This is a genomic window from Bacillus sp. FSL M7-1345, from assembly GCF_038006985.1.
Taxonomy (GTDB): Bacteria; Bacillota; Bacilli; order Bacillales; family Bacillaceae_G; genus Bacillus_A; species Bacillus_A cereus_U.
Window position 1 is genome coordinate 3,938,474 of the sequence record NZ_JBBOWG010000001.1, and the last position, 115,343, is coordinate 4,053,816.

The window sequence follows — 115,343 nt, forward strand, 5'->3', positions numbered from 1 at the left end:
GCTCATAAAGCCTGATATAGTTGCACCTGGAGTGAAAATTACTAGTACAGTACCAAGAGGTGGCTATGAATCTCACAACGGAACAAGTATGGCTGCGCCACAAGTAGCGGGAGCCGTTGCTCTGCTGCGTCAAATGCATCCTGATTGGACGACAGAACAATTGAAAGCAGCTCTTGCCAACACTGCAAAAACATTAAAGGATGTCAATGAAAATACATATCCTGTCATGGCACAAGGATCTGGTTTAATTAACATTCCAAAAGCAGCAAAAGCAGATGCATTAGTGAAACCAAACAATGTAAGTTTCGGTCTCATTAAACCTAATAGTGGCAAAGTGAAGTTAACACAAAATATTACGTTACAAAATCTTTCTAACAAAAAGAAAAACTTTTCAACTCGCATTGAATTACTAGATACAAAAACAAAAGTTCAGACTTCTTTCCCTTCTTCTATTAGCATTAAACCGAATAGTAACATCGAAAAGCCTTTTACTATTACTGTTGATAGCTCCTTACCACAAGGTGTATATACGGGAAATCTATATGTAAAAGAGCAAGGGAAGACTGAAGAAATGCGTATTCCATTTACATTTAGCATCGATCCGAAAGAATACAAGCGTATTGATGGCCTTGAAATCGTTAATTCTACTTTCAGTCCAAATAATGACAGAATACTAGATGACAACCTTATCAATTACTATTTAGTTACACCAGTTGAGGATGTAACGTTTCATGCTAATTTAATTACGAAAGACCGAGTAACATATAAAGGAATCGTTCATCAAGGTAAGAATGAAACACCAGGTTATAAATCTTTCAAATGGAATGGTACGAAAACTGATGGATCACCTCTACCTGATGGCTTATACCAAATTGAAGCTGTTGCTTCTAATTCTGGAGGAGAAACGAAACAAACAGGAGCTGTATTTGTCGACCGCACTGCACCGAAATTATCGTCTGAAGTAGATCAAGAAAACCTCGTAATTAGAGGGAAAGTAGATGATATACTTTTAGATTGGATGACAGAATCCGGATGGGTTGCTCCAGGACATCCAGTAACGATACAGTATGAAATTAATGGAAATGGCGTATGGGAGAACGCATTCCTGAACCATTGGGAGAAAAACTATGAAATTTATTTCGATCGTAATCAATTACAACAAGGGAAAAATACAATCCACATTGCAGCAACTGATGCAGCCGGAAATACATCTAATTTAAATGTTGATTTAGAAGTAAAATAATAAAATTATTGTTGACAAGCTTTTAAATATAGTTTTATAATACAAAACATAGTTTAGTTGAACGAATTATATATCGGCTTTGAAGGAATACTAGTAGCGACTTATATCCCTGTCTCAGAGAACTGATGATTGGTGCGAATCAGTACATATACAAGCGTGAATTACAATTCTGGAGCTTCTTTCCCGTAATGCTTTTTATGCATGAAGAGAAAGACGGATTTTTCCGTTATCTTAAAGTAAGTGGTAAACAATTAATTGTTTACAAATAGGGTGGTACCGCGATTTTTATCGTCCCTATCGGATTTTCCGATAGGGGCTTTTTTGCGTCCTTCCCTTTTAAATAACTTCATATTATACGCGTTGAAAGAATCGCAGTAGTATCTTATATCCCTGTTTCAGAGAGCTAATGGTCGGTGGAAATTAGCACATATATAAGTACGAATTACAATTCTGGAGCTTCTTTTTCGTAGTGCTTTTATGCATGAAGGAAAAGACGGAGTTTTTCCGTTATCATTAGTTGAGATGTAAGTACCTTTTCACTTACAAATAGGGTGGTACCGCGATTTTTTCGCCCCTATCGGATTTTCCGATAGGGGCTTTTTCTATTTCTCACACAAACAGTTGTTAAATAATTCCGAATCTTATGATAAGATTTTATAAGCGCTTACATTATTTAAGGGAGGTGGTGCAATCTATACGAACCGGTATTCATTTTTATAGAAAAAAAGGAGGATGTCTAAATGACAAAGAAAACAGAAATTCCATCACATTTAAAACCATTCGTATCCACACAGCATTATGATCAATACACACCGGTGAATCACGCTGTTTGGCGTTACATTATGAAACAAAACCATAACTTCTTAAAAGATGTTGCTCATCCCGCCTATGTTAATGGACTACAATCATCTGGTATTAATATAGATGCGATTCCAAAAGTAGAAGAAATGAATGACTGTTTAGCACCAAGCGGCTGGGGCGCCGTAACGATTGACGGACTTATTCCCGGCGTAGCATTCTTTGATTTTCAGGGGCACGGATTACTACCAATCGCAACAGATATTCGTAAAGTAGAAAATATCGAGTATACACCAGCTCCTGATATCGTTCATGAAGCAGCAGGACACGCACCGATTTTACTTGATCGTACATATGCAAAATATGTGAAACGCTTTGGGCAAATTGGAGCGAAAGCTTTCTCCACAAAAGAAGAACATGAAGCTTTTGAAGCTGTTCGTACATTAACGATCGTAAAAGAAAGCCCGACTTCTACACCTGAAGAAGTTGCAACTGCTGAAAATGCTGTAATCGAAAAACAAAACTTAGTTTCTGGTTTATCAGAAGCAGAACAAATTTCACGTCTATTCTGGTGGACAGTGGAATACGGCTTAATCGGTAATATAGATGACCCAAAAATTTACGGTGCTGGTCTCCTTTCCTCTGTCGGTGAAAGTAAGCATTGCTTAACAGATGCTGTAAAGAAAGTTCCATTCTCAATTGAAGCTTGCACCGGGACAACTTATGACGTAACAAAAATGCAGCCACAGCTATTTGTTTGTGAATCATTTGAAGAGTTGACTGAGGCACTTGAGCAGTTCTCTACAACGATGGCATTTAAAACAGGTGGCACAGAAGGATTAGAAAAAGCAATCCGCTCCGAAAATCATGCTACAACTGAGCTAAGTAGTGGATTACAAATTACGGGTACATTTACAGAGACAATTAAAAATGATACTGGTGAAGTTATTTACACACGAACAAGCTCACCAACTGCATTAGCTATTCATAATAAACAACTAGCAAATCATTCTACATCTGTGCACAGCGATGGATTCGGGACACCAATCGGATTACTAGATGGTGATATTGCATTAGAAAATTGTACAGAAGAACAATTACAATCATTAGGCATTACAATTGGACATAGTGCAGAGTTTACTTTTGCAAGCGGCATTCATGTAAAAGGAACAGTAACAGACATTGTAAAGAATGATAAAAAAATTGCTCTTATCTCCTTTATAAATTGTACAGTTACTCATAAAGATCGCTTATTATTTGATCCTTCATGGGGAGCATTTGATATGGCTGTCGGCTCACAAATCACTTCTGTATTCCCAGGAGCGGCAGATGCGGCTGCATTTTTCCCGATGAATGAAGAAGTACAAGAAACTCCTGATCCACTTGTACTGAATGAGCTTGAACGTATGTATCAAACAGTTCGGGATATACGTAACGATAGTATTTTACACGATACTCATACTGATCAATTAATAGCTATTCAAGAAGTATTAAATAAATTTCATCCGAAAGAATGGTTGCTTCGTCTTGAAATTTTAGAATTGCTTTTAGAACATAATAAAGGCCACGAAGCATCAGCGGCATTATTGCAACAACTTTCTACTTTCACAACTGACGAATCTGTAACACGTCTTATTAACAACGGTCTTGCGTTACTACAGGTAAAGGATGTGAAAAATGATGCTACGACTAACTAATGAAGAGGTACAAGAAGAATTAGTTAAGCTGGATAAATGGACAGTGAAAGATGAAAAATGGATTGAAAGAAAATATATGTTTTCCGACTACTTAAAAGGAGTCGAATTTGTCTCTGAAGCCGCCAAACTATCAGAAGAACATAATCACCACCCATTTATCCTTATCCAGTATAAAGCAGTCATTATTACTTTGTCATCATGGAATGCAAAAGGTTTAACCAAACTAGATTTTGACCTTGCAAAGCAATTTGATGAACTGTTTTTACAAAATGAAAAAGCGATTATACGAAAGTAAAAAAGAGAAGCCTTTAATTAGGCTTCTCCTTTTACTTTAAAATGTATACCATGTCCAAACGGATCCTTGGCCTGTAATATTCCATCTTTGTACGTAGCAACTACGCCAATATATTTTAAGCTTTCACACACTTGCTCTTTTTGTTTTTCATCTGCTAGTACAATGGTGAAATATTTCAAGCCGACGGAATTTGGCATTTGTGGTGGTATCCCTTCACCTTGCCACGTATTTAAACCGATATGATGATGATAACCACCTGCGGATACGAACAACGCTCCATTACGAGCTGGGATTGTTACTTCAAAACCAAGACCATCAACGTAGAAACGTTTCGCTTCTTCTAAGTCAGCTACATGTAAATGAATATGCCCCATCACAGTACCAGCCGGGAACCCATTCCATGCACTTCCTTGCTGCAATAATTCTTCACCGGCTAATGGGTTACTAACAAATGGTAGCTCTCCATTCTCATCACGCCAAACTTCTTTTTGGCGATCATGATAAATTTCAATCCCGTTTCCATCTGGATCAGCTAAATAAAGAGCTTCACTAAAGTAATGATCGGCTCCACCGTGCAGTGGATATACCATCTCTACAAGATGACGAAGAATGTTCGCTAAGTCCTGTCTGGTTGGTAATAAAATTGCGTAATGATATAACCCTGTTCTCCCTCTTTGCTTTGGTAAAGCTTCTTTCTTTTCTTCAATGATAAGGAGTGGTTCTTCATTTTCATTCCCAAATGTAACGACTGTTTTCTCTTCTTTTAGCACTTTCATACTTAATACTTCTGTATAAAACTCTAGTGATTTCTTTATATTTGATACGTATAGATGAACAACACCAAGTGTTGTTTCGGGATGAAGTTGAAAGCTCATCTTGTTATACCCCCATTTAAATTAGTTCTTCTTTGACATTTTCTCTTTTAAGAAATTATCTACAAAACCATCAGCTTTCGCAACAAATAAATAAGCACCCATTGCTAATAATGCAAGTTCTAATTCGAAGCCAGGATTTTTCCCATCTCCTAATAAACCAGCTGACCATTTCACTTTTACAATTGCTCCAACCATAACAAGTGCAAATAATAATCCAATATATCTTACACCTAAACCTAGAATTAACAATAGACCACCAACTAATTCCACTGTTGCTACACCGTATGCAAGTCCTCCTGGTAAACCAATGCTTGTGAACCACCCTGCAATATTGTCAATTCCTGATTGGAATTTTGTTAAACCGTGCATAAAGAACGTTACCCCTAACACGATACGAATAATTAAGTTACCGATATGTTGATTCATTTCATTCTCCCCTTTATAGTTTCCTTATACAAAACTTTTATTTACATTACAAAACATACACTAATTTTTTTTATTCGTCAATTCATTTTCAGTGGGAAAATATATATTTTTTTTGCTATGATACAAATAGTTGTTTACAAAAAGGAGCTTGATTTTATGAATATTGGTTCTGCAATACGTGAAATTCGTCAACGTAAAGGCATAACAATTGCACAAATTTGTGAAGGAACAGGTCTTTCTAAAGGTTTTATGAGTCAGGTTGAAAATAATAAAACATCACCATCTATCTCAACTTTAGAAACAATCTCCATTTTTTTAAATGTTCCCCTTCCTTATTTACTGTTAGAACAAAAGGATCGAATGAAAATTATAAAAAAAGAAGAACGGAAATACAGCGTATACGGTAAAGATGAACAAAGAATTGAGCATGTTGCTGAGCAAGGTGGTCTCCGCCTATCTTTAGTAGAAATTTCTGCCGGATTCCCGAAAGAAAACTCACCAAATGCTCATGAAGGCGAAGAGTGCCATCTTGTATTACGCGGAAAACTGGAAGTTCAACATGGTGAAGACATTGCAATTGTAGAAGAAGGTGATTCTTTCTCCTGGAATGCATGCGTTCCCCATATTGTCCGTAACATAGGTGAAGAATCTGCGTTATTACTTATCTCTAGTCATGCTGAAAATCGAAAACGAGTTTACTAATTGATAAAAAAGAAGCCTGTTACGAAACAGGCTTCTTTTTTATCCCCTTATAATTCCATAACTCGTCCCAACCAGTACAGTCTTTTCATGTTGATTGCGATAAACGGACTCAATTGAAACTTTTTTATATCCTTCCATTTGCTCAATATTTGTTAATGTTAATTCACAAGTAATCGTATCACCTGTAAAAACTGGTCTAATGAACTCACTTACTAATTCCCTCGCTATGTAATGTAACTCTTCTCCTACTTTCGTACCAATGCTAGCAGTCAATAGACCATGAACCATTAATCGTCCATTCTCATCATATTCCATATGATGTCTACCTTTATCGCCTGTAATATTTGCAAATTCAAAAACTTCTTCCTCAGTAAACCTTCTTTCGTATTTAAATACATCCCCAACTTTTACATTCATTTTTATCCCCCGTTTAATAAACTGAATTTTCTTTTATTTTATCACAAAATAAGTCTCAGTTCAGTTTATATTATTAAAATAGCGATCCTTTTTCTTCACTACCTTATAATTTTATCGATGCCCATCCTTTTTTGCCACTTGATACCCATAATACGCACATGTTCCATTTCTTGATAACTCTCTTACTTCAAAACCACAACTTCTATAAAAATCAAAATTGCTAGCGGATGTATGCGCAAACCAATCGCCATGCGGAAGCTTTTGTAAACAAAGAGCTACAAGTTTCTTACCTAATCCTTTTCCCCTATACTCACACTTCACAACTAAATTTACTATGTTAGCAACCATGATTTGATCAGAAATCACTCTAACCATCGCGACCATTTCTTCTTCATCCCAAATTGTGAAAGCCCATGTGGAATTTTCAAATGCTATCGTAAATTTTTCAATTTGCCAAGAAGGGATATTATCATTACTCCAACCGGCATCTTCAAATAAAGTTTTAATTGCATATGCTGGTACACCGTTCGTTCCCTCACGAATAATAAGTCCATTATGGTAAATATACATGTAATCCCCCCTTTATTTTTATATACCATTCTCCAAAAAATGCAATTCACCTTTTTTCATCCAACCCGCTTAATGGAATAAACGAGAACATCCATCTCATGAAATGAAGTTGTTTTCTCATAACTAAGCCCTGTTGTTCTAGCAACAAATATTGAAGCTGGGTGGTTCGGATTAATAAGTGAAATTAATTTATTCATTTGTAATGCTTGAAAACCATAGTCTCGAAATGCCGCCGCAGCCTCTTTCGCATACCCTTTCCCCCAATACTTAGGAAGTAACCAATAGCCAATCTCAATTTCCTCTTTTCCATCTACCTTCTGCTTGACAAGTCCTGCATGACCAATTCGTATCCCTGTTTCCTTTTCAATCATTACAAATAAACCGAGACCGTTTTTATAATTTGGAAGTACCCTCTCCTCCAAACTTTTTTTACATTGCATAAATGTTTTTAACGTTCCATTTCCAATATAGCGCATTACCTTCTCATCCCCCCATAAAGAAGCATAAAACGGTAAATCATCCATTGTATATTTGCGAAATTGTAAACGATCTGTATGAAACACTCTTTTATTCACTCCCATCATTTTGAACCTCATTACATAACTATATATTTCAAACTACTTAAATGTTAAATAATTTTTATCAAGACGCCGCTAAAAAGAAAGAAAATTCAGTCTTATAAAAATGTATTATATCAAAAAAAAGCAGTAGACAAAAGAGTGTCTACTGCATCCATATCATAACTAGTATTAAGAAAACTACAATTGAGGGGGTGTAGGATTTTCATATATACTAGATACTTATCCCGTTCTAACGGGCGGTAAACCTTCCAATCTTTTGAGTGGAAAGTTTACCGCACATAAGAACTTTGCGGTCATTAAGAAAGCACTGTTAAGTATTCAAATACACGCTGAGCTTTTTCTCCACCCATTCGTGCATGTTGAAGTAGCGAGATGCCATGCGGGCCAGGTGCAAATAACGCTTCTGGTTGTACTACTAAAATAGCTTGTACAACTTCAAGTTTCCCAAGCATAGCCGCTGCAAAAATATCCATCCGAGCTCCCTTTTCCAGTAAATAAAGCGCAATATCTTTACGTCCTACATGGGCCGCTGCTCCTAAGGCACTTTCCCAATCTGAGCCGCCCCAATTATAAGAGGCATGAAGTAAGCTTGGCGATTCTGCCAATAGTTCCTGTACTTTTTCTAAATCTCCGTGAGCTGCCATAACAAATTCTCTTACTAATTCAATGGTAATACGTTCTTCTGTTTGCATCGCTCTGCTCCTTTTTTAGAAATTCGTTTCGGTGTAAAAAATGGCTTGTCGCTTCCTTGAAAAATATCTACTTCTATGCCAAATACATGTTGAAACATTTGTTGACATAATACTTCTTCTGGTACACCGTCATACTGAATCTTTCCTCGCTTTAATACGAGTAAACGATCACTATATTGAGCCGCTTGGTTAATGTCATGTAAGACCATTATAATTGTCATACCAAACTCCTCGTTTAATCGTTTCACAAGTTCCATTACTTCCAACTGGTGAACGATATCCAAAAAGGTTGTTGGTTCATCTAATAATAAGACATTTGTACGTTGTGCTAGCGTCATCGCAATCCAAGCACGTTGTCTTTCTCCTCCTGATAAGGATTGTAAAAGACGATATTCATACCCTTCAAGATTTGTAACAGACAATGCCCACTCAATAATTTCTTCATCTTCTTTGTTTAAGCGACTACTCCATGATTTATGAGGACCTCTTCCGAACTCTATTAGTTCTTTCACTGTTAAATCTAATTGATGATCATGCATTTGTGGTAACATCGCTAATTGCTTCGCTACATCTGCACTCTTCATCGTATGAATATTTGTCCCATCTAAAATGATATTTCCTTCGCTTTGTTTAAGTAGCCGTGCTATTAAACGCAGCAAAGTAGATTTCCCGGATCCATTCGGACCGATTAAACTAACGATTTCTCCAGCTTTAATATGTACATTCATATTTTGCATTTGAAATCTTTCAGAATGTGCGTAAAACACTTTGTTAACGGAAATCACGTTGTTTTCCTCCTCTATGAATTAAATATAAGAAGAACGGACCACCTAAGAAGGACAATAAAATACCAACAGGCAATTCGATTGGATCGAACCAACTTCGAGCTATCGCATCCGCGAAAACAAGTAATATCCCTCCGCCAAGGCATGATAATGGCAGTAAATATTTATAGTCATTTCCAACTAATAAACGTAACATATGCGGTACAACAAGACCTACAAATCCAATTAGACCAGAAACACTAACCGCAATTCCAGCTAACATTGTACTTACTACTATTAAATAAAACCGACTTCTTTCCACGTTATGCCCTAATAATTTCGCCATTTCATCCCCAAGCATTAATACTCGAATGTGTTTAATACCGAAGAAAGCTAATATAATAGCGAATATTGCATAGTAAATAATCATATTTAAATGTGCCCAGCTCACACCACCAATACCGCCAGCTAACCACGGTAACACGGATTGTACTTTGTCACTATGTAATAACATTAATGCTGACGTTGCTGCACCAATTAATGCATTGATTGACACACCTACTAAGACGATTCTTGAAGGCGGTGCCCCTTTTTGCCATGATAAAGCATAAATGACCATCGCTGTTATGAAAGCTCCTAAAAACGCTCCTAGCGGTAAAAAAGCCATGTGCTGAGGAAATAGAATCATAATTACAATTGCTACAAGACCCGCTCCAGATGAAACCCCGATAATTCCAGGGTCTGCAAGAGGGTTTCTCATAACCCCTTGCAGTAATGCTCCAGATGTAGCTAAACACGTTCCTACTATAAACCCAACGAGCACTCTCGGTATGCGAAGATCCCATACAATCCGATGAACTGTCGAACTTTCATCTTGTATCCCTGTTAGAATGTCTCGTAAAGAAAAAGATAAACTTCCTGCGAAAAGACCGTAAAAAAGACTTAGAAATGTTAATACGACTAAAGTAACTGCTATTATCCATCTTTTCTTTGCAAAAGGATGTTCCTTTTCTCTTACTATTTCACTACTCTCCATACTTATCATTTCCTTACATCTTGTATACTTTTATACATGAATTCCATCGCTTCTGTAACTTTTGTCCCAGGATTTGATCCAAATAAATCTGGTGGCAAAATAACTACACGATTTTGTTTTACTGCATCTAAATTTTTCCATGCTTCATTTTTCATCATTTCGCCTTCAAATGCTTTTTTCACACTATTGGGATCTCCATGTGTAATTAAATAAATCACATCTGGATTTGCTTCAATAATACGTTCTATACTTAGCTGTGCATATTGCGGATATTCTTTCATTTCTGGAAAACCAGCTGCGATATTTTTCCCGCCCGTTTTTTCTAAAATATCCCCTGATAGAGATGTTGGTAATGCTGCTAAATAAGTGCCTGGTGCCCCATACACTAGCAATGCTTTAACGTCACTCTTTTTCTCATATTTCTTCATTTGATCATTAATTTTTTGGTTAAGCTCTTTTGCTTTATCTTCTTTCTTCATTACTGTTCCATACATTTCAATACTCTTTTGAATATCTTTTACAGAGTTGGCTGAAGAAATGATTACTTTTGTTCCTTGCCCTTCAACCGTTGGAATATTTTTTTGGAATCCATTATTAGCAACAAGTACGTCTGGCTTTAAACTAGCAATTTGTTCAAAGTTTGGCTGATGTGCATTTCCAATTACTTGTGTTTTTTGCAAATCTTCTGGAAGGGGAATTTTTGCATCTGGACGCCCGACGATTTTTCCTCCTAAAGCGTGGATAACATTCATGTCACCCATACTTAACGTCGCAAAACTTTCAGGAACTTTATTGAATGTTATCTTTCTGTCTGAGAGATCGGTAATTTCGATTTTGTCTGTTCCTTTATCTGTTTTTGTGGCGGATGCTTTTTCGTTTTCTTTTGCACTGCAACCTATTAATAAGAAAAAAATAGATAAGATCGCTGTGAACAGCGTAATGGATTTTTTCATTCTTTCACCTCTAATTGATAATGATAATCATTAACTACTATTCTACTTTAATTGATATAGATTATCATTGTCAATATAAACCGCATACATTTTCTTCAAAAACGAAAAAACGCTACAAAAAGATTTTTTCTTTTCGTAGCGCTCTATTTAACAATTTTCTTCATATTCGCTCTCCTCTAATTGGTCACGCATCGTTCTAACACACTTAAAGAAGAAAAAAGCAAGAACTAAAAATACAACAATACTCCCCATCATAACAAAAGACTGCACCATATCTTTGACTCCGCTTGGAATTAATAAACCGATCATTAAAAATGTACTTATAGACAAAAGTACTTGTCCGAAACGGGTATAATCTGCTATTTTTCCTTGTAATTCTTTCATCTCTTTATCACTCCCATCCTCACTTTATCACATTCTATTAAGCTTAAAGACAAGTAAATAGAACCAAACTGGGAGATGTTTTCCAAAGTAAAAAAGAGCCACTTAAATGCGGCTCTTTTTTATCTATTATACGCCTTTATACGCTTCCATATAGACTTCTTTTAGCTCTGAAATGAGCGGCAATTTTGGATTAGCTGTTGTACACTGATCTTCAAACGCTCTTTCTGCTAACATTTCCACAACAGCTTCAAATTGTTCTTTAGCAACTCCTTGTTCCGCGATACTCATATTGATATTTAAACTTTTTCCAAGCGCAATAATCGCTTGGACGAGTGATTCCACACCTTCCGCTGTTGAGCTTGCTGGAAGCCCGAGCATCCTCGCAATATGTGCATAGCGTTCATCTGCCACAAAGTGCTCATATTTTGGGAACAATGCGTGTTTCCTTGGCTTAATAGCATTATAGCGAACTACATGCGGCATAAGAATTGCATTTGCGCGTCCGTGTGGAATATGGAATTCTGGTCCAAGTTTATGTGCTAAACTGTGATTAATACCAAGGAAAGCATTAGCAAATGCCATCCCTGCAATCGCAGAAGCGTTATGCATTTTTTCTCGCGCCTCTTCATCATTTCCATCTTTATATGCCCTCGGTAAATATTTAAATACGAGATCAATTGCTTTTAACGCTAAACCATCCGTATAGTCATTTGCCATAACAGACACATATGCCTCAATTGCATGTGTTAATACGTCCATGCCAGTATCTGCTGTTACATGAGGTGGTACTGTCATTACAAATTGTGGATCAACAATCGCTACATCTGGTGTTAATTCATAATCAGCAAGCGGATATTTTATATTATTTTTTTTATCTGTAATAACCGCAAATGGTGTCACTTCTGAACCCGTCCCTGATGTTGTTGGAATGGCAACAAATTGCGCTTTATTTCCTATTTTAGGATACTTACATGTACGTTTTCTTATATCTAAAAACTTCTGTTTAATTCCATAGAATGTTGTTTCTGGGTGCTCATAAAATAGCCACATCCCTTTTGCTGCATCCATAGCTGAACCACCGCCAAGTGCGATAATTACATCTGGCTTAAAGCTTTTCATCATGTCCGCACCTTTAAAAACAGTTTCATCTGATGGATCTGGCTCAACCTCGAAGAAAACTTCAACTTTCACATCATTTGCATGTTTACGTAAATAGTGCGTGACCGTATCTACATATCCATGCTCAACCATCCCTGGATCCGTTACAATAAATGCACGTGAAATGTTAGGCATGTTTGCTAAATATGCTGTAGCATGTTTTTCAAAATAAATTTTTGGCGGTAATTTGAACCACTGCATATTCTTTTTTCTATTTGCCAGCCTTTTTATATTTAGTAAATGAGTAGCTGTTACATTTTGGGAAACTGAGTTTTTTCCGTAGGAACCACATCCAAGCGTAAGGGATGGAATAAATCCGTTATATATATCACCAATTCCCCCTTGTGATGAAGGTGCATTTACAATGAGACGGCAAGCTTTCATACGCAATCCAAATTGTTTTTGTACTTCTTTATTTGTAGAATGGATGACTGCTGAATGACCTAAACCGCCAAGGTCTAGCATTTCTTCACAATATGTAAATCCTTCTTCTAATGAATTTGCTTTTACACAAGCTAATACTGGACTCAGTTTTTCACGAGATAGTGGATACGCCGATCCGATCCCTTTAATTTCAGCTACAAGCATTTTTGTATCTTCAGGCACAGTAATCCCTACTAATTCGGCAATATACTGTGCTGATTTCCCAACAATATCACTATTTACTGCACATGTATTTTCATTAATAACAAGCTTTTCTAATTTTTCTCTCTCTTCTTCTGTTACAAAATAACAATTATTTGCAATCATTTCTGTTTTAACATCATTATAGATTTCCTTATCTACAATGATAGCTTGTTCTGACGCACAAATCATACCGTTATCAAATGTTTTCGATAAAATCAAATCATTAACAGCTCGTTTTACATGTGCCGATTTCTCTATATAACATGGTACATTACCTGGACCTACACCTAACGCTGGTTTGCCAGTAGAATACGCTGATTTCACCATACCAGCTCCTCCAGTTGCTAGAACGAGCGCAACACCTTCATGATTCATTAATTGTTTCGTTGCTTCGACAGAAGGTCTGTCAACCCATTGAATGCAGTGCTTTGGTGCACCAGCCTTCAATGCAGCATCGTATACTGTTTTCGCTGCTGCAATAGAACATTTTTGTGCAGAAGGATGGAATGCGAAAATAATTGGATTTCTCGTTTTTATCGCGATTAATGCTTTAAACATCGTTGTCGACGTTGGGTTGGTTACCGGCGTTACTCCAGCTACTACACCAACCGGTTCCGCAATTTCTATTATTTCTTCATGAGGATCTTCATGAATAATTCCTACCGTCTTGTCTTTCTTTATACTATGCCAAATGTATTCAGTGGCAAAAATATTTTTAATGCATTTATCTTCATATACACCACGACCCGTTTCTTCAACAGCCAATTTCGCAAGCGGCATATGTTGATCAACACCTGCTAGTGCCATTTTATGAACAATGTTGTCAATTTGCTCTTGTGTAAAACCTTCTAATGCTTGTAAAGCTTTTTGACCGTTATCTACTAACGAATCAATCATCTCTTTTACTTCCTGCATTTCATTTACAACTTTCTCTTTGACTACCATGTAAATTTCCTCCTATTCTACTATTCCGGTCCTTATATGTCCCTATAGGTCAAAATAAGTCCCAATTATCGCAAAAAAAATAGAGTTGCCTGCCTACATGAATTTCATTGTTTGTGAAACATTTCACAAGTTTGTTCGTGAGTAACATTTCATGAATTCAATATACATGAAATTATTTCATTTGTGTATGTCTATTTTGTGAAACATTTCACAAAATGATGTAATAAAAATGCACTGCTCTATATTAGCAGTGCATTTTTTATCCTTTTCGGCAAGAAGACTCCATCTGATTTGTGTTACGGGTGAAACCCAACAATTCAGGTGGAGATGAATTGCCGTCAGAAGGTAGACCAAACACCTTTGTTTCGTTCATAACAATTTTTTAAAGGGAGCATTTGTTCTTTTTTGTCTTACGATATAATCTGTCGTAGATAAGGAGGGAATAGATTGTACGACAACGAAATTGGATAATAATAATCATTCGGTTACTTGAACCAAAAGGAATTACGATGAAGACCATGTTCACATTTTGTTCCGTTCAGTTCCAAATATTGATTTATCAAAAGCGATTAACAGTTACAAAAGTGTTAGTTCTTGTCTCGTGAAACGAGATTTCCTAAGATAAAACATTATCTTAGGAAAGAAATAATTTTAATAAACTCTCTGAGAAAGGTGGTGAAAACAATGGCTAAAAAGAAAGCAGTGAAAGTATTACGAAAACAAAAGAAAAGAGAAACCATACAACGATTCACTCAAAAACAGAATATAGGACGAGCTTGCCTTACTGCAAAAGAATTTCGTTTACTGCAACGCATGTCGCATAGTTCAAAAGCATTGCGCAATGTTGGATTGTACACGATTAAACAAAGTTACTTGAACAATAACAAGATGGCTACTGTAAAAGAAGTGGACACTGCCATGCAAACCGATATGAACTACTGGGGCATGCAATCAAACTCTGTTCAAGCGATTCGTAGAGCCTTATTTACAGAAGTGAGGAGCTTTTTTAAAGCATGGGAACAGTGGAAGAAAAACCCTGAAACATTCACAGGTCGTCCTAAGTTTCCAAATTATTCTCGTTCAACTGACAAACGAATCATTGAAATCTACCAAGTTCCAAAAGTGGATGATAACGGGTATTGGATGATTCCGATGAATGTTGCATTCAGAAAAAAATTCGGTTCCATAAAAATACGTATGCCTAAAAATTTAATAAATAAACAAATCTCCTACATTGAGATTGTACCGAAGCAAAAAGGTCGGTTCTTTGAGGTGCATTATACATATGAGATGCACGTTTCTCATATGAAGAAACAATCCACGACTACTAGTAACGCTTTGAGTTGCGATTTAGGTGTAGACAGATTAGTAAGTTGCGTGACAAATACAGGTGATACATTCTTAATTGATGGAAAAAAACTAAAATCCATTAACCAATACTTCAACAAAACGATACGTAATTTGCAACAGAAAAATATTGAAAATGGACTTTCAAAACGCGTTGTAACGAATAAAATGGCTGCACTTTGGCATAAACGAGAAAGACAAATAAATGGTTACATTTCACAAACTGTAGGCTTGTTGTTTAAAAAAGTGAAAGCATGCAACATAGATACGGTTGTCGTAGGGTATAACGCTGGTTGGAAACAAAAATCTGATATGGGAAAAAAGAATAATCAAACATTTGTTCAAATCCCATTTCATAAACTGATTGCAGCAATTGAGAATAAATGTGTAAAAGAAGGCATCCGTTTTTTAAAACAAGAAGAAAGCTATACTTCAAAAGCTAGTTTTCTTGATAAAGATCCGATTCCAGTTTGGTCTAAGGATGATAGGACTCATTATCGCTTTAGTGGCAAACGAATCACTCGTGGTCTGTATCAAAGTAAAGCAGGAACATGTATCCATGCTGATATTAATGGTGCATTGAATACATTGGAAAAATCAAGAGTTGTAGAATTGCATGAAAATCTTAAAGTGAAAACGCCGATTCTATTAGAAGTGCAAAAACGTAAGGCTGTTGCTTCGCGCATAGCTTAGTGGGTGCGTCAACCATCCATGTGTACTCGACTTGTCGGGGCTTGTAGCACACGCCGGATTCATCTGAGTGGTGGCTTCTTCCACAAGGAAGAATTGCTCTTTTTCGAAAGGGTGGTGCAAGTGGGAAAACAATCGTTCGTTGCCAGTACCAACCAAAAACTTACTTGGGGTGTTACCGTAAGGTGGCATGAATACTAGAGCGTCAAACTGTCTAGCGATAGACGAAAAGACCTAGAGTTCTAACTCAAAGCCCCCACTGAAACGCTTCATCTCAGCGGGGGTAGTTGACTATGCTAGCGCTTGTGCTAAATCTTCAATTAAATCTTCACCATCTTCAATACCGACTGAAATACGAATTAATGTATCTGTAATTCCTAACTCTTTGCGGCGATCTGCTGGGATTGATGCATGTGTCATTTGAGATGGGATAGAAATTAAACTTTCTACTGCTCCTAAGCTTTCAGCAAGTGTAAAGTATTGTAATTTCTCAAGTACTTTATTTAATGTTTCTTCACTATCTACATCAAATGAAATAATAGCCCCAAATCCATTTGCTTGTTCTGTTGCTAATTCATGATTTTGATGTGATGCAAGACCTGGGTAATATACTTTATTTACTTTTGGATGGTTATTTAAAAACTCAGCAATGGCGCGTGAATTCGTTTCATGTTCTTCCATACGAATTCCTAATGTTTTTAAACCGCGAAGTAGTAAGAAGCTATCTTGTGGGCCAAGAATACCTCCTGTTGAGTTTTGTACAAAGTGAAGGTCTTCTGCTAATTGCGGGCTATTTACAACTACTAGGCCTGCAACTACGTCACTATGTCCTCCTAAATATTTCGTTGCACTATGAAGTACAATGTCTGCTCCTAAAGAGATTGGCGACTGCCAATATGGCGTCATGAATGTGTTATCAATAATTGTTAATACATCTTTCTCTTTAGCAAGAGTAGATATTTTCTTAATATCAGTAATTTTTAGTAATGGGTTCGTTGGTGTTTCCACATAAATCGCTTTCGTATTTGGACGAATCGCTTCTACAACTTCCTCTAGGTTTGTTGTATCTACAAATGTATGCTCAATGCCGAAACGGTTTAGTACTTTTGTAATAACGCGGTACGTCCCGCCATAAACATCATCTGTTAAAATGACATGATCTCCTTTTGAGAATAGCATAATAGTTGCTGTAATAGCTGCCATCCCTGAACCAAATGCAAATCCTGCATGACCATTTTCTAACACTGCAATCATTTCTTCTAAAGCTGAACGAGTTGGATTACCAGTTCTAGAATATTCATATCCTTGGTGCTTACCAACTGCTTCTTGTTTGTACGTACTCGTTTGATAGATCGGTACGTTTACAGATCCAGTTGAAGGTTCTCCTATGCGAATACCATGAATTAACTTTGTCTTTGCTCTCATTTTTTATTCCCATCCTTTGTATATGTCTTTACTTAAATAGCGCTCACTACTATCAGGAAAAATCGTTACAATATTTGTACCTGGTGCTGCTTTCTCTGCCTCAAGTAAGCTTGCATGAAATGCTGCTCCTGAAGAGCTCCCAACGAGAAGGCCTTCCTTTTTCGCTAATTCTTTCACTCGTAAAAATGCATTTCGATCAGAAATTGTATGAATTTCATCAAAATAAGATGTTTTTAAAAATGGTGGAATGAATTCAAGACCAATACCTTCTGTTTCATGTGAACCAGCTTTGCCGCCATTTAAAATAGATCCTTCTGGTTCTACAATAACCGTTTTAATATCAATATTTTTTTCTTTTAAATAAGACGCAGTTCCCATAAACGTACCGCCAGTTCCTGCACCCGCAACAAATATGTTAATCTCTCCATTCAGTGCGTCCCAAAGTTCAGGACCTAGTGTTTTGAAATAAGCACGAGGGTTTGCTTCATTAGCAAACTGACTTGGAGAGTATGAATTTGGTATTTCCTTTACTAATTCTTTTGCCTTTGCAATTGCGCCGGTCATTCCTTGCTCAGTCGGTGTATGCACAACCTTTGCACCTAGCGCTTTCATTAATTCTTGTTTTTCAATACTAAATTTCTCTGGTACACAAACAATGACGCGTAAATCATGTTCTAACGCTGCAAGTGCCAGTCCAATGCCGGTATTTCCAGCCGTCGGTTCAATGATTGTTCCGCCCTCTGCAACAAGCCCTTTTTCTAACGCATCTTCGATTAATTCTCTTCCTAAACGATCCTTAACGCTTCCGCCTGGGTTGTAAAATTCAAGCTTTGCAAATAAACGGACTCCTTTCGGAAGTGAAAAACGAGTAATTTCTACGATTGGTGTATGGCCAATCAACTCATGAACTCCACGATATACATTCATCGTGTTCTCCCCCTTATTTGCCAATAAAGAAAAGGCAACTGTATGTATTTTCTTTATATGAGACAGTTGCCTTTTTGTTACATTACTTTAACTCTTCTAGTACCTTTACGATAAAGTTTGTAGAATGAAGAGCTGCTTGATCTAAAAATTGATCAAATGAAACATTTGATTCTTTACCAGCAATATCAGAAAGTGCACGAATAATAACAAATGGAACTTCATATTGGTGGCATACTTGCGCAACAGCTGCTGCTTCCATTTCTACTGCATAAAGATCTTCAAATTTATCACGAATTGCTGCAACACGGTTCGGATCACTCATAAATGAATCACCTGTTGCAATCATACCTTTTACAACTTGAATATTTTCTTCTGCCTGCATACATTTCTCAGCTAATGCAACTAATGCCTCATCAGCTTTAAATCCAGGTGGCATTCCTGGCACTTGACCATATTCGTAGTTAAATGCTGTTACATCTACGTCATGGTGACGAACTTCTGTTGAAATAACTACATCACCAACATTTAGAGAGTGATGGAATCCACCAGCTGAACCAGTATTAATTACTTTTTCAGGCTTATATTTTTCTAATAAAATTGTCGTTGACATCGCTGCATTTACTTTACCAATACCAGACTTTAGCAAGATTACTTCATGTCCTGCCAATAGCCCTTTCGTAAATTCAGAACCTGCAACAGTTTCTGTTTCTGCTTGTTCTAGTTTGTCACGTAAAATACGTACTTCTTCTTCCATTGCTCCAATTACAGCAATTCTCAATCTAATCCCTCTTTCTATTGCTTAGTTGCCTCCATTACCCAAACGAAATGATTTAATCTCGTAAACGTTACGTGGAAGCCATTGTTTTCAAAAATAGATTGCATGATCGGAATACGTGTATAGTATTCTGTTTGCAAATCGTTTGCTAACTGATGAAAACCTCTTTGTTTTGCTACTTCGACAGTTTTATCATATGCATCTTGATCTGCAAATATCGTATCAGCAAACACTATTTTACCACCTTTGTTTAGCAATTGACTATACTTCGCAATTGCTACGTCTTTTTCTTCATCTGTTAAATGATGAAATGCGTAAGTGCTCACAATAGTATCGATTGAATTTTGGACTTCAAATGAAAGAAAATCACCCTCCGTAATTGAAAACTCTTTTGGTAATTTCTCTTTTGCAATTGTACGCATTTCGCGTGACGGTTCTATACCGTAAACTGTGCGACCAGCAAGTAATAATTTATTTGTTAAATTGCCAGTACCAACACCGAATTCTAATACGTTGCCAAATGACTTGTTAACTACATCCTCTAAAATGTCCTCATAATGGGCGAAAACTTCTTTATATTGTATATCTTCGCCTTGTACAAATGAGTCGTACGTATGAGCCCATTCATCAAATAAACCATTAAATTCTGTTCCCATAAAAATTCCCCTTTTTCTTATCGGTTTTATCAGTATGATATTCTCTCTTTCTAAAAATGTCAATTGAAATGTACGTAGTATTTCCTTCTTTTCTTTGTTACACTATAGGTGATTACATAGGAGAGGGGTCGTCTTCGTGTCATTTACCTTTGAAATGTTAGAAGATAAAGTAGAGTTTTTTGAAGCGGCGGACTTAGCTTCTTTAGAAAAAAAAATTAGTGAGCAAATTGATAATAATAAAGCACTTATGCTCGAAGTACATCACATCTCGCATCAAATGGTTATGGATCCTGAAAGCAAAAGACCTTATTATAGTGCTGTTGTTCATTTTAAATTAAAGAAATTACGCTAACTAAAAAAGAGAGGCTCATAAGAGCCTCTCTTTTTTAGTTTAGAGTTTGAACAAGTACTGGTTTCCAGCCCTCATTTTCTACCCAATCAATATTTACATAATATTTTTTACCTGATTGCTTATCTTGGACATTACCGTACGCTTTATTCTTACCGTTATTTCCGATTCTATGAATAACTAATTGCTCTACTGGAACGTCAATTGCAGTGGAAATCGCTTGATTCATTTCATTCCAATCTGCTGAACCTTTTTTAAACGTCATCGCAGGTGTTGCACCTTGTTCTGTACCTACTGGCTTCCAAGAGGATTTCGTATACGCATCTGTTGCCTTTGGCTGTGTTTTTTCAGCTGGTTCTTTCTCGGTAGCTTTCGCTTCCTCTTCAGCTTTTTTCTTTTCTTCTTCAGCCTGTAGCTTCTCTTCTTCCTTCTTCTTAGCCTCTGCTTTCTCTTGCTCGTTCTTCTTCGTCTCTTCTTTACCTTTAGCTTTCTCAGCTTTATTCTCTTTTGTTGTTTGCTGAGTTACTTTTTTATCACTAGAAGACGCTTGCTCTTTTCTTTCAGGAACAAACAATTGATATGATACAATAGCTACTAATATTAATACAATTGCAATTGCAATATTTAAAACACCGTTTTGACGACGTTTTTGTTGTTTCTGTTGGAATCTAGATCCTCCTGCCATTCTTCAAACCTCCATGCAGTTTTTCATACTTGCTATTGTAACATTAAATCTAGAAAGGTTGAACATTTACAATAATATTTTCACGAAATGAAAACATTTCATAAATAATTGCAAGATTACTTTTCAACTTCTAATTGATGAATTGCTTCTACCATTTCTGCAAAAGCTGGTGTAACTACATTTACGTTATCTGTTTCTATATCAACTACAACTAAAGCATATCTTGGGTTTTCATATGGAAAATAACCTGCAAACCAGCGATTTACCTTCTCTCCTTTTCCTGTTTGTGCCGTCCCAGATTTTCCCGCGACAGTTAGTGGCAACGAACGGAATGCGGTTCCCGTTCCTTTTTCCATTGTTACAACGCCTCTTAACAACTGTTGTAATTTTTTCATCGTTTCATAAGAAAGCTGTTTCCCATTTAATTTATGATTTTCAAATGTAAAAAAGTCGGTTCCATTTTTATACACTATTTTTTTCACAGCTTTCACTTCCATCTTCTCTCCACCTCTAGCGATTGTCGCCATCATATTCGCTATAGCTAGAGGTGACACACGTACATCTTTTTGTCCGACCATCGTTTGAGCAATCGCTTTTCTACTATATTTATTTTCTTCGTTCCCCCAAATAATAGCACTCTTTTCTTCTGGCAATTGCTCAAATTCCGATGTATGAAATACCGAACCTTTCCACCCTACCTTCTTACTTGCTCCTAAGGCCTCTAAATACGTTTCTAATACTCCCCTATCCTTTTGCATTAGTTCATCACCTAATACGGCAAACGTTCGATTACAGCTTCTAGCAAAGCTTCCCTTAAAGTTTAATGACCCCATCATAACTTGTGGAAGATTTTCACCGTATAAATCCGTATTACAGTTAAATGTACGATTAAACCGCACCAAATTCTCATCAATTACTGCTGCTGCAACTACTGTTTTAAAAACAGACCCCGGAAAATGAGGAGTTAACATTTGATTTTCAAGTGTAGCTTTATATATCCTCTTATCATTCATCTGTAAAGAAGGCTTACTTACCATTGCTAAAACTTCACTATTCTTTATGTCTAGTAATACTAACCCACCTTTTTTTATTCCATTTTCATCTATAATCCTCTCTGCTCGTCGTTGCAACGTTTTATTTATTGTTGTTTGAATAGTAACTGGATAAAATGGATTTCCTGGTGAAGTGTATTTCGCCTGTTTCCCGAAAATCGGTTCTCCTTGTCGATCCACTTGATATAGTACTTTCGCTTCTCCATCAGTCAGTAAAAATTCATCAAATGATTGTTGCAATCCCGAAATACCAATTGGCGTTTGTTTCGAAGTTTTTTTCATTTCTCCATAACGCTTTTGAAATTCCTGTTCATTCTCTCCCACATCACCAATTAAATGATTTGCCTCTCCCGTTTGCTTCAGTCGAACTTCTGCTGCTACAATACCTAAAATATCTAATTGATTTACCTTCTCCATCTGCTCGAGCGTTAATTGAAATGGGATATTCCCCCTTCGTAATATAAATGCTTGATTCTTATTTTTCATTTGCAGTCTTATTTCTTGTCTCGACACACCAATGATATGCGCAATTTTCTCTAACATGTCATTTTTTATTTGTAAAAATGGAAAAACAATTAAGACTGGATATTTCTCTTCACCAATTTCCTTACCATTTCGATCTGTAAAATGCCCTCTTCCACTATCTACTGTAAGTGATTGTGTTCGTTGCGTAACACTTTTTTCAATCAAATTGATATTTCGATCAGTAAAGGATTCCGTATCAATAATCTGTATTTGGATTAAACGACAAAGTAATAAAAAAATCACACCCATAAAACAAATTAAAACAATTATAATTCTCCGTTTCATTTTCATAAAAAACACCTCGTCTATTGTAGTTTAGACGAGGTGTTTCACCTTTTATACAAATAAAAAATCACTCGTTTTCACACGAGTGATTTTTACGTTATTTTACAGAGATAATCTCTACTTGCATTTCTCCACCTGGTGTTTGGATTGCTACCTTCTCACCAATTTGCTTACCTAATAAGCTTTTTGCGATTGGAGAATCGTTAGAAATTCTTCCTTCAAATGGATCAGCTTCTGCGCTACCTACGATTGTGTACGATTCTTCGTCTCCACCTGGTAACTCTTTAAATGTTACTGTTTTACCTAATGTTACAACTGTAGACTCTTCACCATTGTCTTCAATGATAACCGCATTACGGATCATATTTTCAAGTTGTGTAATGCGTCCTTCTACGAATGCTTGCTCATCTTTCGCTGCATCATACTCAGAGTTCTCAGAAAGATCTCCGAAGCTACGTGCGATCTTAATACGCTCTACAACTTCTTTACGTCTTACTGTTTTTAATTGTTCAACTTCGTTCTCTAGTTTTTGCTTACCCTCTTGCGTCATAGGGTATGTTTTTTCTGTTGCCATGTTTTCCACTCCTTTTATATACCAATCCCCCGAAAAAAAGAGGAGTTCCATATGAAAACTCCTCCGCTTATATATAGCGGAGGTTTCTAGCACACATGGCACTAGTGGAGTTGTCACATACAACCCCTTATTCTCCAATTCTTCCTTATATAAAGAAGGTATGTATGGAAAGTTGATATAAATATGCCCTCACCTATTGGTAGGTGAGGTTTCATGTTTCATTGTATTCGATAAGAAGGGAAAAAATCCCTTCCTATCGTATATCTTTTACTATGCTATTACAAATTTACTTTTTGTTCAAGAATTGTTGCAATTTTTGTAACCATAATATCAATTGCAACATGATTTTGTCCACCTTCAGGGATAATAATATCCGCGAATTTCTTAGAAGGCTCAATAAATTGATTATGCATTGGACGTACAACGTTTACGTATTGGTCAATAACTGAATCCATTGTACGACCGCGCTCTTCAATATCGCGCTGCATGCGGCGTAAAATACGAAGGTCTGCATCTGTATCAACGAACACCTTAATATCCATTAACTCACAAAGACGTGGGTCTTCTAAAATAAGAATTCCTTCTAAAATAATTACATCTTTCGGCTCAACTGGAATAATTTTTTCTGAACGCGTATGCAATGTATAGTCATATATAGGCTTTTCCACTTGCTCATATGCAAGCAACTGCTGCAAATGGTCAATTAACAAATCATTATCAAACGCTAACGGATGATCGTAATTTGTTTTTAAACGTTCTTCCATTGGTAAATGGCTTTGATCTTTGTAATAATAATCTTGCTCCAAGATTAAAATGGAATGACCTTTAAAATGGTCAAAAATCGCTTTCGTTACACTTGTTTTTCCTGATCCTGAACCACCAGCGATTCCAATTACAACAGGCTTATTCGTCCCCATTCGACTACCACTCTTTCTTATTGAAGTATGTTTTTGCGCATCATATTATTCACATACACTGGTTGATCCACTTTGAATTTCACGATTTGCAACGGATGTCTCGCTGCATCTAATTCGTTTCCATCCTCATCCCAAATTTTCTCCACCGTCTGCGTAAAGTTTTCTATTTCTGGCCCAAAGAACTCCACTTCATGTCCTGGTTTGAAGTGATTACGTTGCTCAAGCGTTACGATGCCCGTTTCTTCATTATAATCTAACACTAAACCAGCAAAATCATACGTTGTTTTCTTACTATGATTTCCAAACATTTGCTCTTGATGTCCTGGAACCCCTTCAAAGAATGCAGGAGCTGTATCACGATTTGCACATTTATCAAGTTCATCTAACCATTCTTGTTTAAACTCAAAGTTATCCGGATCCGCACAATACGCATCAATTACTTTACGATATACAGTTGCTACAGTCGCTACGTAATGGATAGATTTCATACGTCCTTCAACTTTTAAGCTATCAATTCCAATTTCAATCATTTTCGGAATGGATAAGATTAAATTTAAATCTTTTGGGCTCATCGCAAAGTGAGCATCTTCTTCTTGGAATAGAGGAAGCTCTTTTGCATCTTTATGTTGTGATACCGTTTGAACTAAATCATAATCCCAGCGGCAAGATTGACAACAACCACCACGGTTAGAGTCACGCGCTGTCATATGGTTACTTAATGTACATCTCCCTGAATATGCGATACACATTGCACCATGGACGAATGCTTCAATTTCAATATCAACTTTTTCTTTAATTTCTTTCATTTCTTCATAGCTTGCTTCACGAGCTAATACAAGACGATGTAAACCTTCTTCTTTCCAATACTGTGCTGCTTTCCAGTTGGATAGTGATTGTTGTGTACTTAAATGCACCTCAACAGAAGGCGCTACACGTTTACATGTCTCAATAATAAGCGGATCGGCAACGATAATTCCCGTTACGCCAGCTTTTTCAATCCCTTTTAAATATTCCTCTAGCCCATCCATATTTTCATTATGTGCAAAAATATTTGTTGTTACGTATATTTTTGCTCCATATTTCTTTGCAAATTCAACGCCTTCTGCCATGTCTTCCAGCGTAAAGTTACCTGCATTAGAACGAAGACCAAATTCTTGTCCACCTAAATATACAGCATCTGCCCCATAATGGATAGCTACTTTTAATTTTTCTAAGTTACCCGCAGGGATTAACAGTTCAGGTTTTTTCACAATAACGCGTTTGCCATCGATCACCCGTGAAATTTCTTGTACAGTCATTTCCTACACCCTCCTCGTTTAGTAAACCGTTTCTTTAAAGAAGAATCCTGTATCTAACGGACGATTTACCGGTTGTATTTCTTCTATCTCTTTCAATAAATCATCTTTCACGTCATAATACGCATCACGATCTTCTACACATAAATCAATCGCTTTACGATATTTCTTCGTTACCTCAATAATGTATTCAGAACTTTTTAGGACACCATCAATTTTTAAGCTATCGGCTTCAGCATCGATTAGTTCCTCTAACTCATCGATGAAACAAATATCATTTGGACTCATAATGTGAGTACCGTTTTCATCTTCATAAATTGGATATTTGTTATTACGTTCTGGGTCGTATAAGAACATATTCTCTTCATACTTTTTCTTTTCGATGTCGAGATTACGCCCTTGATACTCAAAGTAGTTTCCTACTAGTGAACGCTTCGATTGGAACATGCAAGTCATACCGTGAATTTGTACTTCAAGTTCCACTTCAGCATTTTCTTTTAATTCAGCAATTTCATCTAAGCTAAGCTCACGAGCTAATACAGCGCGTTTCGCGCCTCTTTGCCCCCAATAGTTACAAGTAAACCAGTTTGTCGCTGTCGTTTCTGTATTCCAGTGAAGTTGCATGTTTGGTGCAACTTCACGAACAGCCATTAATACCGCTGGATCTCCGAAAACAATCGCATCTACATTTACCTCATTTAAAAAGGCAACGTAGTCCGTTAATTCTTCCACTTTATCATTATGGAACATCGCATTCATTGCAACGTATACTTTCACACCATTTTCATGTGCAATGTTTACAGCTTGTTTCACATCTTCACGTGAAAACTCTCCTGCCAAACGTAAACCAAACTTTTGTTCACCAACCATTACTGCATCTGCCCCTGCTTTCACAAGAGGTTCAATATCCGCCACCGCTCTAGGCGTTACTAACAATTCAGGTTTCTTCATACTTTTGTCACCCTCTCTTTTTACTTACAGCCACTCCATCGCCAATTGGGAAAATCGTTGTATCATATCCTTCATGGTTCATAAGCCATTCATTGTACGTCTTAATACGACGAATCAAACCACGCGTACGTCTATTTTCAATTTTCTCTTTTGTCGTCACAAGACCATGGTACATAACGTTATCTGAAATAATAACGCCACCAGGATTTAATAACGGTTCGTATAAGTCAAAAAAGCGACGGTACTGCCCTTTCGCTGCATCAATAAAAATAACATCAAATGTTCCATGTTCTTTCACTTGTTCGCCCGTTTCTAAAGCATCACCGTAAATAACAGAAATACGTTCTGTTACCGAGGAACATTCTATATATTCAAGTGCCTTTTCATATCGTTCACGATTGCGCTCTACTGTCACAATGCGAGAGTTCGGAATAGCTTGCATCATACGAATACTAGAATAACCGATTGCTGTTCCAAGTTCTAAAATACTTTCCGGTCCAATTAAACGTAAAAATTGCAGCATAAACTCCATTCCAAGTCGATCCATAATCGGCACATGGTTTTCAGTTGCATACTCTTCCATTTCAAGAATTAATTTATCTTTTGGATCAATAAATGATAATAGGTACTCGTTAACTGCATCCTCCATAATTGGTCCTCCTTATTTACATGGAGAAGTGCCTCTATGACGCGTCAACCTTTGTCTTTTCACACATAGAATGCAATAAAAATACAAGCCAGTTTCACCCTTAGCTTGTACGTCCCGTTTTGATATTAAAAACGATTCTTCTGCCAGTTTTTAACCCGATATATTTTACCACAAAAAAGAGGGATGTGCGACCTTTTTCGCTACCCCTCCCGATTTCATTGTTTTTTCGTAATGTATTTTTGCTTTAATGCATTATGTTCTTCTAATGTTTTCGCATAATACACTTCACCACTTGGTGCAGCTAAGAAATAATAATAATCTGTTTGCGCAGGATCTAACGCTGCTTCCACTGAATGTTTACCAGAGTTTGCAATCGGTCCAACTGGCAACCCTTTCACAACATACGTATTGTACTGTGAGTTTACTTTCAAGTCTTCGTATAATACGCGTTGTTTATGCTTTCCAAGCGCGTATAGTACCGTCGGATCCGTTTGAAGCGGCATACCTTTCGCTAAACGATTATAGAAAACACTAGAGATTTTCTGGCGATCTGTAAAGCCAGTGGCCTCTTCTTCAATAAGTGAAGACAACGTGAGCAGTTGATGCACATCCCAGTTCTTCGCTTTCATTTTTGCCTCATTTTGAACAATGATTGCATTCGTTTTCTCAAGCATCGGAATTACGATTTCTTCTAATGTCGTATCTTTCTTATAGAACGAATACGTCGCAGGATATAAATAACCTTCTAATGGATATTTAATATTACTATCAAAAATTTTATCCGTTAATAGCTTCGGATACTTTTGCTGCATTTTTTGAATAAATGCTTTATCGTTTAATTGACGCACAACATCATCTTTATTCCACTTTAATTCTGTCGCAATCACTTCAGCAATTTCAGTTACTTGCGCTCCTTCTTTAATCGTCACTTTATAAAGAGCCGGACGATGTACGTTGCCAGATGACATTTGTTCAATGACATCGTTAGCATTCATCGAAGGATTTAATAAATATGTACCTGCTTGTAAGCTTTTCGACTTAACTTTCGTATAAAAACTAAAAACTGTACCGCTGTTCACAGCACCTTTTTCTTCTAAAATCTCACCGATTTTACTTGTAGATGACCCCTTTGGAATCTCTACTTCAATCTCTTTTTTATTTCCACTATCAACTGGTCCTAATGCAGATGAAATATACGCATAGACTGATCCACAAACTAAAAGCAGTGCGATAATCGAAAATAAAAAAATGCGTCTACGCTTCTTCTTCACTTGATTCTCTACCAAAATTCTTCCTCCTTATTTAATTGTAGACCATATACACTTCCTCTATACAATGCCCTACAAACATAAAGCAAAACCAATCATTTCTAAATAATTGGTGACAGCTACTCATTTAAAGCCTCATTTCATACAACCCGTCTTATTATACTATAAACAATTAAGTAGTTTCGACAAAAAATCTGTCATTTTGCATTTGAATACAAAAAAGGCGAACTGTGTACACAGTCCGCCTTTTTATACATTACTACTCTTCGTCTTGCTCATCAGCAAGAGTGTTAAACATTTCTTGTACCATTTCCCACTCTTCTTCAGATTCAATTGAAAGTAATGTTCCGCCCTCTTCTTCACTTTGCTCGTATGCCATTGCATCGAAGATTTGGTCTCCATCTTCGTCTACTTCACCGATTGGCGAGAAGACTACGTAAGATTTTTTGCCGAATTTTTCAGCATCAAAAGTGAAAATAATTTCACATAAATGTTCGTTTCCTTTTTCGTCTACAATTGTAATTTGATTTTCTTCCATTTTGGTCACCTCTTATTTACTATCTAGAAATCCTTGTAAGATTACGACTGCAGCCATCTTATCGATTACTTGCTTTCGCTTCTTACGGCTCACATCAGCTGAAATGAGCAGACGTTCCGCTGCCATCGTCGACAAACGCTCGTCCCACATTACAACTTCTAATTGTAACAGATTTCGCAGGTTTTCTGCAAATTGTTGGCACGCTTCACCACGCGGGCCAATTGTACCATTCATATTTTTAGGTAAACCTACTACTATTTTGTCCACATTGTACTGTTTTACCAACTCAGAAATACGGTCAAAACCAAAGTTGCCTCGTTCTTCGTTAATCCTGATTGTTTCCAGTCCTTGTGCTGTCCAGCCCATTTCATCGCTCATTGCAACACCGACTGTTTTAGTACCAACATCTAAACCTAATATCCGCATAAACTACTCCTCACGATGATGTTTCAAGTAAGACTTCACAAGTTCTTCAATTAACTCATCACGTTCAAGCTTGCGAATAATGCTTCGTGCATCTTTATGGCGAGGTATGTATGCTGGATCTCCACTTAATAAATAACCGACGATTTGGTTAATCGGATTATAACCTTTTTCTTGAAGTGCATTATACACAGTTAAAAGTACATCATTCACATGGACACTCTGCTTTTCATCTTGAATGCTAAACTTCATTGTTTTATCAAAACCGTCCATTTCAAGCACCTCACTTGTAAGTAGTAAGTATAGGGAGAAGAACTTCTCCTCTCCCTACCATTGTACACTACTATCTCTTTATTTTGAAACAGATTTAACGTACTCTTGTACAAATGCTAAAGCTTCCTCAACTTGCGCTGGGTTTTTACCACCTGCTTGAGCCATGTCAGGACGGCCACCACCACCGCCTCCACAACGAGAAGCTACTTCTTTCACAAGTTTACCTGCATGGTAACCTTGACTAATTAAATCTTTCGTTACGCCAGCTAAAATATTTACTTTATCGTCATTTACAGACACTAATACAACAACTGCAGACTCTAATTTATTTTTAAGATCATCCATCATTGTACGTAAATTGTTCATATCTGCAACATTTACTTTCGCCGCTAATACGTTCACACCATCAACTGTCATTACTGAATCAGTTAAGTTTCCAGCTTCGATATTGCTTAATTTCGCAGCAAGAGATTCGTTTTCTTTTTGAAGTTGTTTTACTTCAGCAAATAAACCATCAACTCTTGTTAAAATATCTTTCGGATTTGTTTTCATTTTTCCTGCCGCTTCTTTTAATAAACCTACTTGATCGTTCATTAATTCGTATGCAGATTTACCAGTTACCGCCTCAATACGACGTGTTCCTGCACCGATACCAGATTCAGCAACGATTTTGAAAATACCGATAGAAGCTGTGTTATCAACGTGACAACCACCGCAAAGCTCTAAGCTGTAATCGCCTACTTGTACAACGCGTACAACATCACCGTATTTTTCACCGAATAATGCCATTGCGCCCATTTCTTTCGCTTCTTCGATTGCTTTTTGAGAAATCGCAACATCAATACTTTGCCAAATTTTTTCGTTTACGATACGCTCAATTTTTTCTAATTCGTCAGCTTGCACTTGACCGAAGTGAGAGAAGTCAAAACGTAAACGTTCAGATGTTACAAGAGAACCCGCTTGGTTAACATGCGTTCCAAGTACATCTTTTAATGCTTGGTGCAGTAAGTGAGTTGCTGTATGGTTTTTCACAACGCTACTACGGTTTTTCGTATCGATAAGAGCTTTTACAGCCGCTTCTTTCGTTAATGTACCTTCTTCAACAACAACTTTGTGTAAGTTTTGACCATTTGGTGCTTTTTGTACGTCTTTTACAAGAACTTTCACGCCGTTAGCAAGAAGATAACCACGGTCTGCAATTTGCCCACCGCTCTCAGCGTAGAATGGCGTTACATCAAGCATTAATTGTCCTTCTTCACCTGCTTGTAGGCTATCTGTGTACTCGCCATTTTTTACAAGTGCAACAACGTTACTTTCTGTTGCAACTGTACCGTAACCAACGAATTCGCTCGCTACTTTAACTTCACCAAGTACACCGCCTTGAACTTGCATAGAATCAACGTCTTGACGAGCAGCACGTGCACGCTCACGTTGTTTCTCCATTTCATTCTCAAAGCCTGCTTGATCAACTGTCATACCAGCTTCTTCTGCATATTCTTCTGTTAATTCAATCGGGAAACCGTACGTGTCGTATAGACGGAAAGCATCTACGCCAGAAATAACAGTTATTTTTTCTTCTTTCGCTTTTGCAATTACTTCAGCTAAAATTGATTCACCATCATGAAGTGTTTCATGGAAACGCTCTTCTTCATTCTTCACAACTTTTGCGATGAAATCTTTCTTTTCAAGTACTTCTGGATAGAAGTCTTTCATTACTTCTCCAACAACCGGTACTAATTCAAACATGAATGGACGGTTGATATTTAATTTTTTCGAGTAACGAACAGCGCGGCGTAATAAACGACGTAATACATAACCACGGCCTTCGTTAGAAGGAAGTGCTCCATCACCAACCGCAAATGTTACTGTACGAATATGGTCAGCAATTACTTTAAATGCCATATCTTTTTCTAAGTCACCATTACGATACTTCTCGCCAGAAATTGATTCTGTCGCCCCAATCATCGGCATGAATAGGTCTGTATCAAAATTCGTAGGTACATCTTGAACGATAGATGTCATACGCTCTAGACCCATCCCTGTATCGATGTTTTTCTTAGGAAGCGGCGTATATGAACCGTCTGGATTATGGTTAAATTGAGAGAATACAAGGTTCCATACTTCTAAGTAACGCTCGTTTTCTCCGCCCGGATATAATTCTGGGTCACTAAAGTCATTACCGTAAGCTTCACCGCGGTCATAGAAAATCTCTGTATTCGGTCCACTTGGTCCTTCACCGATATCCCAGAAGTTTTCTTCTAAACGGATGATGCGTTCTTTTGGAACACCCATTTTCTCATTCCAAATTGTGAATGCTTCTTCATCTTCCGGATGAATTGTAACAGATAGTAATTCTTTATCGAATCCGATCCACTTGTCGCTCGTTAGAAATTCCCAAGCCCAAGTAATTGCTTCTTCTTTGAAGTAATCACCGATTGAGAAGTTCCCTAACATTTCAAAGAATGTATGGTGACGAGCTGTTTTCCCAACGTTTTCAATATCGTTTGTACGAATTGATTTTTGTGCATTTGTAATACGTGGGTTTTGCGGGATTACACGTCCGTCAAAATATTTCTTTAATGTCGCTACACCACTATTAATCCATAGAAGAGATGGATCCTCGTGCGGAACTAGTGATGCACTTGGTTCTACTGCATGTCCTTTTTCTTGGAAAAAGTCTAAAAACATTTGACGAATTTGTGCGCCTGTTAGTTGTTTCATTGTATTTTCCTCCTTAAATATAAAAAACTCCCGCCCCTAATAAAAGGGACGAGAGTTAACTCGCGATACCACCCTAATTATGAATTGATTATTATAACAATCAATTCATCACCTCATGGTGCCGTAACGTGGCAAGACGGCAGTGATTAGCTGCTCTCAGGATTAGCTTTCTGTTACCCTTCATTTAAAGCTTCTTTCAGCCATTGGAAGCTTCTCTCTATAAATGGACTGTAACATACTTGTTCCGTCATTGATTTAATGTATTATATGACTAAATATAATAGAATTCTCTTAAGTTTGTCAATGTAGATAATAATAATTATATTGTACTACACACATTTTCGTTAGCTACATAAGCATCTACTTTTCATTTTAAATATCTTCTCTTTTCCAAAGAGGCCTCACATGAACGACCACTGTCCGAATGACCGCTAAAATAGGAACCGATATTAGTAATCCTACAATCCCCGCAACTTCTCCCCCTACTAGTAACGCAAACATAATAATCACAGGATGCATACGAAGCGACTTACCAACGATGTAAGGCGATAAAATGTTACTTTCCAAAAATTGCAAAATAGCAATCGTAATCCCCGCCTTAATGAGTAAACTCGTTGATACCGTTGCCGCAATCATCAACGTCGGAATCGCCCCTAAAATAGGACCAAAGTACGGGATTATATCCGTTACCCCAATAATAATACCGAGTAATAACGGATATTTCATACCGATAAACCAAAAAGAAAGAACAGATACTCCCCCTAATACTAAGCAAACAAATAACTGTCCTCGAATATAACTTCCGAGTGACTTATCAATTTCTTTCGCAAGCATTTGACCCGTACTACGCCACTTACTCGGAACTAGTTTCCAAAAAATATGATAAAACTCACCGTAATCTTTTAATATGTAAAATACAATGAACGGAATTAAGAAAATAATGAGCAATGAATCCAGTACACCACGTGCTGTGCTCATAACTTTATTTAAAAGCGTTTGTATCTTCATTTCTACACCAACGAAAATTTGCTTTACCTTTTCATGAATAAATGATGGGAAATTCGCTGTTTGTTCTGTAACTCCATCCATCCAAGAATCGTACATTTTTGTAAACTGCGGAAATTGTTCATTAATTTCTTGTAACTGTTTAATAACAACTGGCGTTCCTTTATAAATCCCATAGCCAATTCCGCCAAAGAAAAGAATATAAATGAGCAAAATAGCAAGTGTGCGTGGCATTCCTTCCTTATGGATTTTTTCAATTAAAGGGTGTAATAAATAAGCAATAAAACAAGCAATAAGAAACGGTGTGATCGCCACTTTAAATACAAAAATAATCGGTGCCCATAGTGGCTTAATTTTTAAAAAGACGAGCAAACAAAGAAAAACGAGTAACAATAATCCTAAACGATATATCCAAATGATTTTAAGATTCTTCACACGAAAAACCTCCTCCACCTTTATTTTGAAAATAAATAGGTTAGGTTATGTGCAAAAGTTTTAAAATCTTTTTATACAGACCATACTGTTTTTTAAAGACGTACATATATTTAACATAATAAGGACAACCACCCATGAAAATACAAAATGTCAAAATATAATCAGGAGGGCTCATAATGATCTTATTTATGCTTGCATTATCCGCACTTTTTATGCTTCTTGAATGGATTTGTATCGGGTTTGGTATTTGGAAAGGCTTCTTTATTCGTTCCTCGCGAAAAGAAAGAGCGAAGCACTTATGGCATTATGGAATGCTTGGCGTTGGATGTTACGGTTTATCTTATCTCTTCTCTGAAATCGGACTTTTATATTTGCATACAAGCACATAAAAAAACTCCCTTATCATGAAGGGAGTTTTTACGCCTTATAAATAAGACTTAATCATCTTACGTGCTTTTTTCACATTGCGTTTTGAGAATACATCTTGTTTGCGAGCATATTGATATGCTGCAGCTCCAACACCTAATGCGATTAATGAATTGCGTAGATTCAAAGTAAATCCCCCTTTTCGTTATCCGATCGTTCTTTCATTATCATCAAATAAATCATCAAGAGAGCTTAATGAACCATCTTCCTCTACTTGATGTGTATGGATTTTCCCCTTTGAAACCGATAATTCGATATAACAATTCCAGCAATAAAATTGGTTGACACCTATTTTTCCGATGTCTTTCCCTTTGCAATTTGGACAACTGAACATATGGCTTTCATCTCCTTACAGTCTCCCAGATTCTATTCGCCATTATGTCCAAACTGCATTCATTTATACATTGCTAAAGCCTTTCAACGTTATACGTTTGAAAGTTTCACTATATAATTTCACCTTGTTACATGAAATCATACGGTGAAATGTTTTCCACATCCATTTCTTCACCATTAACCGTCACCATTTGCACTTCGCCTTGTGATTCTTGCAATCGGCCAGCTAAAGTCGTTTGACGCATTGCATCATCAAGGCGATTCACACCGGATTGAAAAGCTGCTTCCTCCCCGCAAATAATAAGGAATTTCTTACTTCTTGTAATACCCGTATAAATTAAATTACGACGTAACATACGGTTATAGCTTTTTACAATCGGCATAATAACAATCGGAAATTCACTACCTTGTGATTTATGAATCGAGCAGCAATATGCATGTGTAATTTGATTTAAATCTGGCTTTGTATACGTTACTTCAATCCCATCAAATGAAACGATAATCATATCTTGTTGCTCAACGTTTTCTTTCGCATAAAACACCGAAACGATTTCTCCGATATCACCATTAAATACTTGACTTTCCGGCTGATTGACGAGTTGCAGTACTTTATCTCCTCTGCGGTATACAACGTCACCGTATGCAATTTCTTTACTTTTTTCCCTTTTCGGATTAAACACTTCTTGGAGAGCTTCATTTAACACATTAATACCTGCTGGTCCGCGGTACATAGGTGCCAACACTTGTACATCTCTTGCGCTAAATCCTTTTGTCTTGGCATTTTCACATACTTTTTTTACAACTTCAACGATTTGAGCGCCTGTACAAGAAATAAAGGAACGATCCTTTTTATTTTGTGCTAAATCTGGCGGAAGCGCACCACCTTTTATCGCATGGGCAAGCTGAATAACAGATGACCCTTCCGCTTGACGATAAATTTCTGTAAGCTTGACCGTTGGAACTGCACCTGCATTCAATAAGTCTTTTAGCACTTGTCCAGGTCCTACAGATGGCAACTGATCTTCATCACCTACAACGATAACTTGAATATTTGTCGGAAGCGACTTAAACAGCTGATTTGCAAGCCAAATGTCTACCATTGAAAACTCATCAATAATGAGTAACTTTCCTTGTACTGGATCGGTTTCATTACGCTGGAAAGATCCTTCTGGCGTCCAACCGAGTAGACGATGAATTGTGCACGCCGGAAGCCCCGTCGATTCACTCATTCGCTTCGCTGCTCTTCCAGTTGGAGCCGTTAATAAAATCGGAAATGGATTATCATCACTATATTCATTCGGATTTAATGATACTCCGTGAAGTGATGCATACATTTCAACAATCCCTTTAATAACTGTTGTTTTCCCCGTTCCTGGTCCACCTGTTAATAGCATCATCGGCTTATGAAGTGCAGTTTGAACTGCTTCTTGCTGAAGCGGCGCATACTGCACCTTTAGCTGTTCTTCAATTTCTCCTAATGTTTTTAACACTTCTGCTTCAGGGAATGCAGGGGTTTCCTCTTGATTCATAAGCCTGCGAATGGACTTTACAACGCCTTTTTCAGAGTAAAATAACGAAGCTAAATACACACGCTCTTCTTCTATGATGACTTTCCCTTCACTTTGCATCATTTCAACGCAGCCTACAATATCTTCCTCAGTCACTCCGCCTTCTTGATTATTTAAAAGTGACATCGTTTCTCTTACAAGCTGACCTTTTTCCATATACACGTGACCCAATTGTAATGAAATATTCTCTAACGTATAAAAACACCCTGCACGTACACGGTCGTCGTGATTGCCCGTTATTCCGATTGCACGCCCTATATCATCTGCTCTTCCAAATCCAATTCCGTCCACTTCTTCAATAAGTTTATACGGATTATTACGAATCACTTCTAATGTCATCTCTTTATATTGCTGATAAATTTTAATAGAAAGTTTTGTTCCAAAACCGTAACCATTTAAAAAACTCATCACTTTCTCGAGCCCTTGATGCTCAATAATCGTCTCATATATTTCCTGCGCTTTTTGCTTGTTTACAACACCACTTAACGCATCCGGATCATCCATAATTTTAGAAATCGCATGCTCACCAAGATGGTCCACGATTTTTTCGGCTGTACGCTTTCCAATCCCTTTAAATAAATCGCTCGCTAAATATTGCACCATACCTGCTTTTGTTTGTGGCAGTTCTTTTTTAAACGTTTCAACTAAATATTGTTTTCCATACTTTGGGTGGTCTTTAAAATGACCTGTTAATGTAAACACTTCATCTTCATGCATACGGGGAAAATGACCGTTTATCATTACTTTTTTTTCGTCGTATGTTTCATTCGTTTCAATGACTTTCATACTGACAACGGAATAGAGGTTTTCTTCGTTGTGGAAAATGGTATGAAGAACTTGCGCTTTTATAAATTTTTTCTCTTCCTCAAACAAATCCATTGCATGTTGATTTCCCATATTTCCTCTCCTTTCCGAGTTCTTTTCACTTTAATGAGCAGTACATCCCCCACCTCTTTCACAATCTTTAGATGAGGGGTAACTGCGCATTAAACTATAATTTCACTTTATTCAGCTTCTTGCTCTAATAAACGAATACCATTACCAGCTAAAAAGTGGTCTGCTTGAATTTCAGTCGCTTTCTTAAATAAAGTAAGAGCTTTCTCGTTATTTTCTTCGAATACGTACGCAACACCTAAATTATAATACGCATCCGCATGCTCTTCATCCATTTCTAATACCTTTTCAAAATAAGGTTTTGCCTCTTGAATATGTTCTAGTCGCGCGAAGCAAAGTCCGCATTGGAAAACAGCTTCTACATCATTTTCATCTAATTCAGTTGCTCTTTGTAAAAATGGCAGCGCAAGACGATCATTTCCAAGTTGCACATGTGTGATACCTAACATAAATGTTACGTCAGCTGATTGTAATCCCGCTTGCATCGCTTGTTCAAATACAGCCTTCGCCTCTGCAAATTGCTCTTGACCGTAATATACGTTTCCTAAGCCATAATAAGCAGCCGCAGATTTACCATCTAATTCTACTGCACGTTTATAAAATAAAATTGCTCGCTCACTATCACCTAATACATCTAATAAATTCGCAAAGTTAATGTATCCAAGCGCATCTTTCGGATTTTCTTCGATTGCTTCTGTGAAATTTTCAGCTGCTTCTTCCCAGTTTCCTTCTTGCATATATTTAATACCTGTTTCAAGTTTGTTTGACATATCCTTCACCTCTACAACAAATTATAACAAAGAATGTATTTTCCAAGCGAACAAAAATTCGCTTTATGTAAAAGAAACCTCTAACCGCTAATCGGCAGAGGCTTCTCGTGTTATCCTAAATAATCTAATTTCTTACCACTATGATATACTTCATCAATTGTAGCGCCGCCTAAGCACTCATCTCCATCATAGAAAACAACTGCTTGGCCTGGCGTAATCGCACGAATTGGCTCATCACAAAGAATACGAACTGTATTTTCATCAACGATTTGAACCGTTACTTTATTGTCTGCTTGACGATAACGGAATTTCGCTGTACACGTAAATTCTTTTTCCTTCGCTTTATTACTTACCCAGCCTACATTCGTAGCAATAACTTCATCACCATATAGAAGTTCGTTATGGAATCCTTGGTCAACATATAAAATGTTTTCTTTCAAGTTTTTCCCAACAGCAAACCATGGATCACCATTACCACCAATACCAAGGCCATGACGTTGTCCAATTGTATAGTACATTAAACCATCATGTTTCCCTTTCACTTCACCAGATAATGTTTGCATCACACCTGGTTGCGCCGGTAAATAGTTACTTAAGAAATCTTTAAAGTTACGCTCACCGATGAAGCAAATACCAGTACTATCTTTCTTCGCCGCTGTCGCTAAACCAGCTTCTGTCGCCATTTCGCGAATTTGTGGTTTCTTTAATTCACCTAATGGGAACATTGTTTTTGATAGTTGCTCTTGGCTTAATTGATTTAAGAAATATGTTTGATCTTTATTGTCATCAACGCCGCGAAGCATTTTATATTCGCCGTCCATATAAGCAACGCGTGCATAATGACCTGTTGCTACATAATCAGCACCAAGTGCAATTGCATGCTCTAAAAATGCTTTAAATTTAATTTCTTTGTTACACATTACATCTGGGTTTGGTGTACGACCAGCTCGGTACTCATCTAAAAAGTACGTAAATACTTTATCCCAGTATTGTTTTTCAAAGTTTACTGCATAATACGGAATGCCGATTTGGTTACACACTTCAATTACATCATTGTAATCTTCTGTTGCTGTGCAGACACCATTTGCATCTGTATCATCCCAGTTTTTCATAAAAATTCCGATTACATCATAACCTTGCTCTTTTAATAAAAGAGCTGCTACAGATGAATCGACGCCACCGGACATCCCGATGACAACGCGTGTTTCGTGAGGTAGTTTGTTCATCATGTCACCTCCCATGCTAATTTTGTGTTAATCGCTTCACGATTTTCACTGTTTCGTACGCCGCTTTTTCAATTTGCTCTTTCGTATTTCCAAGACCGAAACTAAAGCGTACGGATGAACGTATTTGATCGGAATCTTTTCCGAACATCGCCACTAATACATGTGATGGGTCAATCGAACCAGCTGTACAAGCAGAACCACTTGATACTGCAATGCCAGCTAAGTCTAAGTTTACAAGAAATGGTTCAATATTCATTCCTGTAAAACTTACATTAAACACATGTGATAAGCGATATTCCAAGTTTCCGTTTACCTCGAAAGTAATGTCTTCATTTTTGAAGACAGATACCATTATATCTTTAAACTCTTCATATTGGGCATTTTTTTGCTCACGAGTTTTTTCAGCTAGCAAAATTGCTTGCTGAAGTCCGGCAATACTAGGTACATTTTCAGTACCAGCACGACGTTTTCTTTCTTGCTCTCCGCCTATTAATAACGGTTCAAACTTCACATTTGCACCAGCATATAGGAACCCGACACCTTTTGGTCCGTTAATTTTGTGAGCTGAAATTGATAATAAATCAATTCCAAATTCTTTCACATCAATCGATAATAAACCGTAGGCTTGTACAGCATCTGTGTGGAAATAAGCTTGATGTTCTTTTAACAGCTTACCTATTTCCGCAATTGGTTGCATTGTCCCTACTTCATTATTCCCGAACATAATAGATACAAGAATCGTCTCTTCCGTTAGTGCCTTTTGTATGTCAGAAACTTGAACACGCCCTGTTTCATCAACAGGTAAATACGTCACTTCAAATCCTTCACGCTCTAACAATTCACACGTATGCAAAATCGCATGATGTTCAATTTGCGTTGTAATAATGTGGTTACCTTTGTGACGATTCGCGCGCGCTACACCTATAAGTGCTAAATTATCAGCTTCTGTACCACCGCTCGTGAATATAATTTCATTCGGACTCGCGTGAATGCTACGTGCACATACACGTCTCGCCTCATCTACCGCATGGCGCGTTTGACGCCCATAAAAGTGAATACTAGACGGGTTTCCAAATGTTTCTGTCATATATGGAATCATCTTTTCGACCACTTCTGGGTGAGTCGGAGATGTCGCAGCATGATCTAAGTAAATGCGTTCCATTAAATCTCCTTCTTTCCAAATCGTTTCACAAGGAATTAAATGTAAAACATATAGCCCCCGTGATTTTCTTCCTCATAACGTACTAAATCTTCTAAAGTTGTACTATCTAATACTTCTTGCACCGCATCACGAACACGCATCCATAATTGGCGTTGTGCTGGTTCTTCTTCTTCTATCATTTCTACAACACTAATTGGACCCTCTAGTACACGGATTACATCTCCAGCTGTAATGTTGACTGGCTGATCAGATAATACATATCCGCCATATGCACCTCGCGTACTCTTTACAAGACGAGCGTTACGAAGTGGTGAAATTAATTGCTCTAAATAATGCTCAGATAGGTCATGTGCCTGCGCAATTGATTTTAATGAAATTGGGCCTTCACCAAATTTTTTTGCAAGGTCGATCATAATTGTTAAGCCGTAGCGGCCTTTCGTTGAAATCTTCATCTATTTGCACCTCATTTCAAATTTTCACTTCTATTGGTTATATCTTATTTATAAAAGAACACAATTTAAAATCCTATGAAATTATAGCATAATATAGTATTATAAGAAATTTCAACTTGTGTATCAAAATGATAACATAAAATCACATTGAAAAACTCGGAAATTATTACAATTGAAAGAAAAATGAAAATATTCATATTCATTTTTCCCACAAAACAGTATCCTACTTCAAATTTCATAAAAAAAAATGATACGATAGAATGAGATTATACATTAAGGGAGAGGGTCAAATGAAACAACCACTCGCACATCGAATGCGCCCTACAAATATTCAAGAAATTATCGGACAACAGCATTTAGTTGGTGAAGGAAAGATTTTATGGCGAATGGTCCAAGCAAATCATTTTCAATCAATGATTTTATATGGTCCTCCAGGCACAGGAAAAACATCAATCGCTAGCGCAATTGCAGGAAGCACTGGAACCCCGTTTCGCCTCTTAAACGCTGTTACTCATAATAAAAAAGATATGGAAGTTGTCGTACAAGAAGCGAAGATGCATCGGCACCTCGTTTTAATTCTGGATGAAGTTCATAGGCTAGATAAAGCGAAGCAAGACTTTCTATTACCCCATTTAGAAAGCGGACTTCTTACTTTAATTGGTGCAACGACAAGCAATCCGTTCCATGCTATTAATTCTGCTATTCGAAGTCGTTGTCAAATCTTCGAATTACACGCATTAACAGAAGATGATATTTTAATTGGCTTAAAACGAGCGCTTGAAGATAAAGAAAAAGGGCTTGGGGAATATGATGTAACTGTTACGGATGAAGCATTACATCACTTTGCAAATGCGTCAGGCGGAGATATGCGCTCAGCTTATAATGCACTTGAACTAGCTGTTTTATCTAGCTTTACAACTGACGACAAAGCCGCGGAAATTACACTTGAAATCGCAGAAGAATGCTTACAAAAAAAGAGTTTCGTTCACGACAAAGGTGGCGATGCTCACTATGACGTTTTATCTGCTTTTCAAAAATCAGTACGCGGAAGTGATGTGAACGCCGCACTTCATTATTTAGCACGTCTTATTGAAGCTGGTGACTTACAAAGCATCGGTAGACGTCTGCTTATTATGGCATATGAAGATATCGGACTTGCTAGCCCACAAGCTGGACAACGTACACTTGCAGCGATTGAATCAGCTGAACGGGTCGGCTTCCCAGAGGCACGTATACCACTTGCAAATGCTGTTATTGAACTTTGTCTATCACCGAAATCAAATTCGGCCTATAAAGCACTCGATGCCGCACTACACGATTTACGTAATGGCCAAACAGGCGGTATTCCAAGTCATTTAAAAGATAGTCATTATAAAGGAGCCGAATCATTAGGAAGAGGCATCGGATACTTATATCCACACGATCACCCAAACGGTTGGGTACAACAACAATACTTACCTGATAAAATTAAAAACAAGCAATATTATAAACCGAAAACGACAGGGAAATTTGAACAAGCACTTTCTACTGTTTATGAAAGATTACAAAGTTCGCATAAAATGAAGAATAAAGGGTAATATAAGCGAAAACGTCACCATTACGGAGGCTTCGCTTATGAAAACACGTCAAGATGCATGGACAAAAGAAGACGATCTCCTTTTAGCAGAAACTGTTTTACGACATATTCGCAGCGGAAGTACACAAATAAAAGCATTCGATGAAGTTGGTGATACATTAAACCGAACTTCAGCAGCTTGTGGCTTTAGATGGAATGCTGAAGTAAGACCATATTATGAAGATGCGGTGCAAATTGCAAAAAAACAACGTAAAGAATTAAAGCGTTCGGAAGCTAAAATAGAACAAGAGCAGTTCACACAAACTCGGCAGCTCGTAATCGATGCCGAGTTTTCAGAAGATATTGCCCCAAATAAACAAGATCTTACAATGCAAAATGTCATCTCATTTTTGCAAAACTTGGAGCACAATAACCCTTCACTCGCAAAGTTACAAACTGAAAATGACGTATTACAAGATCAGCTCACTTCCCTGCAAAAAACGAATAATGAACTTGAAGCAAAATTAGCTGTTCTCACAAAAAAACAACAAGCAATCGAAGAAGATTATGCAATGCTTGTTAGAATTATGGATCGTGCTCGAAAACTTGTTTCGGTCGAAGAACAAGAAGAGCAAATTGCTCCGATTTTCAAAACCGATCAAAATGGAAATTTAGATATTATATATTCAGCAGAAAATTGAAAATGGGGATGTCACTTTTTCAACTTAGTGACATCCCTGTTTATTACTACGGCAAACATCGCCTCGATAAGTGAAATTATATTAACGATTTTCCGAATATATCTATCACAACTCGAAATATATCAACCATTCGACATAGAATATCGATTTACCGACAAAAATTGACATTAATAATATTTCTTTAAAACATACAAAAAGCATATACCCTAGGCGGATATATGCTTCCTTTTTATTCTTGCCCTACACGCTTCACTTCTACGTTTTTAATACGTTCACGTACAACGTGACTTGCCATAATTAAGCCTGCCACAGATGGTACGAATGCATTTGAAGAAGGTGGTAATTTCGCTTTACGAATTTTTGCATTTTCGTCTGGTACGATTTCTTTACGTACTTCTTCACGAATTACGATTGGGTTTTCGTCAGAGAAGACAACTTTTACACCTTTTTTAATACCATCTTTACGAAGCTTCGTACGAATTACTTTCGCAATTGGATCTGTATGTGTTTTTGAAATGTCCGCAATACGGAAACGAGTTGGGTCCATTTTATTTGCCGCACCCATACATGAGATAATTTTAATTTTACGACGTAAACATTGTTTAATTAAATGAATTTTGAACGTAATCGTATCAGATGCATCTACTACGAAATCTAAACCGTGTTTAAAGAACTCTTCATATGTTTCATCTGTATAAAACATCTCTAGTCCAATTACTTCACATTCCGGATTAATGTCCGCAATACGCTCTTTCATTAATTCTACTTTTGAACGTCCTACAGTAGATACTAACGCGTGAATTTGACGGTTTACGTTTGTAATATCTACAACGTCTTTATCAACTAATACAAGACGTCCTACGCCAGAACGTGCTAGCGCTTCTGCCGAAAATGACCCTACGCCGCCAATTCCTAAAATACCGACTGTACTATTTTTTAATATTTCAAGGCCTTCTTTTCCAAAGGCTAATTCATTACGTGAAAATTGATGTAACATTCAGCTCTACACTCCTATTACAAAAATGGTCTACCATGTATTCTAGCGTTTTTCCGACTATTTGTATAGAAAAAGTTATAGAATTCCTAAAAATACGTATTTCAAACAAGGAAAACATAATGTAAACCGGACTTTTTTCTTACATATACGTTTAAAAAGGAGGATTTAGAGAACCGAGCAGATCGAGGCACTTATGCTAGGAGGAGCACAGTGTAGGGATACTACTCGAGCACCGGACTAGCATACGTAACGATGAAATGCGACGGTTATCTAAACCGGACTTTTTAAACAACCTCTATAAAAAAAGCCTAGACGGCTATAGTATAACCATCTAGACTCTATTCTTACTTCTCTTCTTTCACTTTCACGCTCAATTTTAAGCTTAGCTCTTCAAGCTGCGCTTCTGCAACTGGGCTTGGAGCTTCTGTTAATAAGCAGCTTGCGCTTGCTGTTTTCGGGAATGCAATTGTATCACGAAGGTTCGTACGACCTGCAAGTAACATAACAAGACGGTCTAAACCTAATGCGATTCCGCCATGTGGTGGTGTACCGTATTCGAATGCTTCTAATAAGAATCCGAATTGTTCTTGTGCTTCTTCTTGTGAGAATCCAAGTGCTTTGAACATTTTTTCTTGTACGTCACGCTCGTAAATACGAAGTGATCCACCACCAAGCTCATAACCGTTTAATACAAGGTCATATGCTTGTGCACGTGCTTTTTCTGGTGCTGTTTCTAATAGTTCAACATCTTCACGGAATGGCATTGTGAATGGATGATGAGCTGCGAAGTAACGATCTGCATCTTCATCGTACTCAAGAAGTGGCCAATCAGTTACCCATAGGAAGTTAAATTTACTTTCGTCAATTAGCTCAAGTTCTTTACCTAAACGTAAACGAAGTGCACCTAAACTATCTGCAACAACGCTCTTCTTATCTGCTACGAATAGTAATAAGTCACCAGCATCCGCTTCTAATGTACTCATTAACACGTTTGCATCTTCTTCACCGAAGAATTTCGCAATCGGTCCTTTTAAGCCGTCTTCTTCAACTTTAAGCCAAGCTAGACCTTTTGCACCGTATACTTTTGCGAATTCAGTTAATGCATCGATGTCTTTACGAGAGTATTTGCTCGCTGCACCTTTTGCGTTAATCGCTTTTACTTGTCCGCCGTTTTCTACAGCACTTGTAAATACTTTAAATCCACAACCTACTGCAAATTCAGATAGGTCTTTTAGTTCCATTTCAAAGCGTGTATCCGGCTTATCAGAACCAAAGCGAGCCATTGCATCAGCATATTTCATACGAGGGAATGGTGCACTAACTTCTACACCTTTTGCATCCTTCATGACTTTCGTCATCATACGCTCCATCATTTCTAAAATTTCATCTTGTGTTAAGAATGATGCCTCGATATCAATTTGCGTGAATTCCGGTTGACGGTCCGCACGTAAATCTTCGTCACGGAAACAACGTGCTACTTGATAGTAACGCTCAAATCCACCTACCATAAGAAGCTGTTTAAATAGCTGCGGAGATTGAGGTAATGCATAAAATTCACCATCATGCACACGGCTTGGTACTAAATAGTCGCGAGCTCCTTCTGGCGTGCTCTTCGTTAAAATTGGTGTTTCAACTTCTAAGAACTCTTCTGTATCTAAGAAGTTACGAATTGTTTTCGTTACGTCATGACGCATTTTGAATGTGTTGAACATTGCAGGACGACGTAAGTCTAAGTAACGATATTTTAAACGCACATCTTCTGATGCATCTGTATCATCAGCAATAATGATTGGCGTTGTTTTCGCTGCGTTTAATACGTTTACTTTCGATGCTTGTACTTCAATACGACCAGTTGCCATATTATCATTAATTGCGCCTTCACCACGTTCAACAACTGTACCTTCTACGTGTAATACGTATTCGCTACGAATCGTTTCTGCTACTTCTAACGCTTCTTTTGATGTTTCTGGATTAAATACAACTTGTACGATACCTGTACGGTCACGTAAGTCGATAAAGATTAATCCACCTAAATCACGGCGTTTTTGTACCCAACCTTTTAATTGAACTGTTTGTCCAACCGCTTCTACTGTTACTTTTCCGCATGCATGTGTTCTTTCAGCCACTTTAAGTTCCCCCTATATTAATTTCTCTGCTACATATGAAGCAAATACATCTAACGCTACTTCTTCTTGTCCGCCTGTTGCCATATCTTTTAAGTTAATGATGCCTTTATCTAGCTCATCTTCCCCTAATACAGCTACGTATTTCGCATTTAAACGATCTGCAGATTTAAATTGTGCTTTCATTTTGCGATCTAAATAATCTTTTTCAACTGCTAGTCCAGCTTTACGAAGATCAAACGCAATTTTCGCAGCTTGGTCTTTCGCTTTTTCACCAAGTGCTACAACGTAACAATCAATACTATGTTCAATTGGTAACTCAATATTTTCAGCCTTCAGCGCCATAATTAAACGCTCAATACTCATCGCAAAACCGATACCTGGCATTTCCGGTCCACCGATTTCTTGTACAAGTCCGTTATAACGGCCACCGCCACTTAATGTTGTGATAGCACCGAAACCTTCTGCCTCACTCATAATTTCAAAAACAGTGTGTTGGTAGTAGTCTAAACCACGTACTAAATTCGGATCTTTCTCAAATGGAACATCCATCATCGTTAGTAGTTCTTGTACTTTGTCGTAGTATACTGCTGAATCTTCGTTTAAGTATTCTGTAATAGATGGTGCCGCGCTCATTAATTCATGATTACGGTCCTTCTTACAGTCTAAAATACGAAGAGGGTTTTTTTCTAAGCGAGATTGGCAATCAGAACAGAATTCTCCGATGCGCGGCTCAAAGTGAGCAATTAACGCATCACGGTGTGCTTGACGACTCGCTGCATCACCTAAGCTATTTAATACAACTTTAATATTTTTCAAGCCCATACCGCGGTAAAACTCTACAGCAAGTGCAATTACTTCTGCATCAATTGCTGGATCGTTACTACCAATTGCTTCAATACCGAATTGTACGAATTGACGATAGCGACCTGCTTGTGGTCTTTCATAACGGAACATTTGGCCGATATAGTATAATTTTGTTGGTTGCGTTGCATCACCGAACATTTTGTTTTCAACGTAAGAACGTACAACAGGTGCAGTACCTTCTGGACGTAATGTTAAACTACGCTCTCCACGGTCTTGGAATGAATACATTTCTTTTTGTACGATATCTGTCGTATCACCAACACCACGTAAAAATAGCTCTGTGTGCTCAAAAATTGGTGTACGAATTTCTTTATAATTGTAACGACGGCAAATGTCGCGCGCTTGCCCTTCGATATACTGCCATAACTCTACACTACCTGGAAGAATATCTTGCGTTCCGCGTGGGATTTGAATAGACATATTCAGTTCCTCCTCAAATTGTTTTAATCTTAATAAAAATAAAAAAACTCCCGCCTCTACTGTTTGAACAGTAGGGACGAGAGTATTATACCCGTGGTGCCACCCTAATTGAAGCACGTATGCTTCCACTTTTTTAATAACGCTTAAATTTGCGTTCATCTCTACTAAGCGTATAAGCCTTTCAAGTTGAAACCTACAGAGTGTCATTCAATCAGTCATCATGTAGAAATGTTTTCAGCCTAGGACATTTCTTCTCTTTCCATGTGTATCTCATTTACTCTCCTCTATCAACGGCTATATTCATATGTAAATATAAAATTACTATACGTTTGTTGAGTAGGATTGTCAAGTGCTCTAAGAGCGCTCAATTTGCTTCTTTAGGCGCTTTACATCTTGTAGTGAAATTCCAAACTCAGAAGCAAGCTCCATTGAAGTATTGTTTTGTTCTTTTGAAATAAAATCATGTAAATTTACGTTAAACAGTTGATTTGCACTATTTGTAACAGAATGCCCTTTTTCATTCATACGCATACGTATATCCCTCACATTCAATATGGATGTTTTACTTTTTATTGTTCCATATTGATGAGATAGTTATACATAGCCGAAACAGCTATTGATTCCAAATAACTAAACAAAACATACCACAATGTATGAAAAAAAGAGAGGATCCTATAATCCTCTCTTCCCCGGCAACACTATTTACTTTCTACAATTAAGGTCACCGGACCATCATTGATTAAAGAAACATCCATCATTGCTCCGAACTGCCCTGTCTCCACATGTAGTCCTTGTTTACGAACTTCTTCATTAAAGAAATCATATAAACGCTCTGCATAATCAGGTTTCGCAGCATCCATAAAGTTTGGACGTCTTCCTTTACGGCAATCTCCGTATAATGTAAATTGCGAAATAGATAGAACTTGTCCCTTCATATCAAGTACAGAGTGGTTCATCTTTCCGCTCTCGTCTTCAAAAATACGTAGGTTTGCAATTTTTTCTGCGATATAAGTTGCATCTTTTTCTGTATCTTCATGCGTAATGCCAACTAGTAATGTTAAACCGAATGGAATTTGTCCTACAATCTCACCATCTACTGTGACAGACGCTTCCTTTGATCGTTGTAAAACAACTCTCATCTTTTCTACACTCCCTATTAATGCATCATGCGTCGTACGGCATAAATTTCTGGAACACGTTTAATGCGCTCCACTACTTTTTTCAAGTGTTGTAAGTTTCGAATAGAAATCGACATGTTAATCGTTGCCATCTTATTACGATCACTTCTACCAGAAACAGCTGAGATATACGTCTTCGTTTCTGTAACAGCTTGTAATACTTCATTCAATAAACCACGACGATCATAGCCTGAAATTTCAATATCAACATTGTATTCAATTTCTTTTTCAGGACTACCTTCCCAATCTACTTCTAGTAAACGCTCTACCGCTTCTTCTGTATGCACATTGACGCAATCACAACGATGAATTGATACACCTCGACCTTTCGTAATATACCCAACGATATCATCGCCTGGAACTGGGTTACAGCATTTTGATAAACGAATTAACAAATTATCTGCACCACTTACCTTTACACCAGAATCCCATTTTCGAATTTTCATCGGTTTACGAACTTCTTTAACTTCAACGATTTCTTCTTCTTCACGTTGTTTACGGAGCTTGTCCGTTAGTCGCGTAACAATTTGTGCAGCTGTAATTCCGTTGTATCCAACTGCTGCAAACATATCTTCTTCATTTGCAAAGTTAAACTTCTCAGCAACACGTTTTAAATTATCAAGTGCTAATACTTCTTTCATCTCATACTCTAAGCCACGCACTTCTTTTTCAACAAGCTCACGGCCTTTTTCAATATTTTCATCTCTACGTTGCTTCTTAAAGAATTGACGTATTTTATTTTTCGCATGAGATGTTTGAGCAAGTTTTACCCAATCTTGACTCGGGCCATACGAATGTTTCGATGTTAAAATTTCAATGATGTCACCCGTTTTTAATTTATAATCAAGGGTCACCATTTTCCCATTTACTTTTGCACCAATTGTTTTATTCCCGATCTCTGAATGGACACGATACGAAAAGTCAATTGGAACAGATCCAAGCGGTAATTCCATTACATCGCCTTTCGGTGTGAAGACGAATACCATGTCAGAGAACAAATCAATTTTTAATGATTCCATAAACTCTTCTGCATTAGAAGCTTCATTTTGCCATTCTAATATTTGACGGAACCAAGTTAGTTTCTTCTCTAATGTACCCGTTGTTTCTGCTGTTTTCCCTTCTTTATACGCCCAGTGTGCCGCGATACCGAATTCTGCAATTTCGTGCATTTCTTTCGTACGAATTTGCACTTCTAGCGGGTCACCTTTCGGCCCAATTACAGTTGTATGAAGAGATTGATATAGATTTGCTTTTGGCATTGCAATATAATCTTTAAAACGACCCGGCATTGGCTTCCAGCACGTATGAATAATTCCAAGCACCGCGTAACAATCTTTAATACTATTTACAACGACACGTACAGCTAATAAATCGTAAATTTCATTGAACTGTTTATTTTGCAATGCCATTTTACGATAAATACTGTAAATATGTTTTGGTCTTCCAGAAATCTCAGGTTGAATTGAAACCTCTTTTAATTTCTCACGAATGCCAGTCATTACTTCATCTAAATATTCTTCACGCTCTGCACGTTTACGCTTCATTAAATTTACAATACGATAATATTGCTGCGGGTTTAAATAGCGAAGTGACGTATCCTCTAACTCCCATTTAATAGTACTAATTCCGAGTCTATGTGCTAAAGGTGCAAAGATTTCTAACGTTTCATTCGCAATGCGACGCTGCTTCTCTTGAGGCAAATGTTTCAATGTACGCATGTTATGAAGACGATCAGCTAGTTTAATTAAAATAACTCGAATATCTTGAGCCATTGCGATAAACATTTTGCGATGGTTTTCTGCTTGTTGTTGCTCATGAGATTTATATTTAATCTTTCCGAGCTTTGTAACGCCATCGACAAGCATAGCGATTTCTTTATTAAATTCCCGTTCAATATCTTCTAATGTAATTTCTGTATCTTCCACTACATCATGCAAGAAACCTGCCGATACTGTAGCCGGATCCATGTGTAAATCAACTAAAATACCTGCAACTTGAATTGGGTGAATAATATATGGTTCACCCGATTTCCTATATTGTTCGCTATGTGCATCGCGCGCATATTCATAGGCACGTGCCACTAGCTCAATATCTTCATCCGCTAAATATTGACTTGCTTTCTCGAGTACCTGTTCAGCTGTTAGTACTTGCTCATTTGCCATCGAATCACCTTTTATTGAAAATTGACTTTATCTTTATTAAGTAGAATAAATTATATTCTATCATTATAACCCAATGATTGTGAATTGTGAAAAGGAAAAGATTTTACTGACATTTCACCTTATTTTTTTGTGCAATTATACAAAAGTACCCGTTCCTCTCCAAGAGATTCACGGGTACTTTTTATCACCGTAGTTTTACCTATATAGCGATTAGTATTTTTCTAATACTAATACATCGTAACCATCTAACATTTTACGACCATCTAAGTAAGTAAGCTCTACTAAGAATGCAATTCCTGCTACAACTCCGCCAAGTTCTTCAACTAGTTTAATTGTCGCTTCGATTGTTCCACCTGTAGCCAATAGGTCATCTGTAATTAATACACGTTGACCTGGCTTAATTGCATCTTTATGGATTGTTAAAACATCTGTTCCATATTCTTTACCGTAGTCAACTGTAATTACTTCACGTGGTAATTTCCCTAATTTACGAACTGGTGCGAACCCTAATTCTAATGCATAAGAAACTGGGCAACCAATAATAAAACCACGCGCTTCTGGCCCTACTACAACATCAATGTCTCTTTTTTTTGCATAAGCAACGATTTCATCTGTTGCTGCTTTATATGCTTTTCCGTCGTTCATTAAAGGTGTAATGTCTTTAAACACAATACCTTCTTTCGGATAGTCTGGTACAATTGCGATATGTTGCTTGAAATCCATATTTCTGAATCCTCCTCAGATATAAAAGGTTTGTAAATACAAATCCTTTACCCTAACTGTTCTACTTATTTATGATTACGAATCGTTTCAAACCATGTATATAGTTGCTGATATGTGCTATAAACCAATTCTTTCTCTAATTGTAAGTGGTTCATTTTCTCACGATATGTGTTCGATTCAATTAAATCACGCTTTTGTTTTTTGTCTGCCATAAAAATGACACCGTCTTTTATTGTAACAAATTCTAACTCAAAAAACACCTGTGTCATGAAATTTACTGTATCTTTTGACCAACCTTTATGACGACACAGTTGTTCCCCATATTGCTTTAAAGAAAATGGTGTTTTTTGGTTTAAGAAAGAATAGTACCATTTAAAATGTTCCCTCGTTGGGACCGTACTAAATAAATGATTGTTCTCTTGATAAAATAGCGTGTAAATTCGAGATGGAAATCCTACTTTAAATAAATCACGCAATTCATCTGTTCCTTTCGGCAAATCGAGTAACACAATATATTGATCATCTAAATGTGTTACCTCTGATGCATGCACGAGCTGTTCTTTATAGCCTTCTAAAGAAAACTTATTCAATACCTCTTCAGAAAAATACACCATGGTTATTTTTTCTTTCGGAAGTTCTGCTAAATTTGCTTCTACATTACGCATACTACGCCAGTCAAATAATTGCCATGCCTCTACAGCAATATCTTGCACCATTAATTGCGGCTTTTTAAAGTTATTCCATTCATTAATGGACACTTCTCCTACTACAGAAACCTTCGCAACTGGAGAGATTTCTTTCGCATAAGCACCAAATCCAAATCCAATTGTATCCAGTGTTGCTTGTCCCTCACGAAGAGCCATTTTCAAATGAGATCCATCAGATCCAATTGCACGGATACTTTCTAAGTCAGCATCTTTCACCGCAATACGCGGTTTCGGATTTCCTACGCCAAATGGCGCTAACTTTTGCATCTCCTCAATCGCGGCAAGCGTTACATCCTCTACTTTACAAAATGCATCCACTGCTGTAATCGGAATAAAATCTTCTTCTGTTAAAACTACATCTGCTTGCTCATTTAACCTGCGTCTTAATTCATCCACATCATTCATATTAAGCGTCATTCCCGCCGCCATCGGATGACCTCCGAAATGCGGTAACAATTCACGGCAATCTGAAAGGTTTGCAAACAAATCAAATCCTGCAATACTACGAGCCGATCCCTTTGCTGTTTCTTTATGAGGATCAATGCTTAATACAATCGTCGGACGATAAAAACGTTCAACTAACTTAGAAGCGACAATTCCAATTACCCCTGGATTCCAACCTTCTTTTGCAAGGACTAATACTTTATTTTCTTCCGGTGGGAATTTATTTTCGACTTCAGCGATAGCTTCTTCTGTAATTTGCTTTACAATATCTTTTCGAAGTGTGTTCAGCTCATCAATTTCTTCAGCTAGCTCTTTCGCTTCCTCTGGATTTTCTGATAATAAAAGGTGTACAGCAGGTGTTGCATCTTCCAAACGACCAACTGCATTAATACGAGGTGCGAGTGAGAATCCGATGCTTTCTTCTGTAATTTCGCTTTGCGAAACGTTAGCAACTTTAAATAACGCCTTTAAACCGATATTTCGAGTCATTCGCATATGCTTCAGTCCACGCTGTACTAACAATCTATTTTCACCGTGAAGCGATACTAAATCGGCTACCGTACCGATTACTGCAATTTCTAATAAATGCTCTGGTACACGGCCCAAAAGTGCATGTGCAACTTTAAATGCAACACCAACACCCGCTAAATAATGAAACGGATAAACACCGCCTTCTAATTTCGGATGAATAATCGCAAGTGCCTCTGGTAACTCTGGTGGCGGCTCATGATGATCTGTAATAATAAGATCTATCCCAAGTTCCTTCGCTACCTTCGCTTCATGTACCGCTGCGATACCAGTATCGACAGTAATAATTAGTGAGAACCCTGCACTGTGCGCCCAACGAAACGCTTCTTCATTTGGCCCATAGCCTTCAGTAAAACGATTTGGAATATAAAACTCTACTTCTGCACCTAATTCTTTGAGAGCAAGATATAACACAGTCGTACTACTTACTCCGTCCGCATCATAATCGCCAAATATTAATATTTGTTCTCCATTTTCAATGGCCTTTTTCACACGTTCTACAGTCCGATCCATTCCTTCAAGTAAAAATGGATCATGAAATTCTTGATCTGCTGTATTTAAAAAGTCTACAATCTTATCTTCTGTATTTAAGCCTCTACCGAGAAATAATGAAGTCACAAGAGGTGATAGTTGCAATTTATTTGCTAATTCACTCACTAGTTCCTCATTATATTCTTTTTCTTTCCAACGCGTCTTCGGTTGTAACACGAAATCACCCCTTAACCTATCCATTATACAAGACAGATTAAGGGGTGACAATATAATGCAAACTACGATTCGATATCTATATAATTAAATATCCGTTATGTTTAATTTGGAGAATACGGATTAATATGTACAAAAACATTTTGTACGTTATCTTGTTTCATAAGTTTTTCTTTTACATGTTTTCCGATGCGGTGACCTTCTTCTACAGTGATATATGGATCTACAGATACTTTAATATCAACAATAACATAGTGGCCATGTTCTCTTGCATATAAAGAGCCGATTTTTTTCACACCTTCCACTTGAAAAACTGCCTCCCTAAGCGGAACAACATCTTCTTCATGCAAAACATGATCAAGCGTTGCATGAATAGCTTCTGCTCCAATACTCCACGCCATCTTAGCAACGAGAATTGAGACAAATAATCCCGCAATTGGATCGGCATATACAAGCCAATCTATACCTAACTTACCGCCGATAATAGCTGCACAAATGCCGATTAAAGCTGCAATTGAAGAAAACACATCCGAACGATGTTCATATGCATTTGCAATAATTGCATCACTATTTATCCTCTTCCCTAACCGGAATTTATATTGAAACATTCCTTCTTTCACTACAATCGAAAGAATAACTGCAAAAATCGTAATTCCTTTTGGTGGTTCTAAATCTTGTGAAAAAGCTTTTATAGACGAAATCGCTATCTCTAGTCCAACAATAAATAATAATACCGCAACAATAATCGCTGAAATCGATTCCGCTTTACCATGACCATACGGATGATCTTCATCAGGCGGTTGCTTTGCTGCTCGTAATCCAAAAAGTACAGCTAACGAGCCAATTACATCTGATCCAGAATGCACCGCATCCGCTAAAAGTGCCTTACTGTTTCCAATATAACCGATTACCGCTTTTACAATCGCTAATATAATATTACCAACGATTCCGACAATAGCACCAAACTCGGCCTGTTTAAAACGTTCATCTTTTTCCATAATTAAAATCCCTTCTTTTCTTAACCTCTCTTTTTATCCCGCTTTAACGAGCAGTAAGACTCCCACTCATTAAAGTTTCACTTTATTGTAACAAAAATAAAGATAACATCACCACTTTCTTCCATTTATCTCCCCTTAAAAAAGGCGCTACTTTATTGTGTCCGCAAACGAAAAAGAGATGCCTCATATAGAGACATCATCTTTTTATATGTTTTATTTTTTATACTTGCGGTTCAGATACTTCTTTCTCAACCTTCTTCTTGTTTTTGCCCTTTTTCAAACGGCGGTTTTCAAGCATTAACCAAATTTGAGAAGCAACGAAAATAGAAGAGTACGTACCTACAACTAATCCAATTAATAATGCAAGTGAGAAGTTACGCAGTGATTCACTACCGAAAATAAGTAGTGCAATTACTGGGAATAACACTGTTAACACTGTATTAATTGAACGACCAATTGTTTGGCGAATACTTGAGTTTACGATTTCTTCTAAATCTTTTATATCGCGAACTCGTTTTTTCTGTTTGTATAACTCACGGTTTCTATCAAACGTAACGATTGAGTCATTGATAGAGTAACCAATAATCGTTAATACCGCAGCGATAAACGTTAAGTCTACCTCTATCTGGAAAAGACTAAACACAACAATCATAACGAACGCATCATGTAACAATGCGATTACCGCAGATAATGCATATGTAAAGCGGAAACGAATACTTACGTATAAGATGATAACCAATGAAGCTATCAGAACTGCGATAAATGCATTTCGTGCAATCTCTTTACCGATTGTCGGCGAAACTGTACTTACGTTTGGATCTGTACCATATTTATCGTGGAAGAATGTTTTTGTTTTCGCAATTTCATCTTTCGATAGAACACCTACTGTACGAACTGCGAAACCTTTATTGTCATCTCCGGTCGGTACAATATCTTCTTCCTTCACATCAATTTTCAATTCTGCTAAATCTTTATGAACGTCAGACACAGTAAGTGCTTGTTTTGATTGCAAGTCGATACGTGTACCACTTGCAAAGTCAATACCAAGATTCATTTTGAAGATCGGCAATATAATTGCCCCAGCAATTACAACTACAATTGAGAATAAGAAGAATTTATGACCGATATTTACGAAATTAATACGATCAAATCTCGTCGGTGGATGTACTACACCTTTTGTTAATGGAATAATATCCTTTTCCTTAACACCAAAGTAAGATAGTTTCTTATCAAAGTAACGGCTCTTTACAAGTAATCCAAGTAGGAAACGAGTACCGAATACGTTCGTAATGAAACCAACTAAAATACTTACGATTAAACTTGTTGCGAATCCTTTTACAGAGCTTGTACCGTAAACGAATAATACACCAGCTGCTGCAATTGTTGTAACGTTCGCATCTAAAATTGTCGCTAATGAACGATGGTTACCAGCACGGAATGCTGACATCATCGACTTACCAATTTTAAGCTCTTCCTTCAATCTCTCGTACGTAATGATATTCGCATCAACTGCGATACCTACCCCGAGCACTAATGCCGCAATACCTGGTAACGTAAGAACTGCATGCATCCAGTTAAAGACAAGCAGTGTAACGAAAATGTATAACCCTAACATAATAACCGCTACAAGTCCTGGTAAACGGTAGAATACAAGCATGAATAAGAAGATAATAGCAATACCGATCGCACTAGCGAAAATCGTTTGCTCTAATGCTTGTTGACCAAATTTCGCTCCAACAGATGTTGAATACATTTCTTTTAAATCAACAGGAAGTGCACCTGCATTTAATAACGATGAAAGTTCTTTCGCACTTTCAACTGTAAAGTTTCCACCTACGATAGATACTTCAGCTTGGTTAAATACTTGGCTTACTGTTGCTGCTGATAAAAACTTCGGATTCGGTTTTGCAGATTCTGCTTTATATGAATCTTTTCCTTCTTCAAAATCAAGCCAAATTACCATTAAATTCGTTGGTGGTGGCATTTTTGAAATCTTTTCAGTTACTTCACGGAATTTTTCAGCGCTTTTTAGTGTAAGACCTACGCTCGCACGGCCTTGCTCATCAAATGTTTGCTTCGCTCCGCCGCCTTTTAAATCCGTTCCGTCCATAAGAAGGTTATCATCCACATCACGGAATGTGAGTTTCGCTTGTGTTGATAACATTTCACGTGCTTTTTGCTGATCTTGTACACCAGCAAGCTGGACACGAATTCGATCTTCCCCTTCGATTTGAATGTTCGGCTCACTTACACCAAGAACATTGACACGATTTTCAAGAGCACCTACTGTACTTACAAGTGCATCCCGATCGATTTTATCACCTTTTTTGGCTGGTTTTACTTCATACAGAATTTCAAAACCACCGCGAAGGTCTAGTCCTAGACTAATTCCTTTTGCTATGTCTTTTCCTGCCGCACCAATTACTCCACCAATTAATAAAACGATGAGGAAAAAGGCGGCAATTCTTGTACCACGCTTTGCCATATGTACCCTCTTTCTGCTACTAACACTTTCAATAAATCTCTTACGATTCATTTTTGCACGTGTGCATACGCCTAGTTAGTAGACTTACTTTCTATAAAATACATGTATTTCCGCTAGTTCATCACTAGCTGTGTCGGTAAGCTTTTCACAATACCTACACTTTCATTATTTATTTTTCCTCTTCACTACCTCCTTTATATATAATCTTAGACATAATTAATTCCTCTTTATCAATACCTATCATTATACTGCAAAAGGAAGAACAAACCAATTACAGTCGGTTATTTATTTTCATATTCATCAAACGACCAAAGTGGCGCTTGATATGCTTCAACAGTTAAATAATTCATATATTCATTAGTACTTACTCTTAATACATCATTTACTAATTCATATAACCTAACATCACTGTCTATCTTTTTCCACTTTTTCGCCTTGAGAAACTTCCAAATATCATTATCTGTCACTCGGTCGTAACCGAACATTTGAAACTCTTCTACTTTACTTTCTAAAACGACTTGTAACTGTCCGCGGTATGATTCTACCAAAGCCTCTTTATCCAACATATATAACATCTCCTTCTTATTTCAGCACGAAAAGTCGCTTTTAATCCCGCTCTAATGGACAGTAATAACTTCTTTCAAGAGTACCATTCATACTTTACTCTCTTAAATGCTTGTCATTCTTGTCTCATACGTGCATATAAATTATTGTAAATCATTCCATTGATTTTGAGAAGGTAGGAGAAGAGTATGACGAGACAAAGCTTTTTAAAAGGTGCATTTATTTTAATGATAGCTGGCTTTATTACAAAAATTCTTGGATTTATTAACCGCATTGTAATGGCACGTATTTTAGGCGAAGAAGGCGTTGGCCTTTATATGATGGCTGTCCCCACCTTCATTTTAGCAATTACATTAACACAAATTGGTCTTCCTGTGGCAATCGCAAAATTTGTAGCAGAAGCGGAAGCAGTGAACGATAAACAAAGAGTTAAAAAAATATTAACTGTCTCGCTAGCCGTTACATCCATTATTAGTATCATTTTAACAATTGGGATTATGCTACTCACACCTATTTTAGCAAAAACATTACTAACAGATGAAAGAACTTACTATCCATTAATGGCTATTTTACCTGTCGTCCCTGTTATTGCAGTTTCTTCCGTTTTACGTGGTTATTTCCAAGGGAAACAAAATATGAAGCCGAGCGCTTATGCTCAAGTCATAGAACAAGTTGTCCGCATTACAATTATCGCTGTATGCATTCGGTTATTTTTACCTTACGGCGTAGAATATGCTGCAGCCGGTGCCATGCTATCAGCTGTTCTTGGCGAAGTTGCATCTTTATTATTTTTACTTACTTTATTCCAACGCGAAAAACATTTATCTATACGCTCTGGATTTTTCACTACTGTAAAGGAGAGCAAAAATACATTTTATTCCCTTATGGACATTGCTTTACCAACTACAGGAAGCCGTTTAATTGGTTCCGTTTCTTATTTCTTTGAACCTATCGTCGTTATGCAAAGCTTAGCGATCGCCGGCGTTGCTGCTTCTGTCGCCACTCAGCAATACGGTATATTAAACGGATATGCGTTCCCGCTTCTATCACTGCCAGCCTTTATTACATATGCTCTTTCTACAGCACTCGTCCCATCAATTAGCGAGGCAATGGCAAAGAGACAACACAAATTAGTGGAACACCGATTACAACAAGCGCTTCGAATTTCCTTAATAACCGGCGGATGGTCAGTCGTTATATTATATGTATTTGCTTCTCCAGTTTTAACTCTCATGTACGGATCAGACAACGCGGCCGCGTTCATCCAGCTTCTTGCACCTTGCTTTTTATTTCATTATTTCCAAAGTCCCCTTACATCTGTGTTGCAAGCTTTAAACTTAGCACGCGCTGCTATGATGAACACCTTTATTGGCGCTATCGTAAAATTAATCGTTATTTTTGCACTCGCTTCACGCCCAGAGTTCCAAATGATGGGGGTTGCCCTCGCCATCGCAGCAAATATAGTAACCGTAACATTCCTTCACTACGCCACTGTTTTAAAGAAAATTGCATTTACCATTTACGCAAAAGACTATATTTTCGGCGGAATTGCTATCGGGATTGCTGGTACCTTCGGTTTTTATCTTCATAAGCATATCGTTTTTTCTCATTCACTTGGCGTACAAACGTTATGGGAAATCACCTTAACAACAATCGTTTATATCGTTCTCCTCTTCGTTTTCAAACTCATTCGAAAAGAAGAATTAAGTCGTCTCCCTATCATTCGGAAACTTTCATTTTTGAAGTAAGCGGGCTTGCCATTCAAAATGGTAAGCCTCTAATTTTCTTTCAAATCAACAAAAAATTGTCCATTTTGAAAACTACAATATACAATCTGTTTCACATCTTTATAACCTAAGTTATTCAATTTCTCAACGAGCCACTCATTTGTATGCTCAATCATTTGCAAATGATTGTATTGAATTTCTCCATCAATAATTAGTGGGAGTGTAAAAATTGGTGTATCATTTTTGCTCTTTTTACTTTTTTGTTTTTGAAAGACAGATAACTTTCCAGATGGTTCTAAAATAGCGTATTCTACATCACGCACATCTCCGATTCCTTGCTCACGTAGTTGCATCAATAAATCATCTATGTTATATCGCTGCTTCCGCATCTTTTTTTCATCAATTTTACCTGCATTCACAAGAATCGCAGGCTCTCCTTCTATTAAATGCCGAAAACGCTGGAACTTTAAAGAAATGACCGACAAAATGATTTGTATACACATTAGAAAAATCATTGGAACTAATTGATGCCAAAGTGATTTATCTGTATTTTCAATTGCCACTACAGCCATTTCACCTAGCATAATGAATACAACCAAATCTAATACACTCAATTCTCCAATTTCACGTTTACCCATAAGACGAAAAATAATTAAAATGATTGTATACAAAAGCATTGTTCGTCCGATTATTGATACCCATTCCATTGCTACATCCCCTTTTTTTACTTATAGGCTCCCCTACAAAAAAGAAACTAGTCTAACTTAAACAAAATGAAAATATGCTTGTATTAAAAAGGGGGAATGCATAATGGATGGAACGAAAAAATTATCGGGTGCAATCGGCTTCGGTATTATTACCCTATTAATCCTCGCATCTATTACAAGTATGATCATGGCTCTTTTATTAAAATTTACGAATATTAATGAAGGGACATTAGTAATTACTATTTTTATACTAGCCCTTCTATCTATGCTTATGTCTGGATTTATTGCTGGTAAAAAGGCACAAGGAAAAGGTTGGTTAGTAGGTTTCACTACAGGGCTCACATTCACTCTTCTCGTCTTTCTCGTTAACTATTTAGGCTTCTCTCAAACTTTATCGAACTCACAGTTACTCTACCAATTAGCATTAATGGGCGCGAGTACACTCGGAGGTATTTTCGGTGTAAATATGTCAAAACAAAATAAGTAAAAAAAGGCCCTGCACATTTCATGCAGGGCCTTCATCATTAGTTTTTCACAACTTCACGAATCGCATTGCGATCGAAAGTTAAGTGTGAACCACCAGATTTAACAACGATTTTCGTTTCATCTACTGATTCGATTGTAGCGTGTAAACCACCGATTGTTACGATAGCATCACCTTTTTTGATTTCATTTTGCATTTGAGCAACTGCTTTTTGACGCTTTTGTTGCGGGCGAATTAATAAGAAATAGAAAATCGCAAACATCGCAACAATCATAACGATATTCATCATACCTGCATTCATCTTTTGTTCCTCCTTTTAAATTATGTATTAGAAGTTTTTAGCATTCGGTTTATTAAAGCCATACTGTTCAAAGAACTCTTCGCGGAAATCGCCAAGACGGTCTTCACGAATAGCTTGTCTCACCTGCTCCATTAAGTTTAACAGAAAATGAAGGTTGTGATAAGACGTTAAACGAATTCCGAACGTTTCATCGCATTTCATTAAGTGACGAATGTACGCACGAGAATAGTTTTTACATGTGTAGCAATCACAGTTCGGATCAAGTGGTCCGAAGTCTCTAGCGAATTTCGCGTTTTTCACAACTAGACGGCCTTCACTTGTCATACATGTACCGTTTCGAGCGATACGAGTTGGAAGTACACAGTCAAACATATCAACACCGCGAATCGCACCATCAATTAACGAGTCAGGAGAACCTACACCCATTAAGTAACGTGGCTTATCATCAGGAAGAAGTGGTGTTGTAAACTCAAGAACACGATTCATAATATCCTTCGGTTCACCAACAGATAGACCGCCTATAGCATAGCCAGGGAAGTCCATTGAAACAAGATCTTTCGCACTTTGGCGACGAAGTTCTTCAAACTCTCCGCCCTGTACTATACCGAATAAACCTTGATCCTGTGGACGTTCATGCGCCTTTAGACAACGCTCTGCCCAGCGGCTCGTACGCTCTACAGACTTCTTCATGTATTCAAAAGTAGCTGGGAACGGTGGGCACTCATCAAATGCCATCATGATATCTGAACCTAATGCATTTTGAATTTCCATCGCTTTTTCTGGTGATAAGAATAATTTATCTCCATTTAAGTGATTACGGAAATGAACACCTTCCTCTTCAATGCGGCGGAAGTCACTTAAGCTAAATACTTGGAATCCACCTGAATCCGTTAAAATTGCACGATCCCAGTTCATAAACTTATGCAAGCCACCTGCTTCACGAATAATTTCGTGGCCTGGACGTAGCCATAAATGATACGTATTGCTTAAAATAATGCCAGAATCCATTGCTTTTAATTCTTCTGGTGACATCGTTTTAACTGTTGCAAGTGTACCAACTGGCATAAAAGTTGGTGTATCAAATGAACCGTGTGGCGTATGTACTCGACCTAAACGCGCACCCGTTTGTTTACAAGTTTTAATAAATTCATAACGAATTGCTGTCATAATTTACTCCTTTTATTTGTTTCTCATTTTAGCGTGAGATGCAACGAACATCGCATCACCGAAGCTAAAGAAACGATATTTTTCTTTTACTGCTTCATTATAAGCATGAAGTACATTATCTCTATTTGCAAATGCACTTACAAGCATAATTAATGTTGATTTCGGCAAATGGAAGTTTGTAATTAAACCATCAATTGCTTTAAATTCGTATCCTGGGTACATAAAAATATCTGTCCAGCCAGAAGCGGCGCAAAGCTTACCACTATGATCTGTCGCAATCGTCTCTAACGTACGAGTTGATGTCGTACCTACTGTAATAATACGTCCGCCATTCTCTTTCACGCGGTTTAATAACGCAGCTGTCTCTTCAGACATATGGTAATACTCTGCGTGCATATGATGCTCTTCAATCGTATCTGCAGAAACTGGTCTAAATGTTCCAAGTCCTACATGGAGTGTAATGAATGCTAATTGAACGCCTTTTCCCTTCAATTTCTCAAGTAACTCTTCTGTAAAATGAAGCCCAGCTGTCGGTGCTGCTGCTGAACCGATTTCCTTCGCATATACCGTTTGATAACGATCGCGATCTTCCAGCGTCTCTTTAATATATGGAGGAAGAGGCATTTCTCCAAGCTCGTCTAAAATTTCATAAAAGATGCCGTCATATGAAAACTCAAGTTGACGCCCACCTTGATCTGCTGTTCCAATGCAAGTTGCTTTTAACTTTCCTTCACCAAAAGAGATAACAGTTCCTTCTTTTACACGCTTCGCTGGCTTTATAAGCGTTTCCCACTTATCGCCTTCTTCTTGTTTCAAAAGAAGTACTTCAATGTGTGCACCTGTATCTTCTTTCACACCGTGCAAGCGAGCAGGCATAACTTTCGTTTCATTTAAAACTAAGCAATCCCCCTCATGTAAGTAAGAAAGAATGTCCGTAAAATGTTTGTGCTCAATATCTCCTGTTTCACGGTCTAACATCATCAATCTTGATGTTTCACGCTCTTCAAGCGGAATTTGTGCAATGAGCTCTTCTGGTAAATGAAAATCAAACAAATTAATATCCATAACTGTATCCACCTATTTCTTATTTGAATCGATTTATTATATACATAATAAAAGATAATACAATACTTAACACAATACATGTAATGATAGGAAAATAAAAGGTAACGTTACCTTTTTTCACAAAAATATCGCCTGGAAGCCTTCCTATGAACTTCCAAGCTAATCCAGCAACAATGAGCAAAATACCAGCTGTAATAAGCAGCTTTGGCATCTCCGTCATACTTTGGGCATCTCCATTCCGAAATGCTCATATGCGAGCGGCGTTACGATCCGGCCTCTTGGCGTTCTTTGTAAAAAGCCAATTTGTAATAAATACGGCTCATACACATCTTCAATCGTATGCGATTCTTCCCCTATCGTTGCTGAAACAGTTTCTAATCCAACTGGACCACCGCGGAACTTTTCAATAATACCAAGCAGTAATTTATGATCGATATGATCAAGTCCTAATTTATCTACTTGTAATAGTTCTAACGCCATTTGTGTAATTTCCATCGCAATGGTTCCGTCACTGCGAACTTGTGCGAAGTCACGTACACGTCGTAATAGACGATTCGCAATACGAGGTGTACCACGGGCACGCCTTGCAATTTCTAATGCAGCTAACGAATCTATTTCAACTTCAAACACTTCTGCTGTACGTTCTACAATCGCAGAAAGCTGATCTACTGTATAGTACTCTAATCGTGAAAGTACACCAAAACGGTCACGAAGTGGTGCTGATAATGCACCTGCACGCGTCGTTGCCCCAACTAGCGTAAATGGAGGTAAGTCTAGACGTACAGAACGAGCTGACGGTCCTTTCCCAATAACGATATCAAGGCAAAAGTCTTCCATCGCTGGGTATAACACTTCTTCAATAGATCTATGCAAACGATGAATTTCATCAATAAATAATACATCCCCAGGCTGAAGTGCTGTTAATACAGCCGCTAAATCTCCTGGTCTTTCAATTGCGGGACCTGACGTTGTTCGAATGTTAACACCCATTTCATTGGCAATAATATTCGCAAGCGTCGTTTTACCAAGTCCAGGTGGTCCATATAAAAGTACGTGATCTAACGTTTCTTCACGCATTTTCGCCGCTTCAATAAAAACTTCTAAATTATGTTTCGCTTTATCTTGGCCAATATACTGACGGAGCGTCTGTGGCCGTAATGAATACTCTAAATCCGCATCTTCGTATCCAGATTCCCCTGAAAGGAGACGTTCGTCCATTATACTCACCTCTTACCATTTAGTAAAAGACTAAGTGCCTTTTTAATATATTGATCCGTTGTAAGTGATTCTTTTAATAATTCTGGTACAACGCGAGAAACTTCTCTCTCCGCGTAACCAAGTGCTCTTAGTGCTTCAAGTGCCTCATCAAGCTCAGTTGATGAACCTTTCTTCTGATCAAAACTTTCGGCATCCGAGAACAGATCAACAAACGCATCTGGCACGACATCTGCTAGTTTTCCTTTTAAATCTAAAATCATTTGGCGCGCTGTTTTCTTTCCGACACCTGGGAATTTCACTAAAAACTTCTCATCTTCATGTTCAATCGCTTGCACGACCTGTCCTGTTTGACCAGAAGCTAAAATTGCAAGAGCACCTTTTGGTCCAATCCCCGATACACCTAACAATTTTGTAAATAATAAACGCTCTTCACGTGTTTTAAATCCGTAAAGTGCCATAATATCTTCTCTCACATAATGATATGTATAGACACGAATTTCTTGCTTACTTCTTTGAAATACATACGGATTTGGTGTGAAAATTTGATAACCAATTCCATTATGATCAATTACGACATATTTCGGTCCTACATACTCCACGTAACCTGTAACATATTCAAACAAAATACGATCTCTCCCTCTCAAATCATGTATTCCATTTTAACATATTTAACAATAGAAAAGCGAGACTGCCCCAACAAATGTTCTCTATTTGAAACTTCTGTTATTTTCCATTGACAGAAAGTATAAAGCACCTTAATATACAGGAGTCAATAATGATTATCAATATTAATTAAAGGGGTTACATCAGGATGAAACAAAGGCTATTTATTTTATTTACTATTATGCTAGTTGTTCTTTCTATTGTTGGCTGTTCTTCTCAAAAAGAAGAATCCAAAGCAAAAGAACAACCGAAAACGAAAGTTGTAAAACATGCTAAAGGGGAAGCAACAATTCCAGTTAATCCAAAGAGAATTGTTGACTTATCTGGATCAACAGAGGAATTATTAATCCTTGGACATAAACCTGTTGGCACAGCGAACACATATAAAGATAAAATCCAAAATCACTTAACAGACAAGCTAGACGGAGTAAAAGCAGTCGGCTGGTACTGGGCGCCTAAAGTTGACCTAGAGGCTGTTACTGCTTTAAAACCAGACTTAATTATTTTAAACAATCGTCAATTGAAAATTTATGATCAACTAGAAAAAGTTGCACCGACAGTTGTTCTAGAAACAAATCTAGAAGACTGGCGCGGTAAGTTTAAAGAAGTAGGTAAACTATTTGACGAAGAGAAGAAAGCTGACAAATGGATTGCAGACTACGATAAAAAAGCAGAGTCTTTATCTAAAAAAATTAAAGAAAAAACAAAAGATGAGAACTTTATGTTCGTTGCAGTAACACCACAAAACTTCCGTGTATACGGTAGCTTCGGATATGGTGACATACTCTTTAACGATTTAAAGCTTCCAGCAACAAAAGGTACAGATTTAAAACAAACGATGGCACAAGTATCACTAGAAGGTCTTGTTGCATTCCAGCCTGATCAAATGTTTATTGTAAACTTCGGCGGAGAAGCTGATAAAGTGTACGAAGACTATAAAAACAGTGCCGTTTGGAAAGATAATAAAGCAGTAAAAAATAATCACGTATATGAAGTATCAAATGAATCCTTCAATACGAAAGCCTTCAATCCAATCGGAAAAGATATGCTAATTGATGAAATCGCAAAAGAGATTTTAGCTAAGAATAAATAAGAAAAAGCAGCTCACCCTGAGCTGCTTTTTTTCTTATTTTGCACTGCGTACTGCTTCATTTTTTCGATTGTCTTTACAAAACCTTCTTTTGATTTTATGCGAATACCACGTTTCAATTCCGCACGCTCATAACTTTCAAGCTTTTTCATATCAATTTGAAAGAAGGAATGGATCGCGTTATCACTTTTCGGTACCCCTTTGAAAATTTGCAATATCCCTTCCTCTGAAACACCAAAATAACCGCTCGTTTTCAGTAAAGGAGAAATATCATCCACTTTCTTTTGTAATACGATTTGCACATCATCACGATCAACAAGTTGCCATTCTTTATATTGCTGCAAAAACTTTTCTAAATCCGCTACTTTTTCTGTCAGTATTTCCTCGCTTACTTCTCCATCAACATACATACGCTCTAATAAAATTGTAACTGCAGGTTCTTTTTCTGTTATTTCTGCCCTCACATCGGATCCATAAGCTAAGCAAAACATCATAACGAAAGCTTGCACTGCAATTAGTATCCATTTCATTTCCGTTCACCTCTTCTAGGCAAAATCATACTTTCATTTGTAGCTTTTCCGGAAATGGGGGTTTTATCCATATAAAAAATCGCATTAAATTTCTAAGGAAAATAAAAAATGCAGATAAGAATTTATCCTATCTGCATGTATCATTTACTTTTATATAAAATGAAAGACGCCTGCAAAGCAGGCGTCTTGATGCGTTTACGGCGAGAAACCAGGCGACCACATTCGCGTGTTTAGCACTTAAGCATATCTCTCGACTTACGTAAATTAGCTCATCGCTTTGCTAATATAACATTAATAATGTATAACTGCAACATGTTTATAAAAATATTTCATTTCCTCTTCCATCCAAATAATTTTATGTAAATTATAAATTGATAATTGTAACATATATGTTACAATTAGTATGACAGCGAAATCATAATAAACAGGAGATGGATATTGTGAAAAAAATAAAGGATGAACGTCTCATTCTTCAAACGTTAAAAAACATACGTATTGCCTTTCTTTTTCAATACATTGGTATAATTGGAATTTTAGGCTATATTGGATTCACTGAAGGAGCTAATCAAATTACGAAATCTCCATTATGGTTATTATTTATTCTTACAAGTATGTTATTTAGTTATTTACAGTTAAGTGTTTCAATAGATGTAGAAGAAAGTGAAAAGGAAATAAAGTTAACTCCTTATTACAAACTTGTCTTACGCTCTCTTATTGTTGGAATTATCATAGCTATTATTTATATCATTTTCAGTCCAGAAAGACCTCTGTTTGAAGCCATTCTAACAGGTAGTATTTTCTTCATATGCTTTTTAGTTTCTTACTCCGTTAGTTATTTTATTAAAAAACGTCGTTTACAAGACGAAGATGAATAAAGAGGAAGGGCTATCCCTTCCTCTTTGATTTGTTATCGTACTGTACCAGTCAGACCGTAACGAATATCTCGGAACATATTTGTTATGTCACGATTAAAATCGTTTGTAACTGTACCGTTACGTAGACGTGTACTCATTGCATCGACACGAGTAAACATGTCATTTCTTACAGAAACATATACGTTTCTATTTCCAACTTCATTTACAACAGCTTGACGAATTTCGTTCGCCATCGCTGTTTCATTTGTCGCTGGATTACGTGGTTTTACCGCAATCGCTACATCGTTTCCATATACAACTGTAGAAACTCGATCTACGTTATTCATACGTTTTACACGATTCGTAATTTTCTCCGCAGTTTTACCATCATTGTTAATGTATGAATTGTTCATTGTAATATTACGGGTTGGATGCGGATTAGCAATTTGCCCATTGTAATTTACATCACGGTAATAATTATTATATCCTGTATCGTTACGACCGTTTCTATATGTTACATAATCTGTAGAACGATCGTTACGCGTTACATTATCACGATATGGCTGTGTATCATTATAAGATGTACGCTCGTAATTATAGTTACGTCCATCCATCGCATTATTATCTTTCGGTGTACCACATGCAGCTAATGCACTGGTAACTAACAAAGAAGCAGCAATAACTTTTACTTTCGTATTCAATACAAAAACCCCCCTTGTTAGAATGAACTTCTCTTTCGAAAAGCTCCCCCTTATGATGAGTAATAGAGAGGGTTTTTACACTGTTAATATTTCACTAGGAATTTTCTAGCACTTAATGTAAGTTCACCATATTCCTGACTATCATGAATACAAAAAAGGTGGGAATAACCCCACCTTTTTTAAACTTCCTCTTCATCCTCTTCTTCTGAAACTGGTTCACCAAATACATTTGGTGGGTCCGGCTGATAATACATCGTTCCTGGCTGCGGTGCATATGCTGGCTGAGTCGGTTGATAATATAAAGGATTGGCGTATTGTGGTCCACCCGGTTGCGGACTATATAACCTACTCTCTCCTCCGCATCCACAATCTTCTTCCCCTTGTACGAGTGGTGGCATATTATTATCCATTGGCATCATATTTGGATTTGGCATAGAAGTATATTGCGGTGCCATTTGTTGATACGGCATTTGATTGTATGGATTTTGTTGCTGATAATGCGGATATTGCGGCATCATTGGCTGTTGATATGGCATTTGATATGGCATCATATTTGGCGGTTGATTGTTATCCATTATCGGCATCATGTTTGGCATTTGGTTGTTATCCATTATCGGCATCATGTTCGGCATTTGATTGTTATCCATTATCGGCATTATATTTGGCATTTGACTGTTATCCATTATCGGCATCATGTTCGGCATTTGGTTGTTATCCATTATCGGCATCATGTTCGGCATTTGGTTATTATCCATTATCGGCATCATGTTCGGCATTTGGTTATTATCCATTATCGGCATCATGTTCGGCATTTGGTTGTTATCCATTATCGGCATCATGTTCGGCATTTGATTGTTATCCATTATCGGCATCATGTTCGGCATTTGGTTGTTATCCATTATCGGCATCATGTTCGGCATTTGGTTGTTATCCATTATCGGCATCATGTTCGGCATTTGATTGTTATCCATTATCGGCATCATGTTCGGCATTTGATTGTTATCCATTATCGGCATCATGTTCGGCATTTGATTGTTATCCATTATCGGCATCATGTTCGGCATTTGATTGTTATCCATTATCGGCATCATGTTTGGCATTTGATTGTTATCCATTATCGGCATCATGTTTGGCATTTGGTTATTATCCATTATCGGCATTATATTTGGTGGTTGATTGTTATCCATTATTGGCATTATATTTGGTGGTTGATTGTTATCCATTATTGGCATTATATTTGGTGGTTGATTGTTATCCATTATTGGCATTATGTTCGGCACTTGAATATTAGGCGGTATTACTTGCGGGATAATAACACTTTCTTTTGATACGTTTGGTGAGACTATGTTCCCTACATTCTCTTTCTTCACTTGCGGCGACACTATGCTTCCTACATTTTCTTTTTTCACTTGCGGCGACACTATATTCCCTACATTCTCTTTCTTCACTTGCGGCGACACTATATTCCCTACATTCTCTTTCTTCACTTGCGGCGACACTATACTTCCTACATTTTCTTTTTTCACTTGCGGTGAGACTATGCTTCCTACATTTTCTTTCTTCACTTGCGGTGAGACTATATTCCCTACATTTTCTTTCTTCACTTGCGGTGACACTATGTTTCCTATATTTTCTTTTTTCACTTGCGGTGAGACATTTCCTATATTTTCTTTTTTCGTTTGCGGAGAAATGACGTTGTTAGGTTTCATTTTATTAATTTGAGGAGCAATTAACTCGCTTCCTTTTTTTATTACATCTGAAATTTTATATTCTTTTTTCGCTTTAATTGGCGGTTGCGGTGGCTGTGGCAATACATTAATGGAAAATTTAGTGTTCTCCTTCGTAGTTGGCTTTTGTTTTTCTATAACAGATGGTTTTTGAATGACTGACGGTTTTTCAACTGGCTTCTCTTTTTGAATCGGAATTTCTTTTTGCACTTCTTTTTGTGGCTGCACCTGTACTTCTTTTTGTGGTTTCACCTGTATTTCTTTTTGCGGTTTTACCTGTATTTCTTTTTGCGGTTTTACCTGTATTTCTTTTTGCGGTTTTACCTGCATTTCTTTTTGCGTTTGTTGCATAGCTGGCTGCTGTGTAATAGGTGCTGATTGGTACATAATTTCATCTTCATCTTCTATTCCGAGCGGGGTTGGTGTTGATGCAAACTCTTTTTGCTGTACCTCTTTTACATATTGTTTCGGGGGCGCTGAACCCGATCCAGTCTGTTGCTTCACATGAACGCTATTCGATGGCACTTTAATTTTCATCCCTGGCATAATTAGGTCTGGATTGCTAAGCTGTGTATTTGTTTTTTTTAGCGTCTCAAAATCCACTCCGTACTTTTTTGCAATTTTCCAAAGAGTCTCCCCTTTTTGCACGATATGAATTTTCAAATTTTCCCCCTCCTGTATAACTTATCTATAAGTAAAAAACACTTTGAAGTAACACTTTCTAAACAACATTAACTTCTTTTACTTTTATCACTTCTTCTATTTTCAATATGATTCGAAGTGGAATACGCATAGAAAAATCGCAATGATTTCCTCAACACAATGTATGCCTCTTTCGTTCTTGTTATGATTATATGTACGAAAAAAAGCAACGGAAATTCCGCTGCTTTAAACACGCTCTAACATACGATTTAATGCAAGAACTGCCTCTTCTGTTACTTGTTTCTCCACACGAATAACGTTAATCTGTTCTCCTCTTTCTATGTTCTCAAGTGCCCATAATAGGTGAGGTAAGTCAATTCGGTTCATTGTTAAACAAGGACACATAAACGGATTTAGCGAAATAATTTCTTTATCAGGGTGTTGCTGAATAATTCGGTTCACTAAATTCATCTCTGTACCAATCGCCCACTTACTTCCCGCTGGAGCAGCCTCTATCATATCAATGATATATTTCGTTGATCCTGCATAATCAGAAGCCGCAACAACTTCATAACAACATTCAGGGTGAACAATAATATTCATATCCGGATGATTTTTTCGCACATTTTCAATATTTTTCACAGTGAAATTTTGATGAACAGAACAATGGCCTTTCCATAAAATCACTTGAATTTCTTCTATATCTCCATCGTACTCTAACGAATCTGTATGCGGGTTCCACACTGCCATTTTTTCTAACGGAATACCTAAATCATACGCTGTATTTCTTCCTAAATGTTGGTCTGGTAAAAAGACGAGACGCTCTTTTTGTGTAAACGCCCAAGACACCATTTGTTTTGCATTAGAAGAGGTTACTGTTGCCCCTCCATTACGACCACAAAACGCTTTAATCGCAGCTGTTGAATTTACATACGTTAATGGAATCATCGTATCCCCAAATAATTTCGTGAGCTCTTTCCACGCTCTTTCTGTTTGTTCAATATCTGCCATATCTGCCATAGAACAGCCGGCACGCATATCTGGTAAGATGACAATTTGATCATCTGTCGTTAACATATCTGCCGTTTCTGCCATAAAGTGCACACCACAAAACACAATATATTTTGCCTCTTTATTATTCGCTGCAACTTGCGCGAGTTGAAGTGAGTCCCCTGCTGCATCTGAAAATTGCACCACTTCATCTTTTTGATAATGATGTCCCGGAATAAATAGTAATGCCCCCATTTTTCCTTTAATTTCACGGACACGCTCTTCCATCTCTAATGTAGACATCGTTTGATAACGCTCTGGTAACATGACTTCGATTGGCTGAACTTTCTCTAAAATACCCATTTATGATTCTCCCCCTCTAAACCACTCTCACTAGGCCTCAATATTAAAACTAATATCAAGTGCTTTCACTGAATGTGTTAACGCTCCAAGTGAAATATAATCTACCCCTGTTTTTCCGTATTTTGATAAATCTTCAATTGTAATACCACCTGAAGCCTCCGTAACGATGGCACTTGGTACAATTTTTGAAAACTCACGAATCTCTTCTGGCGTACGATTATCGAACATAATAACATCTGCGCCGGCCTCTACCGCTTCTCTTACTTGCGCCTCTGTCTCTGTTTCGACTTCTACTTTCACCATATGTCCCAATCTTTCTTTCACCGATGTAACAGCTTTTGTAATCGAGCCAGCAAAAGCGATATGATTATCTTTAATCATGACACCATCATATAAACCGAATCTGTGGTTAAATCCGCCCCCGCATACTACCGCATATTTATCAAACATACGTAGTCCTGGCATCGTTTTTCTCGTATCACAAATGCGTGTATGACTGCTATCTAAAGCAAAAACCGCCTTACGTGTCATCGTCGCTATCCCGCTCATACGCTGAATAACGTTTAATATAACGCGCTCTGCCGTTAATAATGATGCGATTGGGCCTTGCACGATTGCAATTATTTCGCCTTTTTCTACAAGATCCCCATCTTTTTTATGAAGTTCAACTTCAATTCTCTGATCAATTAATTTAAATCCTTCTTCAATTACTAAGCGCCCTGCAAATACCCCTGTATCCTTTACAAGAAACGTTCCTTTCGCAAGTGCATTATCGGGAAAGATAAGCTGAGATGTTACATCTCTTTCTCCTATATCTTCTAGAAAAAATCGATTTAATGCTTCCTTAACTTTTAACGTATTCATAAAACCCCTCTTCCCCTTATTAAACAAGTTGTAGTTTTCTTCTCACTCGGATAATCTCTTTTTTTACGCTATTTCTTTCTGGATAATCAATGCGATAATGACCACCAATACTGTCTTCTCTTTGCAAAGCTGATACTGTTATAAGCTCACAAACTGTTAACATATTAATAAGCGTTATCTCTTCATTTGTAAGTGCATCATATTGTAAGATCATATTTAGCACACCGTACCTACTAAACCATCTCTTAACATATGATAAATTTTTCTCAGTTCGCACAATCCCAACATGCTTCATCATGTATTCTTGTATTTCTTCTTTCAGCGGTAAATCATTAAGAGCTATAAAACTTTTCCCTCTCTCTTCCGGCACATTTTTTCTTTCCTCTGCTGGTTTAGCTAAAATGTGTTTTCCTATTCGTCTTCCAAACACAAGACCTTCTAATAATGAATTACTCGCCAATCTATTCGCACCATGAACTCCATTACAAGCCACTTCACCGACCGCATATAAGTTTGAAATGGACGTCTCTCCGTCACAATTCGTCTTCACGCCGCCCATATGAAAATGAGCACCCGGTACGACCGGAATAAGGTTCCCTTTTAAATCAACGCCATTCTTTTTACATAATGATGAGACGGTTGGAAAACGTTGTTCAAAGTTTTGAATGGCTTCGATGTTTAAGTACACTGTTTCACCCGCAAGGAGTTGTTCATGAATAGCCCTTGCCACTACATCACGCGGTGCGAGATCTTTCCCGGGATGTATATCCATCATAAAACGCTGTCCTTTTCCATTTATAAGGACAGCTCCTTCACCACGGACTGCTTCAGAAACGAGACCACAACATCGCCCGTCCACGTATAACATCGTCGGATGAAATTGTACAAATTCTAAATCAACAAGTTCTCCCCCAGCTCGATATATCATCGCAAGTCCATCGCCTGTAATTGTCTCATCATTCGATGTAAAGGCGTACAAACCACCTATTCCTCCTGATGCTAACACCGTATTATCAGCATAGTAACGCTTCAGATTCCCTTCACTATTTCGCGTTAAAGCTCCTATGCATTTATTATTTTCTATAATAAAATCGAGCACCATTTCATGCTCAACGACAGTAACGTTCGGAACTACTTCTTGTATTAAATGCTCTAATAGATTTTTACCAGTTGCATCTCCTCCCGCATGTAAAATACGCCGTTTTCGATGCGCTCCTTCTTTACCAAGGTGGAGCCCTTTTTCATCCCCATCAAATTTCATTCCATTTGTAATAAGCTTACTTATTTCTTTCGGCCCCTCTTCAACTAAATAACGAACTGCTTCTTCGTTGTTATAATGGCAACCTGCCACTAATGTATCTTCAATATGCCCACTCGGATCGTCATATGTAGCAACAGCTGCTGCAATTCCTCCTTGAGCTAAATGTGTATTGTTATTACGTCCTGTTTTTTTTGTGATAATTATCACATTCTTTTCGTGACAAAGCTCTTTCGCAACACGAAGCGCTGCAACACCGCTTCCAATAATCAAGACATCTGCACTTGGCATAATTGTTGCCTCCTACTTTACACTTTTCAACTGTCTTGACACCTATATTTACATAGTTTTAAAATAATGACAAGAGCTTTTTTACAATTCTTATTTTCACTACCATGCTAAAAACGAAAACAAATGTCACTCTTACTGAAGAGAGGAAATTACATGATGATATATCTAGATTATGCAGCGACAACACCTATGAGCGAAGAAGCTTTAGAAACATATATAGCGGCGGCAAAAACATATTTCGGAAATGAACAAAGTTTACACGATATCGGCGGAAGCGCATCATCTTTATTACAAGTTTGTAGAGAAACATTTGCAGAAATGATTGGGGGTAAGGAACAAGGTGTATTCTTTACAAGCGGCGGTTCAGAATCTAACTACCTTGCGATTCAATCCCTTCTAAATGCTAGAAATGGAAAGCACATTATTACGACACCTATGGAACACGCATCGATTCGAAGTTATTTTCAATCCTTACAATCGCAAGGTTATACTATTACTGAGATTCCTGTTGATAAAAGTGGGATAATTCATTTAGTAGATTTAGAAGCAGCTATTACAGAAGATACTGCTCTAGCAAGTATACAGCACGGAAACTCTGAAATCGGGACCATTCAAAACATTGCAGAGATCGGAGCACTTTTAAAAAAATTTAATGTTTTATTTCATTCGGATTGTGTTCAAACGTTTGGTAAACTTCCAATAGACGTTACAGCGATGGAGATTGATAGTCTCTCTGTTTCAGCCCATAAAATATACGGACCAAAAGGAGTTGGAGCTTGCTATATAAATCCGCAAGTTCGCTGGGAACAAATATTCCCTGGAACTTCTCATGAAAAAGGCTTTCGCCCTGGTACAGTGAACGTTCCTGGAGTCGCTTCTTTTTTAACAGCCGCAGAGCATATATTAAAGAATCAAAAGGAAGAGAGCTTTCGTTTTAAACAATTACGATCTTATTTTTTAGAGCAATTGCAAACACTTCCTCTAGAAATTGAAGTGAAAGGACATTCTACAGCTTGTTTACCACATATTATTGGGGTTACAATAAAAGGAATAGAAGGTCAGTATACAATGTTAGAATGTAACCGGCATGGTATTGCCATTTCAACTGGAAGTGCTTGCCAAGTAGGTAAACAAGAACCTTCAAAAACAATGCTCGCAATTGGAAAAACGTATGAAGAGGCAAAACAATATGTCCGCTTTTCTTTCGGACATCACACAACGAAAGAACAAATTGATACAACTATTCATGCACTACACACAATTGGAAATCAATTTTATAGAGGTGTTAAATCATTATGAAACAAAATGATCAAAAAAAGATTTTAGGCGAAGAAAGACGACAACTCATCCTCGAGTGGCTTCTTGCTGCAAATGAACCGTTATCGGGGAATGAGCTATCTAAAAAGACAAACGTAAGTAGGCAAGTTATCGTTCAAGACATTTCCTTACTAAAAGCACGAAATGAACCAATTATTGCAACTGCACAAGGGTATTTATATTTAAAACCACAAACAAGACAACAAGCTTTTGAACGCGTAATCGTATGCCAACATAAACCGGCAGAAGTACGTCAAGAACTTACCATGTTAGTTGACCACGGCGTTACGATTAAAGACGTAAAAGTTGAGCACCCTGTATACGGCGACTTAACAGCATCGATTATGGTAAGTAATCGCTTTGATGTAGAGCAATATTTACAAAAAATCGAAAACACAAACGCTTCCTATCTTTCGCAACTAACAGACGGTATTCACTTACATACAATTGAAGCAGATTCTAAGGAGAAATTAGATGCAGCTTGTGAGGCACTAGATAAAGCTGGATTTCTCGTTTATTAATGTAAAGCACAGAGGTTTTCATCATTCTCTGTGCTTTTATTTTGTAGATGATATAATATTGTAAACAATTGTAAAGGAGTATTAAATATGGGAATTGAACTCGTTCACTTTAGCACCGGTAAACCGAAACAAATGAAATATAACGAAGATAAAGAAATGATAACAGGTATATGTAAAGATCCTACAGAAGAGGCTTTTCTCTCAAAAGATGGATTCCTTGGTGATGATGTAGCGGATTTAAAACATCACGGTGGACCTGACCGCGCTGTTTGTGTGTATTCATACGAACATTACGCACTATGGGAAGAAGAATTTCAAACAACACTTCCAGCTTCCACATTTGGTGAAAACATTACAGTAACAAATATGCTAGAGCGTGACGTATGCATCGGAGATACATATCAACTAGGCGAAGCAATCATTCAAGTAACACAAGCTCGCGTACCTTGTAGTACAATTTCAAAACGTCTTGGCATTCCTGGCATTTTGCCACGCATTGTAGCAACTGGATATACTGGCTATTTATGCCGCGTTCTTCAAGAAGGTACTGTACGTAAAGATTCTAAAATTACATTACTAGAGCGTCCATCAAACAATGTATCTGTTTTGTTCTCTAACGAAATTTATTTTCATAATAGAAAAGATAAAGATGGCATTGAGAAGATTCTTGCTATCCCAGAACTAGCTGATGTTTGGCGTGGTCAATTAGAAGATCGTCTTTCGAAGTTAAAATAACAAATCCCACCTTTTGCAGGTGGGATTTTATTAATCTATCATTATACTAGTAAATGAAATTATATCGACCGCTTCTTTAATTATATCGGCGATTTTCAAAATATATCAGCGATTCGACATGAAATATCGACTTATCGACAAATACCGACACCTTCACTTCTTACAGCCAATAAGAAGAATAGCTCCCCAAAACAGTAACAGAAAAGCCAAGTGCTTCAAGTTCCATCATTACGCCTGGCAATAATACGTCATCATATGCTTTATCTACGTCGATTAAGAAAAAGTAATTTCCAAGACCTGTTTTCATCGGGCGAGATTCGATTTTTGATAAGTTTAATTTTCTCCATGCGAAAGCTGATAACACTTGATACAGCGCTCCTGCATAATCCGCAGGTAACGTTATCATAAGCGTCGTTTTCTCACCTCGATTTTCTCCGTTGTTTGGGAGTACTGCTTTCTTTTTCTTATGCAGAACAAGGAAACGCGTATGATTGTTTTTATGCGTATGAATGTCACGCCTTACAATTGTTAATCCGTATTTTTCTGCCGCTGCTTCATTTGCAATGGCGGCAACTTTTTCTTCAGAATGTTCTTTCACATATTGCGCAGCAGCGCTTGTTGATGTCATATCTCGAACAGTTACGCCTTTTAATTCCTCATTTAAAAATTTATGGCACTGTGCAATGGCATGCGGATGAGAATGTACAGCGTATACTTCTTTCCACACTTCTTCGTACTGCGGGTGTACGAGTAAATGTTGCTGAATTGGCACTGTAATTTCTCCTACAATGGAAAGTGGCTGCTCATGTACGAGATAATCAACCGTTATATTAACTGAACCTTCTATGGCGTTCTCTAACGGTACGACCGCATAATCTACATTTTCATTTGCAGCTGCATCAATACAATCCGGAATCGTTCGATACGGTACATGCTCTGCTTCCGGAAAAAAACGACTCACCGCCATATTTGTAAATGTCGCTTCTGGTCCTAAATATCCTACTCGAATCATCGTCTTTTCCCTCTTTTTCGTTTTCTTACTGTTATACCATACTTTTTTATATTCTTCTATGAGAATTTCGAATATTAAAAAAAGACTAGCATTCGCTAGTCTAAATGTTTCTTGTATTCTCTTTGAGCGAAGAAGAAATAGATGATACATGCAGCAATGTAAAACAGAATAAACAAGCCCACTTTTCTTAATGATCCGTCCATAAAAAGAGTATTATGAAACGTATATAACGCAACTGCACTATGCATACTCCCTACTATAATTGGCGCAAAAAATAGCATACACAATTGCCAACGAGAAATCTTCCACACTTCTTCCTTCGTCATTCCAAGTTTAGAGAGCGCCCCGTACTGCTTTCGATCGGATGCAATATTATGAAACCATTTAAAATATACGATGCTACATGACGTAAGGAAGAATAATATGCTAATGAATGAGCCTATAAATAGAGTAATATCACCACCTTCTTTCATATTCACATATAATTCCATATTACTTCGAAACGCATCATTTGTATCATGTTTCATATGTTTCCGTAAATCTTCATTTAACCCCTTCGCACTTTCAATATTTGGTAATGTGTAGCCTCTATATATCATTTTTTCAGAATCCGGAATTGTATTTGCTATACTGTCAAAATCTTCATCATTCATGACGAAGAACAGACCATTAATGTGCGCGGGGTGATAATTAAATTCCACCCCTTCTTTCTGACCGTTATATACAAATTGATATGTTTGATTCATAACTTGCAATTGAATCTCTTTTTGATTATATAGATTTGGATAATTACGTTTATTATAATAAACAAGTGTAACTGTTCCTTTTTTAGGATGATACATTTTCTGTTTTTGTTTTCTTGCCTCTTGATTGTATTCACTTTCCCTTATAAGCGGTGCTATTGTTGTTTCTCCCTTATTGGACTGAAAGGATGCATACACTCCAACAAAACTCATAGATTGAAAATCATCATATCCATATTGATGTAATAAGTTTTCAACCTTGTCTTTCTCGAAAACTTCATGAGCAGAAGTGCCTTTTTCTATGTATGAAAATGAGTGTACTCCTCCGCCACGCCACATATCTTGCATGCTAGAAAAATATAAGAACACCGTACCTGTCGCCGTAACGACAAACGTTGTTGCCATAGACAACAGAAAGAAAAAGCGACTATTTTCCTTCATTCGATGTGACAATTGATTCACTATAAATAAATACGGATATGTATACATAATCCTTTTATTTCTTTTTATCACTTCTAATATTTGTGTAGCGCCATGTGTAAATGAGAAATACGTCCCAAAAGAAATGAGTATAACAACCGGAAAAAAGTATAATGCTATCGTTGTCATCGTCACTTGTAGTGCTAACGCATATCCGCCCACTAAACAAGCAAAACCGAATAAACAAAGCCACTTTGATGTTTTCCTCTCCCGTTTATCTGTTCGAAATTCTTTTAATAACCGAATGATTTTTATATTCCATATACGTAAAGCACTTATAAAAGATAAGAAAATAAATACGACCATATATGTAACAAACGTTACACCAATCGCTCTCATGTCAAATATAACAGGAAGTTCTTTCGGAAGGCGAAGTAACATGCTAAACACCATAAAAAAGAGTTTTAAAAAGATCATGCCAAGCCCGATACCGAAAATATTAGCGAAAATCCCGATCAATATTTGCTCGGCCATAATCACTCCTATTACGTTAGACTTCGTCGCCCCCATTAACATATATAGTCCTAATTCTTTCTTGCGTGCCTCTATGAAAATAGAAGTAGAATACAAAATAAATATAACGAAAAAAGAAATAATTATAACATTACATACGATAAGTCCCCAGCGTACATTTTGATACCACATTGTCTCTTGCATATACGGATGTACAATTACAGACATATATGCATAAGAAGCAAATATTGCAAAACAACTACTTAAGAAAAACACTTTATAATTACGCCAATTCCCCTTTATATTTTGCAGCGCTAGTTGCCTAATGTTCATCTACCGTCCTCCTGTAACTTACTACACACGTAAAAAGCTAGAGGTTTCCCTAGCTTTTTACGTGTTTTAAATATCCTCTTTGCGCGATCATAAAGTAAATGGCAGAAGCTAAAATATATGCTCCAATTACAATCGCACCTGATTTCCATAAATCGATATAAAGCATTTCCCCTAACGTATGAAGGGCAAATCCACTATGAATTGTACCGATTAAAATTGGGATAAAGAAGATAACACCCATTTGTCGAATTGCAATTTTACGAATTTCTTTATCTGTCATACCAATTCTTTTTAATGACTTAAATTGAATACGATCTTGTTCTTTATCATTAAACCATTTAAAGTATGTCATGCTACAAGCGAAGAAGAAAAACAGTATTGCTACGAAGAAGCCGATGAACATTGTAATTGCTCCTTGCTCCTTTATCGCTTTATACGTAAGGATAGAATTGTGGAAATTCTGTTGTTGTTCTTGTGCAATTTCTTTCTTTAAGTCTAGTACAAGATTTTCTGTTCCTTTCCAATCTTCAATATAATATCCATAATATTTTGTCTTTTCTTCATCTGCTACGAGCTGTGAATATTTCACAAAATCCTCATCATTCACAAGCAAATAGCCACCATCATTAAAAACAGACTTTGATACTGGATCATTTAGCTTAATAGACTGTTTTTGTCCGTTCAATTTAAATTCAAATGGCTTCGTAAGATCCGGCTTGACAATATCATTCATCATATCAACTACAACCATCGTTGCACTTCCTGGCTTATTTTGCACTTCTGGCACGTTCTGTTTACGCGCTTCTTTATTATATTCCTTTTCAGAGATAATCCCTAACGGCATCTCATGTTCACCGTTAAACATCGTTACCTTTTGAGTTGCAGGAAGTTTTACATACGTTACTTTTCGCGCTTCTTCAAATCCGTGTTTTTTTATTAGTTCTTGTGCTTTCCCTTCACTGATGATGTTATGCGTATTTACCCCCTTTTCTTCATACGAAATAGCATGCGGAGCACTAGCTACTGTTTTATAACTCATATCCTCAAAGAACACGTACAGCGTACCAATCGCTGAAGAAACAACTGCTGTAATGATAGAAATGACAAATAGAAAACGAGCGTTATCTTTCATTTTATAAATAAGATTGCTAAGTACGAACATATTTGGATACGTATAAAAAGATTGTTTTCTTTTTTGCAGTGCTTTTAATACGACTGTACTACCTTGCGTAAACAGTAAATACGTTCCGCCTATTGTCAGCCCTACAATCGGTAAAAACAGCATTATAAAATTCATAAATGTCACTTGGAAGCTAAGCACATATGCGGCAATAATACATCCTATACCGGCTACACCTAACCATGTAAATGCAAAAGGCTCTACTTTTTGTTTTCTTGCCTCTCTTAATAAATCAATAATTTGCAAGCGTCCTACTGTCCAAACACTAAACAGTGATAGGATTAAAAAGAGGATAAAATATATGCCAGCTGTAATAAGAACTGCTTTTCCATTCCATACAAGCGGAAGTGTTTTATCTATTTTCAACAATACACTTAATGCTTGGAAGAAAAGTTTTGAACAAAGCATTCCAATCCCAATACCTACTACAATTGCAATACTACCTAACATCAGTTGCTCTAATATAATCATTCGGCCGAGCTGAGACTTCGTTCCACCTATTAATGTTAATAAACCGAATTCTTTTTTTCTTGCTCGTAAAAACGTTGAATTCGCATATAAAATAAAGAGCGCTGAGAAGATGACTACAATATAATTCATCGATTCTAATCCTTTTGTAATCATCGTCTTCATACTAATATTACCGCTTACGACATCTGGATGATAAATGAAAGAAGCGTACATGAAAAATACAACAATCGATAAACAACTACTAATAAGGAACGCTTTATAATTACGCCAATTTCCTTTTACATTGTTAAGCGCGAGCTGGCGAAAGTTCATGATATTCCCCCCCTAGCATCGCAAGTACGTCCAAAATTTCTTGGAAAAAGGCTTGTTTCGTTCTTCCTTTATGTATTTCTGAGAAGATCTCTCCATCACGTATGAAGAGGATACGTTCACAATAACTAGCCGCTACCGGATCATGCGTTACCATTGCAATGGTTACTTTCTTTTGCTCATGTAAATCTTGAAGTGCTCCCATTAATGATTTCGCTGACTTAGAATCTAAGTTTCCCGTTGGCTCATCCGCTAAAATTAATGTTGGTTCATGAATAATCGCCCTTGCAGCAGCTGCACGTTGTTGCTGTCCTCCTGATACTTCGTATACTTTTTTATTTAAAATTTCTTCGATGTTTAAAAACCTCGCAATTTCAAGTACTTTCGTATCAATTTCTTTTACAGATTTCTTCGCCATTACAAGCGGCAAAATAATATTTTCTTTAATGGATAATGTATCAAGTAAGTTGAAATCTTGGAAAATGAATCCTAGATGTGTACGGCGAAATTCCGCCAATTTTGCAGCACGCATTTGATTAATTTCTTCACCATTTACAAGCACATGACCTGAAGTTTGCTTATCAATTGTCGCTAATAAATTTAAAAGCGTTGTTTTTCCGCTTCCTGAAGGCCCCATAATTCCTACAAATTCGCCTTCTTCAATTTTAAAATTTATATCATTTAAAGCAGTCGTCGCTACTGAACCTTTTGATTGATACACCTTTGTTAACCCTTTTACTTCAAGAACACTCATTTCTAATCCCCCTATGTGTTTTCTTCTTACATTTACTATAAGAAAAATAAGAAAAAGAAACGAGTGATTTTCCTTACAAAACGTTTTGTTATCTTACAGTTTTGTCATTTTTCTCATTAATGTATGATATTCTTCATCTTTTGCAAATTGGAACGTAAAAGTTGTCCCTTCTCCTTCAGCCGATTGAACATAAATTCTATGATGTAAATTATCGCAAATTTCTTTCGTAATATATAAGCCCATTCCAGTCGCTTCCCTCGTTTTACGGCCGTTTACCCCCGTAAAGAATGGGTCAAATATACGCTTTACATCTTGCTCTGGAATACCGATTCCATTGTCCTTAATATGTAATAGCACCTTTTGATCTTTCTCTTCAATTTGAAATTGAATTTCTTTTTTCCCTGCTTCTGAAATTTTTGTATACTTAATTGCATTCACAACAATTTGGCTCATAGCGATACTAAGCCACTTTCTATCAGACGCAATCATACAAGTCTCTTCTTCAAACATCATTTTCGGAAATACAGAAGATTGAATGAACGACTTTCGATTTTCATTAATAATATCTCGAATGACCTCTATAACATTTACTACTTCTACTTTATAATCTTTCGAAAACTGATCTAACCTTGCCATATGTAACGCTAAATCTAACCCATTTAAAATACGGTTATTTTCTTCACGAATACTTTCAATCGTTCCCCTTGCTTCACGGTGTTCCTTACCATATTTCTGTAACAATAATTCAATAACGGATACTGGTGTTTTCATTTGATGGATCCATTGATTCATGAAAATCATTTGCTGTTGCTCTTTTGCATGCTGTTTATGAACTTCATTCATATATTGCTGCCTTAGCAACGTAAACGCTTCAACAACCAGTTCTTGCTCTGACGTATAAGAAGTATCGATAAGTAAAGAGTCATGTAATGTATGTCCACCGGCAATATACTGTTCTATTCTCTTTAAAAACACACTTCGTTTTCGGTAATCGTAAATAAGGTATACACTAAACACAACTGTCCCTAATAACAGTCCGTATAGCCATGTACTCCAGTCCAGCGAACGCTTTTCTAAAAGACTTTGCAACTGCAATACGAGCCCAAATAAACAAAGGCTTATAATGTAAGAAAGGATTAAGGAAAAACGGTCTATGAGGTAGCTTTTAACCTTCATGCCCTTCGCCCCACTCAGTAAGAAGAGCATAACCGTACCCACGCTTTGTGACAATTGCATTTTTAATGCCTAACTCCTCAAGTTTCTTCCTTACACGCTTTACATTCACAGTTAATGTATTATCATCAACAAAAGCTACTTCATCCCATAAAGCCTCTAACAGCTCTTCACGTGTTACATATTGGTTCGCTTGTTTCATTAAACATTCTAATAAATAAAATTCATTTTTTGTAAGTTCAGTTTGTTGCCCTTTCCACTCTACTGTGTGCTGTGATGGAAATAATAACAATCCATTAACACCTAAACAATCACTTTCCGCGGCCAAAGCATACTCACCATACCCGCGGCGAAGTGCACTCTTCACCTTTGCCATTACGATATCTAAATGGAACGGCTTTGTAATATAATCATCCCCGCCATTCTCAATCGCCATCACTTGATCCATTTCCCCTGTCCTTGCAGAAACGAAAATAATTGGTGCATTCGATACAATGCGGATTTGGCGGCACCAGTAGAAGCCATCAAAGTATGGTAAATTAATATCAAGTAACACAAGATGAGGACTTACTTTTACAAACTCATCTTTTATATGCCGTAAATCGCTTACTCTGAAAGATTGATATCCATACCTTTCTAAATGCTCCTCTAATATCTCTGCAATTTTTTCATCATCTTCTACAATTAATATTTTATACATGTTCCTTTTCTCCCCATAAAATATTTTTCTAAAACCACTCCTTTTTTCATTATAAATTGAAACTTTAATCAATGGGGATTTTTTCCTATATCGACTTATGGTTCGCCTATACGAATCGGATCCTTACTGGACTCAAATAGCGAAAAAAAAAGACCGCCATATTTCGGCAGTCTTAATCGATAAATTCAAATTGATATTCAAGAATTTTTACAATATCTCCGTCTGTTGCACCACGTGCACGAAGGGCTTCATCGATACCCATTCCACGCATTTGACGAGCAAATCGGCGTACAGATTCATCACGTGAGAAGTCTGTCATCTTGAATGTTTTCTCAATGTCATAACCAGAAATAACAAATGTACCATCACTTTCGCGTGTAATTTCAAAATTAGATTCAGATTCAAATTTGTACATTACACTTGCTTCAGATTCTTCTACATCATCGTACATTGGGAATTCTGGTGTTGTTTCTAATAAGTTCGCTACTTCAAATAGTAAGTCACGAACACCTTGTTTCGTTACAGCTGAGATTGGGAAAATTTTCACTTCGTCTCCCAATTTCTCTTTAAATGCTTGTAAGTTTTCTTCTGCATCTGGCATATCCATTTTGTTTGCAACAACAACTTGTGGACGCTCAGTTAAACGCATATTGTATTCTTTTAGTTCATTATTGATTGTGACATAATCTTCATATGGCTCACGTCCTTCTAAACCAGACATATCGATAACGTGCACAATTACACGTGTACGTTCGATATGACGTAAGAATTGGTGTCCAAGTCCAACGCCGGAGTGTGCGCCTTCAATTAGTCCAGGAAGGTCAGCCATAACGAAGCTGCGGTTATCACCAGTTTCAACAACACCAAGATTCGGAACGATTGTTGTAAAGTGATATTCTGCAATTTTCGGACGCGCTGATGATACAACAGATAATAATGTAGATTTACCTACACTTGGGAATCCAACAAGTCCAACATCTGCTAGCACTTTAAGTTCTAGCGTGACATCACGTTCTTGACCTGGTTCCCCGTTCTCAGCGATTTCTGGCGCTGGGTTCGTCGCTGTTGCGAAACGTGAGTTACCACGGCCACCACGGCCACCTCTTGCGATTACAGCTGTTTGTTCATGCGTTACTAAATCGGCAAGAATTTCACCTGTTTTTTCATCTTTCACTATTGTTCCTGGTGGAACCTTTACGATTAAATCTTCAGATTTACGACCGTGCTGACCTTTACTCATTCCGTGCTGACCGCGATCAGCTTTGAAATGACGTTGGTAGCGGAAGTCCATTAATGTACGTAAGCCTTCCTCAACAACAAAAACAACATCTGCACCTTTACCACCGTCGCCACCTGCTGGGCCACCTTTAGGTACATACTTCTCACGACGATACGCAACCATTCCGTTACCACCGTCGCCGCCTTTTACATATATCTTGACCTGATCTACAAACATTATTTCACCACACTTTTTTCGATTAGTTGTAATATAACTGAGACTTCTTCGTCTCGTACTGTATAAGAAATGGAATACCATTTATTGTTTTGGTTCGCAAGCCACGTTTGTAGTTCTTCTACATTCGTTAGCTTTCCACGAAAATCAAAAAAGAAACGAGCATTCTCCGCGTCACATTCAATTGTGATACAAACATAATTTTCAACATATACGTCTAAACTATGCTGAAGCATTAAGAAAAACTGATTCGTCCATGTACATACAGTCTCATCTAGATGAGATAAGTTATGTAATTTCCCTAATACTTCGTACTCCAATAAGCACGGTTGCTGTTTCCAATTATATGTTAAAATCCACTCTGAAAATAAAGGCATTGATAGCCCCATCAGATTGGATTCTTGTCTCGCTTCTTGGACAAAACGATCGATGAGCATATGAATCTCTTCCACTTTTCCAAGGGAAAGATTTCCTTTAACCATCTGCAAACGATTAAGCCAATCATGTCTTGAGTGGCTCAACGCATCTATAATTGTCCATTTTTCATTCATTTAGATACCCCTTAATATAGAAAAACTCTAACCTGCACTCAGGTTAGAGTTTTCCGTGAGTTCTTATGCTTCTTGAGCAACAGGATATACGCTCACTTGTTTGCGGTCACGACCAAGACGCTCAAAGCGTACTACGCCGTCAACTTTCGCGTATAAAGTGTCATCGCCACCACGACCAACGTTAACACCTGGATAAATTTTTGTACCGCGTTGACGGTAAAGAATTGAACCACCTGAAACCGTTTGACCATCTGCGCGTTTAGCACCAAGACGTTTTGACTGAGAGTCACGACCGTTCTTTGTACTACCTACACCTTTCTTAGATGCGAAAAACTGAAGATCTAATCTTAACATACGTTACACCTCCTGCACTTTTTCTATTAAACGGATATATTTTCCGTAATCAAGTTCAATCGTCTTAAGTGAAACAACCAATCCTTCTAAAAGTATTTGTGCTTTTTCTGCTGTATGAGCGTCTAAATCATTAGGCAATTCATACGTCAAGAATCCGCCATCACTTCCGAGTTCAATAGTTGCCTGCACATTACAAAGTTCTTCCACTGCATTTATAGAACCAAACACAACCGCTGTAGTTCCAGCACAGACAAGATCTTGTCCATGTGGCGCATAATTGGCATGTCCAGTCATTTTAAATGATTGGATACTTCCTAGTTTCGTGCGACTTATCGTAATCTTAATCATCTTAACCAGAATTAAGCGTTGATAGCTTCAACTACTAGCTTAGTGTAAGGTTGACGATGACCTTGTTTCTTACGATTGTTCTTTTTCGCTTTGTATTTGAAAACGATGATTTTCTTAGCGCGACCTTGTTTTTCAACTTTCGCAGTAACTGTTGCACCTTCTACAACTGGGCTACCAACTTTCACGTTTTCGCCACCAACGAAAAGAACTTTGTCAAAAGTAACAGTTTCACCAGCTTCAACATCTAATTTTTCAATGTAGATTGCTTGACCAGCTTCAACTTTAATTTGTTTTCCACCTGTTTCGATAATTGCGTACATACTTGCACCTCCTCTTAATTACTAAGACTCGCCAAAAACGAGGTAGACATAAAATGTCTTTAGGGAACCTGTCTTGTGCGGTTGTAGCATATAGCAGTTTAGGTGCTATAAACTATAACATAAAAATATTACCATGACTCATTGACTATTGTCAATGAATGTTCTGCTAACTATTTTTTCCGTTCTACAATTTCTTTCTTACTTCCAAAACGGATAATAGCGTACTTTTCGATAATATCATCTTTGAAATAAATTTCAAATGGAATATTTTTTTGTAATTCTTTTTGTGAAAAATGTTTTTGCAAAATTTTTGGTGCAGCGATTAATACTGCTTCATCTTCTATATTGCCATATGTAATTAACTCTCTCTCTAGCTCATATGCAATTGTTTCATAAGACATAACATACCCCGTCGCTTTACAAGGTACACATTCTTCTAATAATACGTCACGTAACGAATGTTTCTTACGTTTTCGCGTCATCTCTAAAATACCTAGCTCTGTAAACCCAAGCACTCTTGTATATGTGCGATCATCTTGCATAGCAGCTATGAGGCGTTCTCTTACCTTCTCTTTATCTTCCCGTCTTTTCATATTAATAAAATCAATTAATATCATCCCGCCAATATCACGAAGTCTTAATTGACGAGCAATCTCTTCAGCAGCCATTTCATTTGTGCGAAATACGGTATCTTGTAAATTTTGTTTTCCAGTAAATTTACCTGTATTCACATCAATTACAGTCATCGTCTCCATTTGTTCTACAATTAGATAGGCACCATTTGGTAGCCACACAATTTGTTGAAGTGCTTTCTCGATTTCACGATCTATTCCAAAATGGTTAAACATCGAAGATTTTTCATTATAAAAGGATACTCTTTCTTTCCCTACTTTTTCTTCTAATTCTTTTACTATACTTCTCGTATCTACAACTATTTTTTCAATTGTTTCAATTGGGTTCTCCTGAAATACACGATCTAAAAACGTCGCTGGTTGATGAAGTAGTAAGGGCGCCTTCCCTTGATCTTCTTTTCTTTTTAACTCTTCATATAACTTCTGCAACCCTTGCATTTCAGCTTGTATTTCATCGATCGTTCCTTTTTCAGAAGCAGAACGGAAAATGTATCCACCCGTTCCTTCTACTTCAATTCCCAGTAACTGTTGTCTTCTTTTATTATTTTTTATTTTCCGAGAAACAGCGCGCATGTCATCATACGGCATGTAAACGACATATTTTCCGGTAAATTCTACCTTCGCCGTTAATTTTGGCCCCTTCGTATCAATTGCCTCTTTCACAACTTGTACAAGTATCGCCTGCCCTTCATGTATGCGATATGAAGATGGTACATCATCAAACGAAAGATATGCATGTTTTTCTAATCCGATATTTACAAAAGCTGCGTTCATTCCAGCAATTGTTCTTACGATACGCCCAACATAAATATGTCCGACAATCTCCTGCTCTTCATTCCGTTTCCATAAAAGCTCGACAATTTTTTGTTTCTCTTCTATCGCAACACGCTTTTCCGAACCAGTATAGTTAATATATAACGTCTTCAAAATTATTTCCTCACTTTTCACTTCTTTTCCTTACAATATAAAAGGTTAGTGTCGTCGTCAACACTAACCAATTAATTCTTCAACAGATGAGGTTGTTCGTTTTTCAGCAAAATACGCATACAACAATTCATTTTCGTCCAATGTGTAATGCTCTTTATATTTTCCATGGACGATAATAGAGTGTTTATATCCTCTGCGAAATTTTGTGAAAATCGTATATAAATGATCTTCCGTTTTCACCTCAATAGGTGCTATTTTTTCAATATCTCTTTTATTCCCATAATAACGTTCTAATAAAAAGCGCATAAATGCGTACCGTCTTTGTTTCCATTCTTGATATAAAGAAATCGCTAGAAAAACGAGTAATACCCACATCATAATGTTATTACTATTCCAAAGTAACTGCCATCCTAATATTACACTAAAAAAAACACATGACAATTTCATCATCTTTTCATGTGCTTGTAAATAGGGAAAACGATATGATAATACATTAAATAATACTTTTCCGCCATCAAGTGGCCAAATAGGCAATAGATTAAACCCTAAAATAATGACATTATTCCATACAAAGAAATGGTACAAATCATCAGTTACCCAGCCCGCTTGATACAAAATGTAAGCGGCCACAATCATCCATATATGCTGAATTGGCCCCGCCATAACGACAATTAATTCTTCTTTCAATGATTTGTTACCATGTTCTTCCATCTCAACTACGCCACCAAACGGCAAAAGCTGAATTTGTTTAATACGCCAATTATAATACGCTGCGGCAAAAGCATGCCCAAGTTCATGAATGAGAACGATACAAAATAACAATAGCAACTCTTTAAAACGCGCCGTAAAAATACCAATGACAATAATAACCCAAAACAACGGATGCACGGAAATTTTCGTGAAAACATCCCTATATTTAATCAAATGAAATCACCTGAATTGGATCAATAAATTTTTCATTCTTTTTTATTGCAAAATAAAATTTTCCATTTTTATTATTTTCATCATTACTCACTATTCCAATTTTTTGTTTCTTTGAAACGTAATCATATAATTTTACTGACATATCATTTAAATTTGCATACCATGACTCCGTGCCATCAGCGTGCTGAATTTGAACTGTATTTCCAAGTTCCTCTTTCTTGCCCGCAAAAACAACTAACCCTTCATTCACTGACTCAACTGTTGCATTTGTAGCTGTTTGGACAAATACACCTTGACCATTTTTTTGAAAGCCTTGCATCACCTTTCCAGAGGCAGGAATTGCATAATCTTTTTGCTGAATCGTTCCTTCCTTTCTTTCATTAGGCGAATAGAATACGAGAGGTTTTCCAAACTGCTTTTCGTACCATTTCGCTACAGTGGCAAACTGAAACTCCTCTTTCATCACTTTTTCTGTAACAGCTTTAGCACCATCGAAAGAAGAAGGAGCATTCTTATATAAAATGGCAACAGAAAGAACTAATATTGCTGATAGCAAAACTTTGAAGAGAAAAACTTCTTTTCGAAATAGAGGATGAATTTCCTTCTCCCCCTCTTCAATAAAGACCGTTTCGCTATCAAAATCTCCTCCCGCAAAATACCGCTCTTCTTCTAGCAATTCTTGCTCTGCTTTCCTTTTCGCAATCCGCTTTTTAATTTCTTCCACACGTCTATTCTTCATACTGTCTCCTTTCTTTCGTTAGCCTTATTTAATATAGAAACAGTTATATACAGTTTGTACATATGTATGAGTTATAGAAGGAAGATATTCATGCGAAGAAAAAAGAAAGCACTCCGCATTTATGCGAAGTGCTTTTAACGGATTCCAAAGAAATTTTTCATCTTTGTAAATACCGATACTTTTTCTTGTTCAAATGCTTGTAATGGTACATTCTCACCTAATAAGCGTCTTGCAATATTACGATAAGCTATTGCTGCTTTCCCACTAGGTTGCAGTGCTACAGGTTCACCTGTATTCGTAGCACGAATAACTTCATCATCATCCTCGACAACTCCAAGAAGCTCGATTGACAGTGTACGTACGATTTCATCAACGTCTAACATATCCTGTTCATGAAGCATATGACTACGCACACGGTTAATGACAAGTTTCGGTGGTTCAATATCCTCTTTCTCTAAAAGCCCGATAATACGATCCGCATCACGCATTGAGGATACTTCTGGTGTTGTTACAACGATTGCTTTATCCGCACCTGCTACTGCATTTTTAAACCCCTGCTCAATCCCCGCAGGACAATCAATTAATATGTAATCATAATCTTGACGTAATACTTGTATTAATTCATCCATTTGTTCAGGTGTTACCGCCGATTTATCGCTCGTTTGTGCTGCAGGTAATAAATAAAGATCATCAAAACGCTTATCTTTAATAAGAGCCTGAGGTAAACGACAACGTCCTTCAACGACATCAACAAGATCAAATACAATACGATTTTCCAGCCCCATTACTACGTCTAAATTGCGTAAACCGATATCTGTATCAATTAAACATACTTTTTTTCCAGATAACGCAAGGGCTGTACCAATGTTCGCAGACGTTGTAGTTTTACCTACTCCGCCTTTTCCAGATGTAATTACTATTGCCTCTCCCACAGCTATACAATTCCCCTTTCTAACTTGGTTAAATTAGGTCTAAGATGAGTGAGAAGTTGCAGGCGATCGACAACAATGTGATTGTTCTCATTAATGTACGCACATTCTGCCGCCTCTGCTCCGTCTTCTTTCTCTTCCGGAGCCCGCATTGTCACATCACTAATTCGAAGTTGCATAGGGTTCATACTAGATGCAGCAATAACAGCTTCTGAATCTCCATCATACCCCGCGTGTGCAATTCCTCTTAATGATCCCAAGACAAAAATATTCCCCCCAGCGATAACCGTTCCGCCTGGATTAACATCTCCAATTAATAATAAATTGCCTTTTACATGTAACACTTGTCCAGAGCGAACAATTTTGGAAATAGGGACAATTTCTGTTTCTTCTTTCCAAGCTATTGCTTCTGCTTTTGTTATAACATCACTTTCGATTGATTCCACAACAAGGTTCTTCTTATTGCGAATTAACGTACGAATCTCTTCTTGTTGTACTTCTGTTAAATAGCGATTTCCTACTTTAACACGCACTTCAATTAAAGAACGTCCGTCACCCTCATAGTAATGTGTAGAAAGCTTTTCATCCAATTCTTTTAGTAGCTCAGAGAATGAACAGCAATCATCTAAATGAAGTGTTATTCCATCTTTTGTCCCTTTTATCGTTACATTTTGTTGCTTTTTTTCTTCCACTAAAGTTCACCCCACCGATTCAATTCGACATAAAATTAGAAAATCCTTTTTTCCTTTTCTTCTATCGCTTTTGAAAGACGCACTAAATATCGTCTCAGTGGGAAACAAACTATTAACAAGAAAATTCCATTTAGCAATAAAGTAGCAAGGAGACGATCTGTGAAAAAGACAGATGCTGACATGTGAGTACGTCCTAACAAAGTTAAAAACCCATACACATAATACTCTAATGCTGCAATGCCAGCCAGTACGATAGAAGCGACAATAAATAAATTCAATTGTAATACCTTCATCACACTATAAACTAAATAAGCTAAAATCGGATAAGCAAAAATATATATACCGACAAGTTCTGTGTATACGGTATCAAATAAGAAACCAAATAATAGTCCATAGTAAATCCCTTGAATCGGACTATAGTACACTGTAATAAAACATAACACAATTATAAAGAAATGCGGTGCTGCTATACTGTTTTTCCAAAAGACGTCTGTTGGAACAACAGTAGAGAACATATTTTCAAATAAAAAAACAAAAAGGAGCAGAAGAGGAAGAGCTGCTCTTTTTAAAATCGTCATCATCTCTTCTCCCCCTCCTATTCTAACGACGCTGTAGGCATATCACGTTTTGCAACTATAATATGCTCTACATCATTCAAATCAGCGGATGGTTTTACATAAGCTGTTTTTGTTAAACCGTATGGATCTGGCTGAACATCAACAATTTTCCCAATCGCAAGACCTTTTGGGAAGATATCACCAAGTCCAGATGTTACAACTAGTTGATCTTTTTCTACTTTTGCATCAGAGCTAATCTTTGTGAAAAGAAGTAGTTGTTTTTCTTTATCGTAACCTTCAATCAATCCAAAGATATTTTCTTGTCCTTGTACAATAGCAGAAACACGGTTTGTTCGGCTCATAGAACTTAACAACTCTACTGACGATGTAAACTGAGATGCACTTTTTACGCGTCCAACTAAACCTTTCGGAGTTACAACAGCCATATCTTTTTTAATCCCTTGCTGTGCTCCTTTATCAATTGCAACTAAATCGTACCATTTATCGGGATTACGAGAAACCACACTAGCTTGTACTTCCGTATAATCACCACGGGACTTTTCTTTACCAGTTAATTCTCGTAGTTTTTTATTCTCATCCTCTAAATTTTTCACTACTACAGATAAATCTGCGGTAGTATCTAATTTTGCTTTCAGCTTTTTATTCTCTTCATACGTGCGCTTTACATCTTCTACGTTTTCGAAGAATCCGGCAACATAATTCGCTGGCTTTTGGAATACACGTTCTACAACACCGACAGTATCTTTTATAAACTGCTCTGGCCATGATAAACTGTTCCGTTCTTTCAATGAGATTCCAATCAATGCCACGAGAAGAATAATACTAACTAACAAAACAATTAATCTTTTGTTTAAGAAAAACTGTGGCACGTTCACACCCTCTTAATTTCATTGATTTTTATTTTGCAATATTATCGAGCAGCAGTTTTGAAAAGGTCGATATTGTCTAATGCTTTACCCGTTCCAATTGCTACGCAATCTAATGGATCCTCTGCAACAAGAACTGGCATATTTGTTTCTTCACTAATAACTTTATCTAAGTTACGTAGTAATGCCCCCCCACCTGTTAATACGATACCACGGTCCATAATATCCGCTGCTAATTCAGGTGGAGTTTTTTCTAACGTATTTTTAACTGATTCTACAATTGCATCTACTGTATCTTTTAATGCATCTGCAATTTCTTCTGGTTGAATTAGTACTGTTTTTGGTAAACCACTTACTAAATCACGACCGCGAATTTCCATAGGCTCGATACCCTCTGGCTCGCCTGCAGAACCGATTTCTAATTTTAGTGCTTCAGCTGTTCTTTCACCGATCATTAAGTTGTAGCTTTTCTTAATGTACTGAATGATTGAATCGTCCATATCATCACCAGCAACACGAACTGATTGACTTGTTACAATACCACCTAAAGAAATAATTGCAACTTCTGTTGTACCACCACCGATATCAACAACCATACTACCAGTCGGCTCCCAAACAGGTAAGTTTGCACCAATTGCTGCTGCAAATGGCTCTTCGATTGGATAAGCATCACGAGCACCAGCTTGACGAGTCGCATCGATTACCGCACGTCTTTCTACAGCTGTAATACCAGATGGTACACATACCATTACGTATGGTTTACGTGAGAAGAATCCATTTGATTTTTGAGCTTGTTGAATGTAGTATTTCATCATTATTGCTGTTGTTTCATAATCAGCAATTACACCATCTTTCATAGGGCGAAGTGCCACTACGTTTCCTGGTGTACGACCAATCATTTGTTTTGCATCGCTACCTACCGCAACGATTTGTTTCGTATCAGTTTGTAATGCTACTACTGAAGGTTCACGTAAAACTACACCTTTTCCTTTCACATATACAAGCGTGTTCGCTGTTCCTAAGTCAATTCCAAGATCGCGAGTAAATCCACCAAATCCAAACATATCATTTATCTTCCCTTCTTATTTTCACGGACTCATTTTTCTTACTTTATATTTATAAAAACAGTACGTTTTTTTATATCTGTATCCTTCTTGTAGATAATTTTCTACAAAAAACTCATAAATCACATTATAAAACAAAATAGGTAAAAAGAATAGTCTTAAATATGACCTTTTTCCTTTAAACTCACGAATTTATGGTCACCTATTATGATATGATCAAGCACTTCAATTCCAATAATTCGACCACATTCTACTAGTCGTTTTGTAACTTCAATATCTTCACGGCTCGGTGCCGGATCTCCTGAGGGATGGTTATGAAGACATATAATAGAGGCTGCTGCCCGACGGAACGCTTCTTTAAAAACTTCCCTTGGGTGCACAATCGACGTATTTAAACTTCCAATAAAAATAGTTTGCCTATGTATAACTTGATTTTTCGTATTCAAATATAAACAAACAAAATGCTCCTGTTGCAAAAAACGCATCTCTTCCATCATATAACTCGCACAATCTTCTGGACTTCGAATACTATATCTATTTTGATATTCTAAACGTACCATTCTTCTACCTAATTCAAAAGCAGCCATAAGCTGCGACGCCTTTGCAATCCCAACACCATGAATGCTCATCATCTCTTCTAACGTTGCATCCTTTAACATTCGTAAGCCGTCAAAATGATGTAGAATATTATCTGATAACGTTAACACCGTTTCTTCTTTAGAACCCGTTCTGAGTAAAACTGCAAGAAGTTCTCGATTCGATAAACTTCCTGCTCCTTCTAACAATAAACGCTCCCGTGGCTGTTCTTCTCTCACAACATCACGAATACCGTTCATCTCTCCACCCCTTTTTTTACGATTTCTCCTAAAGAAAACCCCATGCAATTTTACGCATGGGTTACATCGCTATCAAACTGTTTTAATTCACGGACAAGACGCGCAATTGGCAAGCCAACTACACTGTAGTAGTCCCCTTGAATATGTTGAACAAAAATAGACCCTTTACCTTGAATTCCATAGCTTCCTGCTTTATCAAGCGGTTCCTTCGATGCAACGTATACGTCTATTTCCTCTTCTGTTAATTCCCAAAATGTTACTTCTGTACGTTCATAAAAAGTTACCGTTTTTTCTTTCAATATAATTGCAACACCTGTGTATACTTCGTGTGTTTTCCCCGATAATAATCGTAACATTTCTTTCGCCTCAGCCTCATTAGACGGCTTTCCAAGAATACGTGAATCATATGTAACAATTGTATCTGCACCTAATACAACGTGATCACTATGATTTTCTGCCACAGCAGATGCTTTTTGCAAAGCAAGCGACATAACAATATCAGAAGGTGATAAATATGCACCAATCGTCTCTTCTACTTCACTAACAACGATTTCAAATGGCACATCAGCTAATTCAAGCAGTTCCTTCCTCCTAGGTGATCCTGAAGCTAAAATAATTTTCCTCATATTTTCTCCCTCCCTTCTCGCATGAAGCAGAATAATTCAAATCAATCGTATCAAAGGAATAGTTTCCCCACAAATTCTAGAAATATCATTTTCTCTAAACAAAATAATAGTTCTTTTTAAATACGATTATATTCTGTCCATACAGAAAGCACTTTGCTCTAAATTCAAAAGAAAAGAAAGAAGTATATGTACTTCTTTCTCCTTCATCTTATTATCTTATTATTTTACTTTTTGTGAAACCATTTTTTCGTACGAAAGTAATCCATCAATAATAACTTGATTTAATTTAGCTACAGATTCCTTATCACCCTTCCCTTCCTTAATCGTTTGCACCGCTATTGACGTATACGTATAAAGCTTCTTCGCATCTTCACGCTTCATACTCTTCGCTTCCTTTTCAATAGCTTTCCACTCTTTTTCAATCGCCTCTATATCTTTTGGATTACTTTTTCCACTAGTTTGTACGCTGGACACATATTTTGTTAAATGAGTATATAATGGCTGCACTTTCGCTAAAAACATTCCTACTTCTTTATCATTTTTGAGCAATGCTGTATCTGTAATATCCCAATTTTTTTTCAAAACTGACACACCATCTTGCTTATACTGATCTATTAATTGATTAACACCCTGTTCATCGCTCGTAATACCAACAACTAACGCATACTTATCACCACTCGGTTTCAAAGTAGCCACGCCCCCATTGCCTTTCCACTCTTCAAGAGCGGCCTGTCCCTTTTCTTCGGAAGAATAAATCCCTCCTTGAACAAAAAATAATTTCATCGGGTCTAATGACGTTCCTACCTGCGCTTTTTGTTTTTCCTCTTTTGGTGCCGGTGTTTGTTCTGCCGTTCCACCCACCTTTGATTCTTCATTCCCCATCTGCTTCGAAGCTGTTACTTCGCTTCCCCCTGTCGTTCCTTGTCCTTTAAGTAAATGCAGCATTCCCATTCCAAACGCCGTACCAATAACAATTGCAGTTGCAACGATTGCAATTATTGTATTACTCCACTTCTTTCGTTTTTTTTCCTTAGACACTAATTTCGCTTTTTGAAACGGAACAACGTTTTTTAGTCTTTCACTTTCTACTACCATCCAGTCAAACTCATCTTTCTTCTTTTCCTCATACTTCGCTTCTGTTCCATTTACTTTCACTGAGATCGTTCGTGATTGCTTGTCCATACACTCACACCTCACCTCTTATCGTTGTCCGCATCATATCATATTCACTTCGCAAAAAAACGAGATATTTGTCAGAGAAATTCGCCAAATAACCCTATATATTTATCTTATATGTATGCATTTGACTTCATTTGTAGAACAAAAAACTAGATAGCAAAGACTATCTAGTTTTTCTCGCGAATATATTTTCGAACTTCAGAAATGAAATAAAGAGAACCTGTTATGATAAAGACATCATTTTCTCCAATCATACCAACTTTTGTATCAATTGCCTCTTTCCAATCTTCAAAAACTAATTTTGACTCTTGTTGTGAATACGATGCAAGCTTGTCAGCAGAAATGGCACGATCAAAGGCAAACGTCGTAAATATTATTTCATCAGCAACTTTTTCTAATTGCCCTACCATGTTATGTAACTGTTTGTCACCAAGAGCAGTAAATAAAACTATTACATTCTTCTTTTTATAATGTGCCTCTACTGTTTTTACAAGACTTTCAATACCTTCTGGATTATGAGCACCCTCTATTATAATATCTGGATTACTTTGTAACTTTTCAAATCGACCAATCCAGTATGCTTCTTGTAAGCCAGCTTTTATTTCCTCTTCATCAATTAAAAATGATAAATATGTTTTTAAATACATGACTGCCATAAGCGCTAGCGCTGCATTGCCTACTTGATGAATACCTTTCATTGAAATCCGAACATTTTCAAATGAGGCGAATGGACAAGCAAAATCAAAATGTTCCCCATCTTCATTAGAATGTTTATGTAATGTTGTAAACTGTTTTCCAAATTCATATAAGCTTGCATGATTTTCCTTAGCAACCTTTTGAATTACTTGTAATGCTTCTTCATTTTTCACACCAGTAATAACTGGAACACCAGACTTAATAATTCCTGCCTTTTCATATGCAATTTCTCCTAGTGTATTGCCTAAAATATGCATATGATCGTGACCGATATTCGTAATAATCGTGAGAACCGGATGAATAACATTTGTAGAATCAAATCTTCCCCCAAGCCCCGTTTCAAATAAAACAACATCACAGAAATTAACTTTACCGAAATAACAAATTGCCATTACTGTAATGATTTCAAATTCAGTCGCTTCTCCTAATTCCGTCTCATCTAATTTTTCAACGACTGGCTTTACCATATTTACAAGTTCCGCAATCTCTTCATCTGCAATCGGTATTCCGTTTATACTAATACGTTCATTGAATGTTTCTATGTAAGGCGATGTAAACGTTCCTACTTTATATTTCGCGCCTTCTAACATGTAGCGCATATATGTTAAAGTTGAACCTTTTCCATTTGTGCCGGCAAGATGCACACATTTTATATGACGCTCTGGATTTCCGAGTTCTTCTAACATCCATTGCATTCTTTCTAGTCCTGGTTTTATCCCAAATTTCAATCGGCTATGAATCCAGCTTATCGCTTCTTCGTATGTATGTATCACGTGTGCTATTCCCCTTTCAAAAGACAAACTTCATAATTCTATTATACGCAAAGAAAAGAGACTCACCAATATAGTGAGTCTCTGAAAAACATTTTATTTTTCAAGATCAGCTAGACGTTGACGAACCGCTTCGCGTTTTTCTAGATAATCTTGCTCTTTCGCACGCTCTCCGTCAATAACTTCTGCAGGAGCTTTTGCTACGAATCCTTGGTTTGAAAGTTTCTTCTGTACACGTTCTACTTCTTTATCGAACTTCTCAAGTTCTTTTTCAAGACGCGCTTTCTCTTCATCAAGATTGATAAGATCAGCTAACGGTAAGAATAACTCTGCACCTGATACGATTGCAGTCATCGCTTTTTCTGGCGCTTGTAAATCAATCTTAATTGTTAGTTCACTTGGGTTACAGAAACGCTCAATGTAAGAACTGTTTTTCGTAAGCTGAGCTAGTACTACCTCGTCTTTTGCTTTAATTTGCATTTGAACTTTTTTGCTCATTGGTGTATTTACTTCCGCACGGATATTACGAACAGAGCGAATGATATCAACTAGAAGGTGCATTTCTGCTGCCGCTTCTTTATCTTGTAAATCTTCGCGAACTGTTGGCCATGCTGCTACTGTAATAGACTCGCCTTCATGCGGTAAATGCTGCCAAATTTTCTCTGTTACAAATGGCATGAATGGATGTAATAGACGCATTGTTTGGTCTAATACGTAAGCTAAAATAGAACGAGTTGTTTTCTTAGCTGCTTCATCTTCACCGTATAGTGGAAGTTTCGCCATTTCAATGTACCAGTCACAGAAATCATCCCAAATGAAGTTGTATAATGAACGACCAGCTTCACCGAACTCATATTTATCCATGTTACGTGTTACACTTTCGATTGTTTCGTTTAAGCGAGTTAAAATCCACTTATCTGCAACTGATTTTTCACCAGTTAAATCGATTTCTTCATACTTCATGTCATCCATGTTCATTAATACGAAACGTGATGCGTTCCAAATTTTATTAATGAAGTTCCAAGTAGATTCTACTTTTTCCATGCTGAAACGTAAATCTTGACCTGGTGCACTTCCTGTTGATAAGAAATAGCGCATTGCATCTGCACCGTACTTCTCGATAACATCCATTGGATCAATACCGTTACCAAGAGATTTACTCATTTTACGTCCTTGCTCATCACGAACTAAACCGTGAATTAATACATCTTTAAATGGACGCTCTCCTGTAAACTCTAAACCTTGGAAAATCATACGAGATACCCAGAAGAAGATAATGTCATAACCAGTTACTAAAGCATCTGTTGAATAGAACTTTTTAAAGTCTGCTGCATCTTCATTCGGCCAGCCAAGTGTTGAGAATGGCCATAGCGCTGAACTAAACCATGTATCAAGCACGTCATTATCTTGATTCCAGTTTTCAATATCCGCTGGCGCTTCTGTGCCTACGTATACTTCACCAGTTTCTCTATGATACCAAGCTGGAATACGGTGGCCCCACCATAATTGACGAGAAATACACCAGTCATGAATGTTTTCCATCCAGCGTAAGTATGTGTTTTCGAAACGCTCTGGTACGAACGTTACTTTTTCTTCTTCTTTTTGTTGAAGTTCTACCGCTTTTTCTGCAAGTGGAGCCATTTTTACGAACCATTGTGTTGATAAGTAAGGCTCAACAACTGCACCGCTACGCTCACTATGACCTACTGAGTGCATATGAGGCTCAATTTCTACTAATACGCCAGCTTCTTGTAAGTCTTTCACTAACTCTTTACGGCATTCGAAACGATCCATACCGTTGTACTTACCAGCTTTTTCGTTCATCGTTCCATCTTCGTTCATTACTAAAATACGTGGTAAGTCATGACGGTTACCTACTTCAAAGTCATTCGGGTCATGAGCTGGTGTAATTTTTACAACGCCTGTTCCGAAGTCTTTTTCTACGTATTCATCAGCAATAATCGGAATCTCACGGCCTACGATTGGAAGTGTTACTGTTTTTCCGATTAAATGTTTGTAACGATCATCTTCTGGATGAACTGCTACCGCTGTATCACCAAGCATTGTTTCTGGACGAGTAGTTGCAAGGCGAATGTGACCAGAACCGTCTGTTAACGGATAGTTCATATGGTAGAATGCACCTTGAACTTCTTTATGAATTACTTCAATATCAGAAAGAGCTGTGCGTGTTGCTGGATCCCAGTTGATGATATACTCACCACGGTAAATTAAGCCTTTTTCATATAATTGAACGAATACTTTATTAACAGCGTTAGATAAACCTTCGTCTAATGTGAAGCGCTCACGAGAATAGTCTAGTCCTAAACCAACTTTCCCCCATTGTTGACGAATGTGAGAAGCGTATTCTTCTTTCCATTCCCAAGCTTTTTCAAGGAATTTCTCACGTCCAAGATCGTAACGTGAAATACCTTCTTCACGAAGTTTCCCTTCTACTTTCGCTTGCGTTGCGATACCAGCATGGTCCATTCCTGGAAGCCATAATACATCATAACCTTGCATACGCTTTGTACGAGTTAAAATATCTTGAAGAGTTGTATCCCAAGCATGACCTAAGTGTAACTTACCAGTTACGTTCGGAGGTGGGATTACAATTGTATATGGTTGTTTCTTCTCGTCTCCTGTTGCTTCGAAATATTTGCCTTCAAGCCACCACTTGTAAAGGCCTTCTTCAACGGACATATGATCATATTTAGTTGGTAAATTCTTTTCCGTGTTTGACATTATTTTCCCTCCTTAAAATAAAAAATGCCCCTCATCCAAAAAAGGACGAGGGACATCGCGGTACCACCTTTATTTACAAACAAATTCAGAATTTGCTTATACTCTTAATTTGATAACGGACAAATCCGTCTTTTCCTAATGAGAACCATTCCGTTCAGAAAAGATGCTCCAGGGCTACCTTCTAACATAACTATCTAGAGAACCTCCCAGCCAATGATTCTCCTCTCTGAAGACGTTTCATGTTATACTCTTCCCCTTCGTTGCATTTATGTGATTGTTAATTATTATATACAATAGTGTAAAAAACGAAACCTTATTCGTCAAGATAAATTTGAAACTATGACCTTTATCTCTTTATGGAACTAATAAAAAAAGATAAGCAGGGTTCTCCCTACTTATCTTCTTTATCCGTTCCCTTGCTGGGCAGCTTGTAACTGCGAAAGGAAATATTCTGTATTGCTAATGAGCCAATGCGATTGCTGCAGGCTTTTCACCCCGCGAAGCTCATTTTCTTCATTACGACTCTTTCTTCTTTTCGTATACGACTGAATTTGCCGAATAAAATGCGACGGGTACGTCATATACGCAAACATAAGAATCTGCTCCTCTTTCGTAAATGGAAAATTTTTTTGATACATTTGATACCATTCAAAGCGGTCACTCCGCGCAATTGGATATGTGTTTAAAGACCTTGAATAAAAGCTGACGATATCCTGTACCGGTGTAGCAAACTGAGACTTTTCTAAACTAATAAAATAACCGTTTCGTTCATAATCAAATAAAAAGTGATTAAGCGATACATTTCCATGAACGAAAGTAGTACGTGTCGTTTCCTTTTCTTTCATTGCATCATGCCATTCACTTAATTGTTTCGTTGCGAACTCACGTGCTCTCATAACATGGTGATAATACGTACAATATTGTAATTCAAATGGCGACATATACCACTTCGCTTCAGATTCTACAAGAAACTCTTCTAATATCTCACCATCATTTTCCCAACGTTCGGATATATTTGTATAATGTTTTTCTAAATCTTCTTCTGTATAAGTTTCCTCTTTCACCGTTTTTTGATGCAACGTCCCGAGCGTTTGAAACATCTTATGGTATTGATCATTATCTTCGCCATTTCCTTCCGCACGTTCTAACCAAGGCATTAAATAATAGCTATACGTCCCATCACTTAAAACATAATTCCCGTCCGTCGCATGATAGATAGGTACATAATTCGAAAAACCTTTCTCCTTCAAATATTGAATATGGTGCAAAAAATTATTCCGCTCTAATTTTCTATCTTGTATTTTCTTTAACGCATACGGACCTTGATTCGTATAAATTTTCATTACACTTCCGTGCTCTTCCATATGTTGAGTGTCCAATCTATATTGCCTCACAATGGGTTCATAGCGATTTCGTAATTCAATATCCATACGAATAACCCTTTCTTATTCAAAACATAGCTTCTAGGAAAAGAAAAGAGGTGAGTGAAAAAACTCACTCACTTATTTCGCTGTTGCTTTTGAAACAGGAATATATATAATTTGCCCTGTAGTTAAATATATATCTTCTGATTGATTTACACGATATAAGCTTTGTACAGTCGTTTCATAACGTTCTGCAACCGCTTCAATTGTATCTCCTTCTTGTACGAAGTACATTCTTAACTTCGTAAATTCTTCTTCTGGTTCTTTCGTAAATAATTTCGTTAAATAAAGTGCATTTTCATCTCGCTGTGAATATGCTTCTTCCTCTGGCTCTTCCTGCTTTTTCGCTTTTTCTTTCTTGAAATTTTTCCGCCCGAACAATTCAAATTGTGGCGTCGTTTCTTGCTCCTCTTCACGCTCCACAAGTTCATGTTCTTCTAATTCCTCTTCTTCTATTTCTTGCTCTTTTCTTTCTTCTAACTGAAACGGTTCAAATGCATAATCTTCCCATCCATCTGATTCTTTATAGGCTGGTACCTCTTCGTGCGGCGCAGGTCTACTTTCATCTTCTTCAGCTGAATCAGCTTCCAACTCGGCATACGCCGTCTCTTCCTCTTCATCCTCGGTTCTTTCTTCGTCACATAAACCTGTAATAGATATATCCGCTAATAGTTGTAAGCAACCATTTTCCTTTAATTCATAATCAAATTCCTCGATTGATACATATAATTCTTCAATTACTTTCACTCGATTTCTTGGAATTGATATTTCGAGCGGAAAGGAATGGACAAGCTCATTAACCCCATCTGCCCTTGTTTCTACATAATCAATTGCCTTTGCTGGTGATAGCTCTCTTAATGAATAAGCTGAATCATCTTGCCTTGCAACGTACTCTCCCGTTAAATCTAATTGCCCTCTCACGATAACTTCATGATCGAGCTCCTCTATCTCAACGTCTGGATCTAACGAAATTGACAAAAGTTCTTCGACTTCCTGTCCCTTCTGGAACCAAACAGATTCTTTTAATGAAAATCGTAATGAATGATCTGTTGCCACTTCTTTTCCCCCTCCCAAACTATAGGTCATTACAGATTTATGTTCCCTAAGGCTACTTTATGAATAAAAAAAATCGCTCCCCTAATGGAAAGCGATTTTCTCTAAGAAATTATGCTTTTAATTTTGACATTGCAATTTCGGCCGCCGCAATTGTCGCCTCAATATCTGCATCACTATGTGCTGTCGATAAGAATAAACCTTCAAATTGAGAAGGTGGTAAAAATACACCTTGTTCTACCATTTCACGATAGTAAGCTGCAAAGAATTCTAAGTTTGAAGATTTTGCTGTATCATAATTAATAACTTGCTCATCTGTAAAGAAAATACCAATCATAGAACCTGCACGATTAATGTGATGCGGGATATTATGCTTTTCAGCTGCCTTACGTAGTCCAGCCTCTAACATTTCTGCTTTACGCTCAAATTCCACATATGATTCTGGTGTTAACTGCACTAACGTTTCATAGCCTGCTGTCATTGCAAGTGGATTACCCGATAATGTTCCGGCTTGGTAAATCGGTCCGCTTGGTGCAACTTGACGCATAATCTCTGCCTTACCACCGTATGCTCCTACCGGCAAGCCACCACCGATTACTTTACCTAAACAAGTTAAGTCAGGAGTTACGCCGTAGTAACCTTGTCCACAATTATAAGCAACACGGAATCCAGTCATTACTTCATCAAAAATAAGTAGTGCACCATTTTGCTCTGTCACTTCACGAAGTCCTTCTAAAAATCCTGGTTGTGGAGGAACAACACCCATATTCCCTGCCACTGGTTCTACAATTATACAAGCGATGTCATCACCGAATTGTTCGAAAGCATATTTTACACTTTCTAAATCGTTGTACGCTACTGTAATCGTATTTTTCGCTACACCTTCTGGTACACCAGGGCTATCTGGTAAACCTAGCGTTGCTACACCCGAACCTGCTTTAATCAATAAAGAATCACCATGACCGTGATAACAACCAATGAATTTCAAAATTTTGTTACGCCCTGTATAACCTCGAGCTAAACGTAGTGCACTCATTGTCGCTTCTGTTCCAGAGTTAACCATACGTACAATTTCAATTGATGGCACGCGCTCAATAACAAGCTGCGCTAATTTATTTTCAATTTCTGTTGGTGCACCAAAGCTTGTTCCTTTTTCAGCAACAGCTTTTAAAGCCTCAACAACACGGTCGTTCGCATGACCATGAATTAAAGGTCCCCACGATAATACGTAATCGATGTATTCATTCCCATCGATATCATATACTTTAGAGCCTTTTCCGCGCTCCATAAACAGCGGATTCATACCAACAGACTTAAAGGCACGAACAGGGCTATTTACGCCACCAGGCATTAAATTTTGTGCCTCTTCAAACGCCGCAATCGACTTATCGAACTTTTTCATTATTTAGCGCCTCCTTCTTGTAACCATCTTGCTGCATCTTTTGCATGATACGTAATAATCAAGTCTGCTCCTGCGCGTTTCATGCTAATTAATTTCTCAAGTACAACTTCTTTTTCATTAATCCAACCATTTTGCGCTGCTGCTTTAATCATCGAATATTCACCACTTACGTTATAAGCAACGACTGGTAAGTTAAAGCTATTTTTCACATCACGAACGATATCTAAATAAGAAAGAGCTGGCTTTACAATTAAGAAGTCTGCCCCTTCCATTACATCTGATTCTGCTTCACGGAATGCTTCCATACGATTCGCTGGGTCCATTTGATATGTTTTACGGTCACCGAACTGCGGTGCACCATGTGCTGCATCACGAAACGGTCCGTAAAATGCTGATGAATATTTCACAGCGTACGACATAACTGGTACATGCGCGAAACCATTTTCATCTAATGCATGGCGAATTGCTGTTACGAATCCGTCCATCATATTTGATGGTGCAATAATGTCTGCGCCTGCTTTCGCTTGACTTACAGCTGTTTTTGCAAGAGCTGCAAGAGACTCATCATTTAAAATAACGCCATCTTCTATAACACCGCAATGACCATGGCTTGTGAATTGACATAAACATGTATCTGCAACTACTACTAGCTCTGGGAACTCATCTTTAATTTGCTTAATTGCACGCTGTACAATTCCATGCTCACAATATGCCGATGATCCAACTTCGTCCTTTTCAGCAGGTAAACCAAATACAATAACAGAACGAATACCTAAATCAACGACCTCTTGCATTTCAGCTTGCAATAAGTCTAACGACATTTGATATACGCCTGGCATAGAAGGAACTTCATTACGAGTATTTTCTCCTTCTAATACAAAAATAGGGTAAATAAAATCTTCTGTATGTAAAAATGTTTCACGCACAAGTGCACGCATGCCCCCGCTTTGTCTTAGACGACGATGACGATTAAATTGTAAAGAATTCATAGATTTCTATCCCCATTCTTTTATTTTATCCCGCTATTTGCGGGCGGTAAGACCCCCACCTCAAAATTCGGCTGGAGCAAAGAAGTTAGGCGGGAGTCGGGCTGCCCGTAAACGCCCGATTGGTGAGGGCTAATAATCAGTGGGGGATGAACAAAACCCCCACTGATTAAAGTTTCACTTTATAGATTCACAAATGCATTGCAGTAATGCTTCTACAGTGTACTCTTTTGGCACAATAACATGTGGAAAATAAAGGTTCGCCTCTTTTTCCGTAATAGGCCCTATACAAGCAATTGTACATTTTTTTGTCCATTCTCTCCAGTTTGTACCCTCAAGTAAATGAACAAAACTATCAACAGTTGACGGGCTCGTAAATGTAATAATATTTACTTCCCCTAATTTCAATGCTGTTATAAGTTCTTGTTTTTTCTCTACATTCACCTTCGTACCATATACGATTAGCTCATCTAGAAAAACACCAAACTCCCTAAGTTTAACCGGGATTACATCTCTTGCTAAATTCCCTTTCGGAAATAAAATACGCTCGTTTCCACTTAATTCTTTTAGAAACTCTTCGGCAAATGTTTCTGCAACAAATGAGGTCGGAACAAAATGAACTTGATAGCCCCTTTTTTCTAACTCTAATTTTGTTTTCACGCCTACCGCAGCGATTTTAATAGTTAATGGTATTTTTGTTTCTAAACCATCTAGAAAAAAAGCTACACCATTTTTACTCGTAAAAATAACCCAGTCATACGAATGTAGTTGCCTTGTTATACGTTGAATTTGCCTATGAGATGTGCCTTCCATACGCAAAAGCGGAATTTCCAATGGAATTCCGCTCCTTTCTTTCACTGCTACACTCATTTGTTTCGCTTGATGCTGGGCACGTGTAACCAATACTATTTTGCCAGCGAGAGCATCCATATTTATTGTTGCTCCTTATTTGCAGCAAGAATGAGCTCTTTTGCTCCTTGTTTAATTAAACGGTCCGCAGCCTCTAATCCTACTTGCTTCGGATCAGTGCCTACTACTATTTCTTTCAATAAAACAGAACCGTCCATAGAACCGACAAGCGCTGTTAATTCGATTGCATCATTTTCTTTAAGAGTTGCATATCCAGCGATTGGAACTTGGCATCCACCTTCAAGTTTATGAAGAAATACTCGTTCAGCAGCCACTGTTCTTTCTGTTACTGCATCATTAATATGTGCTAACAACTGAAGTAAATCCTTATCATCCTCACGACATTCAATTGCTAACGCACCTTGTCCTACGGCTGGTACACATAACGTTTCATCTAAATGTTCTGTAATAACTTCTCCGTCCCAGCCCATTCTCTGTAATCCAGCTGTCGCTAAAATAATTGCATCGTAATCTTCATCTTTTAACTTACGTAAGCGTGTATCGATATTCCCACGAATCCATTTCACTTGTAAATCTGGTCTCGCAGCTAGTAATTGTGCACTACGTCTCAAACTACTCGTCCCTAAGATCGCGCCTTCTGCTAAGTCTTTAAACGATTCTCCGTTTTTAGAAATAAAAGCATCACGAGGGTCAACGCGCTTTGGCGTACAACCAATCGTTAATCCATCTGGAAGTACAGCTGGCATATCTTTCATACTATGTACAGCCATATCAATTTCTTTCGTAAGTAACGCATGTTCAATTTCCTTTACAAATAAACCTTTTCCGCCTACTTTTGAAAGAGTAACATCTAAAATAACATCACCTTTTGTGACGATTTCTTTCACTTCAAATTCATATGGTAAACCAAGCGCTTTTAATTGATCGATAAACCAATTTGTTTGTGTTAATGCTAGTTTACTCTTTCGTGAACCTACAATAATTTTGCGCATAATTCTCTCTCCTCATTATAAATACCAAAAGTGGAAATTAGATAAACTGCTTAATAGAAAAATGTTAACTAGCATTACGAGAAATGCCCCGATATTCCACAGCACAATTTTCTTACCCTGCAACACATCTGCCGCTCGTAAATATAAGCCCGCACAATATACAAATAGAACGACAAAAGACCCGATTACTTTCGTATCATACCAATGGAAATTATCCAATTTTGTATATCCCCATATGCATCCTAATATAATTGCTAATAAGAAAAACGGAACAGAAAATAAATTTAATCCGTAAGACATAGATTCAAGCTTCGGCAAATTCCCTAACCTTCTTAATCTCGCATTCCATTTTTTCTTTTTTAATAGCCGATATTGCAATAAATACATAATAGAAAAAATAAACGATACAGTAAACGTTGCATAAGAAATAATCGCCATACCGACATGCACGTATACAAGTTCTGAAACTAATTGCTCTGCAAGTACTGGCGACATCTTTCCGAGCGGTGTAAAAATAGAAAAAGCGCTTACGCCAAATGCTACAACATTTGTAAAAAAGACTAAAAAGTCAATGCGCATAAATCGATTAATGACTAATGACATCGTAATCAATAACCAAACATAAAAATAAATCCCTGACAATAAAGTTAAAATAGGATTCGTTTCTGAATCTGTAGCCCTAAGCAACATAAAGATAGACTGCAATACCCATACAATCGAAAGTAACCAAAAAGCAAATCGGTTCGCCTTTCGGTTACTTTGAAAATAATCTATAAAATATAAACTAATGCTACAAGCATATAAAATAATTGCAATATGATAAATAATACTGTTATTTAAAAAACTCATCCGATCATCCTTCCAAGTTATAAAGATGGAACGGATGGTGTCCACGCTCTTTTATGTTCTACTTCTTCCGTATTTCCCGCTTCTTCCACTTCTAAATCAAAAATCTTCGCAAATAAAGCTAATTTTTCGCCAGCTCCCTCTTCAGCAGCTAATTCTTTAGCTACTAAAATTGGGTCTTTTAACAATTGATTAATAATACTTTTCGTATGTTTACTAATTACTTTTTTCTCACGATTACTAAGGTTTGGTATTTTTCGCTCAAGACTTTCCATCGTGTCACTTTGAATTGCTAGCGCTTTATCACGAAGAGCCGATATTAACGGTACAACACCAAGCGTACTTAACCACGTTTTAAATAAAACCATTTCCTCTTCAATCATAAATTGAATTTTCTCTGCTTCTTTTAAACGTTCAGCACGGTTTGCTTCAACTACACCTTGCAGATCGTCGATATCATATAAGAAAGAGCCTTCTAATTCATCAATCGCAGGATCAATATCACGTGGTACTGCAATATCAACCATAAATAACGGACGACCAGAGCGCATTCTCTCTACTTTCGTCATCATCTCTTTCGTAATGACATATTCTGATGCACCCGTTGAACTAATTAAAATATCCGCTTCTAATAATGCACATTGCAATTCACTTAAAGGCTTTGCATGTCCCATATATTTCTCAGCCATCACTTCCGCTTTCGTAAGCGTCCTATTCATAACTGTTACTTTACGAGCACCGCTTCCGTATAAGTTTTGCAGTGCAAGTTCACCCATCTTACCAGCACCAAGAATAAGTACATGACAATCTGTTAAATCGCCAAATATTTTCTTTCCGAGCTCAACAGCAGCATAACTAACAGACATCGCACTTTCACCAATCGTTGTTTCTGAGTGCGCACGTTTTGCTAACGTAACCACTTGCTTAAACAACTCATTAAAAATTGTACCTGTCGCTTTTACTTGTTGCGCTTCTAAAAAGCTATCTTTTATTTGACCTAAAATTTGCGTTTCTCCAACAACCATAGAATCTAGACCGCACGTTACGCGGAATAAATGATCTATTGCGCCATCTTGTTCAAAAATAGACAAGTATGGTGCGACTTCTTCTATTTCAAGCTGAAACCAATCAGCTAAAAACTTCTTAATGTAATACCGTCCCGTGTGTAATTGATCGACAACAGCGTAAATCTCAGTGCGATTACAAGTTGATACAATGACATTTTCTAGTACGCTCTTTTGATTTTGTAATGTAGTCATTGCTTGCTCTAGCTCTGCTGCCTGAAATGTGAGTTTCTCACGAAATTCTACAGGGGCTGTTCGATAATTTACACTAACAACAAGAATATGCACGCAGCATGTCCCCCTTCACCCGTTTTATCACTTTATCTACTATCATAATACAACTTTCCTCTTATGAATCTGACAATCGTGTGAACAACTGATTATTTTTTCTCCATATGTAATAAAGGAGCTTCAGTAAGATTAATAAAGAACTCTCTACTTTATAATGATTATAAAATAATAACTCTATTTGTACGTTACCAAAAAAAGTCCTCATAATCAAGTGATGGAAACTATTCCATATTAATTATAACATCATCTTTTCTATCTTCTTTCATCATGAAGGAAAATATGTATGATTGTTCCAAAATATAGTACTCACTTTCTCAATGCAATGCATTTGACATTGTATTTATTTTTCGTTATATTGATTTTACAAAATTAAATTGTGCACAATTTAAAAATATAAGGAGTTGCTTATGAAAGAAAATCCTCTACATCTAGATAACCAACTTTGTTTTTCTATTTACGCTTGTTCTAAAGAGGTTACTCGTTTTTACCGACCCTATTTAGAAGAAATGGGCATTACGTATCCCCAGTACATTACTTTACTCGTACTCTGGGAACGAGACGGACTAACAGTAAAAGAAATTGGAGAACGTCTATTTTTAGATTCTGGTACTTTAACACCTATGTTAAAACGGATGGAATCATTAAAACTTGTACAACGTGTTCGTTCAAAAGAAGACGAGCGAAAAGTTTGTATTGAATTAACAGAACAAGGTAAAGATTTAAAAGAAATAGCTTGTTCATTACCGACAACGATGGCTACAAATTTAGGAATTACAGAGCAAGAATATCATTCTTTATTAATCCAATTAAACACATTAATTGAAACAATGAAAAAAATTAATGATAGAAAAGGGGAATAAACATGGATAAATTATATACTGCTTCAGTAACAGCAACAGGTGGAAGAAACGGTAAGGTAGTTTCAGATGATGGCATATTAAATCTTGATGTAAAAATGCCAAAAGCACTAGGTGGCGCAGGCGGAGAGGCAACAAATCCAGAACAATTATTTGCAGCTGGTTATGCAGCTTGCTTTGATAGCGCATTGCAACTTGTAATTCGTACAAAACGTGTGAAAGTGGAAAGTACAGAAGTGACTGCACACGTTTCTATCGGTAAAGATACAGATGGTGGTTTCGGACTGTCTGCTGTACTTGACGTACATGTTGCTGGTGTTTCTCATACCGAAGCACAAGAACTTGTAGAAGCCGCTCACGGTGTATGTCCTTACTCTAAAGCAACAAGAGGAAATATTGAAGTTACATTAAACGTACGCTAAAAGTTTAGTAAATAAAAAAAACGCGCGACATTCGTCACGCGTTTTTTGTTTTTGTCATTTTATGAATTGCTTTCCATGCTTCTTCTTTTCCAAGACCTGTTTCAGAAGAGAATAGAACGATTTCATCGCCAATTTCAACAGCAAGCGTTTCTTTTACAACTTTTAAATGCTTTTGCCATTTCCCTTTCGGAATTTTATCGGCTTTCGTTGCAATAATAATTGTTGGGATTTCATAGTGCTTTAAGAAATCATACATCATAATGTCATCTTTTGTTGGTTGGTGACGTAAATCAACTACTAATACAGCTGCGTCTAATTGGGTACGTGTTGTAAAGTAAGTCTCAATCATTCTGCCCCATGCCGCGCGCTCTGTTTTAGATACCTTCGCATATCCATAACCTGGAACGTCAACAAAATGCATCATTTCATTGATTAAGAAAAAGTTCAGCGTTTGCGTTTTTCCTGGTTTAGAAGAAATACGTACTAACTTTTTACGATTTAAAATTTTATTAATAAAGGAAGACTTCCCGACATTAGAACGACCTGCTAAGGCAATTTCTGGTAAATCACTGTCTGGATATTGTTCCGGTTTAACGGCACTAATTACAATATCTGCTTTTGTTACTTTCATTGTTTCACTCCTACTAATGCGTGCTCCAATACTTCGTCTAAATGAGATGCAAGCACAAACGTAAGGTTTTCTTTTACGCTCTCTGGAATATCATCTAAATCTTTCTCATTTTCCGCCGGTAAAATAATTTTTGTTAATCCCGCGCGGTGAGCACTTAATGTTTTTTCTTTCAAACCACCAATTGGTAATACACGACCACGAAGTGTAATTTCACCTGTCATACCAACTTCTTTACTTACAGGAATACCTGTTAGTGCAGAAATAAGTGCCGTTGCCATCGTAATACCTGCTGACGGTCCATCTTTTGGAACTGCTCCTTCTGGAACATGAATATGAATATCGTTTTTCTCATGGAAATCCGGATCAATATGAAGTTCTTCTGCACGAGAACGAATATAGCTAAACGCGGCTTGTGCGGATTCTTTCATAACATCCCCAAGTTTCCCTGTTAAAATTAATTTCCCTTTTCCTGGCGCTACAGACACTTCAATTGCAAGTGTATCGCCGCCCGCTGCTGTGTATGCTAGACCTGTTGCCATACCAACTTGGTCTGTTTTTTCAGCTTGACCATAACGGAATATATGCTTACCAAGTAAATCAACAATATTTTTCTCTGTTACAACAATGCGCTTGCGTTCTGCTGTAACGATAATTTTTGCTGCTTTACGGCAAACTTTTGCAATTTGACGCTCTAACGTACGAACACCAGCCTCGCGTGTATAATAACGAATAATTTCAAGAAGCGCTTCATCACGCACTTGCAAATTACCTTTTCGTAGGCCATGCTCTTTTAATTGTTTCGGCAATAAATGCTCACGAGCAATGTGCACCTTTTCAAGTTCTGTATAACCAGCAATCGAAATGATTTCCATACGGTCAAGCAATGGGCCAGGAACACTTGCAAGTGTATTAGCAGTTGCAACGAACATAACTTTCGATAAATCATATGGCTCTTCAATGTAATGATCACTGAAGTTATGGTTTTGTTCTGGATCTAATACTTCAAGTAACGCCGCTGATGGGTCTCCCCTGAAATCGTTAGACATTTTATCAATCTCATCTAATAAGAAGACTGGATTAACTGTTTTCGCCTTTTTCATACCTTGAATAATACGTCCTGGCATCGCTCCTACATATGTACGACGGTGACCACGAATTTCAGATTCATCACGCACACCACCAAGAGAAACACGTACAAAATTACGATTTAACGATGTTGCAATAGAACGTGCTAACGAAGTTTTCCCAACCCCAGGAGGTCCTACTAGACAAAGAATTGGTCCTTTTAATGAATTCGTTAACTTCTGTACAGCTAAATATTCAAGTACTCGCTCTTTCACTTTTTCAAGACCGTAATGATCTTTATTTAAAATTTCTTCCGAATGAGTGAGGTCAATCATATCCTCTGTTGCTTCTGTCCACGGAAGCGCTAATAACCAATCAATATAATTACGAATTACACCGCTCTCAGCAGAACTTACAGGTAACTTTTCATAACGATCTAATTCTTTCAGTGCAGCCTGCATTGTTTCTTCAGGCATTCCCGACTGTTCAATTTTCTCACGAAGTTCTTCAACTTCCCCGCCCTTGCCTTCTTTATCACCAAGTTCAGTTTGAATCGCCTTCATTTGCTCACGTAAGAAATATTCTTTTTGCGTGCGCTCCATTGAACGTTTCACTTTTTGTCCAATTTTCTTTTCTAGGCTAAGTAACTCTTGTTCATCTTGAATAATTGAAATAAGTGTATGTAGTCGTTCTTTCACAGATACAATCTCTAAAATCTCTTGTTTCTGCTTCGTTTTAATCGGTAAGTGAGAAGCAATTAAATCAGCTAGTCTTCCGGGTTCTTCTACATCAGCTACCGTTGCAAATGTTTCATTTGAAACTTTTTTCGAAACTTTAATATATTGTTCGAAATGCTCCAGTAACGTACGCATAAGAGCCTTCTCTTCTAAATCATCTTCTACTTCTTCAGTTACTGTTCTAATAGAAACTTGTACCAGATTTTCTTCTTCGATAAACTCTACTACTTCTGCTCTATGTAAACCTTCTACAAGGACACGAAGCGTACCGTTCGGCAATTTTAACATTTGCTTCACTTTCGCCACTGTACCTACACTATATATGTCATCTTCTTTCGGATCGTCGATATTCATTTCTTTTTGCATTGCTAAAAAGATGATATTTTCATCCATTGCCGCCTGCTCTAGTGCTTGTATCGATTTATCACGTCCTACATCAAGATGCAGAACCATCGTTGGATATACGAGAATGCCTCTTAATGGTAGGAGGGGCACAATTCTTTCATTCGTATTCATACTAGACATAGCACCTCCATAATAAATTAAACTCCTGTTCAACTATTTTATATTACAATACATCTAGATGCAATTGCAGAGATTCTTCGCAATTGTAAATCCCCTGTTTTTTTGTGCCTCACGAAAAGAAAAAAGACTCCGCTTAAGCATACAAACTTAAACGAAGTCTGGCAAATTTTTATTATTGTATATTCTCACATTGATTGCGCATCTGTTTCGTCC

111 protein-coding genes, 2 pseudogenes and 6 other annotated features (2 of these 119 running past the window's edge) are annotated in these 115,343 nt (G+C 37.3%); of the genes and pseudogenes, 19 read left to right on the top strand and 94 right to left on the bottom strand.

Annotated features, from left to right (window positions below; all coding sequences use genetic code 11):
- The 3 genes from MHB76_RS20605 to MHB76_RS20615 all read left to right on the top strand — a co-directional run.
- On the top strand, positions 1-1,243 hold the 3' end of the coding sequence (locus MHB76_RS20605; protein WP_078172787.1) for a S8 family serine peptidase. It extends 1,505 nt beyond the left edge of the window; 1,243 of the gene's 2,748 nt are visible here — the last part of the coding sequence; its start codon lies beyond the left edge, outside the window; the stop codon is at positions 1,241-1,243.
- A gap of 70 nt (positions 1,244-1,313) precedes the next feature.
- Positions 1,314-1,542, top strand: a binding site (T-box leader).
- A 52-nt stretch (positions 1,543-1,594) separates the two neighbouring features.
- Positions 1,595-1,822 (top strand) — a binding site (T-box leader).
- 161 nt (positions 1,823-1,983) lie between these two features.
- Positions 1,984-3,738 (top strand): aromatic amino acid hydroxylase, encoded by a 1,755-nt coding sequence (locus MHB76_RS20610; protein ID WP_078172786.1) that lies wholly within the window; start codon positions 1,984-1,986, stop codon positions 3,736-3,738.
- Entirely contained in the window at positions 3,719-4,033 is a 315-nt protein-coding gene (locus tag MHB76_RS20615) for a 4a-hydroxytetrahydrobiopterin dehydratase (protein WP_002199307.1), read from the top strand. Before MHB76_RS20610 ends, MHB76_RS20615 begins: the two co-directional genes overlap by 20 nt.
- Positions 4,034-4,050: 17 nt before the next feature.
- On the opposite strand, the gene MHB76_RS20620 is transcribed toward MHB76_RS20615, so the two are convergent.
- Positions 4,051-4,908, bottom strand: coding sequence for a VOC family protein (locus MHB76_RS20620; protein ID WP_078172785.1), 858 nt, complete (start codon positions 4,906-4,908; stop codon positions 4,051-4,053).
- Between the two features lie 21 nt (positions 4,909-4,929).
- The gene (locus MHB76_RS20625; RefSeq protein WP_001071557.1) at positions 4,930-5,334 is read right to left on the bottom strand and encodes a DoxX family protein; all 405 of its coding nucleotides are present in this window, start codon (positions 5,332-5,334) and stop codon (positions 4,930-4,932) included.
- Positions 5,335-5,490: 156 nt separating this feature from the next.
- On the opposite strand from MHB76_RS20625, the gene MHB76_RS20630 reads away from it, so the two are divergent.
- Positions 5,491-6,036: a helix-turn-helix domain-containing protein gene (locus tag MHB76_RS20630; RefSeq protein ID WP_002160413.1), complete on the top strand. Its 546-nt coding sequence runs from the start codon at positions 5,491-5,493 to the stop codon at positions 6,034-6,036.
- Positions 6,037-6,075: 39 nt separating this feature from the next.
- Here the strand turns inward: MHB76_RS20630 and MHB76_RS20635 are convergent, their stop codons facing one another.
- The 9 genes from MHB76_RS20635 to adhE form a co-directional block, all read right to left on the bottom strand.
- Positions 6,076-6,453 (bottom strand): MaoC/PaaZ C-terminal domain-containing protein, encoded by a 378-nt coding sequence (locus tag MHB76_RS20635; RefSeq protein ID WP_071747409.1) that lies wholly within the window; start codon positions 6,451-6,453, stop codon positions 6,076-6,078.
- A gap of 111 nt (positions 6,454-6,564) precedes the next feature.
- The gene (locus MHB76_RS20640) at positions 6,565-7,023 is read right to left on the bottom strand and encodes a GNAT family N-acetyltransferase (RefSeq protein WP_002160411.1); all 459 of its coding nucleotides are present in this window, start codon (positions 7,021-7,023) and stop codon (positions 6,565-6,567) included.
- 56 nt (positions 7,024-7,079) lie between these two features.
- Complete coding sequence (locus tag MHB76_RS20645) at positions 7,080-7,607, bottom strand: GNAT family N-acetyltransferase (protein WP_078172784.1); 528 nt, start codon at positions 7,605-7,607, stop codon at positions 7,080-7,082.
- A 293-nt stretch (positions 7,608-7,900) separates the two neighbouring features.
- Complete coding sequence (locus tag MHB76_RS20650; RefSeq protein ID WP_078172783.1) at positions 7,901-8,296, bottom strand: ankyrin repeat domain-containing protein; 396 nt, start codon at positions 8,294-8,296, stop codon at positions 7,901-7,903.
- Positions 8,263-9,081, bottom strand: a complete 819-nt coding sequence (locus MHB76_RS20655) for an ABC transporter ATP-binding protein (RefSeq protein WP_016106200.1) — start codon at positions 9,079-9,081, stop codon at positions 8,263-8,265. The genes MHB76_RS20650 and MHB76_RS20655 overlap by 34 nt, the downstream gene beginning before the upstream one ends.
- Positions 9,068-10,096: a FecCD family ABC transporter permease gene (locus tag MHB76_RS20660; RefSeq protein ID WP_002111954.1), complete on the bottom strand. Its 1,029-nt coding sequence runs from the start codon at positions 10,094-10,096 to the stop codon at positions 9,068-9,070. Before MHB76_RS20660 ends, MHB76_RS20655 begins: the two co-directional genes overlap by 14 nt.
- A 5-nt stretch (positions 10,097-10,101) precedes the next feature.
- The gene (locus MHB76_RS20665; RefSeq protein WP_340987534.1) at positions 10,102-11,049 is read right to left on the bottom strand and encodes an ABC transporter substrate-binding protein; all 948 of its coding nucleotides are present in this window, start codon (positions 11,047-11,049) and stop codon (positions 10,102-10,104) included.
- A gap of 147 nt (positions 11,050-11,196) precedes the next feature.
- Positions 11,197-11,433, bottom strand: coding sequence for a YrhC family protein (locus tag MHB76_RS20670; RefSeq protein WP_002111956.1), 237 nt, complete (start codon positions 11,431-11,433; stop codon positions 11,197-11,199).
- 126 nt (positions 11,434-11,559) lie between these two features.
- Positions 11,560-14,163 (bottom strand): bifunctional acetaldehyde-CoA/alcohol dehydrogenase, encoded by a 2,604-nt coding sequence (adhE, locus tag MHB76_RS20675; RefSeq protein ID WP_078172782.1) that lies wholly within the window; start codon positions 14,161-14,163, stop codon positions 11,560-11,562.
- Positions 14,164-14,665: 502 nt separating this feature from the next.
- Here adhE and MHB76_RS20680 point away from each other — a divergent pair.
- Both MHB76_RS20680 and MHB76_RS20685 read left to right on the top strand, forming a co-directional pair.
- Positions 14,666-14,808: pseudogene (locus tag MHB76_RS20680) on the top strand (transposase); the annotation flags it as partial.
- A gap of 39 nt (positions 14,809-14,847) precedes the next feature.
- The gene (locus MHB76_RS20685; protein WP_340987539.1) at positions 14,848-16,203 is read left to right on the top strand and encodes a transposase; all 1,356 of its coding nucleotides are present in this window, start codon (positions 14,848-14,850) and stop codon (positions 16,201-16,203) included.
- A 288-nt stretch (positions 16,204-16,491) separates the two neighbouring features.
- Here MHB76_RS20685 and MHB76_RS20690 read toward each other — a convergent pair whose 3' ends face one another.
- The 4 genes from MHB76_RS20690 to MHB76_RS20705 all read right to left on the bottom strand — a co-directional run bounded on the left by MHB76_RS20690 (position 16,492) and on the right by MHB76_RS20705 (position 19,983).
- Positions 16,492-17,625 (bottom strand): bifunctional cystathionine gamma-lyase/homocysteine desulfhydrase, encoded by a 1,134-nt coding sequence (locus tag MHB76_RS20690; protein ID WP_016106204.1) that lies wholly within the window; start codon positions 17,623-17,625, stop codon positions 16,492-16,494.
- 3 nt (positions 17,626-17,628) lie between these two features.
- Positions 17,629-18,552, bottom strand: a complete 924-nt coding sequence (locus tag MHB76_RS20695; RefSeq protein ID WP_002111959.1) for an O-acetylserine dependent cystathionine beta-synthase — start codon at positions 18,550-18,552, stop codon at positions 17,629-17,631.
- Between the two features lie 82 nt (positions 18,553-18,634).
- On the bottom strand, positions 18,635-19,330 hold the full coding sequence (mtnN, locus tag MHB76_RS20700; protein WP_016106205.1) for a 5'-methylthioadenosine/S-adenosylhomocysteine nucleosidase: 696 nt from the start codon (positions 19,328-19,330) through the stop codon (positions 18,635-18,637).
- A gap of 14 nt (positions 19,331-19,344) precedes the next feature.
- On the bottom strand, positions 19,345-19,983 hold the full coding sequence (locus MHB76_RS20705) for a class I SAM-dependent methyltransferase (protein WP_016106206.1): 639 nt from the start codon (positions 19,981-19,983) through the stop codon (positions 19,345-19,347).
- Positions 19,984-20,119: 136 nt separating this feature from the next.
- On the opposite strand from MHB76_RS20705, the gene MHB76_RS20710 reads away from it, so the two are divergent.
- Positions 20,120-20,335: a YrzA family protein gene (locus MHB76_RS20710; protein ID WP_016106207.1), complete on the top strand. Its 216-nt coding sequence runs from the start codon at positions 20,120-20,122 to the stop codon at positions 20,333-20,335.
- Positions 20,336-20,369: 34 nt separating this feature from the next.
- On the opposite strand, the gene MHB76_RS20715 is transcribed toward MHB76_RS20710, so the two are convergent.
- The 13 genes from MHB76_RS20715 to MHB76_RS20775 form a co-directional block, all read right to left on the bottom strand.
- Complete coding sequence (locus tag MHB76_RS20715) at positions 20,370-21,017, bottom strand: YrrS family protein (protein ID WP_016106208.1); 648 nt, start codon at positions 21,015-21,017, stop codon at positions 20,370-20,372.
- Between the two features lie 116 nt (positions 21,018-21,133).
- On the bottom strand, positions 21,134-22,885 hold the full coding sequence (locus tag MHB76_RS20720; RefSeq protein ID WP_078172781.1) for a peptidoglycan D,D-transpeptidase FtsI family protein: 1,752 nt from the start codon (positions 22,883-22,885) through the stop codon (positions 21,134-21,136).
- A 91-nt stretch (positions 22,886-22,976) separates the two neighbouring features.
- Complete coding sequence (gene greA, locus MHB76_RS20725) at positions 22,977-23,453, bottom strand: transcription elongation factor GreA (protein ID WP_070170580.1); 477 nt, start codon at positions 23,451-23,453, stop codon at positions 22,977-22,979.
- Between the two features lie 278 nt (positions 23,454-23,731).
- Positions 23,732-24,370 carry a uridine kinase gene (gene udk, locus MHB76_RS20730; protein ID WP_002015274.1) on the bottom strand — a complete coding sequence of 213 codons (639 nt, stop codon included), beginning with the start codon at positions 24,368-24,370 and terminating at the stop codon, positions 23,732-23,734.
- Positions 24,371-24,387: 17 nt separating this feature from the next.
- Complete coding sequence (locus tag MHB76_RS20735; protein WP_002111968.1) at positions 24,388-25,668, bottom strand: peptidase U32 family protein; 1,281 nt, start codon at positions 25,666-25,668, stop codon at positions 24,388-24,390.
- 18 nt (positions 25,669-25,686) lie between these two features.
- Positions 25,687-26,616, bottom strand: coding sequence for a peptidase U32 family protein (locus MHB76_RS20740; RefSeq protein WP_078172780.1), 930 nt, complete (start codon positions 26,614-26,616; stop codon positions 25,687-25,689).
- A gap of 7 nt (positions 26,617-26,623) precedes the next feature.
- Positions 26,624-27,265, bottom strand: a complete 642-nt coding sequence (locus MHB76_RS20745) for an O-methyltransferase (RefSeq protein ID WP_002111971.1) — start codon at positions 27,263-27,265, stop codon at positions 26,624-26,626.
- A gap of 215 nt (positions 27,266-27,480) precedes the next feature.
- Positions 27,481-28,551 (bottom strand): endolytic transglycosylase MltG, encoded by a 1,071-nt coding sequence (gene mltG, locus MHB76_RS20750; RefSeq protein WP_078172779.1) that lies wholly within the window; start codon positions 28,549-28,551, stop codon positions 27,481-27,483.
- 241 nt (positions 28,552-28,792) lie between these two features.
- Positions 28,793-29,071, bottom strand: coding sequence for a DUF1292 domain-containing protein (locus MHB76_RS20755; protein ID WP_002111975.1), 279 nt, complete (start codon positions 29,069-29,071; stop codon positions 28,793-28,795).
- 12 nt (positions 29,072-29,083) lie between these two features.
- Complete coding sequence (ruvX, locus tag MHB76_RS20760; protein ID WP_002160397.1) at positions 29,084-29,497, bottom strand: Holliday junction resolvase RuvX; 414 nt, start codon at positions 29,495-29,497, stop codon at positions 29,084-29,086.
- A gap of 3 nt (positions 29,498-29,500) precedes the next feature.
- On the bottom strand, positions 29,501-29,767 hold the full coding sequence (locus MHB76_RS20765; RefSeq protein ID WP_002111976.1) for an IreB family regulatory phosphoprotein: 267 nt from the start codon (positions 29,765-29,767) through the stop codon (positions 29,501-29,503).
- 78 nt (positions 29,768-29,845) lie between these two features.
- Positions 29,846-32,488 (bottom strand): alanine--tRNA ligase, encoded by a 2,643-nt coding sequence (alaS, locus tag MHB76_RS20770; protein ID WP_078172778.1) that lies wholly within the window; start codon positions 32,486-32,488, stop codon positions 29,846-29,848.
- A gap of 41 nt (positions 32,489-32,529) precedes the next feature.
- Positions 32,530-32,748: a binding site (T-box leader), on the bottom strand.
- Positions 32,749-32,860: 112 nt separating this feature from the next.
- On the bottom strand, positions 32,861-33,928 hold the full coding sequence (locus MHB76_RS20775; RefSeq protein WP_002138436.1) for an AI-2E family transporter: 1,068 nt from the start codon (positions 33,926-33,928) through the stop codon (positions 32,861-32,863).
- A gap of 176 nt (positions 33,929-34,104) precedes the next feature.
- Here MHB76_RS20775 and MHB76_RS20780 point away from each other — a divergent pair, with 176 nt between their 5' ends.
- The gene (locus MHB76_RS20780; protein ID WP_002160395.1) at positions 34,105-34,317 is read left to right on the top strand and encodes a hypothetical protein; all 213 of its coding nucleotides are present in this window, start codon (positions 34,105-34,107) and stop codon (positions 34,315-34,317) included.
- 35 nt (positions 34,318-34,352) lie between these two features.
- On the opposite strand, the gene MHB76_RS20785 is transcribed toward MHB76_RS20780, so the two are convergent.
- The 7 genes from MHB76_RS20785 to cymR form a co-directional block, all read right to left on the bottom strand.
- Positions 34,353-34,481, bottom strand: a complete 129-nt coding sequence (locus tag MHB76_RS20785; RefSeq protein ID WP_002015286.1) for a YrzQ family protein — start codon at positions 34,479-34,481, stop codon at positions 34,353-34,355.
- Positions 34,482-34,499: 18 nt separating this feature from the next.
- Positions 34,500-34,688 (bottom strand): hypothetical protein, encoded by a 189-nt coding sequence (locus tag MHB76_RS20790; protein WP_002015288.1) that lies wholly within the window; start codon positions 34,686-34,688, stop codon positions 34,500-34,502.
- A gap of 127 nt (positions 34,689-34,815) precedes the next feature.
- On the bottom strand, positions 34,816-37,152 hold the full coding sequence (gene recD2, locus MHB76_RS20795; protein WP_078172777.1) for an SF1B family DNA helicase RecD2: 2,337 nt from the start codon (positions 37,150-37,152) through the stop codon (positions 34,816-34,818).
- 107 nt (positions 37,153-37,259) lie between these two features.
- The gene (locus MHB76_RS20800) at positions 37,260-37,919 is read right to left on the bottom strand and encodes a tetratricopeptide repeat protein (protein WP_002160393.1); all 660 of its coding nucleotides are present in this window, start codon (positions 37,917-37,919) and stop codon (positions 37,260-37,262) included.
- 110 nt (positions 37,920-38,029) lie between these two features.
- Positions 38,030-39,145 (bottom strand): tRNA 2-thiouridine(34) synthase MnmA, encoded by a 1,116-nt coding sequence (mnmA, locus tag MHB76_RS20805; RefSeq protein ID WP_002160392.1) that lies wholly within the window; start codon positions 39,143-39,145, stop codon positions 38,030-38,032.
- A 16-nt stretch (positions 39,146-39,161) separates the two neighbouring features.
- Complete coding sequence (locus tag MHB76_RS20810; protein WP_078172776.1) at positions 39,162-40,307, bottom strand: cysteine desulfurase family protein; 1,146 nt, start codon at positions 40,305-40,307, stop codon at positions 39,162-39,164.
- 35 nt (positions 40,308-40,342) lie between these two features.
- Positions 40,343-40,759, bottom strand: coding sequence for a cysteine metabolism transcriptional regulator CymR (gene cymR / locus MHB76_RS20815; protein WP_000704117.1), 417 nt, complete (start codon positions 40,757-40,759; stop codon positions 40,343-40,345).
- 290 nt (positions 40,760-41,049) lie between these two features.
- Here cymR and MHB76_RS20820 point away from each other — a divergent pair, with 290 nt between their 5' ends.
- Positions 41,050-42,336: a replication-associated recombination protein A gene (locus MHB76_RS20820; protein ID WP_078172775.1), complete on the top strand. Its 1,287-nt coding sequence runs from the start codon at positions 41,050-41,052 to the stop codon at positions 42,334-42,336.
- Positions 42,337-42,373: 37 nt separating this feature from the next.
- Entirely contained in the window at positions 42,374-43,015 is a 642-nt protein-coding gene (locus MHB76_RS20825) for an RsfA family transcriptional regulator (RefSeq protein WP_078172774.1), read from the top strand.
- A gap of 229 nt (positions 43,016-43,244) precedes the next feature.
- On the opposite strand, the gene MHB76_RS20830 is transcribed toward MHB76_RS20825, so the two are convergent.
- The 11 genes from MHB76_RS20830 to MHB76_RS20880 form a co-directional block, all read right to left on the bottom strand.
- Positions 43,245-44,012: a tRNA threonylcarbamoyladenosine dehydratase gene (locus MHB76_RS20830; RefSeq protein ID WP_000903181.1), complete on the bottom strand. Its 768-nt coding sequence runs from the start codon at positions 44,010-44,012 to the stop codon at positions 43,245-43,247.
- Between the two features lie 344 nt (positions 44,013-44,356).
- Positions 44,357-46,138 carry an aspartate--tRNA ligase gene (gene aspS, locus MHB76_RS20835; protein WP_002160387.1) on the bottom strand — a complete coding sequence of 594 codons (1,782 nt, stop codon included), beginning with the start codon at positions 46,136-46,138 and terminating at the stop codon, positions 44,357-44,359.
- A 12-nt stretch (positions 46,139-46,150) separates the two neighbouring features.
- Positions 46,151-47,422 carry a histidine--tRNA ligase gene (hisS, locus tag MHB76_RS20840; protein WP_078172773.1) on the bottom strand — a complete coding sequence of 424 codons (1,272 nt, stop codon included), beginning with the start codon at positions 47,420-47,422 and terminating at the stop codon, positions 46,151-46,153.
- Positions 47,423-47,491: 69 nt separating this feature from the next.
- Positions 47,492-47,722: a binding site (T-box leader), on the bottom strand.
- Between the two features lie 54 nt (positions 47,723-47,776).
- Positions 47,777-47,953, bottom strand: coding sequence for a hypothetical protein (locus MHB76_RS20845; protein WP_176107932.1), 177 nt, complete (start codon positions 47,951-47,953; stop codon positions 47,777-47,779).
- 167 nt (positions 47,954-48,120) lie between these two features.
- A complete protein-coding gene (locus MHB76_RS20850; protein WP_002111994.1) occupies positions 48,121-48,561 on the bottom strand; it encodes a D-tyrosyl-tRNA(Tyr) deacylase in 441 nt (146 codons plus the stop codon).
- A gap of 17 nt (positions 48,562-48,578) precedes the next feature.
- On the bottom strand, positions 48,579-50,762 hold the full coding sequence (gene relA / locus MHB76_RS20855; protein WP_340987552.1) for a GTP diphosphokinase: 2,184 nt from the start codon (positions 50,760-50,762) through the stop codon (positions 48,579-48,581).
- A 210-nt stretch (positions 50,763-50,972) separates the two neighbouring features.
- The gene (locus tag MHB76_RS20860; protein WP_002111996.1) at positions 50,973-51,485 is read right to left on the bottom strand and encodes an adenine phosphoribosyltransferase; all 513 of its coding nucleotides are present in this window, start codon (positions 51,483-51,485) and stop codon (positions 50,973-50,975) included.
- A gap of 65 nt (positions 51,486-51,550) precedes the next feature.
- The gene (gene recJ / locus MHB76_RS20865; RefSeq protein WP_016106220.1) at positions 51,551-53,872 is read right to left on the bottom strand and encodes a single-stranded-DNA-specific exonuclease RecJ; all 2,322 of its coding nucleotides are present in this window, start codon (positions 53,870-53,872) and stop codon (positions 51,551-51,553) included.
- A gap of 101 nt (positions 53,873-53,973) precedes the next feature.
- On the bottom strand, positions 53,974-54,867 hold the full coding sequence (locus MHB76_RS20870) for a cation diffusion facilitator family transporter (RefSeq protein WP_016106221.1): 894 nt from the start codon (positions 54,865-54,867) through the stop codon (positions 53,974-53,976).
- Positions 54,868-55,087: 220 nt separating this feature from the next.
- On the bottom strand, positions 55,088-57,352 hold the full coding sequence (secDF, locus tag MHB76_RS20875; RefSeq protein ID WP_078172772.1) for a protein translocase subunit SecDF: 2,265 nt from the start codon (positions 57,350-57,352) through the stop codon (positions 55,088-55,090).
- Between the two features lie 281 nt (positions 57,353-57,633).
- Positions 57,634-57,918, bottom strand: a complete 285-nt coding sequence (locus tag MHB76_RS20880) for a post-transcriptional regulator (protein WP_002112000.1) — start codon at positions 57,916-57,918, stop codon at positions 57,634-57,636.
- Between the two features lie 186 nt (positions 57,919-58,104).
- Between MHB76_RS20880 and spoVB the strand changes: the two genes are divergently transcribed.
- Positions 58,105-59,664 (top strand): stage V sporulation protein B, encoded by a 1,560-nt coding sequence (spoVB, locus tag MHB76_RS20885; RefSeq protein WP_002112001.1) that lies wholly within the window; start codon positions 58,105-58,107, stop codon positions 59,662-59,664.
- A gap of 29 nt (positions 59,665-59,693) precedes the next feature.
- On the opposite strand, the gene MHB76_RS20890 is transcribed toward spoVB, so the two are convergent.
- Positions 59,694-60,350, bottom strand: coding sequence for a DUF421 domain-containing protein (locus MHB76_RS20890; RefSeq protein WP_002112002.1), 657 nt, complete (start codon positions 60,348-60,350; stop codon positions 59,694-59,696).
- Between the two features lie 103 nt (positions 60,351-60,453).
- On the opposite strand from MHB76_RS20890, the gene MHB76_RS20895 reads away from it, so the two are divergent.
- Positions 60,454-60,837, top strand: a complete 384-nt coding sequence (locus MHB76_RS20895; RefSeq protein ID WP_002122721.1) for a TIGR04086 family membrane protein — start codon at positions 60,454-60,456, stop codon at positions 60,835-60,837.
- Between the two features lie 37 nt (positions 60,838-60,874).
- Here the strand turns inward: MHB76_RS20895 and yajC are convergent, their stop codons facing one another.
- Genes yajC through ruvA form a run of 6 tightly spaced genes read right to left on the bottom strand, consistent with a single transcriptional unit; the run spans position 60,875 to position 65,208 of the window.
- Complete coding sequence (gene yajC / locus MHB76_RS20900) at positions 60,875-61,135, bottom strand: preprotein translocase subunit YajC (RefSeq protein WP_002034132.1); 261 nt, start codon at positions 61,133-61,135, stop codon at positions 60,875-60,877.
- Between the two features lie 27 nt (positions 61,136-61,162).
- Positions 61,163-62,302 carry a tRNA guanosine(34) transglycosylase Tgt gene (gene tgt / locus MHB76_RS20905; RefSeq protein ID WP_002015319.1) on the bottom strand — a complete coding sequence of 380 codons (1,140 nt, stop codon included), beginning with the start codon at positions 62,300-62,302 and terminating at the stop codon, positions 61,163-61,165.
- 12 nt (positions 62,303-62,314) lie between these two features.
- Positions 62,315-63,367, bottom strand: coding sequence for a tRNA preQ1(34) S-adenosylmethionine ribosyltransferase-isomerase QueA (gene queA, locus MHB76_RS20910; protein ID WP_078172771.1), 1,053 nt, complete (start codon positions 63,365-63,367; stop codon positions 62,315-62,317).
- Between the two features lie 19 nt (positions 63,368-63,386).
- On the bottom strand, positions 63,387-63,587 hold the full coding sequence (locus MHB76_RS20915; protein ID WP_002112011.1) for a DUF2905 domain-containing protein: 201 nt from the start codon (positions 63,585-63,587) through the stop codon (positions 63,387-63,389).
- A complete protein-coding gene (gene ruvB / locus MHB76_RS20920; RefSeq protein ID WP_000344470.1) occupies positions 63,584-64,585 on the bottom strand; it encodes a Holliday junction branch migration DNA helicase RuvB in 1,002 nt (333 codons plus the stop codon). Before ruvB ends, MHB76_RS20915 begins: the two co-directional genes overlap by 4 nt.
- A gap of 5 nt (positions 64,586-64,590) precedes the next feature.
- Complete coding sequence (gene ruvA / locus MHB76_RS20925) at positions 64,591-65,208, bottom strand: Holliday junction DNA helicase RuvA (protein ID WP_340987560.1); 618 nt, start codon at positions 65,206-65,208, stop codon at positions 64,591-64,593.
- Positions 65,209-65,396: 188 nt separating this feature from the next.
- On the opposite strand from ruvA, the gene MHB76_RS20930 reads away from it, so the two are divergent.
- Positions 65,397-66,341 (top strand): iron-hydroxamate ABC transporter substrate-binding protein, encoded by a 945-nt coding sequence (locus tag MHB76_RS20930; RefSeq protein ID WP_078172770.1) that lies wholly within the window; start codon positions 65,397-65,399, stop codon positions 66,339-66,341.
- 11 nt (positions 66,342-66,352) lie between these two features.
- Here the strand turns inward: MHB76_RS20930 and MHB76_RS20935 are convergent, their stop codons facing one another.
- Positions 66,353-66,868, bottom strand: coding sequence for a BofC C-terminal domain-containing protein (locus MHB76_RS20935; protein ID WP_002160376.1), 516 nt, complete (start codon positions 66,866-66,868; stop codon positions 66,353-66,355).
- 431 nt (positions 66,869-67,299) lie between these two features.
- Here MHB76_RS20935 and MHB76_RS20940 point away from each other — a divergent pair, with 431 nt between their 5' ends.
- Positions 67,300-67,743, top strand: coding sequence for a branched-chain amino acid ABC transporter substrate-binding protein (locus MHB76_RS20940; protein ID WP_078179603.1), 444 nt, complete (start codon positions 67,300-67,302; stop codon positions 67,741-67,743).
- A gap of 32 nt (positions 67,744-67,775) precedes the next feature.
- Here the strand turns inward: MHB76_RS20940 and MHB76_RS20945 are convergent, their stop codons facing one another.
- The 5 genes and pseudogenes from MHB76_RS20945 to nadB all read right to left on the bottom strand — a co-directional run bounded on the left by MHB76_RS20945 (position 67,776) and on the right by nadB (position 74,558).
- Positions 67,776-68,423 (bottom strand): YhcN/YlaJ family sporulation lipoprotein, encoded by a 648-nt coding sequence (locus tag MHB76_RS20945; protein ID WP_078172769.1) that lies wholly within the window; start codon positions 68,421-68,423, stop codon positions 67,776-67,778.
- Between the two features lie 2,233 nt (positions 68,424-70,656).
- Positions 70,657-70,813: pseudogene (gene safA, locus MHB76_RS26350) on the bottom strand (SafA/ExsA family spore coat assembly protein); the annotation flags it as partial.
- Between the two features lie 225 nt (positions 70,814-71,038).
- Entirely contained in the window at positions 71,039-72,145 is a 1,107-nt protein-coding gene (nadA, locus tag MHB76_RS20955) for a quinolinate synthase NadA (RefSeq protein ID WP_016106227.1), read from the bottom strand.
- Between the two features lie 30 nt (positions 72,146-72,175).
- A complete protein-coding gene (nadC, locus tag MHB76_RS20960) occupies positions 72,176-73,009 on the bottom strand; it encodes a carboxylating nicotinate-nucleotide diphosphorylase (protein WP_078172767.1) in 834 nt (277 codons plus the stop codon).
- A 19-nt stretch (positions 73,010-73,028) separates the two neighbouring features.
- A complete protein-coding gene (gene nadB / locus MHB76_RS20965) occupies positions 73,029-74,558 on the bottom strand; it encodes an L-aspartate oxidase (RefSeq protein ID WP_340987567.1) in 1,530 nt (509 codons plus the stop codon).
- Positions 74,559-74,711: 153 nt separating this feature from the next.
- Between nadB and MHB76_RS20970 the strand changes: the two genes are divergently transcribed.
- From MHB76_RS20970 to MHB76_RS20980, 3 genes are all read left to right on the top strand, one after another.
- Positions 74,712-75,857, top strand: coding sequence for an IscS subfamily cysteine desulfurase (locus tag MHB76_RS20970; protein ID WP_002160372.1), 1,146 nt, complete (start codon positions 74,712-74,714; stop codon positions 75,855-75,857).
- Complete coding sequence (locus MHB76_RS20975; protein WP_002160371.1) at positions 75,854-76,396, top strand: transcription repressor NadR; 543 nt, start codon at positions 75,854-75,856, stop codon at positions 76,394-76,396. Before MHB76_RS20970 ends, MHB76_RS20975 begins: the two co-directional genes overlap by 4 nt.
- A gap of 87 nt (positions 76,397-76,483) precedes the next feature.
- On the top strand, positions 76,484-77,131 hold the full coding sequence (locus MHB76_RS20980; RefSeq protein WP_078172765.1) for an MOSC domain-containing protein: 648 nt from the start codon (positions 76,484-76,486) through the stop codon (positions 77,129-77,131).
- 160 nt (positions 77,132-77,291) lie between these two features.
- On the opposite strand, the gene pheA is transcribed toward MHB76_RS20980, so the two are convergent.
- The 32 genes from pheA to hemA form a co-directional block, all read right to left on the bottom strand.
- Positions 77,292-78,143 carry a prephenate dehydratase gene (gene pheA, locus MHB76_RS20985; RefSeq protein WP_002160369.1) on the bottom strand — a complete coding sequence of 284 codons (852 nt, stop codon included), beginning with the start codon at positions 78,141-78,143 and terminating at the stop codon, positions 77,292-77,294.
- A gap of 95 nt (positions 78,144-78,238) precedes the next feature.
- A complete protein-coding gene (locus MHB76_RS20990) occupies positions 78,239-80,152 on the bottom strand; it encodes an ABC transporter permease (RefSeq protein WP_016106231.1) in 1,914 nt (637 codons plus the stop codon).
- 49 nt (positions 80,153-80,201) lie between these two features.
- A complete protein-coding gene (locus MHB76_RS20995) occupies positions 80,202-82,115 on the bottom strand; it encodes an ABC transporter permease (RefSeq protein WP_078172763.1) in 1,914 nt (637 codons plus the stop codon).
- A complete protein-coding gene (locus tag MHB76_RS21000) occupies positions 82,090-82,866 on the bottom strand; it encodes an ABC transporter ATP-binding protein (RefSeq protein WP_078172762.1) in 777 nt (258 codons plus the stop codon). The genes MHB76_RS20995 and MHB76_RS21000 overlap by 26 nt, the downstream gene beginning before the upstream one ends.
- A gap of 93 nt (positions 82,867-82,959) precedes the next feature.
- A complete protein-coding gene (locus MHB76_RS21005; protein ID WP_016100220.1) occupies positions 82,960-84,042 on the bottom strand; it encodes a HAMP domain-containing histidine kinase in 1,083 nt (360 codons plus the stop codon).
- Positions 84,032-84,739, bottom strand: a complete 708-nt coding sequence (locus MHB76_RS21010) for a response regulator transcription factor (protein ID WP_002112034.1) — start codon at positions 84,737-84,739, stop codon at positions 84,032-84,034. The genes MHB76_RS21005 and MHB76_RS21010 overlap by 11 nt, the downstream gene beginning before the upstream one ends.
- Before the next feature lie 172 nt (positions 84,740-84,911).
- Positions 84,912-86,195: a GTPase ObgE gene (gene obgE / locus MHB76_RS21015; protein WP_002015378.1), complete on the bottom strand. Its 1,284-nt coding sequence runs from the start codon at positions 86,193-86,195 to the stop codon at positions 84,912-84,914.
- Complete coding sequence (locus MHB76_RS21020) at positions 86,195-86,743, bottom strand: Spo0B C-terminal domain-containing protein (protein ID WP_002112037.1); 549 nt, start codon at positions 86,741-86,743, stop codon at positions 86,195-86,197. The genes obgE and MHB76_RS21020 overlap by 1 nt, the downstream gene beginning before the upstream one ends.
- 63 nt (positions 86,744-86,806) lie before the next feature.
- Positions 86,807-87,097 carry a 50S ribosomal protein L27 gene (gene rpmA / locus MHB76_RS21025; RefSeq protein ID WP_000944957.1) on the bottom strand — a complete coding sequence of 97 codons (291 nt, stop codon included), beginning with the start codon at positions 87,095-87,097 and terminating at the stop codon, positions 86,807-86,809.
- A 3-nt stretch (positions 87,098-87,100) separates the two neighbouring features.
- Entirely contained in the window at positions 87,101-87,445 is a 345-nt protein-coding gene (locus MHB76_RS21030) for a ribosomal-processing cysteine protease Prp (protein ID WP_002160364.1), read from the bottom strand.
- An 11-nt stretch (positions 87,446-87,456) separates the two neighbouring features.
- Positions 87,457-87,765, bottom strand: coding sequence for a 50S ribosomal protein L21 (gene rplU, locus MHB76_RS21035; protein WP_000270907.1), 309 nt, complete (start codon positions 87,763-87,765; stop codon positions 87,457-87,459).
- 14 nt (positions 87,766-87,779) lie between these two features.
- Positions 87,780-87,858, bottom strand: a sequence feature (ribosomal protein L21 leader region).
- 77 nt (positions 87,859-87,935) lie between these two features.
- Positions 87,936-89,324 (bottom strand): Rne/Rng family ribonuclease, encoded by a 1,389-nt coding sequence (locus tag MHB76_RS21040; RefSeq protein ID WP_002112039.1) that lies wholly within the window; start codon positions 89,322-89,324, stop codon positions 87,936-87,938.
- A gap of 63 nt (positions 89,325-89,387) precedes the next feature.
- On the bottom strand, positions 89,388-90,248 hold the full coding sequence (locus tag MHB76_RS21045) for a M50 family metallopeptidase (protein ID WP_070146918.1): 861 nt from the start codon (positions 90,246-90,248) through the stop codon (positions 89,388-89,390).
- The gene (gene spoIVFA / locus MHB76_RS21050) at positions 90,241-90,987 is read right to left on the bottom strand and encodes a stage IV sporulation protein SpoIVFA (protein WP_002145591.1); all 747 of its coding nucleotides are present in this window, start codon (positions 90,985-90,987) and stop codon (positions 90,241-90,243) included. The genes MHB76_RS21045 and spoIVFA overlap by 8 nt, the downstream gene beginning before the upstream one ends.
- A 134-nt stretch (positions 90,988-91,121) precedes the next feature.
- Positions 91,122-91,919, bottom strand: a complete 798-nt coding sequence (gene minD, locus MHB76_RS21055) for a septum site-determining protein MinD (protein ID WP_000503308.1) — start codon at positions 91,917-91,919, stop codon at positions 91,122-91,124.
- Positions 91,920-91,921: 2 nt separating this feature from the next.
- Complete coding sequence (gene minC, locus MHB76_RS21060; protein WP_002160361.1) at positions 91,922-92,608, bottom strand: septum site-determining protein MinC; 687 nt, start codon at positions 92,606-92,608, stop codon at positions 91,922-91,924.
- Between the two features lie 35 nt (positions 92,609-92,643).
- Positions 92,644-93,189 carry a rod shape-determining protein MreD gene (gene mreD / locus MHB76_RS21065; RefSeq protein ID WP_002160360.1) on the bottom strand — a complete coding sequence of 182 codons (546 nt, stop codon included), beginning with the start codon at positions 93,187-93,189 and terminating at the stop codon, positions 92,644-92,646.
- Positions 93,190-93,203: 14 nt separating this feature from the next.
- Positions 93,204-94,055: a rod shape-determining protein MreC gene (gene mreC, locus MHB76_RS21070; protein WP_002160359.1), complete on the bottom strand. Its 852-nt coding sequence runs from the start codon at positions 94,053-94,055 to the stop codon at positions 93,204-93,206.
- Between the two features lie 41 nt (positions 94,056-94,096).
- The gene (mreB, locus tag MHB76_RS21075; protein ID WP_002015369.1) at positions 94,097-95,116 is read right to left on the bottom strand and encodes a cell shape-determining protein MreB; all 1,020 of its coding nucleotides are present in this window, start codon (positions 95,114-95,116) and stop codon (positions 94,097-94,099) included.
- A gap of 158 nt (positions 95,117-95,274) precedes the next feature.
- Positions 95,275-95,952 carry a DNA repair protein RadC gene (radC, locus tag MHB76_RS21080; RefSeq protein WP_002015368.1) on the bottom strand — a complete coding sequence of 226 codons (678 nt, stop codon included), beginning with the start codon at positions 95,950-95,952 and terminating at the stop codon, positions 95,275-95,277.
- 50 nt (positions 95,953-96,002) lie between these two features.
- Positions 96,003-96,578, bottom strand: coding sequence for a Maf family protein (locus MHB76_RS21085; RefSeq protein WP_002112047.1), 576 nt, complete (start codon positions 96,576-96,578; stop codon positions 96,003-96,005).
- A gap of 219 nt (positions 96,579-96,797) precedes the next feature.
- On the bottom strand, positions 96,798-97,760 hold the full coding sequence (locus tag MHB76_RS21090) for a stage II sporulation protein B (protein ID WP_078172759.1): 963 nt from the start codon (positions 97,758-97,760) through the stop codon (positions 96,798-96,800).
- A gap of 164 nt (positions 97,761-97,924) precedes the next feature.
- Complete coding sequence (locus MHB76_RS21095) at positions 97,925-99,226, bottom strand: bifunctional folylpolyglutamate synthase/dihydrofolate synthase (RefSeq protein ID WP_340987577.1); 1,302 nt, start codon at positions 99,224-99,226, stop codon at positions 97,925-97,927.
- Between the two features lie 93 nt (positions 99,227-99,319).
- Positions 99,320-101,965 (bottom strand): valine--tRNA ligase, encoded by a 2,646-nt coding sequence (locus MHB76_RS21100; protein WP_078172758.1) that lies wholly within the window; start codon positions 101,963-101,965, stop codon positions 99,320-99,322.
- A 38-nt stretch (positions 101,966-102,003) separates the two neighbouring features.
- Positions 102,004-102,235: a binding site (T-box leader), on the bottom strand.
- 134 nt (positions 102,236-102,369) lie between these two features.
- Positions 102,370-103,395 carry a spore coat protein YsxE gene (gene ysxE / locus MHB76_RS21105; RefSeq protein WP_002112053.1) on the bottom strand — a complete coding sequence of 342 codons (1,026 nt, stop codon included), beginning with the start codon at positions 103,393-103,395 and terminating at the stop codon, positions 102,370-102,372.
- A 72-nt stretch (positions 103,396-103,467) separates the two neighbouring features.
- The gene (spoVID, locus tag MHB76_RS21110; RefSeq protein ID WP_176107930.1) at positions 103,468-104,475 is read right to left on the bottom strand and encodes a stage VI sporulation protein D; all 1,008 of its coding nucleotides are present in this window, start codon (positions 104,473-104,475) and stop codon (positions 103,468-103,470) included.
- Positions 104,476-104,554: 79 nt separating this feature from the next.
- On the bottom strand, positions 104,555-105,844 hold the full coding sequence (hemL, locus tag MHB76_RS21115; RefSeq protein WP_002112056.1) for a glutamate-1-semialdehyde 2,1-aminomutase: 1,290 nt from the start codon (positions 105,842-105,844) through the stop codon (positions 104,555-104,557).
- A complete protein-coding gene (hemB, locus tag MHB76_RS21120; protein ID WP_078172756.1) occupies positions 105,844-106,833 on the bottom strand; it encodes a porphobilinogen synthase in 990 nt (329 codons plus the stop codon). Before hemB ends, hemL begins: the two co-directional genes overlap by 1 nt.
- 174 nt (positions 106,834-107,007) lie before the next feature.
- On the bottom strand, positions 107,008-107,760 hold the full coding sequence (gene hemD / locus MHB76_RS21125) for a uroporphyrinogen-III synthase (protein ID WP_078172755.1): 753 nt from the start codon (positions 107,758-107,760) through the stop codon (positions 107,008-107,010).
- Between the two features lie 2 nt (positions 107,761-107,762).
- Positions 107,763-108,692, bottom strand: a complete 930-nt coding sequence (hemC, locus tag MHB76_RS21130) for a hydroxymethylbilane synthase (RefSeq protein WP_002199254.1) — start codon at positions 108,690-108,692, stop codon at positions 107,763-107,765.
- A gap of 15 nt (positions 108,693-108,707) precedes the next feature.
- On the bottom strand, positions 108,708-109,541 hold the full coding sequence (locus MHB76_RS21135; RefSeq protein WP_002112062.1) for a cytochrome c biogenesis protein: 834 nt from the start codon (positions 109,539-109,541) through the stop codon (positions 108,708-108,710).
- Between the two features lie 17 nt (positions 109,542-109,558).
- Positions 109,559-110,890: a glutamyl-tRNA reductase gene (hemA, locus tag MHB76_RS21140; protein WP_002160352.1), complete on the bottom strand. Its 1,332-nt coding sequence runs from the start codon at positions 110,888-110,890 to the stop codon at positions 109,559-109,561.
- Between the two features lie 410 nt (positions 110,891-111,300).
- On the opposite strand from hemA, the gene MHB76_RS21145 reads away from it, so the two are divergent.
- Positions 111,301-111,753 (top strand): MarR family winged helix-turn-helix transcriptional regulator, encoded by a 453-nt coding sequence (locus MHB76_RS21145; RefSeq protein ID WP_002112064.1) that lies wholly within the window; start codon positions 111,301-111,303, stop codon positions 111,751-111,753.
- 2 nt (positions 111,754-111,755) lie between these two features.
- Positions 111,756-112,172 carry an organic hydroperoxide resistance protein gene (locus MHB76_RS21150; protein WP_078172754.1) on the top strand — a complete coding sequence of 139 codons (417 nt, stop codon included), beginning with the start codon at positions 111,756-111,758 and terminating at the stop codon, positions 112,170-112,172.
- Positions 112,173-112,206: 34 nt separating this feature from the next.
- Here MHB76_RS21150 and yihA read toward each other — a convergent pair whose 3' ends face one another.
- The 3 genes from yihA to lonB form a co-directional block, all read right to left on the bottom strand.
- Positions 112,207-112,803, bottom strand: a complete 597-nt coding sequence (gene yihA / locus MHB76_RS21155; RefSeq protein WP_002088829.1) for a ribosome biogenesis GTP-binding protein YihA/YsxC — start codon at positions 112,801-112,803, stop codon at positions 112,207-112,209.
- The gene (gene lon, locus MHB76_RS21160; protein WP_002112067.1) at positions 112,800-115,130 is read right to left on the bottom strand and encodes an endopeptidase La; all 2,331 of its coding nucleotides are present in this window, start codon (positions 115,128-115,130) and stop codon (positions 112,800-112,802) included. The genes yihA and lon overlap by 4 nt, the downstream gene beginning before the upstream one ends.
- Before the next feature lie 185 nt (positions 115,131-115,315).
- Positions 115,316-115,343: the 3' portion of an ATP-dependent protease LonB gene (gene lonB, locus MHB76_RS21165; protein ID WP_078172753.1), read on the bottom strand. It continues 1,643 nt past the right edge of the window; only the last 28 of its 1,671 coding nucleotides appear in the window; its start codon lies off the right edge, out of view; the stop codon is at positions 115,316-115,318.

Bases quoted from the DNA above. Each gene is read 5' to 3' on its own strand.
- MHB76_RS20740 (WP_078172780.1), bottom strand. From the start codon at position 26,616: ATGAAGAAACCTGAATTGTTAGTAACGCCTAGAGCGGTGGCGGATATT.
- MHB76_RS20790 (WP_002015288.1), bottom strand. From the start codon at position 34,688: ATGTTCAGTTGTCCAAATTGCAAAGGGAAAGACATCGGAAAAATAGGT.
- nadB (WP_340987567.1), bottom strand. From the start codon at position 74,558: ATGCCAAGTGCAGATGTCTTGATTATTGGAAGCGGTGTTGCAGCGCTT.
- MHB76_RS21135 (WP_002112062.1), bottom strand. From the start codon at position 109,541: ATGAGTTTTTTAAATAACAGTATTATTTATCATATTGCAATTATTTTA.
- MHB76_RS20880 (WP_002112000.1), bottom strand. From the start codon at position 57,918: ATGTTGGATAAAGAGGCTTTGGTAGAATCATACCGCGGACAGTTACAA.
- MHB76_RS20660 (WP_002111954.1), bottom strand. From the start codon at position 10,096: ATGGAGAGTAGTGAAATAGTAAGAGAAAAGGAACATCCTTTTGCAAAG.
- mreD (WP_002160360.1), bottom strand. From the start codon at position 93,189: ATGATGACGATTTTAAAAAGAGCAGCTCTTCCTCTTCTGCTCCTTTTT.
- greA (WP_070170580.1), bottom strand. From the start codon at position 23,453: ATGGCAACAGAAAAAACATACCCTATGACGCAAGAGGGTAAGCAAAAA.
- pheA (WP_002160369.1), bottom strand. From the start codon at position 78,143: ATGATTCGAGTAGGATATTTAGGACCAGAAGCGACATTTACAAATATG.
- hemL (WP_002112056.1), bottom strand. From the start codon at position 105,844: ATGAAAAAGTTCGATAAGTCGATTGCGGCGTTTGAAGAGGCACAAAAT.
- MHB76_RS20780 (WP_002160395.1), top strand. From the start codon at position 34,105: ATGATCTTATTTATGCTTGCATTATCCGCACTTTTTATGCTTCTTGAA.
- MHB76_RS20610 (WP_078172786.1), top strand. From the start codon at position 1,984: ATGACAAAGAAAACAGAAATTCCATCACATTTAAAACCATTCGTATCC.
- ysxE (WP_002112053.1), bottom strand. From the start codon at position 103,395: ATGGATATTGAATTACGAAATCGCTATGAACCCATTGTGAGGCAATAT.
- mnmA (WP_002160392.1), bottom strand. From the start codon at position 39,145: ATGAACAAACTACCTCACGAAACACGCGTTGTCATCGGGATGTCCGGT.
- hemC (WP_002199254.1), bottom strand. From the start codon at position 108,692: ATGCGCAAAATTATTGTAGGTTCACGAAAGAGTAAACTAGCATTAACA.
- MHB76_RS20830 (WP_000903181.1), bottom strand. From the start codon at position 44,012: ATGTTACATCAATTTTCACGTAATGAATTAGCCTTTGGAAAAGAAGGC.
- MHB76_RS21005 (WP_016100220.1), bottom strand. From the start codon at position 84,042: ATGAAGGTTAAAAGCTACCTCATAGACCGTTTTTCCTTAATCCTTTCT.
- MHB76_RS20690 (WP_016106204.1), bottom strand. From the start codon at position 17,625: ATGAGAGCAAAGACAAAGTTAATTCATGGTATTCGCATAGGAGAACCT.
- MHB76_RS20930 (WP_078172770.1), top strand. From the start codon at position 65,397: ATGAAACAAAGGCTATTTATTTTATTTACTATTATGCTAGTTGTTCTT.
- hemD (WP_078172755.1), bottom strand. From the start codon at position 107,760: ATGGATGCTCTCGCTGGCAAAATAGTATTGGTTACACGTGCCCAGCAT.
- lon (WP_002112067.1), bottom strand. From the start codon at position 115,130: ATGTCTAGTATGAATACGAATGAAAGAATTGTGCCCCTCCTACCATTA.
- MHB76_RS20695 (WP_002111959.1), bottom strand. From the start codon at position 18,552: ATGAATGTATATCGTGGAGTTCATGAGTTGATTGGCCATACACCAATC.
- MHB76_RS20650 (WP_078172783.1), bottom strand. From the start codon at position 8,296: ATGCAAACAGAAGAACGTATTACCATTGAATTAGTAAGAGAATTTGTT.
- MHB76_RS21030 (WP_002160364.1), bottom strand. From the start codon at position 87,445: ATGATTAAGATTACGATAAGTCGCACGAAACTAGGAAGTATCCAATCA.
- MHB76_RS20765 (WP_002111976.1), bottom strand. From the start codon at position 29,767: ATGGACGGTTTTGATAAAACAATGAAGTTTAGCATTCAAGATGAAAAG.
- MHB76_RS20755 (WP_002111975.1), bottom strand. From the start codon at position 29,071: ATGGAAGAAAATCAAATTACAATTGTAGACGAAAAAGGAAACGAACAT.
- MHB76_RS20635 (WP_071747409.1), bottom strand. From the start codon at position 6,453: ATGAATGTAAAAGTTGGGGATGTATTTAAATACGAAAGAAGGTTTACT.
- queA (WP_078172771.1), bottom strand. From the start codon at position 63,367: ATGGATATTAATTTGTTTGATTTTCATTTACCAGAAGAGCTCATTGCA.
- ruvB (WP_000344470.1), bottom strand. From the start codon at position 64,585: ATGGACGAACGTCTCCTTTCAGGGGAATCTGGATACGAAGATGCGGAT.
- nadA (WP_016106227.1), bottom strand. From the start codon at position 72,145: ATGGGTATTTTAGAGAAAGTTCAGCCAATCGAAGTCATGTTACCAGAG.
- yajC (WP_002034132.1), bottom strand. From the start codon at position 61,135: ATGAATGCAGGTATGATGAATATCGTTATGATTGTTGCGATGTTTGCG.
- MHB76_RS21085 (WP_002112047.1), bottom strand. From the start codon at position 96,578: ATGAGGAAAATTATTTTAGCTTCAGGATCACCTAGGAGGAAGGAACTG.
- recD2 (WP_078172777.1), bottom strand. From the start codon at position 37,152: ATGGGAAATCAACATGCAATGGATTTGTTTGAGGAAGAGAAAAAATTT.
- radC (WP_002015368.1), bottom strand. From the start codon at position 95,952: ATGAACGGTATTCGTGATGTTGTGAGAGAAGAACAGCCACGGGAGCGT.
- MHB76_RS20895 (WP_002122721.1), top strand. From the start codon at position 60,454: ATGGATGGAACGAAAAAATTATCGGGTGCAATCGGCTTCGGTATTATT.
- MHB76_RS21090 (WP_078172759.1), bottom strand. From the start codon at position 97,760: ATGGACAAGCAATCACGAACGATCTCAGTGAAAGTAAATGGAACAGAA.
- MHB76_RS20890 (WP_002112002.1), bottom strand. From the start codon at position 60,350: ATGGAATGGGTATCAATAATCGGACGAACAATGCTTTTGTATACAATC.
- MHB76_RS20810 (WP_078172776.1), bottom strand. From the start codon at position 40,307: ATGGAACGCATTTACTTAGATCATGCTGCGACATCTCCGACTCACCCA.
- MHB76_RS20820 (WP_078172775.1), top strand. From the start codon at position 41,050: ATGAAACAACCACTCGCACATCGAATGCGCCCTACAAATATTCAAGAA.
- MHB76_RS20935 (WP_002160376.1), bottom strand. From the start codon at position 66,868: ATGAAATGGATACTAATTGCAGTGCAAGCTTTCGTTATGATGTTTTGC.
- MHB76_RS20940 (WP_078179603.1), top strand. From the start codon at position 67,300: ATGGATATTGTGAAAAAAATAAAGGATGAACGTCTCATTCTTCAAACG.
- tgt (WP_002015319.1), bottom strand. From the start codon at position 62,302: ATGACAGCAATTCGTTATGAATTTATTAAAACTTGTAAACAAACGGGT.
- rpmA (WP_000944957.1), bottom strand. From the start codon at position 87,097: ATGTTAAGATTAGATCTTCAGTTTTTCGCATCTAAGAAAGGTGTAGGT.
- MHB76_RS20970 (WP_002160372.1), top strand. From the start codon at position 74,712: ATGATGATATATCTAGATTATGCAGCGACAACACCTATGAGCGAAGAA.
- MHB76_RS21150 (WP_078172754.1), top strand. From the start codon at position 111,756: ATGGATAAATTATATACTGCTTCAGTAACAGCAACAGGTGGAAGAAAC.
- nadC (WP_078172767.1), bottom strand. From the start codon at position 73,009: ATGAATACGTTAAAAGTTAAGGAAGCATTAAATCGATTTTTTCTAGAA.
- relA (WP_340987552.1), bottom strand. From the start codon at position 50,762: ATGGCAAATGAGCAAGTACTAACAGCTGAACAGGTACTCGAGAAAGCA.
- MHB76_RS20670 (WP_002111956.1), bottom strand. From the start codon at position 11,433: ATGAAAGAATTACAAGGAAAAATAGCAGATTATACCCGTTTCGGACAA.
- MHB76_RS20975 (WP_002160371.1), top strand. From the start codon at position 75,854: ATGAAACAAAATGATCAAAAAAAGATTTTAGGCGAAGAAAGACGACAA.
- MHB76_RS21100 (WP_078172758.1), bottom strand. From the start codon at position 101,965: ATGTCAAACACGGAAAAGAATTTACCAACTAAATATGATCATATGTCC.
- MHB76_RS20625 (WP_001071557.1), bottom strand. From the start codon at position 5,334: ATGAATCAACATATCGGTAACTTAATTATTCGTATCGTGTTAGGGGTA.
- hemB (WP_078172756.1), bottom strand. From the start codon at position 106,833: ATGAATTCTTTACAATTTAATCGTCATCGTCGTCTAAGACAAAGCGGG.
- MHB76_RS21000 (WP_078172762.1), bottom strand. From the start codon at position 82,866: ATGAGTGTTCTTGAAGTAAAAGGGTTAACAAAGGTGTATCAATCAAAA.
- spoVID (WP_176107930.1), bottom strand. From the start codon at position 104,475: ATGACCTATAGTTTGGGAGGGGGAAAAGAAGTGGCAACAGATCATTCA.
- obgE (WP_002015378.1), bottom strand. From the start codon at position 86,195: ATGTTTGTAGATCAGGTCAAGATATATGTAAAAGGCGGCGACGGTGGT.
- MHB76_RS20715 (WP_016106208.1), bottom strand. From the start codon at position 21,017: ATGGCAGGAGGATCTAGATTCCAACAGAAACAACAAAAACGTCGTCAA.
- MHB76_RS21010 (WP_002112034.1), bottom strand. From the start codon at position 84,739: ATGTATAAAATATTAATTGTAGAAGATGATGAAAAAATTGCAGAGATA.
- MHB76_RS21020 (WP_002112037.1), bottom strand. From the start codon at position 86,743: ATGAATGAAAAATGGACAATTATAGATGCGTTGAGCCACTCAAGACAT.
- MHB76_RS20735 (WP_002111968.1), bottom strand. From the start codon at position 25,668: ATGACTGTACAAGAAATTTCACGGGTGATCGATGGCAAACGCGTTATT.
- MHB76_RS20825 (WP_078172774.1), top strand. From the start codon at position 42,374: ATGAAAACACGTCAAGATGCATGGACAAAAGAAGACGATCTCCTTTTA.
- spoVB (WP_002112001.1), top strand. From the start codon at position 58,105: ATGACGAGACAAAGCTTTTTAAAAGGTGCATTTATTTTAATGATAGCT.
- MHB76_RS20640 (WP_002160411.1), bottom strand. From the start codon at position 7,023: ATGTATATTTACCATAATGGACTTATTATTCGTGAGGGAACGAACGGT.
- MHB76_RS20980 (WP_078172765.1), top strand. From the start codon at position 76,484: ATGGGAATTGAACTCGTTCACTTTAGCACCGGTAAACCGAAACAAATG.
- mreB (WP_002015369.1), bottom strand. From the start codon at position 95,116: ATGTTTGGATTTGGTGGATTTACTCGCGATCTTGGAATTGACTTAGGA.
- MHB76_RS20615 (WP_002199307.1), top strand. From the start codon at position 3,719: ATGATGCTACGACTAACTAATGAAGAGGTACAAGAAGAATTAGTTAAG.
- MHB76_RS20630 (WP_002160413.1), top strand. From the start codon at position 5,491: ATGAATATTGGTTCTGCAATACGTGAAATTCGTCAACGTAAAGGCATA.
- udk (WP_002015274.1), bottom strand. From the start codon at position 24,370: ATGGGGACGAATAAGCCTGTTGTAATTGGAATCGCTGGTGGTTCAGGA.
- MHB76_RS20850 (WP_002111994.1), bottom strand. From the start codon at position 48,561: ATGAGAGTTGTTTTACAACGATCAAAGGAAGCGTCTGTCACAGTAGAT.
- MHB76_RS20800 (WP_002160393.1), bottom strand. From the start codon at position 37,919: ATGTCAAACAAACTTGAAACAGGTATTAAATATATGCAAGAAGGAAAC.
- MHB76_RS20665 (WP_340987534.1), bottom strand. From the start codon at position 11,049: ATGAAAAAATCCATTACGCTGTTCACAGCGATCTTATCTATTTTTTTC.
- yihA (WP_002088829.1), bottom strand. From the start codon at position 112,803: ATGAAAGTAACAAAAGCAGATATTGTAATTAGTGCCGTTAAACCGGAA.
- hisS (WP_078172773.1), bottom strand. From the start codon at position 47,422: ATGTCTATTCAAATCCCACGCGGAACGCAAGATATTCTTCCAGGTAGT.
- MHB76_RS20845 (WP_176107932.1), bottom strand. From the start codon at position 47,953: ATGCGTATGAATGAAAAAGGGCATTCTGTTACAAATAGTGCAAATCAA.
- MHB76_RS20870 (WP_016106221.1), bottom strand. From the start codon at position 54,867: ATGGAAAAAGATGAACGTTTTAAACAGGCCGAGTTTGGTGCTATTGTC.
- MHB76_RS20645 (WP_078172784.1), bottom strand. From the start codon at position 7,607: ATGATGGGAGTGAATAAAAGAGTGTTTCATACAGATCGTTTACAATTT.
- rplU (WP_000270907.1), bottom strand. From the start codon at position 87,765: ATGTACGCAATTATCGAAACAGGTGGAAAACAAATTAAAGTTGAAGCT.
- MHB76_RS20745 (WP_002111971.1), bottom strand. From the start codon at position 27,265: ATGGAGGATGCAGTTAACGAGTACCTATTATCATTTATTGATCCAAAA.
- MHB76_RS20860 (WP_002111996.1), bottom strand. From the start codon at position 51,485: ATGGATTTCAAGCAACATATCGCAATTGTACCAGACTATCCGAAAGAA.
- ruvX (WP_002160397.1), bottom strand. From the start codon at position 29,497: ATGCGGATATTAGGTTTAGATGTTGGTACTAAAACAGTCGGTGTTGCA.
- secDF (WP_078172772.1), bottom strand. From the start codon at position 57,352: ATGGCAAAGCGTGGTACAAGAATTGCCGCCTTTTTCCTCATCGTTTTA.
- alaS (WP_078172778.1), bottom strand. From the start codon at position 32,488: ATGAAACAACTAACAGGCGCACAAATTCGTCAAATGTTTTTAGACTTT.
- MHB76_RS20915 (WP_002112011.1), bottom strand. From the start codon at position 63,587: ATGACGGAGATGCCAAAGCTGCTTATTACAGCTGGTATTTTGCTCATT.
- cymR (WP_000704117.1), bottom strand. From the start codon at position 40,759: ATGAAGATTTCAACGAAAGGCCGCTACGGCTTAACAATTATGATCGAC.
- spoIVFA (WP_002145591.1), bottom strand. From the start codon at position 90,987: ATGAAGAATAGACGTGTGGAAGAAATTAAAAAGCGGATTGCGAAAAGG.
- MHB76_RS20705 (WP_016106206.1), bottom strand. From the start codon at position 19,983: ATGGGAACAGAATTTAATGGTTTATTTGATGAATGGGCTCATACGTAC.
- MHB76_RS21145 (WP_002112064.1), top strand. From the start codon at position 111,301: ATGAAAGAAAATCCTCTACATCTAGATAACCAACTTTGTTTTTCTATT.
- MHB76_RS20720 (WP_078172781.1), bottom strand. From the start codon at position 22,885: ATGAAAATGAAACGGAGAATTATAATTGTTTTAATTTGTTTTATGGGT.
- MHB76_RS20990 (WP_016106231.1), bottom strand. From the start codon at position 80,152: ATGAACATTAGGCAACTAGCGCTGCAAAATATAAAGGGGAATTGGCGT.
- MHB76_RS20685 (WP_340987539.1), top strand. From the start codon at position 14,848: ATGGCTAAAAAGAAAGCAGTGAAAGTATTACGAAAACAAAAGAAAAGA.
- adhE (WP_078172782.1), bottom strand. From the start codon at position 14,163: ATGGTAGTCAAAGAGAAAGTTGTAAATGAAATGCAGGAAGTAAAAGAG.
- MHB76_RS20995 (WP_078172763.1), bottom strand. From the start codon at position 82,115: ATGAACTTTCGCCAGCTCGCGCTTAACAATGTAAAAGGAAATTGGCGT.
- MHB76_RS20620 (WP_078172785.1), bottom strand. From the start codon at position 4,908: ATGAGCTTTCAACTTCATCCCGAAACAACACTTGGTGTTGTTCATCTA.